Source organism: Kitasatospora sp. NPDC038210 (assembly GCF_055600605.1).
In genome coordinates this window covers 343,308-456,368 of record NZ_JBVJYK010000006.1, presented here as the reverse complement: position 1 = coordinate 456,368, position 113,061 = coordinate 343,308, and the positions used below count along the sequence as shown (strand labels likewise).

Here is a 113,061-nt window from a genome sequence, read left to right as displayed (position 1 = left end):
CCACTCGCGCAAGGAGGCATCCCCCCATGCCAGTTCCACGGATACGGCTGCGCCGTGCCGTCTCGCTGATCGCCCTCGGCGTGCTGGGCCCGGCGTTCACCGCCGCGGTCGCCGCCCCCGCGGTCGCCGCGCCCGCGACCACCGCCCCCACGGTCGTCGCCCCCACTGCGGTCGCCCCCACGGCCGTCGTTCCCGGGCAGGACCGGGCCCCGCACCAGGTCCGCCGGGCCGCCGCGCCGGGCAGTACGGCCGACCGGGCCGGCACGTTCAAGAAGCTCAACATCACCATGCAGCAGCAACAGCAGACCAACTGGTGCTGGGCGGCGAGCGGGAACACCATCGCCACCTGGTTCGGCTACGACTACAGCCAGAACCAGTTCTGCAACGCCGCGTTCGGCCGGGCGACCGGCTCCGTCTGCCCCAACAGCCAGGCCACGCTGGGCGACGTGCAGAACGGGCTGGACCGGGTGGGCATCAACCCGGGCTCGTACGTCACCGGCTACCTGCGCTACAGCACCGTGCAGGCCGAGGTGGACGCCGACCGGCCGATCGAGACCCGCATCCAGTGGAGCTCGGGCGGCGGGCACATGCACGTCCTCTACGGCTACGACACCGGGAACAACTGGGTCTACTGGGGCGACCCGTGGCCGTCCAACTACCGCTACAACTGGGCGGACTACTGGTACTACGTGAACAACGGCACGTTCTCGTGGACCCACTCCCTGTACCGGATCGGCGCGTGAGGGCGGCCATGACCGAGAACCGTGACCTCCGTCGGGCCGCCGCGGGCGCCCTGCTCACCGCCGTCCTCGTGGCGGCGTTCGCCCCGGCCGCGCACGCCGCAGCCCCCGAACCGGCGGCCGAGGCCCCCGCGCCGGTGCCCGCCGCAGAGCTGGCCCGGGCCCGCGGTGCGGTCCAGGACCCGGCCGTCCTCGACCGGGTCGGCCACTTCTTCGCCCGCCGGGGCGTCCCGCCGACCCGGCAGCTGACCATCGGCGCCGCCGAGGAGGCGCGGGCGGCGAGCGCGTCCGCGCCGCGGCTGGCCGGCGACACCGTGCCGGTGTACGTCCTGGACGCCGGCTTCGTGGCCGGCACCCCGGGCGCGCCGGTGGCGAAGGCCGAGTTCACCGCCAGCAAGGTGGTCGCCGCGGACGGACGGACCGCCTCGGTCTGGACGGTCCGGCAGGGCGAGTCCTGGCGGGTGGTGAACATCGCCTCGGGCGGTGACGAGAGCGACTACGCGGCGAAGGCGGCGGGCAGCGGCGGCGGAACCGCCTTCCGCGAGCCGCAGGTCGACGCCTGGTACGTGCTGCGCGACGGCCGGGTGCTGCCGCTGGACGACGAGGCCCGCCGCTCGGTGGGCGCGGACGGGGTGACGCTGACCGCGTACCAGCAGTTGGTGCACCGGCGGTACGGCGACAAGCTGCCCGGCTCGGCGTACGACAGGGCGGGCCTGGGCGGCGGCTACCCGGCGGATGCCGCCGAGCAGCCCGTGGCCGCGCCGGAGCCGGCCGGTGGTTCGATGCCGGCGGCCGTGACGGCGGCCGCGGCCCTGGGCGCCACCGCGCTGGTGGGCGCGGGCGCCGTCCTGCGGCGGAGGACGGGCGTCCGCCGCGGGTGAGGGGGAGCGGGGCCCGGGCCGAGCGGACCGGGCCCCGCTGCCCGTCCCCTCCTCCTCGTCCTGCGCCTCCCGGCGCGCCGGGACGGCGGACGGCCGGGCTCACACTCCGGCGAAGCCGCTCTCCAGCAGGGCGAAGGTGTGGTCGATCAAGTCCGCGATGTCCTCCCGGCCGTCGGCCGCGGCCCACTGCAGGAGGGCTTCGGTGGTGGCGGCCGCGATGACGGCGGCGGTGACGCGCATCTCGTACGTGGGCTCCTCGACGCCGGCCCGCCGGGTGAGCGCGGTGAGGAACAGCCGCTGCGGGTTGCTGCTGCTGCGCGCCACACCGGCGCGCAGCGCGGAGACCTCGGTGACCAGCCGCATCCGGGTGTACAGCTCCTCGCGATCGTGCCGGAGGAGCTGGCGGAGCAGGCTGCGGATGGCCTCCCGGCAGGAGGTGAGGAAGGGCTCGTCGGCGGGCCGCGCCAGCAGGGCGGCGATCATCGCCGGGTCGTACTCGTCGGAGAGGACCAGGTCCTCCTTGGTGGCGAAGTACCGGAAGAAGGTGGACGGCGACACCTCGGCGGCGGCGGCGATCTGCTCCACCGTGGTGTTCTCGTAGCCCTGCTCGGCGATCAGCCGGTACGCCTCGCGGCGGATGGTCTGACGGGTCTTGAGCTTCTTGCGCTCGCGCAGCGACAGCGGCGCCTCCAGCATCGCCTGGACCGGGTCGGTCGGGGCGTCCGGGAGGGCCGCGGTCGGCTGCTGGGGAGTCATGTGTCCGATTATCCGTGATCTCCGGTGGCGGCAGGGGCGTCCGTGCGGCCGGAGTCGCCGGAACCGGGGGTGGGGGCCGGGTCGCCGCCCGGCATCCGCGCCGCGACCAGCACCGCCGAGGCCACCGCGACCAGCCCGGCGACCAGCAGCACCACCCCCATCCCGTGCACGTACGCCGCGTGCGCGGAGGCGCTGAGCGCCGGACCGCCCCCGGCGCGGGCGACGGCGTCGGCGGCGACCACCGACTCCCCGGCCCGGTGCGCCGCCGCGGCCGACAGCCCGCCGGTGTCCAGGGCGCCCCGGTACGCCCCGGACAGCAGGCTGCCGAGGACGGCGATGCCGAGCGCGCCGCCGACCTGGCGCAGCGTCTGCAGCAGTCCGGAGCCGACCCCGGCCCGCGCCGCCGGCAGCGTGACCAGGGCGGACGCCTGGGCGGTGATCAACGACAGGCCCATGCCGATCCCGAGGACGCTCAGCCAGATCGCGGCCCGCCCGTAGCCGTCCGCGGTGCCGGTGCGGCTGCCGAAGAGCAGGGCGGCGGCGAGCAGCGCCAGGCCGAGGGCGATCACCGTTCGGGCGCCGAGGCGGTCGACCAGCGGGTCGGTGAGCTTGGCGGCCACGATCAGCCCGAGCATCATCGGCATCAGCCGCAGCCCGCTGCCGAGGGCGTCGGTGCCCAGCACGCTCTGGAAGTAGAGGGGCAGCACGAAGAAGGCGCCGAACAGGACGAACGAGATCAGGGTGGCCGCGACGGAGGACCAGCGGAAGGTGCGGTCGGCGAGCAGGGAGAGGTCGAGCACCGGTTCGCGCTGCCGGCGGCTGCGCAGCACCAGGGCGGCGAGTGCGAGCAAGGAGCCGGTCAGCGTGCCGGTCACCAGCGGGTCGGTCCAGCCGCGTTCGGTGCCCTCGATGATGCCGTAGGTGAGCGCGGCCAGGCCGCCGGCGGCGAGCACGGTGGCGAGCAGGTCGATCCGGGGCGCCGCGGGGTTGCGGCTCTCGGGCAGGAGCAGGACGCAGGCGACGATGCCGACCGCGGTCAGCGGGACGTTGACGGCGAAGACCGACCCCCACCAGAAGTGCTGCAGCAGGAAGCCGCCGATCAGTGGTCCGAGCGGGGCGCCGGCGGAGAGTGCGGCGGCCAGGATCGCGGTGGCCCGGCGCTGTTCGGCGGGCGGGAAGAGGCCGGGGATCACCGCCATGGACATCGGCATGACCAGTGCGCCGGCCAGGCCCATCCCGGCGCGGGCGGCGATCAGGGTGGCCGGGGAGTCGGTGAGCATCCCGACGGCGGAGGCGAGGCCGAACAGCGCCAGGCCGACGGTGAGCGTGCGGCGCCGGCCGAAGCGGTCGCCGGACAGCCCGGCCGGGAGCATCGCGGCGGCGAAGACCACGGTGTAGGCGTCGACGATCCACTGCTGCTGACCGGTGGTGGCCTGCAGCTGCGAGGCGAGCGTGGGCAGGGCGACGTTCAGGATTGTCATGTCGAAGCTGATCACCAGGACGCTCAGTGCGACGGCGACCAGGGTGAGCCACCGACGGGGGTCGGCGGTGGCGACGGCCGGGGCGGTGGTGGTGGCGGGAGTGGGCGGGGCGGCGGGCACGGCGACCTCCGGGAACCTCTGATGGAAGTTTCTCTCAAATGAGAGTAACTCTCAAAAGATGTTCTCCGTCAACATGATGGTGCTGTCATAGGCTCGTCACGCTGTGTGATGTGTCCTGGAAGTGCTGCTTCCGCACGAGGAATTGACGCAACGTTGATCTGTCGTTCGCCGCCCGAGGGCAGTGGGGAGTGACTGTCGGTAGATACCATGTGGCAATCGGTCAGTGCTGGCCGACGCGTGCCGAGAGCGGAGAAGGGGTGGGGCGGCAGGAGCCGACCACGAGCCCGGCACCGGGGAAAGGGGAGCCGAAGTGGCCGACACGGATGACAAGCAGGCGAGTGCCCAGGTGTGGGGCGCGGCGGCGGTGGTGGCTTCCGCGCTGGCCGTGGTCGCGGCCTATCTGATCAACGGCGCCCTGCTGGTCCTCGCGGTCGCCGGGGTCGAGACCCTGCTGCTGATGGTCTACGTCGGCCGCCGCTGGCGCGCCCTGCACAGCCGTCCGTCTCCGGCCGGGCACCGTCCGCGCCGCGGGAGCCCGGACGCCGCGCACTGCGAGCGCTGCCGCCGGGCCCGGGAGGCGCTGGACGCCCGGCAGGCCCGCACCCGTGTGGTGCGCCCGGAGCCGTCCGAGCCGTCGGCTTCGTCGGCGTCCCGGTCCTCCGCGGGGCGCCCGGCCGACCGGGAGCAGCACGAGCGCGACGAGCGCCGGGCCGGCCAGGAGCACCACGAGCACCCGGAGCAGCACGAGGACCGGGCGCACCGCGAGGACCGGGCGCACCGCGAGGACCGGGCGCACCGCGAGGACCGGGCGCACCGCGAGCACCCGGAGCCGGCTGCGCAGCCGGAGCCCGGCGCCGCCGACCACCTGCCGTACCTGCGCCGCCCGCAGGTACGGGCGCCGTACGAGCGGCCCTGGACGGCCGAACGGGCGGCCGCCCGGTCCGTGGACCGTTCGACCGCCCGTCGTGGTGCGCCGGGTTCAGCCGGCCGTGCTGTACGCCACCAGTGAGACGCCGACGTACTGGACGATGAACGCGCCGAGTGTGAAGGCGTGGAACACCTCGTGGAAGCCGAACCAGCGCGGTGAGGGGTCGGGCCGCTTGAGCCCGTACACCACGCCGCCGATGCTGTAGAGCACCCCGCCGACGATCATCAGCACCAGGACGGCGACTCCGCCGGTGTGCAGGAAGTCCGGCAGGAAGAACGCGGCGGCCCAGCCCAGCGCGAGGTACACCGGCGTGTACAGCCAGCGCGGCGCGCCGACCCAGAACACCCGGAAGGCGATCCCGGCGAGCGCGCCGCCCCAGACCGCCCAGAGCAGCAGCTGCTGGTTCGCGCCCCTGAGCAACAGGATCGTGAACGGCGTGTAGGTGCCCGCGATGATCAGGAAGATGTTCGCGTGGTCCAGCCGGCGGAGCACCGCGTCGCCGCGCGGGCCCCAGTCGAAGCGGTGGTACACCGCGCTGACCCCGAACAGCAGCCAGGCGCTGACCGAGTAGATCGCGCACGCGATCTTGGCGGGCGTGGAGTCGGCCAGGCAGATCAGCACGATCCCGGCGGCCACCGTGGCGGGGAACATCGCGGCGTGCAGCCAGCCGCGCCACTTCGGCTTGCTCTCCCCGTGCGCGACGGGGCCCTCCGCGAGGCTCTCAGCGAGCGCAGCAGCAGTCATGCGCAGCATGCTACCGGCTACCTACGGATCCGTAGGTTACTGACGCGTAGGAAGTGGCGATCGTCACTCTTGGACGTTTTGGAGTATTTGGAGTGTGGCCTCGCCCACTCCGTCCGGGACGTGAGCGACCTGTTACCCGCGAGTAATCATACTTACTGTAGTAAAAGATGCGTCAATTTCGACGCCACGGGGCGTTCAGGCCTTGAGCCCGGAGCTACGCTGCAAGCACCCTCAGACCCCCGCAACGCCGTCTCTTCGCCGAGATGGCGTGAAACGGAGCGATCGTGTCGTACGAGATCTCTGCTCTCAGCGCATCCGCGCCCACCCGCCACAAGCAGCTGCTCGCTTGGGTGAGCGAGATCGCCGAGCTCACCCAGCCGGACCGCATCGAGTGGTGCGACGGCTCCGACGAGGAGTACCAGCGCCTCGCGGACCTGCTGGTGGCTCAGGGCACCTTCAAGAAGCTCGACGAGGACAAGCGCCCCAACTCCTACTACGCCGCCTCGGACCCGACGGACGTGGCGCGCGTGGAGGACCGCACCTACATCTGCTCCGAGCAGGAGAAGGACGCCGGACCGACCAACAACTGGAAGGCCCCCGCCGAGATGCGCGAGGTCTTCCAGGGCGAGCAGGGCCTCTTCCGCGGCGCGATGAAGGGCCGCACGATGTACGTCGTGCCCTTCTCGATGGGCCCGGTCGGCTCCCCGCTGGCCGCGTACGGCGTCGAGATCACCGACTCCGCCTACGTCGCCGTGTCGATGCGCGTGATGACCCGCATGGGCCGGGCCGTGCTGGACCAGCTGGGCGAGGACGGCGACTTCGTCAAGGCCGTGCACACCGTCGGCGCCCCGCTCGCGGAGGGCGAGGCGGACGTGGCGTGGCCGTGCAACAGCACCAAGTACATCTCGCACTTCCCGGAGACCAAGGAGATCTGGTCCTTCGGCTCGGGCTACGGCGGCAACGCCCTGCTCGGCAAGAAGTGCTACGCCCTGCGCATCGCCTCGACCATGGCCCGCGACGAGGGCTGGCTGGCCGAGCACATGCTCATCCTGAAGCTCACCCCGCCGAGCGGCGAGGCGAAGTACGTCGCGGCCGCCTTCCCCTCGGCCTGCGGCAAGACCAACCTGGCCATGCTCCAGCCGACCGTCCCGGGCTGGAAGGTCGAGACGATCGGCGACGACATCGCCTGGATGCGCTTCGGCGCCGACGGCCGCCTGTACGCCATCAACCCCGAGGCCGGCTTCTTCGGCGTCGCCCCCGGCACCGGCGTGGACACCAACGCCAACGCCATCGACACCCTCTGGGGCAACACCGTCTTCACCAACGTCGCCCTCACCGACGACGGCGACGTGTGGTGGGAGGGCCTCACCGAGGAGCCCCCGGCGCACCTGACCGACTGGCGCGGCAACGACTGGACCCCCGAGTCCGGCACCCCGGCCGCCCACCCGAACGCCCGCTTCGCCGTCCCGGCCGCGCAGTGCCCGACCATCGCCCCGGAGTGGGAGGACCCGGCGGGCGTGCCGATCTCGGCGATCCTGTTCGGCGGCCGCCGCGCCACCGCCGTCCCGCTGGTGACCGAGTCCTTCGACTGGCAGCACGGCGTCTTCCTCGGCGCCAACATCGCCTCCGAGAAGACCGCCGCCGCCGAGGGCACCGTCGGCGAGCTGCGTCGCGACCCGTTCGCGATGCTGCCGTTCTGCGGCTACAACATGGGCGACTACTTCGCCCACTGGCTGAAGGTCGGCGCCCAGGCGGACGCCGCCAAGCTGCCGAAGATCTACTACGTCAACTGGTTCCGCAAGAACGCCGAGGGCAAGTTCGTCTGGCCCGGCTACGGCGAGAACAGCCGCGTGCTCAAGTGGATCGTCGAGCGGCTGGAGGGCACCGGCGAGGGCGTCGAGACCCCGATCGGCGTGCTGCCGACCGTCGAGGGCTTCGACCTCGGTGACCTGAAGCTGACCCAGGAGGACCTCGACCTGCTCTTCACCGTGGACGCCGACCTCTGGCGCCAGGAGGCCGCGCTCGTGCCGGCCCACCTGGAGACCTTCGGCGACCACACCCCGAAGGAGCTGTGGGACGAGTACCGGAGCCTCGTCGCGCGCCTCGGCTGAGCCTGAGCCTCAACCGAGCGAGAGGCGGTCGCGCGGCACGAACCGAGCGCCCCGCCGATGCGACAGGACGGCCGGAGTTCCGCCGGACGATCTTTCCCCGACCAAGGAGATCGTCCGGACCGGGACTCCGGCCGTAGTGTTTTCCGCGCCCCGCGCCCCGCCTGCCGCGGTGACCGCGGTGCCCGCAGCGCCCGGTGCCGGGTGCTGCGGGCGGGCGGTGTCAGAGGCGGGTGATCGCGGTGATCCAGGCCTGGTTGCCCTGGCAGACACCCGTCGTGGAGCTCTGCCACTGGCGGGCCGGGGCGCCGTTGTCGGTACGCCAGTCGGCGATCTCCAGCAGGAAGGCCGAGTTGAGGTTGGCCAGGCCGAGCTCGTTGCGCGAGCCGATGGAGCCGGCGTAGTTCCAGTGCTGGTTCCAGCCGCCGGTGCAGTCCCACTGGCGGGCCGCGGCACCGTTGTCGTGGCTCCAGTCGGCGATCTCCAGGCACTTGCCGGAGTTGCGGTTCACCAGGCGGAAGCCGCCGCTGTCGGGCACGTAGTCCCAGCGCTGGTTGGCGCCGCCGGTGCAGTCCCACTGGCGGGCCGCGGCACCGTTGTCGGTGCTCCAGTCCGCGATCTCCAGGCACTTGCCGGAGTTGGCGTTCACGACGGTGCTCGACGTCGGGATGCGGAAACCGCCGGTGGAGGCGGAGGCGGGCGTGGCCGGCAGGGCGGTGGTCAGCGCGATGGCGGCGACCGAGACGGCCGCGGCGGCGCGGGCGCGGGTGAGCGGAATGCGGGTGATCAAGACGGGCCGGTCCCTTGCAGAGGAGTGGGGGCAGGGGAGAGGAGCCGTCCGGGCGGTGGAGCGCCGCGGTGTCCGCGTCGGCCCGGACCGCGGCGCACTGCCGACCGGCCCGTCCCCCCTACGGCCCGGGGAGGAACCCGGGCCGCCGACGCGCGGGAATCCTACGGTCCTGCCGGTGAACCTCGGTCAAAGGATCGGTCAAGGCTGGGTATAGCCGCCGAGGAAGTCGCCGATCCGGGTCACCGCATCGGTGATCTCCTCCGCCCGCGGCAGCGTGACCAGCCGGAAGTGGTCCGGCTCGGGCCAGTTGAAGCCGGTGCCCTGGACCAGCAGGATGCGCTGGGAGCGCAGCAGGTCGAGGACCATCCGGGCGTCGTCCTTGATCTTGTGGACCTTCGGGTCCAGCCGCGGGAACGCGTACAGGGCGCCCTTGGGCTTGACGCAGCTGACCCCGGGGATCTGGTTCAGCAGCTCGTACGCGGCGTCGCGCGAGGCGAGCAGGCGTCCGCCGGGGAGTACCAGGTCGCGGATGGACTGCCGGCCGCCGAGCGCGGCGGCCACCGCGTGCTGGGCGGGCATGTTGGCGCACAGCCGCATCGAGGCGAGCACGGTGAGGCCCTCGATGTAGCTGCGGGCCCGGGTCCGGTCGCCGGAGAGCACCATCCAGCCGGAGCGGAAGCCCGCGACGCGGTACGCCTTGGACAGGCCGTTGAAGGTGACGCAGAAGAGGTCCGGGGCCAGGGTGGCGAGCGGGACGTGTTCGGCGTCGTCGTAGAGGATCTTGTCGTAGATCTCGTCCGCGTAGACCACCAGGTCGTGCCGGCGGGCGATCTCGACGATGCCCTCCAGGACCTCGCGCGGGTAGACCGCGCCGGTCGGGTTGTTCGGGTTGATCACCACGATGGCCCTGGTCCGGTCGGTGACCTTGGCCTCGATGTCGGCGAGGTCCGGGTACCACTCGGACTGCTCGTCGCAGCGGTAGTGCACCGCGGTGCCGCCGGCCAGCGAGACCGAGGCGGTCCACAGCGGGTAGTCCGGCGCCGGGACGAGCACCTCGTCGCCGTCGTCCAGCAGCGCGGTCATGGCCAGCTGGATCAGCTCGGAGACGCCGTTGCCGAGGAAGACGTCGTCGACCGAGAGGCCGTGCAGTCCGCGGTCCTCGTAGTGCATGACCACCGCGCGGCGGGCGGAGAGCAGGCCCTTGGAGTCGCCGTACCCGTGCGCGTTCGAGAGGTTGCGCAGGATGTCCTGGAGGATCTCCGGGGGCGCCTCGAAGCCGAACGTGGCCGGGTTGCCGGTGTTGAGCTTGAGGATGCGGTGGCCCTGTTCCTCCAGCCGCATCGCCTCGTCGAGCACCGGGCCGCGGATGTCGTAGCAGACGTTGGCGAGCTTGCTGGACTGGATGACCTGCATGTCTGCCTACTTTAGGGGTACGGACGACCCCTGCGGTGGTCCTCCGGGAAGGTGCTCCGGACGGCCCGGAGGGGCCTCCTTGGATCGGCAGGCGGGGGCAACGGCGGGCCTTCCGAAGAGGGGGCGCACTGTCCGGAATGGTCCTGTATGCGAGGGGTGCGGACGGGGTGCGGCGCGGAACGAGACGGACGGCACATCGGGCGCCGCGCCGGGGGCGCGTCCGCCGGTCGTCGGACGCCGGACGGCGCCCGGCCCGGCACGGGAGGATGTGGCCGGTTCGTCGATCGAGGAGGGGGTGCGCCGGTGGTGCCGGTCGTGGTCGCAGCGGTGCTGGTCGGTCTCCTGGCGGCTCCGCCGCTTCGCGGGTTGGTCGCCCGGTTCGCCGTGCCGGAGGGCGAGCCGTGGTGCGGGGCCTGCCCGTCGTGCGCGCGCGAGGTGCGCGTGCTGCCGCCGACCGGACGCTGCCCGGGCTGCCGGGAGCGGCTGGGCGCGGGCGCGTGGTCGGTCGAGACGGTCGCGGCGGCGGTGGCGGTCGCGGTGGCGTACGCGGCGGACGGGCCGGTGACCGCGGCGCTGGCCTGGGCCGCCGCGTTCGGGGTGGCACTCGGCTTCGTCGACGCCCGGGTGCGCCGGCTGCCGTACCGGCTGACCCTGCCGCTGCTCGGCGGTGTGGCCGCGCTGCTGGTGGTGGCGGCGCTGGCCGAGGGGAGGCCCGACGCCCTGCTGCGCTGCCTGCTGGTGGCGCTCGCGGTCGGCGCGGTGCTCGAACTGGCCGTCTGGGTCAGGGCGTTGGGGCCCGGGGACTCCCCGCTCGGGCTCGCCCTGGGCGGGTTGCTCGGCTGGTACGGCTGGTCGGTGGCGTTCGGCGGGCTGTTCGCCGCGACGGTGCTGGCCGGTCTGTGGGCGGTGCTGCGGGCCGCCGCCGCCCTGGTCCGCCGGCGCCCGGTGCGCGGACTCGACGTCCCGGTGGGCCCGTTCCTGCTGCTCGGTGCGCTCACGGCGGTGCTGGCCCGGTAGCGCGGCGCCGGGCGTACCGCGGACCGCGCGGAACACGGCGGGGCCCGTCGTACCGGAGCGGTACGAGGGGCCCCGCCGTCGGCGCGCCTGCCCCACCCTCAAGGAGCGGCGCGCCGGGGGAGGTGGGTCCTCAGGGCATCCGGTGGACGAACGGGCCGACCGTGTCGGAGAACGCGTTGCCGTTGTTGGCGTCCCAGTTGGTCGACCAGGTCATCGCGCCGCGGATGGTCGGCCACTTGGCCGGCGGCACGAAGCTGCCGCAGTTGTTGCCGGTGGCCAGGCAGTCCAGCGCGTTGTTCACCACGGTCGGGGAGACGTAGCCGCCGCCGGCCGCCCGGGTGGAGGCGGGGACGCCGATGCCGACCTGGTCCGGCCGCAGTCCGCCCTGGATGTGGGTGCAGACCTGCGAGGTGATGAAGTCGATGGTGCCCTGGTTGTAGACCTTGCCGTCGCAGCCGTTCATGCCGCCCGAGTTGTAGAACTGGGTGTTGACGACGGTGAGGATGTCCTTGGTCTTCAGCGCCAGCTGGAAGTAGGCGCCGGCGGTGCTGTACATCCCGATGGTCTCGGGCGCCATCGTCAGGACGAAGCCGGAGCCGACCTTGGCCTGCAGGGAGTGCAGCGCGTCGGCCAGCGGGCCGGGCTGGACGCCGTTCTCCAGGTCGACGTCGATGCCGTCGAAGCCGTAGTCCTTGATGATCGCGTAGGCGCTGTCGGCGAAGTTGGCCGCGGCGGTGGCGTCCCCGACGCTGATCGCGCCGTTCTGGCCGCCGATGGAGAGGACGACCTTCTTGCCGGCCGCCTTCTTGGCCTTGAGGTCGGCGCGGAACTGGGCGTCGGTGTAGCCGCCGAGCGCCTTGGACAGACCGGGGTCCAGCGTGAAGCTGATCGCGCCGGTCCGGGTCGGCACGGCGTCGGCGAAGGACACCGCGATGATGTCGTACGCGCTCTGGACGTCACTCAGGCGCTGCGGGGTCGAGTTGTTGTCGAAGTTCTGCCAGTAGCCGGTGACGGCGTGCGCCGGCAGGCCGGTGGTCGGCGGGGTGGTGCCGGTCGGCGTGGCGGTGGGAGTGGGCGTCGCGGTCTGGGTGGGCGTGGCGGTGGGGGTCGCCGTGGGGGAGGCGGTGGCTGTCGCGGTCGGCGTGGGAGTGGGGGTCGCGGTCGGCGAGGGGGTGCCGGTGCCGCCGGGGCCGGCCAGCGCGACGTCGTCGGCGAGGTAGGCGCCCTGGCCGTACCAGCCGTGCAGGTACACGGTGACGCTGGTGGCGTTCGCCCCGGTGGTGAAGGTGGTGGACAGCTGGTTCCAGCTGTTCTGGTTGGACCAGGTGGAGGGGTCGGTGCCGCCGGTGCCGCGCGCGCCGAGGTAGACGTACGGGCCTTGGACCCAGGCGCTCAGCGTGTAGCTGGTGTTGGGCAGCACGCTGATGGTCTGGGTGCACTCGGCGGTGTCGCCGGCGCCCGGGGTCGCCTGCAGCGCGCCGGTGCCGGAGTGGACCGGCGAGGACACGGCGGCCGCGGCGCCGGTGCAGCTCCAGCCGCCCAGCCCGCCGTCGAAGCCGCCGTTGGTGACCAGGTTTCCGACCGCGGCGCCGGCGCCGCCGGCGAAGAGGGCGAGGCCGCCGCCGGCCAGGGCGAGGGCGGTGGTACCGGCCGCGACGGCCGGGAGGGGGCTGCGCCGGCGCTTGTGGGAGGGCTGGTTCGGCGTACGGGCCATGGGATGACGCTCCTGGGGGGGAGGAGGAGCGGCCGCCGCGGTGGGGGGCGCGGCGGCCGCGTGTGGGGGGAGGGCTTTGCGTCCGAGCAGGCCGTGGGAGGGCCCGGGGTGAGCCTGGGTGAGGGGCGGCGGAGGGTCGTTCCGTCCCGGATCACAAGCTGGACTAGACCATTGCTGGTCGTCAAGCACCGGACGGACGGCTTACGGTTCCGTTAAGGATCCGGAGACCGTTCCGTGTCCGCACCGCCACCGCCACCGGACGCCCCGGGCGGCTCCCGGACGACCGCCGGGCGCTCCCCCGCGGGCCCCGACACGCTCCCTGCGACAGACTTCGCACAGGACCGTGACCAGACCGCTACCTGCGGCTTTACCGTGCGCGTGCCTGCCGGAGTAGGCTGCGCCGGGGTGGTGACGCACCCGCTGAACGAGCACGGAGGGGTCCGGGAAACATGGGTCTGCGCGATGTCGCCGAACGGACGCCGGGGCTGCGCACCCTGCTGGGCGGGATGTACGGGCTCTACGGCCGCCGGGTCGAGGTCCACCTCGCGCGCACCCCGCACCACATCGGCGTGATCCTCGACGGCAACCGCCGCTGGGCCAAGGCCGCGGGCGGTTCCACCGCCTACGGGCACCAGCGCGGCGCCGACAAGATCACCGAGTTCCTCGGCTGGTGCGACGAGACCCACGTCAAGGTCGTCACCCTCTGGATGCTCTCCACCGACAACCTGGACCGCCCGGCCGACGAGCTGGTCCCGCTGCTCGGCATCATCGAGGACGCCGTCACCGGCCTTGCCGCCGCCCGCCGCTGGCGGGTCCACCCGGTCGGCGCGCTGGACCTGCTTCCGCAGCACACCGCCGACGTGCTCAAGCGCGCCGCCGACGAGACCGCCGACATCGACGGCATCACGGTCAACGTCGCGGTCGGCTACGGCGGCCGGCACGAGATCGCCGACGCCGTCCGCTCGCTGCTCCAGGAACAGGCCGGCCGCGGCACCTCGATCGAGGAGCTGGCCGAGATCCTGACCGTCGAGCACATCTCCGAGCACCTCTACACCCGCAACCAGCCCGACCCGGACCTGATCATCCGCACCTCGGGCGAGCAGCGGCTGTCCGGCTTCCTGCTCTGGCAGAGCGCGCACAGCGAGTTCTACTTCTGCGAGGCGTACTGGCCGGCCTTCCGCAAGGTCGACTTCCTGCGCGCCCTGCGCGCGTTCGAACAGCGCAACCGGCGCCTGGGGCTCTAGACCCGCCCCCGGGGCCCCTCCTGGTCGCGGGCCCGCGGCCCCGGCCGGCGGCCGCGCGGCGAAGTGACCGCCGTAGGGCTGGCCTACCCGGGTGCCGCGCGAGGCCAAACGTTCACCGGCAATGATCCGTCAGTTCTCCGGGGGCGCGAATGCACCGCCCCCCGCCTGGGAATACTCCAGTCAGTCCGGCCCCGAGGCCACCGGGGCAGCGAGGCCGGCTTGCCGCGGATGACGCAGGGTCATCCGCTCTGGAGGCCTAGTGGTCAGTTCCAAGAGCCGCCGGACACCAGACCGGCGCACGTACGTTCTCGACACCAGCGTGCTCCTGGCGGACCCGCTCGCCATGACCCGCTTCGACGAGCACGAGGTCGTCCTCCCGGTGGTGGTCGTCACCGAGCTGGAGGCCAAGCGGCACCACCCGGAGTTGGGCTACTTCGCCCGCCAGGCGCTGCGACTGCTCGACGACTACCGCATCCGCCACGGCCGGCTCGACGAGCCGATCCCGGTCGGCGAGCTCGGCGGCACCATCAGGGTCGAGCTCAACCACTCCGACGTGTCGATACTGCCGGTCGGCTACCGCGCCGGCGGCGGTGAGGCGGACACCCGGATCCTCGCGGTCGCCCGCAACCTGCAGGCCGAGGGCTACGACGTCACCGTCGTCTCCAAGGACCTGCCGCTGCGGATCAAGGCCAGCTCGGTGGGCCTGCTCGCCGAGGAGTACCGGGCCGAGCTGGCGATCACCTCCGGCTGGACGGGCATGTCCGAGCTGCACGTCCCGGCCGATCAGGTGGACGCGCTGTTCGCGGCCGGCCACGACGCCGGGGTGGACGTCGACGGTGTGGACGAACTGCCCGTCCACACCGGACTGGTGCTCACCTCGGAGCGCGGCCGCGCGCTCGGCCGGGTCACCGGCGACGGGCGGGTCCGGCTGGTGCGCGGGGAGCGCGAGGCGTTCGGGCTGCGCGGGCGCAGCGCCGAACAGCGGGTGGCGCTGGACCTCCTGCTCGATCCGGACATCGGCATCGTCTCGATGGGCGGCCGGGCCGGAACGGGCAAGTCGGCGCTGGCGCTGTGCGCGGGTCTGGAGGCGGTGCTGGAGCGGAGGCAGCACCGCAAGGTGATGGTCTTCCGGCCGCTGTACGCGGTCGGCGGCCAGGAGCTCGGCTACCTGCCGGGCTCCGAGGCGGAGAAGATGGGCCCCTGGGCGCAGGCGGTCTTCGACACCCTCTCCGCCGTCACCACGCCGGACGTGATCGAGGAGGTCATCTCCCGGGGGATGCTGGAGGTGCTGCCGCTGACCCACATCCGGGGGCGCTCGCTGCACGACGCCTTCGTGATCGTGGACGAGGCGCAGTCGCTGGAGCGGAACGTCCTGCTGACGGTGCTGTCCCGGATCGGCCAGGGCTCGCGGGTGGTGCTCACCCACGACGTGGCGCAGCGGGACAACCTCCGGGTGGGCCGGTACGACGGCGTGGTGGCGGTGGTGGAGAAGCTGAAGGGGCATCCGCTGTTCGCGCACATCACGCTCACGCGCTCGGAGCGTTCGCCGATCGCGGCGCTGGTCACGGAGATGCTGGAGGACATCAACCCGTGATCCGTCCCTGATCGGGACATAGTCGGACAATGCGGTCAATTCACGCACCGGGGCCCGCTCCTGACGGAGCGGGCCCCATCCGTTTCATCACATCGAGTGCTTTCCGTCCGGCGAACTCCGGGGCGGTGAATGTGACATGCGCCACGCGGGCGGGAATTGCGTCCGCGGTGCCCCGTGCGGCATGGTGAGGGTTCTGTCAGGCCCCGCGTACGGCGCGGCAGGGCTTCCGGACCCCGGGAGTCAGGCCCGGAAGGTCCGCCAACTCCGGTCGGTGGACGCACAATTGAACACCGATGAGCCGTACGCCGCCCGATTCCAACGCCCGGTCGCCTCACCTCGGCCGGACGCCGGGCCAGCACCTCCCGTGACCAGAGCACCGTGCGGAGGTCCGTGCCAAGGGGCATGTTGCGTCCGCACGGTCACGCGTGGGCGATGCTGGAAGGAATCCATGTGACTCGGATCTCGGTCCGGGGAGTTGCTGTGGCCTCCGCCACCGCCGTCACCGCTGTCGGTGCCGTCGTTGGTATGGCCTCGGGCAGCGAGGGCAAGACCACGCAGACGGTCGACGTCGCCGGCGCGACCCTGCTTGCCGAAGTCCCCTCTGGCGCCCAGGCGCAGACCATCAGTGACAACATCGGCCAGCAGGCATCCGCCCAGCAGGCCTCCGCCGACGCAGCTGCCAAGGCCGCCGCGGAGCAGAAGGCCGCCGAGGAGGCCGCGCGCCAGAAGGCCGCCGCGGACGCCCAGGCGAAGGCCGACGCCCAGGCCAAGGCCGACGCGGACAAGGCCGCCAAGGCTGCCGACGACGCCCGCAAGGCCGCCGCCGAGGCCGCCAACCGGTCGAAGGCCCGTTCGGCGATGACCGCCGTCGACGGCAGCACCAACACGCCCCCGGTCTCGGTCAGCCCCGGCTCGGTCCAGGACCTGGCCCGGCAGATCGTCGGCAACGACGCCCAGTTCCAGTGCTTCAGCCAGATCGTGAAGCGCGAGAGCGGCTGGGACTACACCGCGACCAACAAGAGCTCCGGCGCGTACGGCCTCGTCCAGGCGCTGCCCGGCTCGAAGATGGCCTCGGTCGGCGCCGACTGGCGCACCAACCCGGCCACCCAGATCCAGTGGGGCCTCAACTACATGAACAGCCGCTACGGCAGCCCCTGCGGCGCCTGGTCGTTCTGGCAGGCCCACAGCTGGTACTAGGAGCGGCTGCCGCTGCGGCGGCGCACTCCGTACGGCCCCGGCCGCTCGCCCTTCCCGGGCGGGCGGCCGGGGCCGTCGCCGTTCCTGGACCGGGGCGGTCGGCGGCCGGCAGCCGGAGTGCCGGCGGGAGAAGACGAACCGCGCCGCCCGGGCTGCGCTGACCAGTGCGCTCTCGGGCGGTGCGGTCCTGGATGCGGACGCGGGGCGCGGGGAGGGGTCCTGGTTGCTCCCCGCACCGGCCGGTCCGCCGGCGGTTGGCTCTCGATGCCCTCCGGAGCCGTGCGCTCCGGGGTCTCGTCCCGACTCCTCCCCAGCGAAGTGCATCCGAAACCACCGGGAACATGGCGATTTGCCCTGGTTTCCGGAGCGGGGCCGTCGAATCGAACTGACCGGCGGCCGGACTCGCCGCACCCTCGCCGGGTAGCGTCATCCCTGACGGCCGCGGCAGGACCCGCGGCGTACCGCCGGGCACGGCGGACCGGGCAGGGGAGCGGTGGTAGCGAGGATGGCGCGGGGCGGAAAGGCCTTCAAGGCCGTGGCCAAGGGCATGGCCGTGGTGGCGAGCGCGGCCGCCGTGATCGAACGGCGCAGACGCGCCGCGATGGCGGCCGACCCGCACGAACTCGCCGTACCCGTGCTCACGGAGGGTCACGCGCTCGTCGAGGGGCCCGTGCCGGCCGTCGAAGCGTCCGGCCCGGTGCCGGTCCCCGGGGCCGACCCCGCCCCGGCGCCGGCGGCGCCGGCGGGGGCGCCGGTCGTCGAGGCACCCGCACCCGTCGCACCGGCTCCGGCCGCGCCCGCCGAGCCGACCGCGCACGCCGGGCTCGGCCGCGAGTACCACCCCGGTCGGCCCGCCACCCCCGCCGAGGCGGTGCCCTGGGGACTGCGGGTGGCCGCCGAGTCGACCTGGCGACTGCTGCTGCTCGGCGCCGCGCTCTACGTCGTCTTCTACGTGGTCGACATGCTGCGGCTGGTCGCCTTCTCGGTGCTGGCCTCGCTGTTGATCGCCGCGCTGCTGGAGCCCTCGGTGTCCTGGCTGCGCCGGCACGGGGCGCCGCGCTCGCTGGCCGCCGGCGTGGTCTTCCTGAGCGGTCTGGCCGGGATCGGACTGGTCGGCTGGTTCGTGGTCTGGCAGGTGAGCACCAACCTGCCGGACGTCACCGCCCAGGTCAAGGACGGTGTCAACCAGCTGCGGGACTGGCTGATCACCGGGCCGCTGCACCTGACCCAGCAGCAGATCAAGGACTTCGCCGACCAGATCACCAAGGCGATCACCACCAACACCGATCAGCTCACCTCGGCCTCGATCACCGGCGCGCAGATCGCCGTCGAGGTGCTGACCGCGCTGCTGATGACCTTCTTCACCACCTTCTTCCTCCTCTACGACGGCGAGCGGATCTGGAACTGGGCGCTGCGCGGGCTGCCCCGGCACTCCCGCTTCGCGATGGCCGGCGCCGGCCCGAAGGCCTGGGCGACGCTCACCGCCTACGTGCGCGGCACCGTGTGCGTGGCCTTCATCGACGCGGTCTGCATCGGGATCGGCATCGACCTGCTGGGCGTCCCGCTGGCGATGCCGCTGGCCGTGATCATCTTCCTGGGCGCCTTCGTCCCGCTGGTCGGCGCACTGGTCACCGGCACCGTCGCGGTGCTGATCGCCCTGGTCACCCAGGGGCCGTGGACGGCGCTGATGGTGCTGGTGGTGCTGATCGCGGTGATGCAGGTCGAGAGCCACATCCTGCAGCCGCTGATCCTCGGCCGGGCCGTCCGGGTGCACCCGCTGGGCGTGGTCCTCGGTGTCGCGGCCGGCGGCATCATCGGCGGCATCGGCGGCGCGGTCGTCGCCGTCCCGCTGATCGCCGTCACCAACACCGTGATCACCCACCTCCGCCGTCGCAACGAGGCCGGCCAGGCCGTGTTCGTCGCCCTCGAAGCCGCCCGCGAGGCCGCCGAGCGCACCGCCGCCACCCACCCCACGGCCGCGGCCCAGCCGAACCGGGCGGCCCAGCCGAGCCCGGTCGCCCAGCCCGCCACGGACTGACCGGCCCGCGGACGGACGACCGCCGCGGTCTGACCGGCCCGGGCAGTCGCCCGGGTGCCGGAGGGTCGGCGCGGCGCGGGTGCACCGGGAAACGGCGACGGGCCCCCTCCCGGACGTGTGTCCGGGAGGGGGCCCGCTCGGGTGCCGGGTGCGTCAGGCGGTGACGTCGGCGAGGGCGGCCTCGGAGTCGAGGACGCCGGCCACGGCCTGCAGGACGGCGGCGATCTTCATCGAGGCCTGGATGACCTCACGCTCGACGCCGGCCTTGCGCAGGACGGCCTCGTGCGAGTCGAGGCACTGGCCGCAACCGTTGATGGCCGAGACGGCGAAGCACCAGAGCTCGAAGTCGACCTTCTCGACGCCCGGGGTGCCGATGATGTTCATCCGCAGACCGGCCCGCATCGTGCTGTACTCCTTGTCGGAGAGCAGGTGCAGCGTCCGGTAGTAGACGTTGTTCATCCCCATGATCGCGGCCGCGCCCTTGGCAGCGGTGTACGCCTCGGGGGAGAGGTTGGCCTTGGCCTCCGGCTCCAGCTCGCGCAGCAGACCGGCGCTGCGGCTGGCCATCGCGCAGGACAGCACGGTGCCCCAGAGCTGCTGGGCGGGGAGGTCGGAGTTGCCGATGACCGAGCCCAGGTTGAGCTTGAGGTCCTTGGCGTAGTCCGGGAGGGCGGCCTTCAGGTCGTCGAGAGCCATGGGTCAGCCCGCCAGCAGGGCCTGGGCGTCGAGGGTGTCCTCGCCCTTGTTCCAGTTGCACGGGCACAGCTCGTCGGTCTGCAGGGCGTCCAGCACTCGCAGGACCTCCTTGGGGTTACGGCCGACGGAGCCGGCGGTCACCATGACGAACTGGATCTCGTTGTTCGGGTCGACGATGAAGACGGCGCGCTGGGCGGTGCCGTCCTCGGCCTCGACGCCGCAGGCGCGCATCAGGTCGTGCTTGATGTCGGCCAGCATCGGGAAGGGCAGGTCGCGCAGGTCCTTGTGGTCCTTGCGCCAGGCGTGGTGCACGAACTCGGAGTCGCCGGAGACGCCGAGGACCTGGGCGTCACGGTCGGCGAACTCGTCGTTCAGCTTGCCGAACGCGGCGATCTCGGTCGGGCAGACGAAGGTGAAGTCCATCGGCCAGAAGAAGACGATCTTCCACTTGCCCTCGTAGGTCTTGTGGTTGATGTCAGCGAAGGCGCTCGCGGCGTCCAGGTCGACACAGGCCTTGAGGTCGAACTCGGGGAACTTGTCACCGATCGTCAGCACGTTCGCTTCTCCTGAAGTGAGATGAGGGGAGCTTTGTCCGGATTCCGGACACCCAGCACGATTCCACATCGTGGACTGATCAGGGAAATAGCTACACTGGATGTGTCTGATCGGAGATTGCTATCAGTACCGAATCCCCCACGTCGCGGCCGGGCTCCCGGCGGAGCGCCGCCGCCAAGGCCGACCCGACTGTGACGAGTGCCACGGTCCGCAGTCCGCGCACCCCGACCGTCGCCCAGCTGCGGGCCTTCGTCGCGGTGGCCGAGCACCGGCACTTCCGGGAGGCCGCGGCGGCGACCGGGACCAGCCAGCCGGCGTTGTCCGGCGCGGTCGCGGCACTGGAGGAGTCGCTGGGCGCGCAGCTGGTCGAGCGTACGACGCGCAGGGTGATCGTCACGCCGCTGGGGGAGCGGGTGCACCAGCACGCCCGTCGGGTGCTCGCCTCGCTGCAGGCGCTCACCGAGGAGGTCGAGGCCGCCCGCCGCCCGTTCACCGGGCCGTTGCACCTCGGCGTCATCCCGACCGTCGCGCCCTACCTGCTGCCCACCGTGCTGCGGCTGGTCCGCGACCGCTTCCCGGAGCTGGAGCCGCACGTCCACGAGGAGCGCACCCCCTCGCTGCTGGAGGGCCTGGCCTCGGGGCGCCTGGACGTCCTGCTGCTCGCGCTCCCGGCTGGCGGGGCCTCCCCGACCCTGGACATCCCGCTCTTCGACGAGGACTTCGTCCTGATCACGCCGACCGACCATCCGCTCGCCGGGCGGGTCGACGTCCCGCGCGACGTGCTGCTCGACCTGGACGTGCTGCTGCTGGAGGAGGGCCACTGCCTGCGCGACCAGGCGCTGGACATCTGCCGCGAGGTCGGCGCCGACCCGGCGGGCTCGACCACCCGTGCGGCCGGGCTGTCCACGCTGGTCCAGCTGGTCGCCGGCGGCCTCGGGGTGACCCTGCTGCCCGCCACCGCGCTGGACGTCGAGGCCGGGCGCACCGACCGGCTCGCCGCCGTCCGCTTCGCCGCCCCGGCGCCCGGCCGCCGCATCGGTCTGGCCGTCCGTCCGGGCTCGGCCCGCGGCGACGAGTACGAGCGCTTCGCGGCGGCGCTGCGCGAGGTGCTGGTCGAACTGCCGGTCCGGATCATCGGTTCCTGAGCGGAGGGGCCCGGACTCCCGGTTCCCGAGTCCCGGCCGGCCGTGGGTCCCTGACTGTCCGTGGATTCCCGGTCGGCCGTGAGCTGCCTGCCGGCCGTGGGGCCCCGAGCGGCCGCGAGCTCGCGGCCGGCCCGCGAGCTCCTAGAGGTCGGCGGGCGTGCCCAGGCAGAGCCCGACCGCGGTGGCCACCAGGACGTCCAGCGCCCGCAGGGTGTCCGGGCCGGGCTGCTCGCCGGGGGCGCGCAGCGACAGGTAACGGTCGGTCAGGCCGTGGAACCCGGTCAGGAAGTGGACGGCGATCTCGTCGGCGGGCGTGGCGAGTTGCAGGCCGTGCGCCGCGGCGAGCGCGGTGATCATCTCGGTTGCGGTGCCCTCGCTCTCCTGCTGGAGCCCCCGCATGATCTCCTGCAGGTCGGGGTCGCGCATCGCCAGCGCCGAGAACTCGGTGAGGAGTTGGCAGCGGCCGTCCGGGCCGGTCGAGCTCTCCCAGAGCGCGTGGACCAGCGTCCTGACCTGCTCGGTGAAGGAGCCGTCGCCGGGGTAGGCGTCGCGGACGTAGCCGATGAACTCGGCGGTCAGCTGCTCGATCACCGCCCGGTAGAGGTCCTTCTTGGTGCCGAAGGTGTAGTGCACCGTCGCCTGTGCCACGCCCAGTTCGGCCGCGATCGCGCGGGTGCTGCCGGCGGCGATCCCCTCCCGGGCCATCAGGTCGATGGCGGCCTGGACCAGCTGCGGGCGGCGTTCGGAGGCGGGGACATGTGCCATCCAGCCAGGGTATCGCCATGGTCGGCCAACTGTGTCAGGTGATTCGGTCGCATGCATCTGTCGACCGACTTTGTCACGCGACAAGGTTGCGCGTACGGTGGAGCGAGACCTGCCCTGACCGACTCCGAGGGACCACCCATGGCCACGTACCTGTACCGACTGGGCCGTTTCTGCTTCCGCCGAAGGCGTGCCGTCCTGGCCGTCTGGATCGCCGTGCTGATCGCGGTCGGCGGGGCCGCGGGGGCGTTCGCCGGCAAGACCAGCGACGAGTTCAAGGTGCCCGGCACCGAAGCGCAGACGACGCTGGACCGGATCAAGGAGACCTTCCCGGCGCAGGGTCACGCATCCGCTCAGGTCGTCTTCGCCGCCCCCGCGCCCGGCGGTGCCACCGCGCCCGAGGCGGCCGCGGCGGTCGGCGCGGCCGTCGACCGGATCGCCCACGTGCCCGGTGTGGCTGCGGTGCCCGACCCGTACGCGACCGGCGCCGTCTCGCCCGACGGCCGGGTGACGATCGCCCTGGTCTCCTTCGACCACAAGCTCGCCGACGTCACCGACCAGCAGCGCGACGCGGTCCGGGCGGCGGCCGAACCGGCCCGCGCGGCCGGGCTGGACGTGGCCTTCGGCGGCGACGCGTACAACAAGTTCGCCCAGATCGAGGGCGGCTCCGAGTCGATCGGCCTGGTGGTGGCCGGGGTGGTGCTGGTGATCACCCTGGGCACGCTGGTCGCGGCCGGACTGCCGCTGCTGACCGCGCTGGTCGGTGTCGCCGTGGCGATGGCCGGACTGCTGGCGCTCACCGGCTCGTTCCAGATCATCACCACCGCACCGGTGCTGGCCCTGATGGTCGGCCTCGCGGTCGGCATCGACTACGCGCTGTTCATCCTGTTCCGTCACCGGCGCCACCTGGACGAGGGACTGGAGCCGGAGGAGGCCGCCGCCCGTGCCACCGCGACCGCCGGAAGCGCCGTCGTCTTCGCCGGCCTGACCGTGGTCGTCGCGCTCGCCGGGCTCGCCGTCGCGGGCGTCCCGTTCCTCACCGTGATGGGCCTGGCCGCCTCCGGCGCCGTCGTGGTGGCCGTCCTGGTCGCGATCACGCTGCTGCCCGCGGTGCTGGGCTTCGTCGGCCGCGCCGTCGACCGGCTGCCGGTCTGGAAGCGGGCCCTGCGCACCTCCGGCAGGACCACCGTGGGCGAGCGCTGGGCCCGCTTCGTGGTCCGCCGGCCGCTGCCCGTCCTGCTCGTGGGCCTGGCCGGGCTGGGCGTCATGGCGGTGCCCGCGGCGAGTCTGGACCTCGGCCTGCCGGGCGGCGGCTCGCAGGCCGTCGGGACGGACGCGCGCAAGGCGTACGACCTGGTCAGCGACAGCTTCGGGCCCGGCTTCAACGCGCCCCTGGTGGTGGTCGTGGACGCCCAGGGCGCGCCGCACCCCGAGCAGGCGGTGCAGGGCGTGGCGGGCAGGCTGCAGAGCCTGGAGGGCGTCCGGACGCTGCTGCCGCCGCAGGTCGAGCCGAGCGGCCGGACCGCGCTGGTGCCCGTCATCCCGCGGACCGGACCGGACGACGAGGGCACCAAGGCGCTGGTCGACGAGATCCGCGGGCAGCGCGCCGAGCTGAAGTCCGCCACCGGCGCGGACATCGCCGTCACCGGCACCGCCGCCGCCAACATCGACGTCTCCACCAAGCTCGGCCAGGCCCTGCCCCCGTTCGTCGCCGTGATCGTCGGCATCGCGCTGGTGCTGCTCGCGCTGGCGTTCCGCTCGGTGCTCGTGCCGCTCAAGGCGGTGCTCGGCTTCCTGCTCAGCATCGGCGCCTCGCTCGGTGCGGTGGTCGCGGTCTACCAGTGGGGCTGGCTGGACGGCGTGATCGACGTGCCGAAGGTCGGCCCGGTGGTCAGCTTCGTGCCGATCCTGCTGATCGGGGTGCTGTTCGGGCTGGCGATGGACTACGAGCTGTTCCTGGTCTCCGGGATGAAGGAGCAGCACGTCCACGGCAAGGCGCCGCGCGAGGCGGTCGTGGGCGGGGTCAAGGGCGGTGCCCGGGTGGTGACGGCGGCCGCGCTGATCATGATCTCGGTCTTCGGGGCCTTCGTCTTCGGCCACGACCCGATCGTCCAGCCGATCGGGTTCGCCCTCGCGACGGGCGTGCTGGTGGACGCCTTCGTGGTGCGGATGGCGCTGGTGCCGGCCGCGATGGCGCTGTTCGGCCGGGCCGCCTGGTGGTTCCCGAAGCCGCTGGAGAAGGTCGTGCCGAGGGTGGACATGGAGGGCGAGCAGCTGATCGCGCGGCTGCAGGAGCAGCCGGCGAAGGAGCCGGTCGGGGTCTGAACACCCCGGTCGAGGGCGCCCGGGAGGCGCCCGGGAGGTGTCCGAGCGGCGCCCGGTGGGATCACTTCCGCCGGGCGCCGGCGCGTGTCCCGTCGGGCACGGCCGTCGGGCGGCCTACGGCTGCGGCAGCCGCTGCTCGAACCAGACCACCTTGCCGGTGCCCAGCCGGGTCGCGCCCCAGCGGTCCGCGCACCTCGCCACTATCTGCAGCCCGCGCCCGCGCTCGTCCTCCGGGCCGGCCCGGCGCGGGCGCGGCAGCAGCGGGCTGTCGTCGCCGACCTCGCAGCGCAGCCGGGTGGTGCGCACCAGGCTCAGGGTGATCGGCCGGGTCGCGTGCTGGACGGCGTTGGTCACCAGCTCGCTGACCATCAGCGCGGTCGCCTCGCTGAGTTCGTCCAGCCCCCAGCGGCGCAGGGTGTGCGCGGCAAGTCGGCGCGCCCGGCCGGGCGTCTCGTTGCGCGGCTGCAGGTACCAGTGCGCGACGTCCCCGGCCGGGATGCCGTCGAAGCAGGCGCCGAGCAGGGCGATGTCGTCCCCGCGGTCGCCGGGCGGCAGGATCCGCAGCGCCTCCATGCACAGCTGCTCGGGGGACTGCCAGCGGGCGGCGGCGATCCGGGCGCGCAGCACCTCCAGGCCGTCGCTGATCGGGCGGGTGCGGGTCTCCACCAGGCCGTCGGTGAACAGCAGCAGCGCCGAGCCGGGCGGCGCGGGCAGCTCCACCGAGTTGAAGTCCACCCCGCCGACCCCGATCGGCGCCCCGGAGTCCAGTTCCACCAGCTCGGCCGACCCGTCCGGGCGGACCAGCACCGGCGGGACGTGCCCGGCGTTGGCCAGCACCACCCGGTTGGCGATCGGGTCGTAGACCGCGTACACGCAGGTGGCCAGGTGCTGTTCGCGGCCGAGCCGCTGGGCCTGCTCGTCCAGGTGGTAGAGCACCTCGTGCGGCGGCAGGTCGAGGGCGGCCAAGGTCTGCGCGCTGGTGCGCAGTTGGCCCATGATGGCGGCCGAGGTGAGCGAGTGGCCCATCACGTCGCCGACGATCAGGGCGACCCGGTTCCCGGGCAGCGGCACGGCGTCGTACCAGTCGCCGCCGACCTGCGCGCCGCGCTCGCCGGGCAGGTAGCGCTGGGCGATCCGGACCCCGTGCGGCTGCGGCAGGCGCAACGGCAGCATGCTGCGCTGGAGTTCGTTGGCTATCTCCCACTCGCGGGCGTACCGCAGGGCGGTGTCCACGGCCAGCCCGGCCTGGGTGGCGAGGTGCGCCGCGGTCGCGGTGTCCGCGGCGTCGAAGACCGGGCGGCCGGTGCGTTCGGGAGGGCGGCGGATCAGCACCAGCAGTCCGAGGACGGCCTTGCGGCCGCGCAGCGGCAGGGCGACCACGGAGGTGCCCGCGGCCAGCCGCGCCACCCCGCGGGTGCCGTACAGCTCGCGCAGCAGCACCTCGGTGCGCTCGGCGCCGGGCGTGCCGAGGACGGCCGCTTCGGCGGGGCGACGGCTCAGCAGGGCGTGCGCGAGCGCCCCGCCGCGGGTCACCGGGGTGGCCGGGCCGCTGTCGGCCGTCGAGCGGGCGCCGTAGCGGGAGCGGCGCCGGTCGTCGAAGCCGCCCGGGCGGCCGCGGCGGCCGATCCGGGTGCCGGTGCTGTGGTGGATCCGCAGCTCCTCCGGGAAGCCGGGCTCGCGTTCGACGTTGGGCAGCGGGTCGCGGAGGTGGACCACGGCGGCGTCGGCCAGGGTCGGGACCAGCACCCGGCCGATGTTGCGCAGCGTCGCGGCCAGGTCGAGGGCGCTGTTGATCCGCCGGGTCGCCGAGTCGAGGTACGCGAGGCGGTCCGCCACGTCGGCGCGCTCCGGCCGCGCGGCCGGCGTCCTCGTCGGGGCCTGCGCCCGGGCCGGGACCTGGCGGCGCTGGCCCGGGACGGCGGGCGGCTGCTCCGCCTCGGTCTTGAGCTGGTCGCGCACGGCTGCCTGTCCTGGATTCTGTGTGGTCGGTGGGTTTTCCGTGGGTGGGTGTTCCGGTCGATCGGTCGGTCAGCCGACGCGTCGACAGCACAGGAACAGCTGTTCCTCCGGCGGCAGCGAGGTACTGGCCGGCGCGTACGGATGCCCCGAACACTCCTCGACGGCGAAGCCGGCCGCGACCAGAACCCGCTCCAGATCCTCCCTCAGATACCCACTGATCCGCAGCTCTCTGCCAAGGAACGGAAGTGGAACGTGATCCAGGTCCGCCTCGACCATACCGAGCGCCAGCAGTCCGCCCGGCCGCAGGAGTTCGCGCAGGCGTCGGAGAACGGTGGGGATCTCGTCCTGCGGCAGCAGGATCAGCGAGAAGAAGGCGGTGACGGCGGCGAAGGCGCCGTGGCCGTCGGGGCCGAGCCCGGGGACGTTCCAGACCCGGTCGGCGCGCGCGGTGGCCAGATCGTACAGGTCGATCCGATGGAACACCGGCGGGAACGAGCCGGGGAACGCCGCCCGCCGGGCCAGGGAGAGCATCACGTCGGAGAGGTCCACGCCGGTCACCCGCAGCCCGGCCCCGGTCAGCTGGCGGACGGTCGGCTCGCCGGTGCCGCAGCCCACGTCCAGGACCCGGGCGCCGGGTTCGAGCTCGGCGAGCAGCCGCCGGCCGCAGGCCAGCTGCCCGTCCTTGGCGGGGAACGCATCGCCGTACCCCGCGCCGATGGTGTCGAAGGCGACCGCCTGCAGGGCCCGGGCCGCGCGGCGCCGTCGTACCTCGGGTTCGTCGTCCCCCGCGTCCTCGCCGACGGGGAACGCGTCCGATATCTGTCCGGTCGTCACGTTGAGAGGCACCCTTCCACCCGTGGCCTCCGGTCGGCTCCTCTGCGGCCCCGCGGGCCGCTGCCGGTGGCGGTGTGTCACGCTCCCCGCAGCACAGAGACGACTGCACCCAGACCCGCTCTGCGGCAGACACTCGTGTGCGTACTGGCATCTGAGAATATGCGTGATCACTGCGTCGTGGGGTCCCTTTCCGGCCAACTCGTCGCGCTTGGGTCGATGTGGCCGGGGTTGCGGAAGCACGACGGTGCGGGCAGGGGTGGTGTGCCGGACCCCGCACGCCGTAGGGCGCGCCGGGGTTGGCACCTCTGACCTGCGGTTTCTCCGGTCCGCAGGCAGACTGTCGGTCGTTTATCGAACGTCAATCGGTCCGGTGCACAGTGGAGTCCAGCGCCGGGGAAGCGTTGAGGGCGCTCCCGCAGCCGGGGGGCTGCGGGAGCGCCGACGCGCGGATCGGGGGAGGTTCTCCGTGGGGAGCGGAGGCCTTACGGCGCGGGGGGAGAGAAGGGCTCGGTGTGCTGCTGGGCGATGAGGTCCGCCACGGGGGAGGCCTCCGGCACACCGAGCCGCGTGAAGATCGCGTGCGCCTCCCGGAGGCACGCGAGCCCGCGAGCGGGCTGGGCGAGGGCGAGCAACGCCTCGCCCAGCGCGGCGTTGGCCAGGCCCTGGCAGTAGGCGGAGTCCATCTCCTGGCCGATCGCGAGCGACTCGCCGGCCGCCTCGGCGGCGTCGGCGTGCTGCCCGGCGGCGAGCAGGGCGGAGGCGAGGCGGGCCAGGGTGTAGCCCTCCCAGAGGGGGTTCTGGTGGGACTGGAACAGCTGGTGCGCCTCGCGCAGGTACTCGACGGCTGCTCCCGGCTCATTGGTGGAGGAGAGCACCACGCCCGTTTGGTAGAGGGTGTCGGCGAGGCACGGGCCGTTCCTCGACGTCCGGGCCGTCGTGACCGCTTCGATGACCGAGCGCACCGCCGTCTCGGTGTCGCCCAGTCTCAGTTGCGCCCGGGCCATGTTGCCGAGCAGCCGGGCCTCGTTGATCGGGACGCGCACCACCCGGCTGATGGCGAGGGCCTGCTCGAAGAACGAGATGGCCTCGGCGGGGCGGTTCGTCAGGCTGAGGATGATGCCCAGATCGTTCGTCGTCGCCGACCGCAGAATGGTCATCTCCTCGGCACCCTGAAGGCTCAGGCTGTTCCGGAGCGACCGTTCGGCGCCCTGGAAGTCATTGGTGATCGACTGGAGCGTCCCGAAGGCGAAGTGCACCCGGGCGAGCGCGGCGGAGTCCCCGGAGGCAGCGGCATTCTGTTCGGCGGTCTCCAGGGAGCGGCGCACGCGGGAGCCGTGGGTCGGATCCCCGACCAGGCTGTTCAGGACGATCAGCAGGTCGACGGCCGGTCGCAGGACGAAGCCCGGCCCTCGGACGGCCGCCTCGACCGTGCTGAGCAGGAAGGTGATCTCGGTCCGGAGCCACTGCCGCGCGTCCTGGCTCGTCGGCAGGTCCAGGCCTGATGAACTCAACGGATTGAGCGGTTCCGGGAGCCGGTCGTCGGGCTCGATGACCTGGGCCGCGTTGCGGACGGTCGGAACGAGCAGGTCGAGCAGCCGCAGCACCGCCCGTTCCTGCTCCGCGGCGTCCCCGATCCGCTCGTTCTGCCGCTGGGCGTACAGCCGGAGCAGGTCGTGGTAGCGGTAGCGGCCCGGGGTGAAGCACTCCAGCATGTTCGCCTCGACCAGCGCCTCCGCGAGGTCTTCGGCGGTGTACTCGTCCACGCCGAGCAGCGCCGCGGCGGCCGCCAGCGGGATGTCGGGGGAGTCGATCAGGGCGAGGAGTCGAAAGGCGCGGGCCTCGTCGGTGGACAGCTGTCCGTAGCCGAGCCCGATGGTGGTCTCCACGGCGAGGTTGCCGAGTTGGAGTTCGTCCAGCCGCCGGCGCTGGTCCGCTAACCGGCGGGCCAGGTCGGAGACGCTCCAGCGCGGTCGGCTGGCCAGCCGGGCGGCGGCGATGCGGACGGCGAGCGGCAGGAAGCCGCAGGCCGCGACCACCTTCATGGCCGCTTCCGGCTCGGCGGCGACCCGCTGCTCGCCGACGATGGCCGAGAAGAGCGCCAGCGCCTCGTCCGGGGTCAGCTCCTCCACGTCGAACAGCTGGGCGCCCGGGATACCGGCCAGCCGGGAGCGACTGGTGGCGAGTACGGCGCAGCCGGAGACGCCGGGGATCAGCGGTCGGATCTGGTCGGCGTCCCGCGCGTTGTCGAGCAGGATGAGCATCCGCCGGTTGGCGAGCAGCGAGCGGTAGAGGGCGGCGCGCTGTTCGAGCGAGTCGGGGTTCTCGGTGACACCGAGCGCGTGCAGGAAGTCGCCGAGGACGACGACCGGGTCGGCGGGCGAGGCGCCGGCCCCGCGCAGGTCGACGTACAGCTGGCCGTCCGGGAACTCGGCGCGGACGCGGTGGGCGACGTGCACCGCGAGGGTGGTCTTCCCGACGCCGCCGATTCCGGCCAGGGAGGTGACCACCACGGCCTGGCCGGTGGCGTTCATCAGGACGGTGGAGAGGTCGCCCACCAGTTCCGTTCGACCGCTGAAGTCCGAGACGTCAGCGGGCAGTTGGGCCGGAGCCGGCGGAGCGGCCGGACCCTCCTCGCGGGGCGCGGGGGCGGGTGCGGCCGGAAGGACGAGATCGGGATCGGCCGCCAGGATGCGGGTGTGGATCGCGGACAGGCCCGCACCCGGCTCGACCCCGAGCTCCTCGATCAGCAGCTTGCGGGTGTCGGTGTAGACGCCGAGCGCCTCGGCCTGGCGCCCGCAGCGGTACAGCGCCAGCATCAGCAGCTCGCGCAGCCGTTCGCGCAGCGGGTGTTCGGCCGTCAGGGTGTTGAGCTCGCCGACGACCTCCGCGTGCAGGCCGATGTCGAGGGCGACGGTGCACAGCTCCTCCGAGGCCGCCACCTGGCGTTCTCCCAGTCGCAGCCGCTGGGCGTCGGCGTAGGGGCCCGGAATGCCGGTGAGGGGTCGACCGCTGAACAGGGCCAGCGCCTGCGTCAGCAACTGGTGCGCTTCGTGCTTGTCGCCCGTCGTGCGGGCGGCCGAGGCCTCGGAGGAGAGCCGCTCGAAGACCGTCAGGTCGAGCGCCTCGCCCGGGACGCGCAGCGCGTAGCCGTCGGCGACCGAGACCAGGAGTTCGGCGGGGCGGCGCACCTCCCGCCGGGGCTCGATGACGGAGCGCAGGCGGGAGATGTAGGTGCGGAGCGCCGCCACGGCCTGGGCCGGAGGCCGGTCGCCCCAGAGGGAGTCGACCAGGTCTTGCGTGGTGACCGGGCGGCCGGAGTGCAGCAGAAGGGTGGTCAGAACCGCCTGCTGCTGGGGGGAGCCGAGGGAGAGGGGCTTTCCGTCGAGCCAGGCCTGAACCGGACCGAGGACTTGGAAGCGCAGCGCAGGGCCCTGCGGCGTCTCCCGAAACTCCATGAAGTCCCCCGATGGCCTGTGGTGTCGATTCCGTGAAAGGGCGCTCGGCGGTCCGCCGCGGTGCTTCAGCTTAGGCGGGCGCCTGACTCTGCCGGACGGCGCCGCAAGTCGCACGATGTTTATCGGACATTTAATCAACCCTACGATACTGTCCCGGCGCCCGCGCCACGGAGGTCGGGCTGGACACAATTGATGACCGAAAGGCGGCCGCCCAATGGCCAACGACCAGAGCGAGACCCCGGTGGCGTCGACGCCCGAGAACGAGGCGAAGACCGACGCCCCGGCAGCCGCTGTGGAGGCGGGCAAGGCTGTCGAGGGCGCGGTGGCCGCGTCCTCGAACCCGACCGAGTACACCGCGCCGACGGACGCGCAGAAGAACGCGATCGAGAACGACTTCTTCGGTGACGAGGCCGACCACGTGGTGGAGCCCACCACGCCGGCCACCGACAAGTCGGGCGAGGTCTACGAGCCGGAGGGCATGATCTCCGGCCACCCGTAACCCGCGCGGTCCGAGTGCCCCCGTGCCCCCGTCCGGGCGCGGGGGCGCTGTCGGTTATGTGCACGCCAGTTCGTGCGCCGGTGCGCCGGTGGCCGATTCCCGTTCCCGGTGCACGCATGGTGACCGGTGTCATCCGTAACGTGCCCGGCGGTGTGCGCGGGCGTTCCGGAATTCCGGATTCACCGGTGGGATAGCAGGGTCCGGAATGTAACTGTTCGCGGGGATTTCGCCGGAATTACCGGAGGCGAAGTCATTCAGCCGAATCGAGGGGCCCGGGAACGGGCGAGACGTGGTGCGGTTCGGCGGCCCATTCGAGGCCGCCGCCCTCGGGGCGCAGGTAGTGCTCGCCGCCGATGGTGTCCATGTAGATGCCGGTGCGTCCGGTCCTCCGGTCGAGGACGAGTTCACCCACGTGCGGTCGGTAGGCCGGGGCGTTGCGCTGTCGGATGCTCACCGCTGTGCTCCTCGCTCGGTAGGCGACTGGCCAGCATCTCTAGAGAAGCTAATATCTCTAGAGATGTCAACGGTCGTATCGGCTTACTAGCGGCCGCGGGCGCGCCTACGATTTGTCCGAGGCAGAGGGAGCGGCGATGACCGGCAGCAGTGGCGACAAGCAGCCCAAGTACCAGCGGATCGCCGACGCGCTGAAGGCGGCCATCGACACCGGCCGGTACCGCGCGGGCGACCGCCTGCCCGGCGAGAACGACCTCATGGACGAGTACGGCGTGGCCCGGATGACCGCCCGCCAGGCACTGGGCGTGCTGCAGAGCGAGGGCATCGCCGAGGCGCGCCGCGGCGCCGGGGTGTTCGTGCGGGACTTCCGGCCGCTGCGCCGGCGCGGCATCCAGCGGCTGGCGCAGGGGCAGTGGGGGTCCGGCCGGTCGATATGGTCGGCCGACATCGACAACCGCAGCCTGGTGGTCGACCAGGTGTCCGTCACCGAGCGGGGCGCACCCGAGCACGTCTCCCGGGTGCTCGGCGTGGACCCGGGCGCCGCGATGTGCGTACGGAACCGCCGCTTCGTGCTGGACGGCAAGCCGGTGCTGCTCTCCACCTCCTACCTGCCCGCCGGTCTGGTCGCCGGTACCGCGATCACCCGCGAGGACACCGGCCCCGGCGGCACCTACGCCCGGCTGGCCGAGATCGGCGCCAAGCCCGTGCACTTCCGCGAGGAGGTCCGCTCCCGGATGCCCAGCGGGGAGGAGTCCACCCGCCTGGAGCTGTCCGCCGGCACCCCGGTGATCCTGATCTGCCGCACCGCCTTCGCCGACGAGGGCCAGGTGGTCGAGCTCAACGAGATGATCCTGGACGCCGCCTCCTACGTCCTGGAGTACGACTTCGACGCGTGAGCGCCTGCCGCCCGGCTGCTGCTACTGGTAGTGGTAGCGGGCCTTGAGGACCTTCACTTCCTTCTCGTCGGCCCGGTACACCAGTCGGTGCTCGTCATCGATCCGGCGGGACCAGTAGCCGGCCAGGTCGCCCTTCAGCGGTTCGGGCTTCCCGGTGCCACCGAACGGGTCGCGCTGGATCTCGCCGATGAGGCGGGTGATCCGCTGGGCCATCTTCCGGTTCGACGCCAGCCGGAACAGGAAGTCCTCCCAGGCGTCCGGGTCGAAGTGGACGCTCCTCACACCTCGCCCGCCAGGGATTCCAGCTCCTCCATGGTCCGGCTGACGCCGGCCTGACCGGCCCGATCGCGGGCGACGGCCGCCATGAGCCGCTGGGCGTTGGCAGGTGAGCGGCAGGAGGTGGATCGTCTCCTGCCACGAGTCGTAGTCCTCTGCGTACCGTGTCCCCGTACCGTGATGGTACGAGTCCTCCGTACCACGTGCCACGAGAAGACCGCCCCGGTCGCAGGGCGGCCGGGGCGGTCTGGGGGCGTGCGGGGTCATTCCCCGGGCGTGCGGGCTACTCCTTCGAGCGGACCCGCAGGTTGGTGATCAGCGGGCCTTCCGTGGTCTCGCGGAAGAAGTCGTTGCCCTTGTCGTCCACCACGATGAACGCCGGGAAGTCCTCGACCTCGATGCGCCAGACGGCCTCCATGCCGAGCTCCGCGTACTCCAGCACCTCGACCTTCTTGATGCAGTCCTGGGCGAGGCGGGCCGCCGGGCCGCCGATGGAGCCGAGGTAGAAGCCGCCGTGCTCGGCGCACGCGTCGGTGACCTGCTTGCTGCGGTTGCCCTTGGCGAGCATGACCATCGAGCCGCCGGCCGCCTGGAACTGGTCGACGTAGGAGTCCATCCGGCCGGCCGTGGTGGGGCCGAAGGAGCCGGAGGCGTAGCCCTCGGGGGTCTTGGCCGGGCCCGCGTAGTAGACCGGGTGGTCCTGCAGGTACTTGGGCATGCCCTCGCCGGCGTCCAGGCGCTCCTTGATCTTGGCGTGGGCGATGTCGCGGGCGACGACCAGGGTGCCGGTGAGCGAGAGGCGGGTCTTCACCGGGTACTTGGAGAGCTCGGCGCGGATCGCGGACATCGGCTGGTCGAGGTCGATGCGCACCACGTCGTCGTCGAGGTGTTCGTCGGTGGTGTCCGGCAGGTACTTCGCCGGGTCGGTCTCCAGCTGCTCCAGGAAGACGCCCTCGGCGGTGATCTTGCCCAGTGCCTGGCGGTCGGCGGAGCAGGAGACGGCCATGGCGACCGGCAGCGAGGCGCCGTGGCGCGGCAGGCGCACCACGCGCACGTCGTGGCAGAAGTACTTGCCGCCGAACTGGGCGCCGATGCCGATCTTCTGGGTCAGCTCGGTGACCTTGGCCTCCAGCTCCAGGTCGCGGAAGCCGTGGCCGGTCTTGGCGTCGCCCGAGGTCGGCAGGTTGTCCAGGTAGTGCGCCGAGGCGTACTTGGCGGTCTTCAGCGCGAACTCGGCGCTGGTGCCGCCGATCACGATGGCCAGGTGGTACGGCGGGCAGGCCGCGGTGCCGAGCGAGCGGATCTTCTGCTCCAGGAACGAGAGCATGCTCGCCTCGTTCAGGATGGCCTTGGTCTCCTGGTACAGGTACGACTTGTTGGCGGAGCCGCCGCCCTTGGCCATGAAGAGGAACTTGTACGCGTCGCCGTCGGTGGCGTACAGCTCGATCTGGGCCGGCAGGTTGTTGCCGGTGTTCTTCTCGTCCCACATGGTCACCGGGGCCATCTGGGAGTAGCGCAGGTTGAGCTTGGTGTACGCGTCGTACACGCCGCGCGCGATGGCGGACTCGTCGCCGCCCCGGGTGAGCACGTTCTGTCCGCGCTTGCCCATGACGATCGCGGTGCCGGTGTCCTGGCACATCGGGAGGATGCCGCCGGCCGAGATGTTGACGTTCTTCAGCAGGTCGAGCGCGACGAAGCGGTCGTTGGGGCTGGCCTCCGGGTCGTCCAGGATGCGGCGCAGCTGGGCGAGGTGGGCGGGGCGCAGGTAGTGCGAGATGTCGTGCATCGCCTCGGCCGTCAGCAGCCGCAGGGCCTCGGGCTCGACCTGGAGGAAGGTGCGACCGCCCGCCTCGACGGTGGAGACACCCTCGGAGGTGAGCTTGCGGTACGGGGTCGGGTCAGCGCCCAGGGGGAGCAGGTCGCTGTACTCGAAGTCTGGCGTGGGAGCCATCGGGGCGGTCCTTAGCTATCCAGTGGTCCGGCTGCGTCGGCGAAGCACCATCCAGGGTAGGACCCGGCCGGAGCCGTCCTGCGGACAGGTCAGCCTTGCGTGACCGGGCTCACTCGGGCAGTAGTGCGAGCGACTAGGCTGGCCCCGTGGACAACTCGCCGTCGCACGACGATCCGGGGCAGCCGGTGCCGGCGCCCGTACCGATGACCAAGTCCGAACTCAAGCCCGAACCAAGGCCGGAGGCGAAGCCCGGGGCCGAGCCGCAGTCGTCGCACGCGCCGGCGGCGGAGGCGGAGATGCGCGTCTCGGACGCCGACCGCGAGAAGATCGCGGAGCTACTGCGCGACGCCTACGCCGAGGGGCGCCTGGACGCGGACGAGCACGCGGAGCGCATCGAGGCCGCGTACGCCGCCAAGACCTTCGGCGACCTGGCGCCGCTGACCCGGGACCTGCCGGCCCGGCCGCTGTCCTTCGAGAAGCAGCCGCTGGGTGCGGCGGCCCCGGCGCCCCAGCCGCCCGCGCGGCAGGAGTCGCCGGCGGTGGTGGCGATCTTCGGCGGTGCGTCCCGCAAGGGCCGCTGGCGGGTGGGTTCGCACCTGAAGGCCTTCGCCGCGTTCGGCGGGGTGGAGATCGACCTGAGCGACGCGGTCTTCGAGTCGCCCGAGGTCGAGATCGTGGTGATGGCGATGTTCGGCGGGGTCGAGGTCCGGGTGCCGGAGAACGTCAGCCTGCAGGGCGGCGGGGTCGGCCTGTTCGGCGGCTTCGACGTCCGCGAGCAGACCGCCGCGGACCCGTACGCTCCGGTCGTCCGGGTCAAGGGCCTTGCGATGTTCGGCGGTTGCACCGCCAAGCCGCGCCGGGGCAAGAAGCTCAAGGAGTGGGTTCGCCGCCAACTCGGCACCGAGTAACCACTGTTGACCAGCACAGCGCCCGACCGGGAGCCAACTCCCGGTCGGGCGCTTGACGTTGTGGCCGGTGCACTCCGTAGTCGTTTGCGTGCAGTGTGCATGAATCGCGGCCGGGCGGGGTAGTTCCTTCCGCACATCGCTTCTTGTACGGCTGCGCACCGGAGGCGGCCGAGCGGCCGTTCCGGGGGTTGGACAGCGGGGGCTCGCAGCCGGGCAGGGGAGCGGGGTTCCCCGTGTCCGAGAGCCTCGTCAGGAGTACGGCCGTGCTGCATCCGATCGAGTCCCGCACCACCTCGCCAGTCGCCGCCGCGCAGCTGCTGGAGCGCCGGCCCGGCGTCCGCCCGCAGCCGCAGCCCCCGGGCGGCCCGACGGGTGCCCCCGCGGGCGAGGACGACCCCTGGCACACCGGCGCGGCGTGCCGGCGGGACGAGGTGGGGTTGTTCTTCGCGCCCTCCAAGGAGCCCACGGCGGCCCGGCTGTCCCGCGAGGAGCAGGCCAAGCAGGTCTGTGCCCGCTGCCCGGTGCTGCTGGAGTGCCGCGAGCACGCCCTGGCCCAGCCGGAGCCGTACGGCGTCTGGGGCGGGCTGACGGCCGCCGAGCGGCGGGTGGTGCTGGCCAGGCGGCGGCGCCGGGACGGCGAGCTGCGCGAGGCGGCCCGGGTGACGGCGGCCGCCGGGCGCCGGATAGCCGGGTGACGGCGGGCCGAAGACCCGGGAGTCGGGCGCCGCGGGGCCGGGGGCCCGGGGCCGGACGTGCCGCGGCCCCGGCGGAGGGGGATTCCGCCGGGGCCGCTGCCTGCTGTCCGCAGGACGCGCCGTTTCCGGTCGTCAGTTGGCGCGGTCGAAGTCGATCGCGCTGTAGGCCCGCAGCTTCGAGAGCTTGTGGGTGGAGTTGATCTCGCGGATGGTGCCGCTCTTGGAACGCATCACCAGCGAGCTGGTGGTGGCGGTCTCCGAGCGGTAGTGCACACCGCGCAGCAGTTCGCCGTCGGTGATGCCGGTGGCGACGAAGAACACGTTCTCGCCGCTGACCAGGTCGTCGGTGGTGAGCACCCGGTCCAGGTCGTGGCCGGCGTCCAGGGCCTTCTGCCGCTCGGCGTCGTCCTTGGGCCACAGCCGGCCCTGGATCACGCCGCCCATGCACTTCATCGCGCAGGCCGCGATGATGCCCTCCGGGGTGCCGCCGACGCCCATCAGCAGGTCGACCCCGGTGCCCTCGCGGGCGGCCATGATCGCGCCGGCCACGTCGCCGTCGGAGATGAACTTGATCCGGGCGCCCGCCTCGCGGATCTCCCGGACCAGGCCGTCGTGGCGCGGGCGGTCGAGCACGACGACGGTGACGTCCTCGACGGCGCTGCCCTTGGCCTTGGCGACCCGGCGGATGTTCACCGCCGCCGGGGCGGTGATGTCGACGAACTCGGCGGCCTCCGGGCCGGCCACCAGCTTGTCCATGTAGAACACGGCGCTGGGGTCGAACATGGTGCCGCGGTCGGCCACGGCCAGCACGGCCACGGCGTTGTTCATGCCCTTGGCGGTGAGGGTGGTGCCGTCCACCGGGTCCACCGCGACGTCGCACTCGGCGCCGGTGCCGTCGCCGACCCGCTCGCCGTTGTAGAGCATCGGGGCTTCGTCCTTCTCGCCCTCGCCGATGACGACGACGCCGTTCATCGAGACGGTCGAGACGAGGGTGCGCATCGCCTTGACGGCCGCGCCGTCCGCGCCGTTCTTGTCGCCCCGGCCGACCCACCGGCCGGCGGCCATCGCGGCCGCCTCGGTGACCCGGACGAGTTCGAGCGCGAGGTTCCGGTCCGGAGCCTCGGGCGCGACCTCCAGGGCGCTGGGAAGGTGGTGCGGGTACTGCGTGGTCATCGTCGTTACCTCTCTGTACGCGACGGCCAGTGAGCGCCCGACTACTGCCTGGTCGAACGCCGTGGTGAGGGTTCTGCGATCGTATCTGCCCACGAGATGACTGTCTGTGGCGCGGGTCGCCGTGCTCAGGCGAAAACCACCGCTTCGTCCCGGTTCACCCGTACGTGGGCACCCCGGGTGGCCGTGTCGTTGTGTGGATGAGTCACCATGTGGGGGTGGCTGCAGAGAGCAAGGGCATGAGGGGTCGCCAGACCGTACGGGACATGGTCCTGTCGATGGTGGCGGTCGGTTTCGTCGTCTGGATCGGGTACCTGTTCCTCCCGCACGACGCCGACGGCGATCCGGTGCACGTGGTCGAGTACAAGGTGGCCGCGGCCACCGCCAAGCGTGCCGCGCCGTACCCGCTGCTCTCCCCGGACGGGCTGTCCGACAAGTGGCGGGCCACCTCGGTCAGCTACCGCTCGGCCGACCAGAGCAACGGCAAGGGCAACGCCTGGCACCTGGGCTTCGTGACGCCGTCCGGCCAGTACGCAGCGGTCGAGCAGAGCGATGCGCCGCGCGACTCGCTGCTCGCCGACAAGGTCCGCGGCGGCAAGCCGGACGGCACCTCCGACGTGGACGGCCACACCTGGGAGCGGGTCCAGGGCGAGAAGGCCCGCGCGCTGACCGCGCAGACCGGCTCGGGGACGACCGTGCTCACCGGCACCGCCTCCTACGAGGAGCTGGCCGAGCTGGCGCAGGCGCTCAAGTAGCGCCGCCCCGCACCCGAACGCCGAAGGGCCCCGCACCGGACGAACCGGTGCGGGGCCCATTCGCGCGGGCCGGTCAGACCGTGGTGACGACCTCGTCGTACGCCAGGCGCGGCGAACGCGGGAACCAGGCGTCCTCGCCCGGCTTGCCGATGTTGACCACGGCCAGCACCGAGTGCTCGCCGTCGCCGAAGAACTCCTTGTTGATGCCCTCGGCGTCGAAGCCGGTCATCGGGCCCGCGGCCAGGCCGGCGGCGCGCACGCCGATGATGAAGTAGGCGGCCTGCAGGGCGCCGTTCAGCGTGGCGGACTGCTCGCGGACGCTGCGCTCCGAGAAGAACATGTCCTTGGCCTGCGGGAAGTGCGGCAGCTGGGTCGGCAGCTCCTCGTGGAACTCGTTGTCCACGGCGAGGACGGCGACCAGCGGGGCGGCGGCGGTCTTGGCCTTGTTGCCGTCCGCCATGTGCTGGACGAGGCGCTCGCGGCCCTCGGCCGAGCGGACCAGGACGACGCGCAGCGGCTGCTGGTTGAACGCGGTCGGGCCGAACTTGACCAGGTCGTAGATGGCCTGGACCTGCTCCTCGGAGACCGGCTCGTCGGTGAAGGTGTTCGCGGTGCGGGCCTCGCGGAACAGCAGGTCCTGAGCGGCGGCGTCGAGTACCAGGGCGTCGGTGGTCATGCTTCTGCACCTCATGCGGGAGGGGGTTCGTCGGTGTGACCGGCCGTGCCGGTCACTTCCTCCAACATAGGTGAATCTTCAACGATTCCCCAAGCCCATGTGATCCACCTCACGCCCCCTGCCGGGCCGCGCCCTCCCCGGCCGCCTCACTCGCCGCCCGGGGCCCCGCCCTCTTCGGCCGCCAGCGCGGCGTCCAACCGGGCCCGGGCGCCGTCCAGCCAGCGCTGGCACACCTTGGCCAGCTGCTCGCCGCGCTCCCACAGGGCCAGCGACTCCTCCAGCGACGTGCCGCCGTTCTCCAGCTGCCGGACCACGTCCAGCAGCGCGTCCCGGGCGTGCTCGTAGCCCAGCGCGTCGTCCGGGTTCGGGGCCGCCGCCGCGTCCTGCTGCTCCTGCTGCTCTGCCATGCGTGCCAGCGTAGGGGGTGGGACGGACACCGCTAGTCCTCCTCGGCCACGGTGACCGGGAAGCCGCCGCCCGCGACCCGGGCGTGCAGCCCCTCGCCGGGCGCGACCTGGGCCGGGTCGGTCACCACCGTGCCGTCCGTCCGCTGGAGCACCGCGTAGCCGCGCTCCAGGGTGGCCGCCGGGGAGAGCGCGACCACCCGGGCCAGGGTGTGCCCGAGGTCGCTCTGCGCGTGGTCCAGCCGGTGCCGCAGGGTGCGCCGGGCCCGCTCCAGCAGGCCCTCCACCTCCTGGCCGCGTCCGTCCAGCATCCGGTGCGGGGCGGCCAGCGACGGGCGGCTGCGCAGCCCGTCCAGCCCGTGCTGCTCGCGCTCGACCCGGGCCAGCACGTGCCGGCGGGCGCGGTCGCGCAGCTGGCGGACCTTGGCCAGCTCCTCGCCGACGTCCGGAACCACCCGTTTGGCGGCATCGGTCGGCGTGGAGGCGCGCAGGTCGGCGACGAAGTCCAGCAGCGGCTGGTCGGGCTCGTGCCCGATCGCGCTGACCACCGGCGTACGGGCGGCCGCGACCAGCCGCACCAGGCCCTCGTCCGAGAACGGCAGCAGGTCCTCCACGCTGCCGCCGCCCCGGGCCACGATGATCACGTCCACCTCGGGGTGCTCGTCCAGCTCCCGCACCGCCGCGCTCACCCGCTCCACCGCGCTGACCCCCTGCACCGGGACGTTGCGCACCTCGAAGCGGACGGCCGGCCAGCGCCGCCGGGCGTTCTCCAGCACGTCCCGCTCGGCCGCCGAGCCGCGCCCGGTGACCAGCCCGACGCACTGCGGCAGGAACGGCAGCGGCCGCTTGCGCTCGGCCGCGAACAGGCCCTCCCCGGCGAGCCGCCGCTTCAGCTGCTCCAGCCGGGCCAGCAGCTCGCCCAGGCCCACCGGCCGGATCTCCGAGGCGCGCATCGACAGCTGCCCGCGCGCCGCGTACCACTCCGGCTTGGCGTGCACGACGACCCGCGCGCCCTCCTGCACGACGTCCGCGACCTGGTCGAACACCGAGCGGAAGCAGGTCACCGTGAGCGACACGTCCGCCTGTGGGTCCCGCAGGGTCAGGAAGACCACGCCCGCCCCGGGGCGGCGGCTGAGCTGGGTGATCTGCCCCTCCACCCACACCGCGCCGAGCCGGTCGATCCAGCCGCCGATCAGCGCGGAGACCTTGCCGACCGGGAGCGGGGCTTCGGGGGAGCTGGTGTTGGCCATGGGACGAGGCTAGCGGCGCCTGCCGACACCGCCCGGCGAACCCTGGACTCCGAGCACCACCAGGCCGACGGCCAGCCAGACCAGCCCGACCAGCTGGGCGGTGGCCGAGGCCTCGTAGACCACCGCGCCGATCACGGCGATCCCCAGCAGCGGGACGACGAGGTGCCGCAGCCGGTCCCGCGAGCCGTGCTGCACGGTGTACCAGCCGATCACCGAGGCCTGCAGCAGTGCGAAGGCGGTCAGCGCGCCCACGTTCACCACCGAGGTCAGCCGGTCCAGGCCGTCGTCCCGGTTCGCCGCCCAGACCGCCGCCACCATCGTGATCACCGCGGCCGCGAGCAGCGCCCGGCGCGGCACCGCACTGGCCGGGTCGACCGAGCCGAGCACGCGCGGCAGCCGTCCGTCCCGGGCCATCGCGAAGACCAGCCGCCCGGCCGCGGCCTGCCCGGCCAGGGCCGCGAAGGCCGCGCCGATCGCCTTGCTCGCCGCCACCAGCACGTGCAGCCAGTGCCCGATGCCGCTCTCGACCGTGTCGTAGAAGGCCGAGCCCTGCGCCACCGGATCGGCCGCCAGCTGCTGCGGACCCAGCGGCTCCAGCAGCGCCGCCAGGTAGGTCTGCGTCACGAACAGCACCCCGGCCAGCGCCAGGCACCAGAGCAGCGCCCGGGCGACCGCCTCCGAGGCGCCGACCGCCTCCTCCACGAAGGTCGCGATCGCGTCGAAGCCCAGGTAGGAGAGCACCGCGACGGACACCGCCGCGACCACGGCGGCCGACGAGAAGCCGCCGACGGCGGTGAACGGGGTGTCCCAGCCCCGCCGGGCGCCGTCCTGGGCCAGCGCCACCACGGCCGCCACCAGGAACACCAGCAGCACCGCGATCTCCATCGCGAGCACCGCGAAGCCGACCGCCGCCGCCGTCCGCACCCCGACCAGGTTGAGCGCGGTGGTCACCACGACCGCGATCGCCGTCCACACCCAGCGCGAGACGCCCGGCACCAGCGAATGCAGCGCGATCCCCGAGAACAGGTAGGCCACCGCCGGGATCAGCAGGTAGTCGAGCATCGCCATCCACCCGGCGATGAACCCCGGTCCCTCGCCCAGCCCGGCCCGGGCGTAGGCGAACACCGACCCGGTCTGCGGCACCGCGCGCACCATCTGGGCGTACGAGAAGGCGGTGAAGCCCATCGCCACCGTGGCGACCAGGTACACCGTGGCGACGGCCCCGTGGCTCTTGGCGTCCAGCACGCCGAACACGCCGACCGGGGCCATCGGGGCGATGAACAGCAGCCCGTAGACCATCAGATCGCGGACGCCCAGGCTGCGGCGCAGGCCGCTCGGCGTCGCCTGCTCGCTCGCAGAGCTCATAGACACCACATTTGAGCACTTGTGATCGGGTCTGTACGGAAAATGCTTGTTGTCGGCGCGGCTCCCCGCCCCGGGCGGCGCCGCCCGCAGCCGCCCGTACGATGGAGCCATGTCCAACACCGCGCCGCGCCGTGTCCTGCTCGCCGCCCCCCGGGGCTACTGCGCGGGCGTCGACCGCGCCGTGATCGCCGTGGAGAAGGCCCTGGAGCAGTACGGGGCGCCCATCTACGTCCGCAAGCAGATCGTCCACAACAAGTACGTGGTGCAGACCCTGGAGAAGAAGGGCGCGATCTTCGTCGACGAGACGGAGGAGGTGCCCGAGGGCTCGATCGTGGTCTTCTCCGCGCACGGCGTCGCGCCGTCCGTCCACGACGAGGCGCGGGCCGGCAGGCTCGCCACCATCGACGCCACCTGCCCCCTGGTCACCAAGGTGCACAAGGAGGCCGTGCGCTTCGCCGACGAGGGCTTCGACATCCTGCTGGTGGGCCACGAGGGCCACGAGGAGGTCATCGGCACCATGGGCGAGGCCCCGGACCGGATCCACCTGGTGGACGGTGCCGAGGACGTCGCCAACGTGCAGGTCCGGGACGAGTCCCGGGTCGTCTGGCTGTCCCAGACCACCCTGTCGGTGGACGAGACCATGGCCACCGTCGGCGAGCTGAAGAAGCGCTTCCCGGCGCTGGTCAGCCCGCCCAGCGACGACATCTGCTACGCGACCCAGAACCGCCAGGTCGCGGTCAAGCAGATGGCCCCCGAGACCGACCTGCTGATCGTGGTCGGCTCCAAGAACTCCTCCAACTCGGTCCGCCTGGTCGAGGTCGGCCTGGAGTACGGCGCCAAGGCCGCCCATCTGGTGGACTTCGCCGAGGAGATCCGCGAGGAGTGGCTGGAGGGCGTCGGCACCGTCGGCCTGACCAGCGGCGCCTCCGTCCCGGAGATCCTGGTCGAGGGCGTGCTCGAATTCCTGGCCGCGCGCGGTTACGACACGGTCGAGACCGTCAAGACCGCCGAGGAGCACCTGACCTTCTCGCTGCCCAAGGAGCTGCGCCGCGACCTGCGCGCCGAGGCGGCCGGCAAGCTCTGACGCTTCCGGAGGACCCGGCACCCCCTCGTGGGGTGCCGGGTCCTTCGCTGTGCGGCCTGCCCGCTGCGTCCTGCTCTCCGTGGTGCCGGCCTCCGCCGCTCCTTGCGGTGCGGGCCCGTGCGCCCTCTCGTAGCTTTGTTCACAGGCTGTGGACAAAGCGGGTCCGCGGCGACAGCGGAGGGTGGACGTGATGACGGCGGTATTCGGCGTGGACATCGGCGGCTCGGGCATCAAGGGCGCACCGGTCGACCTCGCCCGGGGCGCGCTCGCCGAGGAGCGGTACAAGGTGCTCACCCCGCAGCCGTCCGCCCCCGAAGCCGTGGTCGCCGCCGTGTGCGAGGTGGTCCGCCACTTCGACCACCGGGGCCCGGTCGGGCTGACCTTCCCCGGGGTGGTGGTCGACGGCCGGACCAGGACGGCGGCCAATGTGGACAAGGGCTGGATCGGCGTGGACGCCGAGGGCCTGTTCCGCGAGGCGCTGGACCTGCCGGCGACCGTCCTCAACGACGCCGACGCGGCCGGTCTCGCCGAGATCACGCACGGCGCGGGCCGCGGGCGCTCCGGCGTCGTCATGGTGCTCACCTTCGGCACCGGCATCGGCAGCGCGCTCTTCGTGGACGGCGCGCTGGTGCCCAACACCGAGCTGGGCCACCTCGAACTGCGCGGCAAGGACGCCGAGCGGCGGGCCTCCTCGGCCGCCAAGGAGCGGCACGGGCTGAACTGGGCGCAGTGGGCCGGGCGGGTCGACGAGTACCTGGACCTGGTGGAGATGCTGTTCTCGCCGCAGCTGATCGTGATCGGCGGCGGGGTGAGCCGCAAGCACGAGAAGTTCCTGCCGCTGCTGAAGGAGCGCGAGGCGGGGGTGGTGCCCGCGGAGCTGCGCAACGACGCGGGCATCGTCGGGGCCGCGATGGCGGCGGCCCGCGCGGCGGGCTGAGGCCCGCGCCGGGTGGTCAGGCCGGTCCGCCGGGCCGCTCCGCTGTGGCCGGTCCGCTGTGGCCGGTCCGCTGAGGCCGGTTCGATGCGAGCGCCGGTCGGCCGCTCCCGCCCCGGGGCCGGCGGGAGCGGGTTCAGCGGGAGCGGTGGAACCGGCGCTGGGCGACGAAGCGCGCGAGCACGATCAGCGCGGCGAGCCCGGTGCCGGAGAACAGCCAGCCGGCCCGCAGGGCCAGCCCGGTCGCGAGCGAGACCACCTGGGCGGTGACGCCCGAGGAGCCGACCGGTGCGAGCAGCAGCAGGGCCGCGGCGAAGGCGATCGGCCCGCTGATCGGCGCGGCCAGCAGGTCGACGTAGCGGACCCGGACGGCCAGCTGGAAGCAGACCACCAGGTAGCCGAGGCCGAACAGCCAGCCGAGGTCGCCGAAGAGCAGCCGGTCCAGGCCCGCCACCGCGAGCGTGGCCAGGACGGCGACCACGCCGGCGCCGATGGCCGTCAGCCGGGTCGGCCGCCCGGTCCGGCGCCGCCCGTACGGCTGCTCGTCGCCGCGCCCGCGTAGCGGCAGCCGCAGCCGCGGGCCGGCCGGGCGGGCGGGTCCGGAGGGGCCGGTCACCGGCCGTAGTCGGGAGGCGGGGGCGGACCCGGCCGTCTCGGGAGCCCGGCCTGGACCGGGGACGGAGGCTGCGGCCGCGCCGTTCGGCGGACGGCGTCTGGGCCCTGGCGGCTGGGTTCGGATGCGCTGCTCCACCCGCCCAACGTACGGTCCGATCATCGCCACACTGTGTAATGGACCGTTCAGGTCTTGCCCCGTGTCTCCGGATGGCTTAGTCATGTGATCGTCGATCGGGCGGCTGACCTGCCGGGCCGAGCCGACACAGAATGATCATCGGATCGTCTCACGGGGGTTCACATGACCGGTTTCACGTTCGAACGGCTCGACCACGTCCAGCTCGACATCCCGGCCGGCGCCGAGGACGAGTGCCGCGCGTTCTGGTCCGGTGTGCTCGACATGACCGAGCTGGAGAAGCCGCCGGTGCTCGCCGCCCGCGGCGGCTGCTGGTTCCGCGGCGGTGGCGTCGAGGTGCACCTGGGCGTGACCCCGGACTTCCGCCCGTCCCGCAAGGGGCACCCCGGGATCCTGGTGAACTCGCTGGACGCACTGGCCGAGCGCCTCGCCGCGCACGGCCACGAGGTGCTCTGGGACGACAACCTGCCCGGCCACCGGCGCTTCCACAGCGCCGACACGCTGGGCAACCGGCTGGAGTTCCTGGAGCCCCGGGCGGCGTCGACCGAGGCGTGAGGCAGCGCGGGCGCTGCCCGTAGACTTGGGGGTCGGCCCGTACGGTGCCGACCCAACTCCTCCAAGCCCACGGGACTGCGCTTCATGTCGCTCACGATCGGAATCGTCGGCCTGCCGAACGTCGGCAAGTCGACCCTGTTCAACGCCCTGACCAAGAACGACGTGCTGGCGGCCAACTACCCGTTCGCCACCATCGAGCCGAACGTGGGCGTGGTCGGCGTCCCGGACGAGCGGCTGGCCAAGCTCGCCGAGATCTTCGGCTCCCAGCGCATCCTCCCGGCCACCGTCGACTTCGTCGACATCGCTGGCATCGTGCGCGGCGCGAGCGAGGGCGAGGGCCTGGGCAACAAGTTCCTCGCCAACATCCGCGAGTCGGACGCGATCTGCCAGGTCGTGCGCGCCTTCACCGACCCGGACGTGGTGCACGTGGACGGCAAGGTGTCGCCCAAGGACGACATCGAGACCATCCACACCGAGCTGATCCTGGCCGACCTCCAGACCATCGAGAAGGTCCTGCCGCGGCTGCAGAAGGAGGCGCGCCTCAAGAAGGACACCGCCCCGGTGCTGGCCGCCGCCGAGGCCGCGCAGGCGATCCTGGAGACCGGCAAGACCCTCTTCGAGGCCGGCTTCGACACCGCCCCGATCCGCGAGCTCCACCTGCTGACCGCCAAGCCCTTCCTCTACGTCTTCAACGTCGACGAGGACGAGCTGGCCGACGAGGACTTCAAGAACGCCCAGCGCGAGCTGGTCGCCCCGGCCGAGGCGATCTTCCTCAACGCCAAGATCGAGTCCGAGCTGATCGAGCTGGACGACGCCGAGGCCCTCGAACTCCTCCAGTCCATGGGCCAGGAGGAGCCCGGCCTCGCCACCCTCGCCCGGGTCGGCTTCGACACCCTCGGCCTGCAGACCTACCTGACGGCCGGCCCCAAGGAGACCCGGGCCTGGACCATCAAGAAGGGCGCCACCGCCCCCGAGGCCGCCGGTGTCATCCACACCGACTTCCAGAAGGGCTTCATCAAGGCCGAGGTGATCTCCTTCGCCGACCTCGTCGAGTCCGGCTCGATCGCCGAGGCCCGCTCCAAGGGCAAGGCCCGCATCGAGGGCAAGGAGTACGTCATGCAGGACGGCGACGTGGTGGAGTTCCGCTTCAACGTCTGACGGCTGATGCGTGACCGGACCGCCCGCCCCCGTGCGCACGGGGGCGGGCGGTCCGGCGTCGGCGGGTGGTCAGCCGACGGTGACGGTGAGCAGGCCGTCCGGGGCGGGCGTGACGGTGACCGCGGTGAGGGTGTCGGCGTGGGCGTCCGGGTGGTGGGCGGTGGCGCGGGGGCCGATGCCGACGACGCGGATGCCGGCCGCGTTCGCGGCGGCGATGCCGGCGCCGGAGTCCTCGAAGGCGAGGCAGTCGGCGGGCGCGAAGCCGAGGGCGGCGGCGCCCTTGAGGAAGCCCTCCGGGTCCGGCTTGCTGGCACCGACCGACTCGGCGGTGATCAGGACGGGCGGCAGCGGCAGTCCGGCGGCGTCCATCCGGACGCGGGCGAGCGGCTGGTCGGCGGAGGTCACCAGGGCGTGCGGGAGGCGGGCCAGCGAGACGAGGAAGGCGGCGGCGCCGGGGACCGGGACGACGCCGTCGGTGTCGCCGCGTTCGTGGTCGAGCATCCGCGCGTTCTCGGCGAGGTTGACCTCGACCGGACGGTCGGGCAGCAGTGCGGCCATGGTGGCGTGGCCCTGGCGGCCGTGGGCGACGGAGAGCACCTCGGCCGGGTCCAGGCCGTTCTGCACGGCCCAACGGCTCCACCAGCGTTCGACCACGGCGTCGGAGTTGACCAGGGTGCCGTCCATGTCCAGGAGGAGGGCGCGGGCGGTCAGCCGGGTGGGGGCGGCGGGCATGGGGGGCTCCTCGACGGGAACGGAACGACAGCTGTTTGTTCCTCGATGATACAAAAGATCAACCGAGCAGGTGGGCGTTGACCGTGCGGGCCTCCCCGGCCAGCTCCGGAAGCTCCACCACCTCGACCCCGGCCGCCTCCAGCAGGGCGGTGCCCTGGCAGTCGGTGACGAAGAGGTCCGGCTCGCGCCAGGCGACCACCACCCGCGGCACGCCCGCCGCGATCAGCCGGCGGGCGCACGGCACCGGCCGTGAGGCGCGCTGCCCGCAGGGCTCCAGCGAGCTGTAGACGGTCGCTCCGCGCAGCCGGGGGTCGTCGGCCGGGAGCTTGGCCAGGGCCGCCTCCTCGGCGTGGTCGTGCGGGTCCGTCTCCCGGCTGTAGCCCTCCGCCAGTACCCGGCCGTCGGCGCCGACGATCACCGCGCCGACCGAGAAGGCCGTCTCGGACGGCGGGCAGCGGCGGGAGAGTTCGACGGCCCGGCGCAGGTGGTCGAGGTCGGTGGTCGCGGGGCGGTTCACGGCGCGGGCTCCTTCGGGGCGTACCTGAGCAGGACGACGTCGCCCACGGTACGTGCCTCCAGCAGCCGCATCCGCCGGCCCGGGCCGCCGGGGAAGGCGGCCGGGCGGACGAGCCGGGGCGCCTCGGCCTGGCCGACCAGCAGCGGGGCGACGGCCAGCTGCAGCTCGTCCGCGAGCCCCAGGGCCAGGAACTGGGTGTGCACGCCCCCGCCGCCCTCGACCATCAGCCGGCGCACTCCGCGCGCGCCCAGGTCGTCCAGCACCGCGCCGAGGTCCACCGTGCCGCCGAGCGCGACCACCTCGGCCCGCCCGCCCAGCCGGGGGCGCAGGACCGCCGCCCCGGCGTCCGTGGTGTAGGCGAGCTTGGCGCCGCCGGTGTGCCAGAACCGCAGGTCGGCGCCGAGGTCGCCGCTCGCGCTGAGGGTGACCTTCAGCGGGTACTCCGTCCGGCCCGCCGCCAGCCGGGCGGTCCGGCGCGCGGGGTCGTTGACCAGCAGTCGCGGGTTGTCGGCGCGCAGGGTGTTGCCACCGACCAGGATCGCGTCGGCGGCCGCGCGCTCCTCGTCCACCCGGTCGAAGTCGGCGGCGTTGGACAGCAGCAGCCGCTCGGGGGAGGCGTCGTCGAGGTGGCCGTCGAGCGACACGGCGGCGCTCAGCAGGACGAAGGGGCGCTGGCCGGGCATGGGCGGGACCGTTCTGTCGGGGGCGCCTCCACGGTACGGCGAGCGGGTGCGGGCCGGATGCCGATAGACCGGAATGTGAGACGGAACTTCTCGACATGCGGGATGCGGAGTAGCGTCGAGCCGTCGAGGAGAACGGAACGCCGACCACGCCCCAGGGGGATCCCATGTCCGGACCGCAGCCCTCCGCCGTCTACACCCACGGCCACCAGGAGGCCGTGCTGCGCTCGCACCGCTCCCGCACCGCCGCCGATTCGGCCGCCTACCTGCTGGCCGAACTGCGGCCGGGACAGGCCCTGTTGGACATCGGCTGCGGACCCGGCACGATCACCGCCGACCTGGCCGAGCTGGTCGGCCCGGACGGCCGGGTGGTGGCGGTGGACACCTCCGCCGAGGTGCTGGAGCAGGCCGCCGGGTACGTGGCCGCACGCGGCCTGTCCAATGTGGTCTTCGAGCAGGCCGATGTGCACCGACTGCCCTTCCGGGACGGCGGGTTCGACGTCGTGCACGCCCACCAGGTGCTGCAGCACGTGGCCGACCCGGTGGCCGCGCTGCGCGAGATGCGGCGGGTGACGGCCCCCGGCGGGGTGGTGGCGGCCCGGGACGTCGACTACGCCTCGATGACCTGGTTCCCCGAAGTGCCCGAGCTGGACCGCTGGCTGGAGTTGTACCGGCGCACCGCCCGCGCCAACGGCGGTGAGCCGGACGCGGGCCGACGGCTGCTGTCCTGGGCCCGCGCGGCGGGTTTCGCGGACGTCACCGCGAGCGCCGGCACCTGGACGTACGCGACGCCCGAGCGGCGCGCCTGGTGGGGCGGCATGTGGGCGGACCGGGTCACCGGCACCGCGCTGGGCCGGACGGCGGTCGAGCGGGGCTACGCGGAGCCGGAGGAACTGCGGCGGATCGCGGCGGGCTGGCGGGAGTGGAGCGCCGCGGAGGACGGCTGGTTCTCGATGCTGCACGGCGAGGTCCTGGCCCGCGGCTGAGTGCCCGACAGGGGTCCGGCCGGGGCGGGCAGGTGTTCGGAAAGATCGGGTAAAGTCGCGCGACCGTTCACATCGGGCCCGTCAGGGGGTCCGTGCCATGGTGCCGAACGCCGAGCCGATGCCCGCCCCGGCGGGTTGGGGGAGTCCACGTGTCCAAGCCTGAGTCCGAGCCGTCCGCCCCTGGGCCGGAGACGCCCGCGCGGACCGGGCCGGACGCGGGCACGGACGCGGGGACGGGGGCGGACCCGGGGACGGGTGCGGCTCCGACGACGGGTCAGGACCCCCGGGTGGACTTCCGCAAGGAGGCCGACGAGCCCGAGGCAGCCCCGGTGCACTTCGAGCCCGAGGCCACCCCGGCGGACCCCGAGCCCGTCCCTGTCGCGCCCGCCCCCGTCGTGCCCGCCGCCCCCGTCGCGCCCGCCCCGCCCACGGGCGCCGTGCCGCCGCCCGCCCCCACCGACCCCTGGGCCGCCCCCGACCTCGCCGCCCCCGCCCCGCCCGTCGTCGGGCACCCGCAGCCCGTCCCGCTGCCGTCCGCGGCCCCGCCCCAGCCGCCGCACCCGCTGCCCGCCGGAGGCTGGGCCTCCGTCACACCCTCCGCCCAGGCCGGCTTCCGGCCCGACCAGCCGTACCCGCAGCCCGCCGGTCCGGCGCCCACCAACGGGTTCGCGGTCGGCTCCCTGGTGACCGGTCTGGTCATGGTGGCGCCGGTGGCCCTGGTGTTCGGCATCGTGGCGCTGGTCCAGATCAACCGCCGCAAGGAGCGCGGGTTCGGCCTGGCGGTGGCCGGCGTCGTGCTGGGCACGATCGGCACGCTGCTGCTCTCGCTGCTGCTGGGAGCGGGGAACTTCAGCGGTGCCGGCGGCGGCCGGTTCGCCCACGCGCCGAAGGCGCCGGCCGGCTCCGTCCACTGGTCCGACCTCAAGACCGGCGACTGCTACAACTCCCCCGCCGGGGGATCGGTGACCGGCACGGACGGCGACGAGACGGTGTACTGGGTGAACCGGGTGGCCTGCGCCGAGCCGCACCACGGCGAGGTGGCCGGAACGGTCCCGTTCCCCACGGGCAGCGGCGCCTACCCGGGCGAGAGCGAGGTCCGCGAGTCGGCCGCCCGGCTGTGCCGCAAGGTCATGGACGACTACGCGCTCGACCAGTGGGCCGTCCCGGACGGCATGGACGACGTCTACCTCTACCCGACCGCGAACAACTGGGCGGCCGGCGAGCGCTACGCCACCTGCGCCTTCGAGGACCGCGACGACCAGCACCGGGGCACCGTCCGCACCGACCGGAGCCGCCTGACCGCGCCTCAACTGGCCTACCTGGAGGCGGTCCGGGTCTTCAACGACGCCTACCTGGAGCAGCCGAAGCAGGAGGTCTCCGAGGCCGGGGCCGACTACCGGAGCTGGGCCCGCCGGATGGCCGTCGCCTCCCGGACCGAGGCCGCCGTGCTCGGCGCGCCGACGACGGACTGGCCGGCCGACGTCCGGCCGAACATCGCCAAGCTGGTCGAGGCGCAGTCCCAGGCGGCCCCCGCGTGGGACTCCGCGGCCTCCGCCGACGACCTGGAGGGCGGCATCCGCCGGGCCAAGGCGCTGGTGGCCAAGACGGTGCCGATGAGCGTCGACATCCGCCGCGCGCTGGGCCTGTCCACCGGCGAGCAGGTGCCCGACCTGCGGGTCTGAGCCTGCGTGCACGAGGTTACCGGCCGTTAACAACGCCCATACCTGCCGGTAGCGATCGGCGCGTAGCGTCGCGGGTGTGCCCCCGGCCCGACCCCCACGCGAGCCGGGGGCACGACGGCATCCGGCCGGCCGAGCGGCCACGACGGCATCCGGCCGGCCACGGCGGTCGGACCGGCCGCCGGAGGCCACTGGAGGCGGCGGCGGACGCCGGATACCCTCGCGCCATGGGCACCTACCGGGTGATGCGGCAGGACGACAACGGCAACCGCTTCCTGGTCGCCGACGGCCTGGACGACGCAGCGGCCGAGCGGCTGGCCGCCGAGTTCGAGGCCCGCGGCCACAAGCAGCTGTACTGGGTCGAGGCAGCCGGGTCCGCGGCCGGGCCGGCCGAGCACGGGAACGGCGCCGTCCGGAACGCCTGAGGCCGTAGGGTCGGGGCCATGGACGCCCCGCACGCCCCGCACCCCACCGACCGCCCCGTCGACCGTCCCGCCGGCAGCCCCACGGACCGTGCCGTCGACGGCCCCGCCGAGCTTCGGATCGTGGTCGGCGGCGCACTGGTCCGTGACGGCCGGGTGCTCGCGGCCCGGCGCAGCGCGCCCGCGGCGGTGGCCGGGCGGTGGGAGTTCCCCGGCGGGAAGGCCGAGCCGGGCGAGACCGAGGCGCAGGCGTTGGAGCGCGAGCTGCGGGAGGAGCTGGGTGTCCGGGCGCGCGCGCTGACCCGGCTGCCCGGCGCGTGGGCCGTGCGCCCCGGCCTGGAGTTGCGCTTCTGGGCGGCCGAACTGCTGGCCGGCGAGCCGCGCGCGCTGCAGGATCACGACGCGCTGCGCTGGCTGGGCCCGGACGAGCTGGACGCGGTGGACTGGATCGACCACGACCGCGACGTGTTGCCGTACGTCGCCCGGCTGCTCGCGGAGCCGGGGACGGCGGACGACGCGCAGTCCGCCGGGTAGGTCAATCGGACAAGACGACCCGGCGCCCGGGATAGCCTGGGTTCTGCTGGGTATGTCACTTTTCGGCACTATTCGTCACCATCGGTGAGCCGCCCCCAGCCGGCGACGCCGATCCCGACCAGAGCCGGAGGCCCCGTCGGTGTCGAGTACCGGGAACGGCGGCGGGGGAGAGCGGCGGGCAGGAACCGCGGGCAGCGCGGCCGCCCGCGCCCGGCTGCGCCGCGCCGCCCGTCCGACCGCCCCCCAGCCGCCGGTCGGCCGCCGCCGCGGTCCCGTCGCCGCCCCCGACACCGAGCGGCCCGCCCAGCCGGCGCCGACCCTGGCCCTGCCCGAACCGGGCGCCCGCTCCGGACTGCGCAGCCGCCCCGGCCGGCCGTTCCCCGGCGGGCCCGGCGACGCCCCGAACGCGCTCGGCGCGCCGCCCGGCGGCGGCCTGCTCGACATGCTCAAGGTCGCCATCGCGATCCTCGACACCGCGGGCCGGGTGGTGCTCTGGAGCCCCGCCGCCGAGGAACTGCTCGGCTGGCCGAACGAGCTGCTGGTCGGCCGCCGGATCGACGAGCTGATCCCCGACCAGGAGCAGGTCGTCCGGGTCCGGGCGGCGGTCCAGGACACCCTGCGGCACGGCCGCTGGGCCGGCTACGCGGAGCTGCGCGACCGGGAGGGCGTGCCGGTTGCCGTGGAGGCCCGGATCTCCCTCCTGGTGGACGGCGACGGCACCCCGTTCCTGCAGGTCAGCATGGCCGAGTCGGCCGCCGTGGGGGCCGTCGAGCGGGACCTCGCGGTGCGCGACGCGCTGTTCGAGCAGTCTCCGCTGGGCATCGCCATCCTGGACACCGACCTGCGCTACACCGCGGTCAACCAGACCCTCGCCGAGATGAACGGCGTCGCCCTGGAGGACCACGTCGGCCGCACCACCGGCGAGACCCTTCCCGAGCGGGCCGCCGACGAGATCACCGCCATCCAGCGCCAGGTGCTGGCCACCGGCGAGCCGGTCATCGACGTCACCCTGGCCTCCCCGGTCACCACCCGGGCCGGCTACCGGTCGATCTCCTACAGCCGGATGACCGACCGCTCCGGCCGGGTGCTCGGCATCTCCGGCACGGTGATGGACGTGACCGAGCGCTACCGGGCGGTCGCCAAGGTCGAGCACGCCCGGCGCCGGCTCTCGCTGCTCAACGAGTTCGGCTCCCGGGTGGGCGACCTGCTGGACGCCTCCCGGATCGCCCAGGAGCTGGCCAGCTCGGTCGTCCCCCGGCTCACCGACCACTCGGCGGTGATCCTGCTCCAGGCCGTCGCGCACGGCGACGACCTGCCCCGGCACGGCCACGACCGCCGCACCTCGCTGCTCCAGCTCGGCACGGCCTCCGTCCAGGACGGCCCCGAGGTGGACGTGATGCTGCGCCGCGGCGCCCGGATCACCTTCTCCGAGGACTCCGCCTGCGGCCGGGTGCTGCGCACCGGCGTGCCCGAGCTGCTCTCCGGGGCCGAGCAGCTGGACGACGTCACCTACCCGGGCGACCCCAAGATGCAGGCCGCCCGGGACCTCGGGGTGCACTCGATGCTGGTCGTCCCGCTGCGCGCCCGCGGCATCGTGATCGGCCTGCTGCAGGTCAGCCGGGCCGGCTACCGGGAGGCCTTCGACCGGGACGACCTGGCCTTCACCGTCGAGCTCGCCGACCGGGCCGGCAGCTCGCTGGACAACGCCCGCCTCTACGCCCGCGAGCGCACCGCCGCGCTCACCCTCCAGCGCACCCTGCTCCCGCAGCAGGTCCCGCAGCCCACCGGCGTCGAGGTCGCCTACCGGTACGTGCCCGGCAGCAGTGGCACCGAGGTCGGCGGTGACTGGTTCGACGTCATCCCGCTGCCCGGCGACCGCACCGCGCTGGTGGTCGGCGACGTGATGGGCCACGGCCTGCGGGCCGCCGCCACCATGGGCCGGCTGCGCACCGCCGTCCGGGTGCTGGCCGCCCTCGACCTGCCGCCGGACGTCCTGCTGCGGCACGTCCACGAACTGGCCGACGACCTCGCCCAGGGCCCGGACGAAGCGCTGCTCGCCACCTGCGTCTACGCGGTCTTCGACCCGGCGACCGCCCGGCTGACCGTCGCCAAGGCCGGGCACATCCCGCCGGTGCTGGTGGTGCCGGGCCAGGAGAGCGAGGAGCCCACCCGCAACGGCAGCCCGCTGCCCGGCGGCGCCGGCCGGATCCTCGACCTGCCCTCCGGCGCCCCGCTCGGCGTGGGCGGAGTCCCGTTCGAATCGGTCGAACTGAAGATCCCCGAGGGCAGCCTGCTCGCGCTGTGCACCGACGGCCTGGTCGAGTCCCGGGACAAGGACCTGGACGTCGGCCTCGGCCGGCTGCTCACCGTCCTCCAGGAGCCGCACGCCTCCATCCAGGCCGCCTGCGAGGCGGTGCTCGACACCATGGAGCAGGGCCGCGAGCCGGACGACGTGGCGCTGCTGCTGGCCCGGCTGGGGCACGGCCAGGCCGGCACCCCGACGGCCGGCTGGACCCTGCCGGCCGAGCCCACCGCCGTCTCCCGGGCGCGCCGGCTGGTCCGCGCCGCGCTCGCCGAGTGGGGCGTGGAGGCGCTCACCGACACCGCCGAGCTGCTGGTCAGCGAGCTGGTCACGAACGCCGTCCGGTACGCCAGCGCCCCGATCGGGGTGCGGCTGACGCTCGGCGAGACGCTGCTGGTCGAGATCTCCGACCCGCTGCCCGACCCGCCCCGGGAGCGGCACGCGGCCGAGGCCGACGAGGGCGGCCGGGGCCTGGAGCTGGTCCGCCGGCTGGCACTGCGCTGGGGCGCCCGGGCCGAGGGGATCGGCAAGGTGGTCTGGTTCGAGCAGGCGCTGCCGGGTAATGAGCCCGACGAGTCGTGACTCGATCGAACGCCGGACGGAGCGACAGGAGAGCGGTGCCGCATATGCCATCGGGGGCCCGGGGGGAGCGCGCGCCCCGGAAGGGGGCGCGAGCGTGGCATTGTGGTTGCGCGGGCGGTAGGACAAAAACCTTCGCCCGATCTGATGTTGTGATGTTGAGGGCGTGTGAACGCACCCCTTGATGATGAATACTCGGTCTTCTCGACATCCGGACGGTCGCGGGTTGGAGGGGTCGGTCCGTTGAACAGCACTCCGGCGCGGAGCGCGCCGATCAGCAGCGGTCATGCCGCTGTACCCGGGCAGGCCGGTACGTCGCACCTGCCCGTACCGGCGACCCGGCCGGACGGCGACACCGCGAGCCGCGGCGCCCACCCCGTCGCCGAGGCGCGGCCGTGGGGCGCCGGCGACCCGGGCACGATCTACGACTACATCCGGGTCGCGACCTTCGCGATCGGCCCGGACGGGCGGATCAGCCAGTGGAGCGAGCGCGCCGCCGAGTTCTTCGGCGTCCCGGCCGCCGACGCCGTCGGCGCCGACCCGATCACCACGTTCGTCCCCCGCGAGCTCTGGCAGCGCGGCCGCGCCCGGCTGGAGCGAACCCTGGCCGGCGAGGAGTGGGTCGGCACCACCCCGTACCGGGAGGCCGGCGGCGGCGAGGGCCTGGCCGAGCTGTACCTGATGCCCGACAGCGCCCTGCCCACCGCGGGCGCCACCTGCCTGGCCGTCGACCTCGGACGGCTGCGCCGGATCGAGACCGACCTCGCGGCCTCCGAGGCCGTCTTCGGGCAGACCCCCACCGGCTTCGTGCTGTTCGACGACCGGCTGCGCCTGCAGCGGGTCAACGACGCCTTCGCCTCCGGCATGGGCCTGGTCCCCACCGACCTCGAAGGCCTCACCCCGCACGACCTCTTCCCGCCGTCCGAGGCCGACCGGCTCACCGCCGCCCTGCGCAAGGTCCTCGCCACCGGCGAGCCCGTCTTCGACCTGCGCTTCCACGGGGCCGTCCCGACCCGCGACGGCAACCGGCTCTGGGCCGTCTCGCTGTACCGCCTCAACGGCGCCGCCGGGCAGCCGATGGGCGTGGCCGGGCAGGTCTCCGACGTCACCAGCCGGCACGTCGCCGAGCGCGAGGCCGACGGCGTGCGCCGCAACCTCGCCCTGCTCAACGAGGCCAGCGCCCACATCGGCTCCACGCTCGACCTGGAGACCACCGCCAAGGAGCTGCTGGACGTCGTCGTCCCGCCGTTCTGCGACCTCGCCACCGTCGACCTCTACACCGCGCTGCTCTCCGGCGAGACCGTTCCCAGCGCCGGCCGGCTCGGCGACACCGTGCTCACCGACGGCAGCGGCGAACTGCGCCGGGTCGCCGTCTCCAGCGTGGTCGGCGGCGCCTCCTCGGTGCTCGGCTCGGTCACCGGCCTGCCCATCGCCGAGGCCGGCGGCACCCTCTGTTACCCGCGCCGCTCCCCGCACGCCCGGGCGCTGCGCACCGGCCGCAGCGTCGTCCCCGACCCCGGGCCAGACCCGCTCCTGCGCTCCACGCTGATCGTCCCGCTGGTCGCCCGCGACCAGGTGCTCGGCCTCGTCCAGCTCTCCCGCGCGATCGGCAGCGAGCCCTTCGACGCCCGCGACGTCGCGATCGCCGAGGAACTCGTCGCCCGCGCCGCCGTCTGCATCGACAACGCCCGGCTCTACCGCCGCGAGCACGAGCGCGCGCTGATCCTCCAGCGCAGCCTGCTGCCCCCCGGCAACCCGGCCGCCAGCGGCCTGGAGATCGCCTGCCGCTACCTGCCCAGCAACAACAACACCGAGGTCGGCGGCGACTGGTTCGACGTCATCCCGCTGCCCGGCAACCGCACCGCGCTGGTCATCGGCGACGTGATGGGCCGCGGCCTGCGCGCCGCCGTCGCCATGGGGCAGCTGCGCACCGCCGTCCGCACCCTGGCCATGCTCGACCTCGACCCCGCCGAGGTGCTCACCGCCCTGGACGAGATCGCCCGCGGCCTCGGCGACGACTCCGTGCCGGCCGGCCCGCCCACCCCGTACGGCCGGCTCACCTCGACGGCCGACGAGGAGGCGCGCGAGGTCTACCTGGCGACCTGCGTCTACGCCGTCTACGACGCCGTCACCCGCCGCTGCATCTTCGCCAACGCCGGCCACCTGCCGCCGGTGCTGCTCAGCCCCGGCGAGAGCGCCCGGATGCTCGACGTACCGCCCGGCCTGCCGCTCGGGGTCGGCGGCGAGCCCTTCGAGGAGGTCGAGATCGTCCTCCCGGACGGCGCCGTGCTCGGCCTCTACACCGACGGCCTGGTGGAGAGCCGCAAGCACCAGCTGGACGAGGGCCTGCGGGCCTTCCGCTCGGCGCTCTCCGTCGAGGGCAAGGGCCTGGAGGACCTCTGCGACCACGTGCTCGGCGAGCTCAACCCGCACCACGGCGAGGACGACATCGCCCTGCTGATGGCCAAGGTGCACGCGTTCCCCGAGGACGCCGTCGGCAACTGGTTCCTGCCGCCCGAGCCCACCTCCGTCGCCAAGGCCCGCGAGCTGGCCTGCAGCTGGCTGCTGACGCGGGGGCTGGAGGAGCTGGTCGACACCACCGAGCTGCTGGTCAGCGAGCTGGTCACCAACGCGCTCAAGCACGGGCGCGGCGAGATCCGGCTGCGGCTGCTGCGCGAGCGCGGCCTGGTCTGCGAGGTCTGGGACGACGGCTACGCCCAGCCCCGGCAGCGGCGCGCCCAGGAGACCGACGAGGGCGGGCGCGGCCTGCAACTGGTCAGTCTGCTGGCCGAGCGCTGGGGCAGCCGGCGCACGCCGAAGGGCAAGATCGTCTGGTTCGAGCTGGCGCTCTAGCCGGACCGGGAACTCCACCGGGGACGGCCCGGCCGTACGGGTCGGGCCGCAAGGGTTCGGCCGTAAGGGTGCAGTCGCACCCGGTCCGCCGTGTCGGCGCGGGCCGAGCCGCGCGGGCGGCGTTCGATGGCCGCCATGCGCGTCCGCCAGCTCACCGCCGCAGCCGCCGCGCTGCTGCTCGCCGCCGGTCTCGGCGGCTGCTCCGACGACCCCGACCCCGCCCGTACCCCGGCCCCCGCCCCGGTCTCGGCCGATCCCACCGCGACCACCGGTGACGTCCGGGCCGCCGACCGCACCGACGTCCGGGGCGGCGGCACGCTGCGCTGGGCGGTGGACGGCGTCCCGACCACGCTGAACGTCTACCAGGGCGCGGCGACCGCCGACTCGGCGCTGCTCGCCCACGCGCTGTACCCCTCGCTGTTCCGCCCCGACGAGCACGGCCGGCTGGTGCCCGACCCGGACTACCTGGCGGGCGCGGAGTCCACCCCGCCGGGGCAGCTGCCGCAGGTGGTCACCTACCGGCTCAACCCGCACGCCGTCTGGAGCGACGGCACGCCGCTCTCGGCCGCCGACCTCGCCGCCCAGCGGGCCGCCCTCTCCGGGCTGGACCCGTCCTACCGGGGCGCGCACCCGGCCGGGTACGAGGCCATCGACTCGGTCGCCCGGGGCGAGGACCCGCACGAGGTGCGGGTCACCTTCCGGCGGCCGTACGCCGAGTGGCGCTCGCTGTTCGGGCCGCTCTACCCGGCGGCCGAGACCGGCACCCCGGCCGCCTTCGACCGGGCGCTGACCGACGGCGGCCACCCGAGCGCCGGGCCGTACACCCTCTCCCGGTACGACGCCGGGGGCGGGCGGGTCACCCTGACGCGCAACCCGCTCTGGTGGGGCGACGTGCCCAAGACCGACCGGATCGACTTCCTCGCCGTGCCGCCCGAGCAGCGGCTGGACGCGCTCGACCAGGACCGGCTGGACATCGCCACGCTCACCGCGGCGGTGGACCGGGCGGTGCCGAGCCCCGCCGCGTCCGCCCCGGCGGCGGCACCGCCCGCCGCGGCACCCGAGGCGGCGGCGTCGGCGCTGCGGCGGGCCGAGTCGCTGCACGGCGTCACCGTGCACCGGGCGGCCGCGGCCTCGCTGACCCAGCTCACCGTCAACGCCGCCCGCGGTCCGCTCACCGACCCGGCCGTGCGGCGCGCCCTCGCCGGGGCCGTCGACCGGCGGCGGATCGCCGACGCCGCGCTCACCCCGCTCGGCCTGCCCGCCGCTCCGCTCGGCAACCACCTGCTCGCCGGGGACCAGGAGGGCTACCGGGACAACAGCGCCGCGACCGGCCCGCAGGACCCGGCCCGGGCGCTGGACGCGGCGGGCTGGAAGCGGCCCGCCGGCCGGGGCACCCGCACCAAGGACGGGAAGCAGCTCGCCCTCACCCTGCTCGTCCAGGCCGGCTCGGCGACCGCCAGGCGCACCGCCGACGCGCTCACCGCCGACCTCGCGGAGTACGGGATCGCCCTGAAGCCGGTGACGGCGCCCGCCGAGACCTTCGTCCCGGACCACCTGGCCGTCGGGGACTACGACCTCGCGCTCTTCTCCTGGCCGGCCGGGCCCAGCCCGGCGAGCGAGCAGCGCCCCGCCTACGCCAAGCCCCGGCCCGGCCCCGACGGCGCACTCGACGCCGGGAGCAACTACGGCCGCAGCGGCACCGAGGAGATCGACCGGCTGTTCGACCGGGCGTCCGCCGAACCGGACCCGGCGGCCCGGCTGGACCTACTGCAGGAGGCGGACGTACGGATCTGGCAGCTCGGGCACTCGGTGCCGCTGTTCCAGCGGCCGGAGCTGGTCGGAGTCCGGGAGGGCGTGGCGGGCGCCGGGGCGTTCGGCTACGGCTGGCCGCGCTTCCAGGACGTGGGGTGGACGGGCTCCTGAGGACGGGGCTCCTGAGGACGGGGCCCCTGAGGACGGGGCTCCTGAGGACGGGGCCCCTGAGGACAGGGCCCCTCGGGACGGGCCCAGCTCCCGGGCGAAGCGGCACAGCGCGGCGGTGAAGGCGCGTTCGCCGGAGCGGAAGGCCGGGTCCGTCTCCCCGTTCAGGATCAGCACCGGCGCCTCGACCCGGCGCAGCGCGTCCGGGGCAACGGGGCACTGGGTCGCTGGATCACGAACGGCAGACCGTCGGAGTGCGGCCGCGGGGTGAAGAGCACGTGACCCACCTGTGATCTTGATCCCGCCCGACCTGCTCGTTTCCGCCCACCTGGGCCCTTCCCCGTACGATAGGAGGAAGCCGAGGCATGTCCATATGCCCGGCGGGTGGACCGGTAGTAGCAGGCGGAACGGGCGGCGGCGATCGACAGGGATCGCAAGTGCGCGTCACGCAGCCGGGCGCCGCAACCCACGATTCCGGGAGAATCCGCAAGGCATGCCCACGCGCAACGACATCCGTAACGTCGCCATCGTCGCCCACGTCGACCACGGCAAGACCACGCTGGTCGACGCCATGCTGAAGCAGGCCGGCGCCTTCGCCGCCCACCAGCAGCTCGACGACCGCATGATGGACTCGAACGACCTGGAGCGCGAGAAGGGCATCACCATTCTCGCGAAGAACACCGCGGTCAAGTACCACCCCAAGGACGGTGGCGCGCCGATCACCATCAACATCATCGACACCCCGGGCCACGCCGACTTCGGTGGCGAGGTCGAGCGCGGTCTGTCGATGGTGGACGCGGTCGTCCTGCTGGTCGACGCCTCCGAGGGTCCGCTGCCGCAGACCCGCTTCGTGCTGCGCAAGGCGCTCACGGCGCGGCTGCCCGTCATCCTCTGCATCAACAAGACCGACCGCCCGGACTCCCGGATCGACGAGGTCATCAACGAGACCTACGACCTGTTCCTGGACCTGGACGCGGACGAGGACCAGATCGAGTTCCCGATCGTCTACGCCTGTGCCCGTGACGGCGTCGCCTCGCTGACCAAGCCGGAGAACGGCACCGTCCCGGCGGACAGCACCAGCCTGGAGCCGTTCTTCTCCACCCTGCTGGAGCACGTCCCGGCGCCGAGCTACGACGCGGACGCGCCGCTGCAGGCCCACGTCACCAACCTGGATGCCGACAACTTCCTCGGCCGCATCGCGCTGCTGCGCGTCGAGCAGGGCGAGCTGCGCAAGGGCCAGACCGTGGCCTGGATCAAGCGCGACGGCACCATCTCGAACGTCCGCATCTCCGAGCTGCTTATGACCGAGGCACTCACCCGCAAGCCGGCCGAGGTGGCGGGCCCCGGTGACATCTGCGCCGTCGCCGGCATCTCCGACATCATGATCGGCGAGACCCTGGCCGACCCGGAGAACCCGATCGCGCTGCCGCTGATCACGGTGGACGAGCCGGCCATCTCGATGACCATCGGCACCAACACCTCGCCGCTGGTCGGCCGTGGCGGCAGCGGCAAGGGCGCGGACGCCAAGTCCGGCGCCAAGGTGGACCGCAAGGTCACCGCCCGCCAGGTGAAGGACCGCCTGGACCGCGAGCTGATCGGTAACGTCTCGCTGCGCGTCCTGGACACCGAGCGTCCGGACGCCTGGGAGGTGCAGGGCCGTGGTGAGCTGGCGCTGGCCATCCTCATCGAGACCATGCGCCGCGAGGGCTTCGAGCTGACCGTCGGCAAGCCGCAGGTGGTCACCAAGGAGGTCAACGGCAAGACCCACGAGCCGGTCGAGCGCCTCACCGTGGACGTGCCGGAGGAGCACATGGGCGCCGTCACGCAGCTCATGGGCATCCGCAAGGGCCGGATGGACAACATGTCCAACCACGGCTCGGGCTGGGTCCGGATGGAGTTCGTCGTGCCGTCCCGCGGCCTGATCGGCTTCCGCACGGAGTTCCTGACCAACACCCGCGGCACCGGCATCGCCCACTCGATCCACGAGGGCCACGAGCCGTGGTTCGGCACCCTGACCACCCGCAACAACGGCTCCCTGGTCGCCGACCGGGCCGGCGTGGTGACCGCCTTCGCGATGACCAACCTGCAGGAGCGCGGCGTGCTCTTCTGCGAGCCGGGCACCGAGGTGTACGAGGGCATGATCGTCGGTGAGAACTCGCGCTCCGACGACATGGACGTGAACATCACCAAGGAGAAGAAGCTCACCAACATGCGGTCCTCGACCGCCGACGTGGCCGAGTCGATCGTCCCGCCGCGCAAGCTCTCGCTGGAGCAGTCGCTGGAGTTCTGCCGCGAGGACGAGTGCATCGAGGTGACCCCGGAGACGGTTCGCATCCGTAAGGTCGTCCTGGACCAGAAGGACCGCGGACGCACTGCCTCGCGCGCCAAGAAGGCGTGATCAGGACGCACTGACGGCCATTGGCCGGAATGTTTCGCCCCCCTTTCCAATGGAGAGGGGGGCGAACTTTTTCAACTACTCCAAGTTGTCGGGGCCGGTATTAACCGAATAACGCTCATCACACCCGGGTGTCCGCTGAGCGGACGCGACGGTTCGTCATGCATGACGACTGTCCGTTTGGTACCTGTCTGGCTATGTCTCAAATGTCCGGTTTTCGAAACTTACCGACTGTTCATGTGACCTAATTGAGATCGTCACTGGTCACTTTCGTGTCCGTGCGTGACGGATAGTGGAGCCAGTCAGGCTCGGGTCAAGGGTGAACGCGCAGGGGTGCGCGCCGAAACCACGAGCGCGGACGGCATTGCGGGCCCGGTGACAACCGTTCCGTGGTGCCCTCCTCGTTGCAATCGTCGAATTCAGGAGGCACACCGATGCGTGGTGGGAGCCAGGCCAAGTGGGTTGTCGCAGCTGTTGCGGTCGCCCTTGCCGCGACTGCTTGTAGCAGCAGCAGCGACTCCTCCAGCGGGGGCAGCTCGGACGGTGCCGCGGTCAACCCCGCGGGCATGTTCAGCTACCAGAGCGGCGAGCCTCAGCGCCCGCTGCAGCCGGCCAACGCCATGGAGAACCAGGGCGGCCGTATCGTCAAGCAGCTGTTCACGGGCCTCGTCGACTACGACCCCGCGACCGGTGCGCTGCGCAACCAGGTGGCCGACAAGATCGAGACCACCGACGCCAAGACCTACACCGTCACGCTGAAGTCCGGCTGGACCTTCCACGACGGCACCCCGGTCACCGCCAAGTCCTTCGTCAACTCGTGGAACTGGTCGGCCGCTCCGGCGAACAACCAGATCAACTCGGACTGGTTCTCGGACATCGTCGGCTACGACGCGGTCCACCCGGACAAGGACAAGGGTGACCCGACGGCCAAGGAGATGTCCGGTCTCAAGGTCATCGACGACACCCACTTCACCATCGAACTGACCAGCCCCGTCTCGTACTTCACGTACAAGCTCGGCTACTCGGCCTTCTTCCCGCTGCCCGACGGGTTCTTCTCGGACCCGGCCGGCTACGGCCAGAAGCCGATCGGCAACGGCCCCTACAAGTTCGAGTCGTGGGAGCACAACAAGGCCATCACCCTGAAGGCCTACGACAAGTACGCGGGCACCAACAAGGCGAAGAACGGCGGAATCGTCTTCCGCGCCTACACCTCGCCCGAGGCCGCGTACAAGGACCTGATGTCCGACACGCTGGACGTCCTGGACCAGGTCGACTCGACCGACCTGCCGAAGTACAAGGACGACCTGGGCAAGCGCGCCGTCGACCAGGCGCAGGGTGCCATCCAGAACATCTCGTTCGCGCTGTACAACGCGGAGTGGACCGACCCGGCCAAGGCCAAGGTCCGCCAGGGTCTCTCGATGGCGATCGACCGCGACACCATCACCAAGACCGTGCTGAACAACAGCCGTCAGCCCGCCGACTCGTTCGTGGCGCCGGGCGTCATGGGCTACAAGGCCGGCACCTGTGGTGACGCCTGCAAGTACAACCCGGAGAAGGCCAAGCAGCTGATCACCGAGGGCGGCGGCGTCCCGGGCAACAAGATCGGCATCATCTACAACTCCGACGGTGGCCACAAGGAGTGGGTGGACGCGGTCTGCAACTCGATCCGCCAGGCGACCGGTGTCGAGTGCCTCGGTGACCCGAAGCCCGACTTCAAGACCTCTCGTGACATCATCACGAAGAAGGCCGTCCCGAGCATGATGCGTACCGGCTGGGTGCAGGACTACCCGCTGAACGCCAACTTCCTGCGCGACGTCTACGGCACCGGTGCCGCGGCCAACGACGCCGGCTACTCGAGCGCCGAGTTCGACAAGCTGTCGCACGAGGCCGACGCCGCCACCTCGGTCGAGAAGACCGCGGACCTGTACCAGCAGGCCGAGGCCGTTCTGGCCAAGGACATGCCGGCGATCCCGCTCTGGTACTACAAGACCAACTCGGGTTACTCCAAGAAGGTCCAGAACGTGAAGTTCAACTCCTTCGGCGACCCGGTCTACACCGACGTCGAGGTCAAGAAGTAGTAATCGGTCGGCACCGCCTGACCCGGTGACAACGGCCGGTGCCCGTCCCATCCCCACAAGGGCGAGGACTGGCACCGGCCGTTGGCACGCCGACTTATCTCTGGCCGGGTTGACGGGCCCGGCAGAGTCATACATGGAGGCACGATGGGGCGCTTTGTCGCAAGGCGACTGCTCCAGATGATCCCGGTGTTCCTCGGAACGACCGCACTCATCTTTTTCATGGTGCACGCGCTGCCCGGTGACCCGCTGGCAGCGCTGTGGGGCGACAAGGCGCCGGACCCGGTGCAGCTCGCCGCGCTGAGGCACCAGCAGCACCTCGACGAGCCGCTGGTCCAGCAGTACCTCTCCTACATGGGGGGCCTGCTCACCGGCGACTTCGGCACCGGGGTCACGGACGGACGTCCGGTGCTCGACAAGATCACTGAGGCACTGCCGGTCACGGTCCGGCTGGCGCTGTTCGCGTTCGTCATCGAGATCGTGGTCGGTATCGCCATCGGCCTGTTCTCCGGCCTGCGCCGCGGCAAGCTGTTCGACAAGGGCACCCTGGTCCTCACCCTGCTGCTGATCGCGATCCCGGTCCCGGTGCTCGGCTTCGTCGTCCAGACGGTCTTCGGGCAGAACCTCAAGTGGGTCACCCCGACCGTCCAGGACAGCAACGACATCACCCAGCTGGTGCTGCCGGCCGTCGTGCTCGGCTCGCTGTCGCTGGCCTACGTCGCGCGCCTCACCCGTACCTCCATAGCCGAGAACATCAAGGCCGACTACGTCCGCACCGCGGTGGCCAAGGGCCTGCCGCGACGCAAGGTGATCGGCACCCACCTGCTGCGCAACTCGATGATCCCGGTGGTCACCTTCCTCGGCACCGACCTCGGCAACCTGATGGCCGGCGCGATCGTCACCGAGGGCATCTTCAACGTCCAGGGTGTCGGCCACGCGCTGTACCAAGCGATCAACGCGAAGGATGGCGCGACCGTCTCCGGTTTCGTGGCCTTCCTCGTGCTCGTGTACCTGGCCGCCGGCCTGATCGTCGACCTGCTTTACGCGGTCCTGGACCCGAGGATCCGGTATGCCTGATCTGACTGAGAAGAAGACCTCCGGGGACATCCCGGCCCAGCGCACCGCGGACGCCCCGGCACCGAAGCAGGAGAAGGCCCGCAGCCTCGGCTCGGACGCCTGGCACGACCTGCGCCGCAAGCCGATCTTCGTGATCTCCGCGCTGCTCATCCTGCTGCTGATCGTCATCGCGATCGCGCCGGGCCTGTTCACCTCCGTGGACCCGCGCGCCGGCGACCTGCGCAACCACTACCTGACGAAGCCGAACTACGGCCACCTGTTCCAGGCCGACTGGTTCGGCTACGACCTCCAGGGCCGCAGCATCTACGCCCGCGTCATCTACGGTGCCCGCGCCTCGGTCGTGGTCGGCATCTGCGTCACCCTCGGTGTGACCATCCTCGGCGGCATCACCGGCATGCTCGCCGGTTACTTCGGCGGCTGGGTCGACACGCTCATCTCCCGGATCACCGACATCTTCTTCGGCATCCCGCTGCTGCTCGGCTCGCTGGTGATCCTGAACGCCTTCACCGAGCGCACCATCTGGAGCGTGGTCTTCGCGCTGATCGTCCTGGGCTGGACCCAGATGACCCGTGTCATGCGCGGTTCGGTCATCACGGTCAAGCAGGCCGACTTCGTGACCGCGGCCAAGGCGCTCGGCGCCGGCACCACCCGGATCCTGTTCAAGCACATCCTGCCGAACGCGATCGCCCCGGTGATCGTCGTCGCCACCATCGCGCTCGGCGGCTACATCGCCACCGAGGCGACGCTGAGCTTCCTCGGCATCGGTCTGCAGGACCCGACCATCTCCTGGGGCATCGACATCTCCTCCGCCCAGAAGGTGATCCGGACGGCGCCGTTCGCGCTGTTCTTCCCCGCCGGAATGCTGAGCATCACGGTGCTCGCGTTCATCATGCTCGGCGACGCGGTGCGCGACGCCCTCGACCCGAAGCTCCGCTGAGAGAAGAGGTGACGACCCGATGACCACCGTGATCGAGAACAACCAGAAGAACGACCGTCTCGAAGTCGGAACCCCGCTCCTGGAGGTCAAGGACCTCCACGTGGAGTTCCACACCCGGGACGGGATCGCCAAGGCCGTGAACGGCGTCAACTACTCCGTCGCGGCGGGCGAGACGCTCGCCGTGCTCGGTGAGTCCGGCTCCGGCAAGTCCGTGACGGCGCAGACCATCATGGGCATCCTGGACATGCCCCCGGGCAAGGTGACCCAGGGCGAGATCCTGTTCCGCGGCCGGGACATGCTCACGATGAGCAACGAGGAGCGCCGGAAGATCCGCGGCCAGAAGATCGCGATGATCTTCCAGGACGCGCTCTCCGCCCTCAACCCCGTGCTCAGCGTCGGCTACCAGCTCGGCGAGATGTACCGGGTGCACCAAGGCGCCTCCAAGAAGGAGGCGAAGGAGAAGGCCATCGAGCTGATGGACCGGGTGCGCATCCCGGCTGCCAAGCAGCGGGTGAACGACTACCCGCACCAGTTCTCCGGCGGTATGCGTCAGCGCATCATGATCGCGATGGCGCTCTCCCTGCAGCCCGACCTGATCATCGCCGACGAGCCCACCACCGCCCTGGACGTCACCGTCCAGGCCCAGGTGATGGATCTGCTCGCCGAGCTGCAGGCCGAGTACAACATGGGCCTGATCCTGATCACCCACGACCTCGGCGTGGTCGCCGACGTCGCGGACAAGATCGCCGTGATGTACGCGGGCCGGATCGTGGAGACCGCCCCGGTGCACGAGCTGTACGCGAATCCCGCGCACCCGTACACCAAGGGCCTGCTCCGCTCCATCCCGCGCCTGGACCAGAAGGGCCAGGAGCTCTACGCGATCAAGGGCCTCCCCCCGAACCTGCTGAAGGTCCCGGCCGGCTGCGCGTTCAACCCCCGTTGCGACGTCGCCACCGACCTGTGCCGCACCGAGATCCCGGCGCTGCACCACGTGACCGACAAGGACGGCAAGGAGCTCACCGGCCGCCGCAGCGCGTGCCACCTCTGGAAGGAGACCCTCCATGGCTGAGAACATCCTGGAGGTCAAGGACCTGGTCAAGCACTACCCGCTGACCCAGGGCATCCTGTTCAAGAAGCAGGTCGGCGCCGTCAAGGCCGTCGACGGCATCTCCTTCGAGCTGAAGAAGGGTGAGACGCTCGGCATCGTCGGCGAGTCCGGCTGTGGCAAGTCCACGCTGGCCAAGGTGCTGATGAACCTGGAGCAGGCCACCTCCGGCCAGGTCCTGTTCAAGGGCGAGGACATCTCCCGGCTGTCCGGATCGGCGCTCAAGGCCGTCCGCCGGAACATCCAGATGGTGTTCCAGGACCCGTACACCTCGCTGAACCCGCGCATGACGGTCGGCGACATCATCGGTGAGCCGTTCGAGATCCACCCGGAGGTGGCGCCGAAGGGCGACCGCCGCAAGGCCGTCCAGGACCTGCTGGACGTCGTGGGTCTGAACCCGGAGTACATCAACCGGTACCCGCACCAGTTCTCCGGCGGTCAGCGCCAGCGCATCGGCATCGCCCGCGGCCTCGCGCTCAAGCCCGAGATCATCATCTGCGACGAGCCGGTCTCCGCCCTGGACGTGTCCGTCCAGGCGCAGGTGATCAACCTGCTGGAGCAGCTGCAGGGCGAGTTCGGCCTGTCGTACATGTTCATCGCGCACGACCTCTCCATCGTCCGGCACATCTCCGACCGCGTCGGCGTGATGTACCTGGGCAAGATGGTCGAGATCGGCACCGACGAGCAGATCTACGAGAACGCCACCCACCCGTACACCCAGGCGCTGCTCTCCGCGGTGCCGGTGCCGGACCCGGCGGCGCGCGAGTCCCGCGATCGGATCATCCTCAGCGGTGACATCCCCTCGCCGGCCAACCCGCCCTCCGGCTGCCGCTTCCGCACCCGCTGCTGGAAGGCGGAGGACCGCTGCGCCGAGGAGGTGCCGCTGCTCGCGGTCCCCTCGGTGCTGGAGGGCCCGGCCGCGCACGACTCGGCCTGCCACTTCCCCGAGGTCCGGGAGCAGGCCGCGGCCTGATCCCCGCACTCCCCGGAAGGGCCCGTGGCTTCCCGCCACGGGCCCTTCCGTCGTTCGGTCGCTCCGGCGCCGCGTCGAACGGCGCCGCGTCGAAGGCCGCCGCGTCGAGCAGTCGCCGCGTCGAAAGACGTCGAACGCAGTTCGCCGATCCGGCGCCACGTCAACTCGGCAGGGGGGCACGGCACCCGTCCGGGTGCACCCGACTCGCGCCGTCGCCGGGGCGCGCTTCTCATGGGGTGTGATGCGACACACACCTTGAGGAGGGACCTCCATGCCCGTAGCCGCCCGTGCTCGTTGGGTCCTCGCCGTTGCGACGTCCGTGGCCCTGGTGGCCACCGGGTGCAGCAGCAGCGGCGGAGGGGGCAGCAGCTCGTCGGACACCAGCAAGACCTTCAGCTACCAGAGCAACGAGCCGCAGAACCCGCTGCAGCCCGCCAACGCGAACGAGGTCGGCGGCGGTCGCATCATCCAGAACCTCTTCAAGGGGCTGGTCGACTACAACCCGACCAACGCCCAGCTCCGGATGCAGGTAGCGAGCGCGATCGACACGAGCGACTCGCAGACCTTCACCGTCACGCTGAAGAGCGGCTGGAAGTTCCACGACGGCACCCCGGTGCTGGCGAAGAACTTCGTCAACGCGTGGAACTGGGCGGCCAGCCCCGCCAACAACCAGATCAACAGCTCCTGGTTCTCGGACATCGACGGCTACCAGGACGTCCACCCGGCCACCGGGAACCCGACCACGGACAAGATGTCCGGCCTGACCGTCACCGACGACCAGCACTTCACCATCAAGCTGAACCACAAGGTGTCGTACTTCGAGTACAAGCTCGGCTACATCGCCTTCTCGCCGCTGCCGGACGGCTTCTTCAGCGACCCGACCGGGTACGGCCAGAAGCCGGTGGGCAACGGCCCGTACCAGTTCGTCAGTTGGGCGCACAACAGCCAGGTGGTCACCAAGTCCTTCCCGGACTACCAGGGCGTCGACAAGCCGAAGAACGGCGGCATCGTCTTCAAGATGTACACCACGTCCGAGGCCGCCTACGCCGACCTGCAGTCCAACAACCTGGACGTGATCGACCAGGTGCCGCCGTCGGCGCTGGCGACGTACAAGAGCGACCTCGGCGACCGGGCGATCGATGCCCCGCAGGGCGCCATCCAGAACATCGGCTTCACGCTCTACCAGGCCGACTGGGCCGCACCGGAGAAGGCCCAGGTGCGCCAGGGCCTGTCGATGGCGATCGACCGCGCGACCATCACCAAGACGGTGCTGCAGGGCTCCCGGGCTCCCGCGAGCGCCTGGGTGGCCGAGGGCGTCGAGGGCTACAAGGCCGGCACCTGCGGGGACTTCTGCAACTTCGACCCCGCCAAGGCCAAGCAGCTCATCCAGCAGGGCGGCGGCGTCCCCGGCAACAAGGTGCTGATCACCTACAACGCGGACGGCGGCCACAAGGAGTGGGTCGACGCGGTCTGCAACTCGATCCGGCAGAACACCGGCGTCGACTGCCTCGGCGACCCGAAGCCGGACTTCAAGACCGCGCGCGCGGCGATCACCGCGCACCAGCTCAACGGCGCCTTCCGCACCGGCTGGGTGCAGGACTACCCGCTGAACGCCAACTTCCTGGCCGACGTGTACCGCACCGGCGCCGCGTCCAACGACACCGGGTACAGCAACCCGCAGTTCGACCAGTTGTCGACCCAGGCGGACGAGGCCCCGACCGTCAGCGACTCGACGACCGGCTACCAGCAGGCCGAGGCCGTGCTGCAGAGCGGGATGCCGGCCATCCCGCTCTGGTACTACCGCACCAACTCGGGCTACTCGACCAACGTGCAGAACGTGACGTTCGACTCGTTCGGCAACCCGGCCTGGACCCAGATCGAGGTCAAGGGCTGATCCCCGGGCCCTGATCCCCTCGCGCCGGCCCCGCCCTCCCCGCACGGAGGGCGGGGCGCGGCCTCCCGGTCGACCGGCCCCGCCGGTCGGGCACTTAGGAAGGAGGCCCGGATGGGCAGTTACGTGTTGCGGCGGGTCCTGCAGATGATCCCGGTGTTCTTCGGCACCACGTTCCTGATCTTCGTGATGGTGTACACGCTGCCGGGCGACCCGGTGGTGGCGCTGTTCGGCGAGAAGGCCGCCGACCCGGCCGTGGTCGCCAGCATCAAGCACACGTACTACCTCGACCAGCCGCTCTGGAAGCAGTACCTGCACTACATGGGGAACCTGTTCCAGGGGGACTTCGGGACGAGTTTCACCGGCCGCCCGGTCTCCGACATCATGGCGGACGCCTTCCCGGTCACCATCCGGCTGGCGCTGCTGGCCTTCGTCTACGAGATCGTCGTGGGACTCGCCCTCGGTGTCATCTCCGGCCTGAAGCGCGGCAGCATCGCGGACACCCTGGTGCTGATCCTGACCCTGGTGGTGATCTCGATCCCGGTCTTCGTGCTCGCGTACATCGCGCAGACCGTGTTCGCCACCAACCTGGGCTGGGTCACGCCGACCGTGCAGGACAGCTACGACCTCACCCAGCTGATCCTGCCCGCGGTCGTCCTGGGCTCGCTGTCGCTCGCGTTCGTCGCCCGGCTCACCCGGACGTCCATCGGCGAGAACCTGCGGGCCGACTACATCCGCACCGCGACCGCCAAGGGGCTTCCCCGGCGGACCATCATCTCCCGCCACCTGCTGCGCAACTCGCTGATCCCGGTGGTCACCTTCCTCGGCACCGACCTCGGCGCCCTGATGGGCGGGGCGATCGTCACCGAGGGCATCTTCAACGTGCAGGGCATCGGCAACGTCCTGTACCGCGCGATCAACCAGAAGGAAGGCCCGACCGTGGTCGGCATCGTGACCGTTCTGGTGATCATCTACCTGGTCGCCAGCCTGCTCGTCGACCTGCTCTACGCGGTCCTGGACCCGAGGATCCGCTATGCCTGACATCCACGACGAGGGCTCGTACGAGCCGCACCCGAAGCCGGGTGTGTCGCACCTCGACTACGCCGGGGAGCAGGGCATGGCGGTCGAGCAGGAGACCCTGATCGAACCCGACGTGGAGAAGCGGGAAGAGGCCCGCAGCCTCTGGGGCGACGCCTGGCGGGACCTGCGGCGGCGGCCGATCTTCCTGATCTCGGTGCTGCTGATCGTGCTGCTGGTGCTCATGGCGATCTTCCCCTGGGCCTTCACCGACGCCAACCCGCGCAAGGCCGACCTGGTGCACGACTACCTCAAGCGGCCGGACTGGACGGACTTCTTCGGCGCCGGCTGGTTCGGCTACGACGCCCAGGGCCGGTCCATCTACGCCCGGGTGGTCTACGGCGCCCGGGCCTCGATCACCGTCGGCATCGTCGTGACCGCCGGGGTCACCCTGCTCGGTGGACTGACCGGAATGGTCGCCGGGTACTTCGGCGGCGCGATCGACGCGGTCATCTCCCGGATCATCGACATCTTCTTCGGCATCCCGCTGCTGCTCGGCGCCCTGGTGCTGCTGAACGGCTTCCACAGCCGCACGGTGTGGGCCGTGGTCTTCGCGCTGGTCGTCCTCGGCTGGACCCAGATCGCGCGCGTGATGCGCGGTGCGGTGCTGACCGTCAAACAGTCGGACTACGTGGTGGCGGGCCGGGCGCTCGGCGCCGGGACCGGGCGGCTGATGGTCCGGCACATCCTGCCGAACGCCGTCGCCCCGGTGATCGTGGTGGCGACCATCGCGCTCGGCGGCTACATCGCGACGGAGGCGACGCTGAGCTTCCTGGGCATCGGCCTGCAGGAGCCGACCATCTCCTGGGGCATCGACATCTCCTCCGCCCAGAAGGTGATCCGGACCGCGCCCTACGTGATGTTCTTCCCGGCGGCGGCACTGTCCATCACCGTCCTGGCCTTCATCATGATGGGCGACGCGGTGCGCGACGCCCTCGACCCGAAGCTTCGCTGAGCGAGGGAGCACATCGTGAACACAGCGGTGGACACCACCGAGGCCGGGCGGGAAGCACCGTACGAGGGGCCGCTGCTCGACGTCCGGGACCTGCACGTCGAGTTCGTCACCCGGGACGGCGTCGCCAGGGCCGTGAACGGAGTCAACTACTCGGTCGCGGCGGGCGAGACGCTGGCGGTGCTGGGCGAGTCCGGTTCGGGCAAGTCGGTGACGGCGCAGGCGATCATGGGCATCCTGGACATGCCACCGGCCCGGATCCCGCGCGGCGAGATCCGCTTCCGGGGCCAGGACATGCTCACGATGAGCAAGGACGAGCGGCGGAGGATCCGCGGCGGGCGGATCGCGATGATCTTCCAGGACGCGCTGTCCTCCCTCAACCCGGTCCTCTCGGTGGGCTTCCAGCTCGGTGAGATGTTCCGCGCCCACCGGGGGGCCTCCCGGGCGGAGGCCAAGGCGAAGGCCGTCGAGCTGATGGACCGGGTGCGCATCCCGGCGGCCAAGGACCGGGTGAACGACTACCCGCACCAGTTCTCGGGCGGCATGCGCCAGCGGATCATGATCGCGATGGCGCTGGCCCTGGAGCCGGACCTGATCATCGCGGACGAGCCCACCACGGCGCTGGACGTGACCGTCCAGGCCCAGGTGATGGACCTGCTGGCGGAGCTGCAGGCCGAGTTCCACATGGGGCTGATCCTGATCACCCACGACCTGGGCGTGGTCGCCGACGTCGCGGACAAGATCGCGGTGATGTACGCGGGCCGGATCGTCGAGACGGCCCCGGTGCACGAGCTGTACGCGCGCCCGGCCCACCCGTACACCCGGGGCCTGCTGGACTCCATCCCGCGGCTGGACCAGAAGGGGCAGGAGCTCTACGCGATCAAGGGCCTGCCGCCCAACCTGCTGCGGATTCCCAAGGGATGCGCCTTCAACCCGCGCTGCCCGCGCGCCCAGGACATCTGCCGGGCCGAGGTGCCGGAGCTGTTCCCGGTGACCGAGGACGACGGGACGCCGACAGAGGGGCGCGGCAGTGCCTGCTTCTTCTGGAAGGAGACCCTCCATGACCGCTAACGGGGCCAGCGCACTGGGCGCGGCGATGCCGGAGGAGGTCGTCTTCGCGCAGGAGGTGCCGCGCGGCGAGCCGATCCTCGAAGTCCGGGACCTGGTCAAGCACTTCCCGCTGACCCAGGGCGTCCTGTTCAAGAAGCAGGTCGGTGCGGTGAAGGCGGTCGACGGGGTCAGCTTCGACCTGATGCAGGGCGAGACGCTCGGCATCGTCGGCGAGTCCGGCTGCGGGAAGTCCACGCTGGCCAAGGTGCTGATGAACCTGGAGCCGGCCACCGGGGGCTCGGTCCGGTACAAGGGGGAGGAGATCTCCCGGCTCTCCGGGGGCGCGCTGAAGGCCGTCCGCCGGAACATCCAGATGGTGTTCCAGGACCCGTACACCTCGCTCAACCCGCGCATGACGGTCGGCGACATCATCGGCGAGCCGTTCGAGATCCACCCCGAGGTGGCGCCCAGGGGCGACCGCCGCAAGGCCGTCCAGGACCTGCTGGACGTCGTGGGTCTGAACCCGGAGTACATCAACCGGTACCCGCACCAGTTCTCCGGCGGTCAGCGCCAGCGCATCGGCATCGCCCGGGGGCTGGCGCTCAAGCCGGAGGTCATCATCTGCGACGAGCCGGTGTCGGCGCTGGACGTGTCGGTGCAGGCGCAGGTGATCAACCTGCTGGAGCAGCTGCAGGGCGAGTTCAACCTCTCGTACATGTTCATCGCGCACGACCTCTCCATCGTCCGGCACATCTCCGACCGCGTCGGCGTGATGTACCTCGGGAGGCTGGTCGAGATCGGCAGCGACGCGGAGATCTACGACCACGCGACCCACCCGTACACCCAGGCGCTGCTCTCCGCGGTGCCGGTGCCGGACCCGACGGCGCGCGAGTCCCGGGACCGGATCGTGCTCACCGGGGACGTGCCCTCGCCGGCCAACCCGCCCTCCGGCTGCCGGTTCCGCACCCGCTGCTGGAAGGCCCAGCAGCGGTGCGAGGTCGAGGTGCCGCTGCTCGCCTCGCCGTCCTGGCTGGACGGGGCGGCGTTCCACGACTCGGCTTGTCACTTCGCTGCGGAGCGCGAGATCGGGCAGAGTGCTGCGGAGCGCGAGATCGGGCAGAGTGCTGCGGAGCGCGAGATCGGGCGGGGCGCGGCCGGGCAGAGCACGGCGGAGCGCGAGATCGGGCAGAGTGCTGCGGAGCGCGAGGGCGAGCGGGGTCCGGCGGAGGGTGCGGCCGGGCAGGGCCCGACCGAGCCCGAGGGCGATCAGGGCACGGCCGGGCAGGGCGGCGCGGAGCCCGGGAACGGGCGGGGGACCGACTGAGAATCCTCCTCCAAGGGCGCGTCCTCGGTTCGGGGGCGCGCCCTTCGCCGTCCGCCCCGTGATGGAAAAGAGATCTGCCGCAGACTCGCCAAGTGTCCGCCGTTCCTTGATAGTTGCTCTGCACCTGTCGGTGGTCGCTGCTGCGCTGAGGAGGTCTGCCCAGATGGACGCGGTGGAGGTGATCGGCGGCGGCCGGGAGGGTCTGGCACCCGGGACCCCGTTGCTGGAGGTCGAGGATCTGCACGTGGAGTTCCACACCCGGGACGGCGTCGCCAAGGCCGTCAACGGGGTGAGCTACGCGGTGTCGGCTGGCGAGACGCTGGCGGTGCTGGGGGAGTCCGGTTCGGGCAAGTCGGTGACGGCGCAGGCGGTCATGGGAATCCTGGACATGCCCCCCGGGCGGATCACCGCGGGGCGGGTGCTGTTCCGGGGCGAGGACCTGCTGACCATGAGCGCCAACGCCCGGCGGGCCGTCCGGGGCCGGCGGATCGCGATGATCTTCCAGGACGCGCTGTCCGCCCTCAACCCGGTGCTCAGCGTGGGCTACCAGCTGGGCGAGATGTTCCGGGTGCACCACGGCGTCACCCGCAAGGAGGCCCGGGAGAAGGCCGTCGAGCTGATGGAGCGGGTGCGCATCCCGGCCGCCCGGCAGCGCGTCGGCGACTTCCCGCACCAGTTCTCGGGCGGCATGCGCCAGCGGATCATGATCGCGATGGCGCTGGCCCTGGAGCCGGACCTGATCATCGCGGACGAGCCCACCACGGCGCTGGACGTGACCGTCCAGGCCCAGGTGATGGACCTGCTGGCCGAGCTGCAGAGCGAGTTCAACATGGGCCTGATCCTGATCACCCACGACCTGGGCGTGGTCGCCGACGTCGCGGACAAGATCGCCGTGATGTACGCGGGCCGGATCGTCGAGACGGCCCCGGTGCACGAGCTGTACGCGCGCCCGGCCCACCCGTACACCCGGGGCCTGCTGGACTCCATCCCGCGGCTCGACCAGAAGGGCCAGGACCTGCACGCCATCAAGGGCCTGCCGCCCAACCTGCTGCGGATCCCGGAGGGTTGCGCCTTCAACCCCCGCTGTGACCGGGCACAGGACCGCTGCCGGAGCGAACTCCCGCCGCTGCACCCGGTGGTGGGCGAGCACGGGGAGGAGCTGGTGGGCCGCCACAGCGCCTGCCACTACTGGCGCGAGACGCTGCACGGCTGAGCCCGCCGCCGGGCCGCTCCGGGCTACTTCAGGAAGCCGACGTTCTCCCAGACGATGTCGGACAGGCCCTGCGCGCCGATGTTGGCGAGGTCGGCGCGGGCGCCGTACAGCTGCGGGCGCTGGTAGAGCGGCAGGACGCCGGCCACCTTCCAGAGCTCGCCGTCGGCCTGGTTGATGGCCTCGGAGGTGGTGGCCGCGTCGGTCGCCGCGGCGGCCCGGTCGAGCGCGGAGTCGACGGCGGCGCTGCCCGCTCCGACGTGGTTGGTGCCGCCGTTCTGGACGAAGTTGGCGCGGCTGCCGCTGGCCGGGAAGGGCGTGCCGAGCAGCGAGTAGGCGGTGATGTCGAAGTCGTTGCGGTTGATGTACTTGTCGAAGAACTCGTTGGCGGCGGCGGTCACCGTGCTGACCTTGATGCCGACGTCCTTCAGCATCTTGGTGGTGTTCGCGGCCTCGTTCTGGGCCTGGGTGACGCCGGCCGGGATGACCATCCGCAGGTTCAGCTCGTGGCCGTCCTTCTTGCGCACGTCGCCGTCGAGCTTCCAGCCGGCCGCGTCCAGCTTGCGGGCGGCCTCGACCGGGTCGTAGCGGGCCAGGCCGAGCGAGTTGTCGCGGTAGCCGTTCTGGTTGGCGACCAGCAGGTGGTTGTTGAGCGCGACGGCGGGCCAGTCCAGGCCGTTGAGGTCGCCGCGGATGACGGCGTCCCGGTTGATCGCCTGGAACACGGCCTGGCGCACGGTCGCGTCGCTCAGCGCGGGGGTGCGGGCGTTCAGGGTGATCTGGCGGAAGTCCGGGCCGCCGGCCCGGCGCACGACGGCGCCCTTGGTGTTCCGGATGGCCTGGTAACCGGCCACGTCCGGGCCGTTGTTGAGGAGGTCGATCCGGCCCTTGGCGAAGGCGTCGGCCATCGCGTCGGGGAGTATCGCGTGGAAGACGATCCGGTCCAGCATCGGCTTGTCGCCCCACCAGTTGGGGTCGGCGACCAGGGTGACGGTCTGCGCGGTGCGGTCGAGCTGCTCGACCTTGAACGGGCCCGCGGTGACCGGGATCGCGTCCAGGTAGGCGGTGTTGAACAGGTCCGGGGTGGAGATCCGACTGGCCGGCAGCAGCGGGGCGTTGCCGGCGCCGTTGAACATCGACTGCCACTCCGAGAACGGCCGGTCGAAGGTCATCACGGCCTGGAAGTCGTCCTTGCCGCGCTCGACCGAGGAGACCAGCTCGAACCCGGTGCTGCTGGACGGCTTGTAGGCGGGGTCCTTGCCGTTCAGGGCGCGCCAGTTGGCCTCGATGTCGCGCCAGGTGATCGGGGTGCCGTCGGACCAGTGGGCCTTCGGGTTGAGCGTCCAGGTGACGACCTGCCGACCGTCCTTGAACTCGGCGTGGGCCTCCTGCAGGTAGGCCGGGTTGACGGTCTGGGCGCCGGCGGCGTCCGAGCGGAAGAAGGTCGGCAGCAGCGGCTTGGTGACGGCGATGGTCGAGGACTCGCTGCCGTCGCCGTGGATCGGCGACCACTGGCGGGAGAACTGGGTGATCGCCAGGTTCAGCGTGCCGCCCTGGCGCAGTTGGCCGCGCTCGTGGGGGTTGATGTCGACCGAGGTGAGCTTGGGCGTCCCGGCGGCGGACGGCAGGGCGTCGCCCCCGTCGCCGCCCTGGCCGGACCCGCAGGAGCAGAGTGCGAGCGAGAGGGTGAGTGCGGTGAGGCCGGCGAGCAGTGCCGTCCCGTGGTGCTGGAGGCGGCGGCTCATCGGCGTGCTCCCGGGGTGCGTGTGACGGAAACGGAAGGTGTGGCGTCACATCTTGCTGAGCGGGAGGCGGGGTTGTCGAGGGGCGGGGCCGGTGCGGCCCCGCCCCCCGACGGACGGCGGAACGTCAGACGGTGAACTTGAAGGTGCGGTCCTTGTCGCCGGTCTTGTCGAAGACCGAGGCGATGCCGTCCGCGACGTCCTGCGGGGTGATCGCGACGGTCTGGCCGTTCTTCTTGATCTTCACCTTGTCGAACACGTTGCCCAGCTGGGCGGAGAGCGCGTCGAGGTCCCACTTGGGCACGATCTTGCCGGAGGCGTCCGGGACGAGCGTGAGCGCCTTGGCGGCGGTCTTGCCACCGAAGTCCCAGGTCTTGGTACCGGCCACGACGTGCACCTTGCCGGCGGCCACCTGCTTGCCGAGGCCGTCGGCGGCGGCCTGCAGGGCCTGGGCGGAGACCTTGGGCTGGGCGGCGGTGACGGCCAGGGCGATCGGCTGGTCGGGCTTCCCGGCGGCGCGGTCGCGGTAGGCCTGCTCGACCACGTCCAGGGCGCTCGCCGAGTCCACCGCCTGGCCGGCCCGGCCGGGGACGACGATCGGCTCGCCGTTGGGCTCGCCGAACTTGACGTAGCCCTCCTGCAGGCCCTGGCCCGAACCGGCCGTCAGCGAGTCGAGGGCGGCCTTGAGCTTGGCCCGGTCGACCTTGACGTCCGGCGCGACGGCCTTGCTGCCGCCCTGGATCGACTTGATGACGTCGACCGGGTTGTAGCTGTGCTGGGCCAGGCCGTCCACCGTGGCGGTGGTGTCGAAGCTCAGGCCGGCGACCGCCGGGTCGAGGTCGAGGGTCTGGTCGCCGATCTTCAGCTTGAGCGGCTGCTGACCGGCCTTGCCGACCGAGGCGTCCAGCGAGTGGATCGCCTGGTCGCGGCTGTTGCCGCCGATGTCGGTGCCGAGCACCACGGTGCCCTTGGGGACGTCGGACTGGTTGAGCATCAGGCCGGTGCCGTACGCGGCGGCGCCGAGGAACAGCACACCGCCGATGCCGTAGACGCCCAGCTTGACCAGCTTCTTGCCGCCGCCGCGCTTGGTCTTGGCGGGCGCGGACTGGGCCTTGGCGGGGGCCGGAGCCGGGGCCGGGGCGGGCGAGGGAGCACCCTTCGCGCCCTGGGCGGCCGGGGGCCGGGGGCCGGCGCCGGCCCCCGGGGTGGGCAGCGGGGTGACCTCGGTGACCTCGGGGTCGGCCTGCCGGGGGCGGCCGGGCTGCGGGCCCGCGCCGGGCGCGCCCGGGAAGAGCCCGCCGGGTGCCGCCGGGGCGGCGGGGCCGTCCTGGCCGGGGGCGGCCGGGCGCTGGGTGGCGAACGGGTCGGCGCCGGTCGGCGCCGAGGCGAACAGGCCCGGCTGGGTACGGCCGTCGGCACCGTGCGGGGCGCCGTTGCGGGGCGGGCCGGATATCCCGGCGGGCGGCGGGGTGTTCTCGCGGATCGGCCGGAAGCCGTCGACCGAGGTGTCCTCCGGGCTCGGCTCGGCGGCCGGCGCGCCCTGCGGGCCGGCCGGGTGGCCGTTCGGCCGGAAGACGTCCTGCGGGCCGCCCTGCTGCGGGCCGCCCTGGCGGGGGCCGTTCTGCCGGGCGCCGTTCTGGCGCGCCCCGTTCTGCTGCTGGGGACGGTTCTGCTGGGGGCGGCCGCCGCGCGGGCCCCGGGTGCCGGCGTCGGGGCCGGGGGTCGGGCCGAAGGGGTCGGCCGCGGGCGCGAAGGGGTCGGCGGCCTCGTAGACGCCGGGCTCCTCGGCCGGGGCCTCGGCGCGGAACGGCGCGGCGGGGGCGCCCGGGTTCGACGCCTTGCCCTGGGCGGGTACCGGACGGCCCTTCGGGGCGCCGTTGGCACGGGCGGCAGCGCCGCCGGCCGGGCGGGCACCCTGCGGTCGGGCCTCGGCGGCACCGGACGGGGCCTCCGGCGCGCTCGGGGCACCGGCCGGCACGGCGGCCGGGGCGGGCTCGGCGGCCGACGCCTTCTTCTGGCGCGGCCGGAACCACGCGCCGGTGGACTCGGACTCGGAGGTCGCCGGCGGGATCGGCGGGATCTCCCACTCCGGCGGCAGGTTCGGCGGGGTGGCCGTGCCGCTGCCGCCGTCCATCACGCCGAGGACGGGCGAGGCCGGTGCGGAGCGGTGGCGCGCGCCGCCCTGGTCGGCGGCCGGGGTCTCCTCGGCGGGGCCGTCCTCGTTCTTGACGGTGCTGCGGACGACGACCGGCGGGATCGGACGCGAGCCGGGGATGTTGATCCGGACCCGGGTGGTCAGGGTGGTCTCGGTCTTCGGACCGTCGTCCTCGCCGCCGTCCGCGGTGCCCTGGCCGGTGCCGGCCGCGGCCCGGTCGCCGCCGGAGGGCCCCGGCGTGCCGTAGGGCGGGGTGCCCGACGGGTAGGCGTCCGGACCCGTGCGCCGAGGCGTCGGGTGGGCGTTGTCAGATTCGCGGCTGCTCAATGCTGCTCTGCTCCGGGTTCGCGGGCGGGCCGTGCGGCGCGACCGCGGTTCGTGGTCGCCGGGCCCGGCTGGGGCGGGCGGCGGTCGGGTACGGCGTTCTGCGGGACCACCATACTGGGAAGAACTGAGCGGTGAACGGGTTCGGACAGATCCTGATACGTCCGGTTCTTCCGGTATGAGAGTAAGGCCGCGTGCTCCTGACTGCGCGTCGTACGCGGTACCGTACGCCGCGCTCGGCCGTGGTCAGCGCGGGGGGCCGGGCACCCCGGGGAACCAGCTGGTGCGGGTGGGCAGGGTGGCGCAGATCACGCCCAGCACCGAGCCGGCGAACAGCCAGGCCAACGAGGTGGCGTTGGACCACAGCACGTTGTCGCCCTCCGGCCGGGGCACGATCAGCAGCAGCATCGCCAGGAACCAGCCGGCCGCGGGCGCGGCCGCGCCGAGCCGGGTGCCGGTCACCCGCAGGCCGCCGTAGAAGGTCGCGGCGGTCGCGGCGAGGGCCAGCAGGACCCCCACGGGCGGCCACAGGGCCTGCACAAAGGATCCGCAGACCGACACGGCGATGCCCAGCAGGAAGAACAGGACATAGGCCGCGATCCGGGCGGCGCGCGGGGGTTGAGGCTCGGCCAGGCGCTCCTCGCGGGTGCCGAGCACCGCCGCGGGGATGGAGCGGCGCGGCGGCCGCGGTGCGGGCTTGCTCATCGCGCGTCCTCCCCGGCACCCGCGGCCGCGTCGTCGAGGCCCGCGAACAGGTCGTCCTCCGGCTCGCCCGGGCCGGCCTGGCCGCGCACCAACTGGTAGTACTCGGTGGTGAGCAGGGGCTGTCCGAGGTCGTTGGACAGCGCGAAGAAGGCGCCGTCCACGGTGATCTGGGTGGCGTGCGCGGCCATCGCGGCCGCCTTGCGGCCGGCGTACGCGGCGCCGTCCAGTGCCGTGGTGACCGTCTCGTCGGCGACCACGCCGGGGACGTCGGACGGCCGGGCGACGCCCGGGAAGGCCGCCTTGGCGGCGGTCTCGGCGAGCCCGGCCTCGATCACCGAGCGCGGCATCCGGTTCCAGTACACCTTGGCGATCCGCCAAGCCGGGCCCAGCTCGGGGCGGTGGGCCCGGTCGGCGGCCAGCTCGTACGCGCGCATCGCGACCCGGTGCGCCTGGATGTGGTCCGGGTGGCCGTAGCCGCCGTTCTCGTCGTACGTGACCAGTACCTGCGGCCGCACCTCGCGGATCACCGCGACCAGGTGGCCGGCCGCCTCGTCCACGTCCGCCCGCCAGAAGCAGCCGGGCACGTCGTTGTCGGCCACGCCCATCATCCCGGAGTCGCGGTAGCGTCCCGGGCCGCCGAGGAAGCGGTGGTCGGTGACGCCCAGGGTGCGCATCGCCTCGGTCAGCTCGCCGATCCGGTACGCGCCGAGGGTGTCCTCCCGATCGGCCGTCAGATGGGCGAGCTCCGGGGGGATCACCTCGCCGCCCTCGCCGAGGGTGCAGGTCACCAGCGTGACCCGGGCGCCCTCGGCGGCGTACCGGGCCATCGTGGCGCCGTTGCCGATCGACTCGTCGTCGGGGTGCGCGTGCACCAGGAGGAGTCGGCGGCCGGTAGTCGCGGTCATGGGAGGAAGCCTAACCACCGGCCGGGTGGGGTCAGAGCCTCAGGCCGTTGATCATGCCGGCGAGGTTGGTGGTGACCTGGCTGATCGACGGGGCGATCGAGCTGGAGGCCAGGTAGAAGCCGAGCAGCGCGCAGACGATGGCGTGCGCCAGCTTCAGGCCGGAGCGGCGGATCAGCACCACCACGATGACCAGCATCAGCACGGCTGCGGAGATGTTCATGGCCATGTCGGCTCACAACCCCTTCTCGGGCGCGCCACCCCCTGGGGAGGGCGGCGGTGGGACGGTGCGGAACTGGGGCTGCGGGCGACCGGGACCCGGGACGGGGCCGACGATCACTCGCCTGACCAGTCATACCCGATGGGTAAGGGGAGCATTACATTCAGTGAGTCCCCGCGCGCCGGGGCACTGCGGCACTCACGGGGCGCACGGGCCGGTCGGAGGGGGTGCGGCACTCTTCGGGGCGTACTTCGCGACGATGCTCCGAACGAGTGATCACCAGCCTCCCGACAGCGGCAGTTCGGCGTCGTAGGGTCTGGTGCCATGACCTCCCACACCCCTGCGGACACCTTCCCCCGGCAGTACGCGCGGACCCTGCGCTACACCGTCGGCGCGCCCCGCTCCTTCTCCGTCGCACCGGACGGCTCGCGGGTCCTCTTCCTCCGCTCGCCCTCCGGCGGCGACCGGGCCAACCTGCTCTGGACCCTCGACACCGCCACCGGCGAGGAGCGGATCGCCGCGGACCCGGCGGTCCTGCTCGGCGGCGGCGAGGAGGACCTCTCGCCGGCCGAGAAGGCCCGCCGCGAGCGCAGCCGCGAAGGCTCGGCCGGCATCGTCGGCTACGCCCTGGACGCGACCGGCTCGCTGGCCGCCTTCGCCCTCTCGGGACGCCTGTTCACCGCCGACCTGGTGGCCGGCACCACCGCCGAACTGCCCGCCCGGGGGCCGCTCCTGGACCCGCGCCCGTCGCCCGACGGCAGCCACGTCGCGTACGCCAACACCGCCGGCGAGCTGCGGCTGTCCCGGACCGACGGCAGCGGCGACCGGGTGCTCGCCGAGCCGGACGGACCGAACGTCACCTGGGGCCAGGCCGAGTTCATCGCCCAGGAGGAGATGGACCGCGACCGCGGCTTCTGGTGGTCCCCGGAGAGCGACCGGCTGCTGGTCGAGCGCGCCGACGACAGCCCGGTGCGCCGCTGGTGGATCGCCGACCCGGCCAACCCGGACCGCGAGCCCGCCGAGGTCGCCTACCCGGCGGCCGGCACCCCCAACGCCGAGGTCGGCCTCTGGGTGCTCGACCTGCACGGCGGGCGCACCGAGGTGGTCTGGGACCGCGCCGCCTTCCCGTACCTCGGCCGGGTGCACTGGTCGAAGGGCGGCGTGCCGCTGCTGCAGGTGCAGTCCCGCGACCAGCGCAGCCAGCGCATCCTCGGCCTGGACGTGGCCACCGGCGCCACCGAGGTGCTGCACGAGGAGAAGGACGAGGCCTGGCTGGAGCTGTTCCCGGGCGTCCCGGCGTGGACCCCGGACGGGAAGCTGGTGCGGATCTCGGACGAGGGGGGAAGCCGCACGCTGGTGGTCGGCGACCGCGCCGTCACCGGGGCCGACCTGCACGTCAGGTCCGTCATCGCCGTCACCGAGGACGAGGTGTTCTTCAGCGCCTCCGGCGGCGCCGCCGAGACCGACCCCGAGCCCGGCTGGATCGCCGTCGGCCGGATCAGCCACGACGGCACGCGGCTCGGCTGGGAGTCGGCCAACGGCCGGCCGTTCACCTCCGTCGGCAACGCCGTGCACGGCGGCGGGGTCACCGTGCGGGTCACCGCCGAGCCCGACCTGCCCGGCACCCTGGTGCAGGTCGCCCGTGACCTGCCCGAGGGCGTGGTGGTCGACGACATCGCCACCATCGCCTCGTACGCCGAGACCCCGGTCATCACCGCCCGCCCGGTGTTCCGCTTCGCCGGCGAGCGCCGCATCCCGGCCGCCGTCTTCCTGCCCACCGGCTACGACCGCGAGCGCGACGGCCTGCTGCCCGTCCTGATGGACCCGTACGGCGGCCCGCACGGCCAGCGCGTCGTCCAGGCGCACAACCCGCACCTCAACTCGCAGTGGTTCGCCGACCAGGGCTTCGCGGTGGTCGTCGCCGACGGGCGCGGTACCCCCGGGCGCGGCCCGGCCTGGGAGAAGTCGATCGCCTCCGACTTCGCCGGGGCCACCCTGGACGACCAGGTGGAGGCGCTGCAGGCGCTCGCCGGCGAGTTCCCGCTGGACCTCGACCGGGTCGCCGTCCGCGGCTGGTCGTACGGCGGCTACCTCGCCGCGCTCGCCGTGCTGCGCCGCCCGGACGTCTTCCACGCGGCGGTGTCCGGCGCGCCGGTGACCGACTGGGCGCTGTACGACACCCACTACACCGAGCGCTACCTGGGCGACCCGGCCGAGCGGCCCGAGGTGTACGCCGCCAACTCGCTGAGCGGGTACGCGGCCGGGCTGGAGCGCCCGCTGATGATCATCCACGGGCTGGCGGACGACAACGTGGTGGCCGCGCACACCCTGCGGCTCTCCTCGGCGCTGCTCGCCGCGGGCCGCCCGCACACCGTGCTGCCGCTGTCCGGCGTCACGCACATGACCCCGCAGGAGGAGGTCGCGGAGAACCTGCTGCTGCTCCAGGTCGACTTCGTGAAGCGCTCGCTGGGGATGCAGGGCTCCTGACCGGCGCGGCCGACGGCCGGTACCCCCACCGCCCCACCGGGCTGACACGGGTACCGGCCGTCGGCATGACATCCGTCATGTCGAAGGCACGACGGCGGACACTGACGCCGGCCCCCGCCCGCGCGGGACTCTGAGGTGGTGCGAACGGCAACGGACACGACACCACCAGGGAAGAGGAGCCGGGCGATGGACACCGAGGCGGTGGCCGCCTTCCGCGGCGTGGGCAAGAGCTACGGGCGGGTGCGCGCCGTGGACGGGCTGGACCTCGTGCTGCGGCCGGGGGAGACCGTCGCCCTGCTCGGCCCGAACGGCGCCGGCAAGTCCACCAGCCTCGACCTGCTGCTCGGCCTGCGCGAGCCCGACCAGGGCGGGGTGACGCTGTTCGGCGGCACCCCGCGGGCTGCGATCGAGGCCGGACGGGTCGGCGCGATGCTGCAGAGCGGCGGGCTGATGTCCGACGTCAAGGTGCGCGAGCTGGTGCGGCTCGCCTGCGACGTGCACCCTCGCGGCCGGTCGGTGCCGGAGGTGCTGGCCGACGCCGGGATCACCGAGCTGGCGGAGCGCCGGGTCGACAAGCTGTCCGGCGGGCAGGAGCAGCGGGTCCGCTTCGCCCTGGCGATCGCCGGCGACAACGACCTGATCGTGCTGGACGAGCCCACCACCGGCATGGACGTCAGCGTCCGGCAGTCGTTCTGGGCGAGCATGCGGGCGCAGGCCGACGCCGGGCGCACGGTGCTCTTCGCCACCCACTACCTGGAGGAGGCCGACTCGATCGCCGACCGCGTCCTGGTGCTGCACCGGGGCCGGCTGATCGCCGACGGCAGCTCCGCGGAGATCAAGGCGCGGGCCGGGGCCCGCCGGATCGTGTTCGAACTCCACGACGCGGACGGCCGGTTCGAGGACGCCGTGCTGCGCGCCCTGCCGGGTGTGCAGTCTCTGGACGTCACCGCGAGGGTCCCGGGGGTGCGGACGGTGCGGATCCGCACCGCGGACGCCGACGCGAGCGTCGCCGGGCTCTACCGGGCGGGCCTGTACCCGCGCGGGCTGGAGGTCACCGGCCTGGGCCTGGAGCAGGCCTTCCTGACCATCACCGGCGAGCTGGACCGGGACGACGCCCGGTCGGACGCCGCCGCCCCGCAGAACGACGCCGCCCTGGAGAGTGCGCGATGACCACCCTGATCCGGCTGGAGATCCTGCGGACCCTCCGCAACCGGCGCTACCTGTTCTTCACCGTGGCCTACCCGGCGCTGATGTACGTCTTCTTCATCCACGCGTACGGCGCCGCCAACCAGGCCGGCGGACTGCCGGTGAAGACCTACTTCATGGTGTCGATGGCCACCTTCGGCGCGGTCGGCGCGGTGCTCACCGGCAACGCGCAGCGGATCTCGCTGGAGCGCAAGACCGGCTGGACGCGCCAGCTGCGGCTGACGGCGCTGCCGGGCCGGGCGTACACCCTCGGCAAGATCGCGGCGAGCGCGGTGACCACGCTGCCGGCGATCCTGGTGGTCTTCGCGGTCGGCGCCAGCCAGGGCGTCTCGCTGGGCGCGGCGCAGTGGATCGGGCTGGCGGCCGCGCTGTGGCTGGGCAGCTTCGTCTTCGCGGCGCTCGGGGTGGCGCTCGGCTACGCGGCGGCGCCGGACTCGGTGCAGCCGATCGTGATGATCACCTACATGGCGATGGCGCTGCTCGGCGGCACCTGGTTCCCGGTGGGCGGTTCGCTGGAGAAGTTCGCCCGCTTCAATCCGGTGTTCCTGTACAACAAGCTGGCCACGTTCACCCAGCCCGGGCACTCCCTGGACACCGTCGCGGCCGTCGGGCTGGCCGGATTCCTGGTGGTGTTCGTCGTGGCCGCGACGGCCCTGTACCGCCGTGACACCCGCCAGGCATGATGATCCACATGAGCGACACGCGTCAGGCCGACCACTCCGACGAGCAGCCGGGGGCGGGCCCGGCGCGTGCGTCGTTCATGAACGTCCCCGGATCCCCGGTGGAGACCAGGCGGCAGCTGCTGGTCAAGGTCGCCTGGATGCTGCTGTGGCTGACATACCTGGCCTACCCGGTGAGCCGCCTGCTGAACGGCGAGCACAGCACGGGCGCCGAGGTCTTCGGCTGGATCAGCCTGGCGTTCTTCGTGGGCAGTTACGTCCTGCTGGTGATCTTCCGCTCGACCCCGGGGATGTGGCCGCGGGCCTGCCGGGTGATCGTCGCACTGATGGTGGCGCTCGCGATCGCGTCCTCCGTGGTGCTCGGCGAGACCTTCCTGCCCCTCTTCATCTACACCTCGGTGTGCGTCGCGATCATCGCGCCGACGCAGTACGCGCTGCGCGCCCTGGCCGCCATGTCCGGGCTCGTCGTCGTGGTCGGCCTGCTGATCCACGCCGGACTGGACAGCATCGCGACCTTCGCCCTCAGCGCCTTCCTCTCCGGCGCCGCGATGACCGGCCTGCAGCGGCTCGTCGCCACCATGAAGGAGCTGCGCGAGGCCCGCGCCGCCGTCGCGCACCTGGCCGCCTCCGAGGAGCGGCTGCGGCTCGCCCGCGACCTGCACGACCTGCTCGGGCACTCGCTCTCGCTGATCACCCTGAAGAGCGAGCTGGCCGGGCGGTTCATGGACGCCGGCAAGGACGAGGCGGCGCGGGCGCAGGTCGCCGACATCGAGCAGGTCGCCCGGCAGTCGCTGATCGACGTCCGGGAGGCGGTCACCGGCTTCCGCCGTCCCACCCTGCCGGTCGAACTCGCCGCCGCCCGTACCGCGCTGGCCGCCGCCCAGGTCCGGCTGGAGGTCGCGCCGGAGCTGGTGGACAGCTGGCCGGGACTGGCCACCGAGGAGGCGGGCGCGCTGGCCTGGGCGCTGCGCGAGGCCGTCACCAACATCGTCCGGCACGGCGAGGACGCCACCGTCTGCACGGTGACGGCGGACGAGAACTGGGCGGGCGACGGCGAGCGCTACGCCGTCCTGGAGATCGCCGACGACGGGCGCGGGCCGGGCAAGTCCCAGCCCGGGAACGGCCTGTCCGGGCTGGAGGAGCGACTGGCATTGGTAGGCGGGCGGCTGGAGACCGGACCGGCGGAGCGGGGCAGGGGCTTCCGGCTGCGGGCCTCGGTGCCGCTGCGGACGGTGTCCGTCGCGCCCGGAGCCACGAGGCCCGAGTAGCCGGCCCGGCCGGCCGAGCCGGTCAGGCGGACGGCAGCTCCAGCACGAAGCGGGCGCCGCGCGGCGCGTGGGCGACGCGCAGGCTGCCGCCGTGCCGGGTGGCGACGTCCGCCGCGATGGCCAGGCCCAGGCCGCTGCCGCCGGCGTCCCGGCTGCGGGCCTCGTCGAGCCGGGTGAACGGTTCGAAGATCCGCTCGCGGTCCTCCAGCGGCACGCCCGGGCCGTCGTCCCGGACCTCCACGACGCAGCCGTACGCGGTCTGCCGCGCGGACATCACCACCTCGGTCGCCGCGTGCCGCTTGGCGTTGTCCAGCAGGTTGCGCACCAGCCGGTGCAGCCGGATCCGGCTGCCGCGCACCAGGACCGCCTCGGGCGTGTCCACCCTGAGGACGAGCCGGGTGTGGAGGGCCGGGCGGTACTGGTCGGCGAGTTCGCGCAGCACGGCGGACAGGTCGACGGTGGCGAGCCGGCCGGCCGCCGCCGGGTGCGTGCCCCGGGCCAGGAACAGCAGGTCCTCGGTGAGCTGCTGGAGCCGCTCGACGGAGGTCAGCGCCTCCTGGGTGGCGGCCGGCCAGTCGGTGCGCTCGGGGTGGGCCAGCGAGACTTCGAGGTTGGTGCGCAGCGCCGCGATCGGGCTGCGCAACTCGTGCGAGGCGTCCGCGACGAAGCGCTGCTGCTGGGCGGCCGAGCGTTCCAGCCGGTCCAGTGTGGCGTTGGTGGTCCGGGCCATCCGGGTGATCTCGTCGCCGGAGGGCGGCACCGGGACGCGGCGGTCCAGCCGGTGTTCGCCGATCTCGGCCAGCTCGGCGCGGATCGCGTCCACCGGGCGCAGCGCCCGGCGGGTCGCCACCCAGGCCGTCAGCGCGACCAGCAGCGCCGCGACGGGCACGCCGGCCTGGAGCACCGGGTCGATGGTGCGCAGCGAGGCCTCGGCGGCGAACGGCGTGGCCAGCACGTAGACCGTGTAGGGGTTGGTCCCCGCCCGCGGCTGGTAGCCGTCCTTCTCCAGCAGCGGGCTCCAGGCGCCCATCGCGACGAAGGTGCGTCCCGAGTAGCGGTTGGCGGCGGCCGTGCCGACGGGGCCGATGGTGATCCGCTGGACCGTCTGCCAGTCGTCCGGCGCCAGGTGCGGCACCAGCACCGGCATCGGCCCGACCAGGTGCTGGGTGGTCAGCGGGCCGCCCATGGTGACCAGTTGGCCGTCGTTGCCCAGCACCAGGTACGGCAGCTGCTTCTTGTCGGCCAGCTGCTGGCCGTACTTGAAGTTGTTGCTGATCTCCCGGGCCTGCGACTTGGCCTCCGACTCGGCGGCCTGCAGCTGGGCGTCGTACATGTGGTCGCGCAGCCACCAGGCGCCGCCGCCGAGCAGCAGCAGGGCCGCGAGACCGGCCGCCAGCGAGGTGCGCAGGCGGGTGGAGAGGCGGCTGAGCACGGTCAGGCCTCCAGTCGGTAGCCGGCGCCGCGCACGGTGGTGATCGAGCGGACGCCGAACGGGGAGTCCACCTTGCGGCGCAGCATGCTGACGTACACCTCGACGATGGACTCCTCGCCGTCGAAGGCGATGTCCCACACCTCGTCGACGATCCGGCGCTTGGACAGCACCTCGCCGGGGTGCTCGGCCAGGCAGCGCAGCACGGCGAACTCGCGCTCGGTGAGGGTGATCTCGGCGCTGCCGCGGCCGCAGCGGCGGCCCGCCGGGTCCAGCCACAGGTCGCCCACCCGCAGCATCGGGCCGGGGGTCTGGCTGCGGCGGATCAGGGCGCGCAGGCGGGCCAGGAAGACCATGTACGAGAACGGCTTGGTGAGGTAGTCGTCGGCGCCGGTGTCCAGGCCCTCGGCCTCGTCGTACTCGCCGTCCTTGGCGGTCAGCATCAGGATCGGGGTGGTCACGCCCTCGGCGCGCAGCGCCTCGCACACCTTGTAGCCGTTCAGGCCGGGCAGCATGATGTCGAGCACGATCGCCCGGTAGGCGTGCCGCCGGGCCAGCCGCAGGCCGGTGAGGCCGTCCGGGGCGAGGTCGACGGTGTAGCCCTCGGCCTCCAGGCCGCGCCGGACGGCCGCGGCGACCTGGGGGTCGTCCTCCACCATCAGAATTTCCATGCGGATCAGGATGCCACCGGCGCCGGATCCGCTCCTTAAGCGGTCTTCAGCTTTCTCAGCTTCGCTTCAGGGCACTTGACGCATGCTCTCGCCGTTCTCGCCGGCCTGCTCGGGCCGGTGCCCGGAGCGAGAGGAGCTGGCGGATGACCGTTCTCCAGGAGGCCGTCGGGGCCCGTGGGCTCGGGCACGCCCGTGAGCCCGGGCAGGGGGTGGAGCCGAGGTCCGCCGGGGCGCACCCGGCCCTGGGCGGGCCGGCCCTGCCTGCTCCGTCGGCCAGGCCCGTTCCGTCGACCCCGGCCGTTCCGACGGCGCGGCCCGTCCCGTCCGCCCGGCACCGCAAGCCGCGGCGCACGGTACCGCCGAGCCTGGTGATGGCGGTGGGGACGGTGGTGTCCCGGGCGACCGGCTTCGTCCGCTCGGCGGTGCTGGTGGCCGTCCTGGGCTCGGGGGTGCTCGCGGACGGCTACAACGTGGCGAACACGGTGCCCAACATCCTGTTCGTGCTGCTGATCGGCGGCGCGCTGAACACCGCGCTGGTGCCCCACCTCGTGCGCGCCGCCAAGGAGTCGGCGGACGGCGGTGCGGCGCACGTCAACCGGCTGGTGACGGTGCTGGTGGCCGCCCTGCTGGTGCTGACGGCCGTGGTGGTGCCGGCCGCGCCGCTCGTCGTCCGGGCCTACACCTCGTACGGCGACGCGCAGTTGGACCGCACGGTGCTGCTGGCGTACCTGTGCCTGCCGCAGGTGTTCTTCTACGGCCTGTTCACGGTGCTGGGCCAACTCCTCAACGCCCGGCAGCGGTTCGCGCCGATGGCGTGGGCGCCCGTGCTCAACAACCTGGTCGTGATCGGGGTGTTCGGTGCGTACGTCGGACGGCGGTCCTTCTCCGCCACCGACCTGACGGTGCTGGGCGCCGGGACGACGGCGGGCGTGGTGGTGCAGAGCCTGGTGCTGCTGCCCTGCCTGCGGGCCGCCGGGGTGCGGCTGCGGCCGCGCTGGGACTGGCGGCAGGCCGGGCTCGGCGAGCCGCTGCGGGCCGCCGGGTGGACGCTGCTGCTGGTGCTCAGCGACCAGGTCGGCTACTGGGTGGTGACCCGGCTCTCCACGCTCGCCGGCTCGCAGGCCGCCGCCGCCGGTCTCCCGGGCGTCGGGTACACGGCCTACAGCAGCGCGTACCTGCTGTGGATCGTGCCGCACGGCGTGATCACGGTGTCCGTGGTGACCGCCGCCGTCCCCGCGCTCAGCGCGGCCGCCGACACCCCGCGCGCCGTCCGCGGCATCCTCTCCCGGACCGTCCGCACGATCGGGGTGGTGACCGTCCCGGCGGCCTGTGCGCTGGCCGTCCTCGCGCCGCAGCTGTGCGCCCTCGCCTTCGGTCACGGCCGGACCGGCTCCGCCGACGTCCAGGCCATCGCGGGCATGCTGGCCGCCTTCGCCCCCGGCCTGGTCCTCTACTCGGCCGCGTACGCGCTCACCCGCACCTTCTACGCGCTCGGCGACAGCCGCACGCCCTTCCTGCTGAACCTCCTGCCCGTCGCCGCCACCGTGCTCGGCGCCCTGCTCTGCCACCGGCTGCTGCCGCTGCGCTGGGTCGTCACCGGGATGGCCGGCTGCTACGGCGGCTCCTTCCTGCTCACCTGCGTGGCGGCCCAGCTGCTGCTGCGCCGTCGCCTCGGCCCGCTGCGCGTGCTGGGCGCCCACCTCAAGCTGCTCGCCGCCGCCCTCCCGGCCGCGGCCGCCGCCTGGTGGACCGCCCGCTACGGCCTGCTGCCCGCCGGCGCCGCCCTCGCCGTCGTCTACCTGCTCCTCGCCCACCTCCTCCGCATCGAAGAACTGTCCGCCCTCACCACGCGATTGCGCCGCCGATGAACCAGCTCCCCGCCGACGTCCGCCACACCCTCGACGTCCTCCTGCCCCACGGCCACCCGCTGCGCGCCCAGGTCCCGCACCTGCGCATCCGGGCCCGCTGCGCCTGCGGTTGCACCGTCCACTTCACCGGCCCCGACCCGGCGGCCCGTCCGGAGATCGCGGCCGAGACGGACCTCGGCGAGGACGGCGAGGTCCTCCTCTTCGCCGAGGACGGGCGGCTCTCCCGGCTGGAGGTCTGCTCCTGGACCGACCCCAAGCTCACCCTGGCCGACGCCGCCCGTTTCCTGTGCGGGGAACCCGGCGGGGCGGCCTGATCGTCCTACCGGGCATGCCCACCGCCCTCGTTCTCGGTTTCGACCCGCACAGCGTCCCCGGCATGGACGGCGACGCCGTGCGGGCCGTCCTCGACGCCGAACTCGCCCGCTTCGCCGATCACGGCATCGATGCCGCGATGACCCTGGTCGCCCCCGACGCGACCGCCGAGCCCGCGATCGTCGCGGCGCTCGACGGGCACGGGTGGGACGTCGTCGTCATCGGCGGCGGCATCCGCAAGCCCGAGCCCGCCCTTCCGTTCTTCGAACTCGTCGTCAACCTCGTCCGCCGCCACGCGCCCGGGGCCGCCATCGCCTTCAACACCAGCGGCGCGGACAGCGTCGAGGCCGCCCTGCGCTGGCTCTGACCGGCCCCGGCCCCGTTCCCGGGCGGCCCGGCCGCTCCGGCTACTGCGCCGGGCGCAGATCGTCCAGGTCGCGGCGGTAGGCGAGGGCCGGGAGGCCGCCGAGCAGGAACCGGTGCCCGAACCGGAAGCCGTTGCGGACGAGCACGGCCTGCGAGGCGGCGTTGTCGACGGAGGTGCCCGCCGTCAGGGAGCGCAGGCCGTAGGGGCCGGCCGCGAGCCGGCAGACCTCGGCGACCGCGGCGGAGGCGATCCCCCGGCCGGCGGCGGCTTCGGCGACCCGGTAGCCGAGTTCGGCGGTGCCGTCGGCGATGTCGACCAGGTTGACGCGGCCGACGAGCCCGCCGTCCGCGTCCCGGATCACGTGGAACCGGCAGGTGCCCGCGCCCTGTTCGGCGAGCAGCGCGGCGTGCCGGCTCGGGAAGTCGGCGAAGTAGTCGTCCCCGCGGTCGGGGACGCTGCGGGCGAAGTACGCGCGGTTGGTGCGTTCGAAGGCCAGCAGGGCTTCGGCGTGGTCCGGGCGGAGGGGTTCCAGGCTCAGCATCCCGACAGTCTGGCCCGCAGGGCCTCGCCGAACCACTCGAACACCTCCCGCAGGCTCTCCGGGGCGGGCCAGCCGTTGACGGTCGCCAGCAGGTGCCAGTAGCGCTCGGCGCGCGGGTCGTCGGCGATCCCGAGGCGGTCGAGCAGCCACCGCCGGAGGTCGGCGTCGTCGGGGCGGCCGAAGGCCTCGGCGTAGGCGGCGGTGAGGGAGTCGACGACGGGGTCGGCGGCGGGGGAGGCGGGGGCGATGCCGTCCGCCAGGGCCGTGCCCACCGAGGACCGTACGGCCGCGGTGAGTTCGGAGTGCAGGCCGCCGCGGTCCCCGTCCGCCCGCTCCGCGGCCTGGCGCTCGGCCATCCGGCGCACCGCTGCGCGGAAGTCCGGGTCCTGGACGAGTTCGCCCAGCTCGACCCAGGCCTCGACCTGCTCCGGCCGCGGCTCGTCCGGCAGTTCGGGCATGGCGGAGCGCATCATGGCGACGAACTCGGGGTTGGCGTCGAGGCCGCCGAAGGCCTCGTCGATGAAGTCGTGGACGAGGCGCCGGCGTTCGGCGTCGGAGAGTGCGGCGAGCTTGTGCATGAGTTTCATCTCCTCTGGGGTGGAGTCACGTTGGGCGACCGCGAGCAGAACCGCCCGGCGCAGCCGCAGGGTGCGGATCTGCACCTGGAGCGCCTCGGCGTGCGCGGCGGCGACCTCGTGCAGCGGGGTCTCCCGCTCCAGCACCCGGCGGATCGCGGGCAGGTCGAGGCCGAGCTCGCGCAGGGTGCGGACGAGGTCCAGCCGGGCGAGCGCGTGGACGTCGTAGCGCCGGTAGCCGGCAGGGGTGCGGTCGGTGGGCGGCACGAGGCCGGTGTCTGCGTAGAACCGGATGGTCTTGACCGTGAGCCCGGTGCGCCGGGCGAGGTCGCCGATCGAGTACCGGATGCCGTCGTCCGGGGAGCTGCCGTCCATGGGCACCACTGTGGACTCTCCCCCTACCGGAGACTCAAGTCCGTTGGCAGGCCGCCCCGCTCGGGCCGTCTGCCCGCTCGGCCCGCCTGCCCGCTCGGCCCGCCTGCCCGCTCGGCCCGCCTGCCCGTCCGGAGCTCCGGCCCGCCCCCTAAGGTCATGGCCATGGACGACACTGAGAACGGGGCCTCGATCCGCGTGCTGCTGGCCGAGGACCAGGGGATGGTCCGGGAGGCGCTGGCCGCGCTGCTGGGCCTCGAAGGGGACATCGACGTCGTCGCGCAGGTCGGGCGCGGTGACGAGGTGGTGGCGGCGGTGCTGGCGAACGACGTGCGGGTCGCCGTGCTGGACATCGAGATGCCGGGGATGACCGGTATCGAGGCGGCCGCCGAGCTGCGCAGGCAGGCGCCGCACACCAAGGTGGTCATCGCGACCACCTTCGGCCGCCCCGGCTACCTCCGCCGGGCGATGGAGTCGGGCGCCGACGCGTTCCTGGTGAAGGACGCGCCGGCCGCCGAGCTGGCCGAGGCGATCCGCCGGGTGCTGCGCGGCGAGCGGGTGATCGACCCGGCGCTGGCGGCGGCCGCGCTGGCGGAGGGCGCCAACCCGCTGACCCCGCGCGAGCGTGACGTCCTGGGCGCGGCCGCCGACGGCGCGGTGAACGCGGACATCGCCAAGCGGCTGCACCTGTCCGAGGGCACGGTGCGCAACTACCTGTCGATGGCGATCCAGAAGACCGGGGCCCGCAACCGCACCGAGGCGGTCCGGATCGCCCGTGAGAAGGGCTGGCTGTAGCTCCGCCCGGAGCTCAGTTCAGCCGGTGCCGGGCCGCCCGCGCCTCCTGCCGGACCTTGGCGGCGCCGTCCGGGTCGAAGGCGTCCAGGATCTGCGCGTACGCGTCCATCTCCGCCGAGCCGCCGAGGAAGTCCCCCGTGCGGACGAGGAGTTCGGCCCGCTCCAGCCGGAGCTGGGCGGGGTGGCGGGGCAGCAGCAGGGCGAGTTCGGTGGCCCAGAGCTGGGTGCGGGCCTGCTCGGGGCGGTCGGAGGCCCAGACGCGGATGTTGCCGAGCACGCGCAGCACGATGTCCAGGGGCTGGGCGGGGGTGAGCAGGTCGGGAGTGAACTCGTGCCCGGCGGCGGCGACCAGGTCCTCGACGTCCCCGGGGTCGAGCAGCCGCCCGCCGTGGAACGGGTCGGCCAGGACGTAGTCGTCGCCGTCGGCCGGCCCTCCGACGGCGACCACGAAGTGGCCGGGCAGCGCGATGCCGTGGACGGTGAGCCCGGCCCGCCGCCCGACCGCCATCCACACCAGCGAGAGCATGATCGGCAGCCCGCGCCGCCGCCGCAGCACCTCCGGCAGCAGGGAGGACTCCAGCCGCCGGTAGTCCGCCTGCCGCCCGTGGAACCGCTCCCGCCCGCCGAGGACGGCCGCGAGCAGGGCGGCGGTCTCCTCGGGTCCGGCGGGCGCGCGCTCGGCGACGGCCAGCCGGACGGCGGCCGCGTGCCGGTCCAGCGCGGCCTCGCAGGCGGCGAGCAGGGCGTCCACGCCCGGCGGCTCGCCGGGATCGCCCGGGTCGAGCGCCGGCCGGTGCTCGGCGGCGGCGAGCAGGCAGAGCAGCACCGGGTCTGGCTGCTCGGAGCGGGCGGCGGTCCGGAAGCGGTCTCTGCTCTGCTCGGTCACGGTGACGGCGACGGCTTTCGTACGGCGGACGGACAAGACGACGGACGGACGGGACGACTGGCGGACGGGCGCCTGGCGGACGGGCGACGGACGGACGGGCGACGGACGGGCGACGGACGGACGGGGCGGGGACAGACAAGCCGACGGATCGGCCCGAGCGCTACCCCTGGGGAAGGAGGGCGTAGTGGTAAGTGTGACTGGTCGTGAAGCCGAGTCCGTCATAGAGCGCGATCGCCCCCGCGTTCTCCGCCTCGACCTGCAGGTACCCGCCGGTCGCGCCCTCCTCGGCGGCCCGCGAGGCGAGCACCGCCATGACCGCCGTCGCCAGCCCGGCCCGCCGCGCGTACGGCTGAACCTCGATCGCGCCGAAGCAGGCCCAGGCCCCCTCGATGACACAGCGTCCGATCGCCAGCGGCGGCTGCCCGGGCGCTCCCGGCACGGTGGCGAACCAGACCGACGGCCCGCCGTGCAGCACCCGCCGCGCCGCCTCCTCGACCTCCCGGTCGTCGCTGACCCGCCGGTACAGCGACAGCCACGCCCCGTCGGCCGTCCGGGACAGCCGCACCCGGTCCTGCCCGCCGCCGGCCCGCGCGAGCCCGGCCAGCGGGCTGGTGCGGACCAGGGTCGGCGCGTACCCGGCGCCCAGCCGGTCGAGTTCCGTCCGCAGCTCCTCCGGCGACCCGGGGGTGATCACCTCGACGTACGAGGGCAGCCCGCGCTCGGCGTACCAGGCCCGGACGGCGGCCAGGGCCTCCGGCAGCGGCAGCCCGGGGTCCCCGAGGGCCTGGACGGAGTTGGCCCGCCGGGTGAACCCGGCCGAGGCGCGCAGCGTCCACCCGCCGAGGGGCTCCTGCTCGACGGCCGGCCAGCCGCGCCCCGCGATCCGCTGCAGCTCGACCGGCGTGGCGACCGGCAGCGGGGCGCGCCGGACGGGAAACGGTGGCACGACCTTGCCCGCGACCAGCAGCTTCTCCGGCAAGAGGACCGGATCCCCGGACCGCGGCACGACCGTCAATCCATGATCGTCCCACGATGTGAGCACGCCGATCGAATCCCGGAACACCGGACGGTCGTCCACGAACTCGGCGAGGCGTCGGACGGACACGCGTCGTCCCACGTCAGAGCGATCTATCCGGACCTCCGGACGGCTGTCGACCGGGTTGCCCGTCGCCATGTGGCCACCTCCTGTGCATTTGCGGTCTCCGACCCGCGATACTAGGGGCGGGCATCGACGACGCCGCGCTCACCGCGCACGCGAGCAGAACAGAACGGGCCACCAGGCCCTTCCGAGGAGGAACGACAGCGTGACCTACGTCATCGCGCAGCCTTGTGTCGACGTGAAGGACAAGGCGTGCATCGAAGAGTGCCCGGTTGACTGCATCTACGAGGGCGAGCGATCGCTCTACATCCACCCGGATGAGTGTGTCGACTGTGGCGCTTGCGAGCCGGTCTGCCCGGTCGAGGCGATCTTCTACGAGGACGACACTCCGGAGGAGTGGAAGGACTACTACAAGGCGAACGTCGAGTTCTTCGACGACCTGGGCTCGCCCGGTGGTGCCTCGAAGCTGGGCCTGATCGAGCGTGACCACCCGTTCATCGCCGCTCTGCCGCCGCAGAACGCCGACCACTGACGATCGGTGGCAACGAAGCTGTGAACAACGACAGCACGCGCGCGCCGTTCCCGGGCCACCCGGGGGCGGCGCGCCGCGTTTCCGACCTCCTGCCGGTCTTCCCCTGGGACAAGCTGGAGCCGTACAAGACCACGGCCCTGGCGCACCCGGGCGGCCTCTGCGACTTCTCGGTCGGCACCCCGGTGGACCCGGTCCCCGAGCTGATCCAGAAGGCGCTGGCCGCGCACACCGACACGCCCGGCTACCCGACCGTCTGGGGGCCGCTGGAGCTGCGCGAGGCGATCGCCGGCTGGCTGCACCGCCGCCTCGGCGCCGGGATCGGCCCGCAGGCCGTCCTGCCGACCGTCGGCTCCAAGGAACTGGTGGCCTGGCTGCCGACCCAGCTCGGCCTCGGCCCCGGCGACCAGGTCGCCTACCCGCGCCTGGCCTACCCCACGTACGAGGTGGGCGCGCGGCTGTGCGGCGCCGAGCCCGTCGAGTACGACTCGGTGGACGAGCTGGACGGCTCCCGGGTGCGCCTGCTCTGGGTGAACTCGCCGTCCAACCCGACCGGCCGGGTGCTGGGCGCGGACGAGCTGCGCCGCGCCGTCGAGTGGGCCCGCGAGCACCGGGCGCTGCTGGTCAGCGACGAGTGCTACCTGGAGCTGGGCTGGGAGGCCGACCCGGTCTCCGTCCTGCACCCGGAGGTGTGCGGCGGCGGCCACGAGGGCCTGCTGGCCGTCCACTCCCTCTCCAAGCGCTCCAATCTGGCCGGTTACCGCGCCTCCTTCGTCGCGGGCGACCCGGTGGTGGTCAAGGAGCTGCTGGAGGTGCGCAAGCACGGCGGCATGATCGTGCCCGCGCCGGTCCAGGCCGCGACCGTCGCCGCGCTCGCGGACGACGCGCACGTGGCCGAGCAGCGCGAGCGGTACGCGGCCCGGCGCTCGGCGCTGCGGGCGGCGCTGGAGGCCTACGGCTTCCGGATCGAGCACTCCGAGGCGAGCCTCTACCTGTGGGCGACCCAGGACCGCCCGTGCTGGGAGACCGTCGCCGAGCTGGCGCAGCTGGGCATCCTGGTGGCGCCCGGCGACTTCTACGGTCCGGCCGGCGAGCGCTTCGTCCGGGTCGCGTTCACCGCGACCGACGAGCGGGTCGCCGCGGCCGTGGAGCGGCTGAACGCGGCACGCTGAGCGCACGCAGCACGCAGCACGCACGCGCGAAGGGCCGGTGTTCCTCCTGGGAACACCGACCCTTCGGCATCGGGACCACCGCACGCGGGCTACCGCGTCCGGGGCCACCGCGTCCGGACTACAGCGGCAGGCCGCTGATGCTGCCGCCGTTCACGCCGTTCAGCAGCCCGCCCAGCGGGCCGAGCGCGCCGGTGAGGCCGGACAGCGGGTTGTTCGGGCCGAGGTCGGCGCCGCCGAGGCGGTTGGCCGAACCGTGCTCGGCCAGGCCCAGGACGTCGGCGCCGGGGAGGTCGGCCGGAAGGGCGTGCTGCACCGAGCCGAGCGGCAGCGCGCGCTCCACCGAGCCCAACGGCAGCGCGTCGGTGACGGTGTTGGTGCCGGGGACGGCGCCGGAGAGCTTGCCGGCGCCCGGCAGGGCCTGCGCGACGGAGCCCGCCTGGGAGAGCCCGCCGACCGGGCCGGCGCCGGCGTCGGCGCTGCGGGTGGCCGCGCTCCTGCCCGTGACGGCCTCACCGAGCTTGCCGGCCAGGGCCGAGGCGACCTTCGGGGTGACGGCGGAGAGCTGGCCGGTGGTGGCGGCGGTCTGGTCGACCGGCGCGGTCAGCGAACTGGCCTTCTCGTTCGCCTCGGGGAGCTGCTGGGCGACGATGTTGCCGGCGGCGTCGGCGGAGGCCGGTACGCCCGCGGCGACGGTGGCCGCGCCGGTGGTGCCGGCGGCCTGGCCCAGCTGGTGGGTGGTGTGCTGCAGGGTGGAACCGGTGTCGGTGTTGGTCAGCTGGCCCAGCGGTGCCGCGAGGTCACTCTTGGGCAGCAGGGCGTCCCCGCCCAGGGCGGACGCGGAGCCGGCCGCGACCAGCGGGGTCGCTCCGGCCGCCACGACGAGCGCGGCCTGGGCGATCCGGCGCGTGAGGGGGTGAGACATGGGGCTCCTCGAAGGGGTCTGGGTCCGTCCCGTCCGCCCCTGGGACCGGGCGTGGACGACCGGGCGGACGACGTTGTTACCGCTTGAGAAGCCAGAAGGTTTCGGTCGCTGCAAGGAAAGGTCCCGACCGACCATCGGATCGTACGACCGCAGTGGAGGCGACTGCCGGGTCCCGCCGGAGGCCGTGGAACCGGCCCGGCCAAGGGGAGTGACGGTTCTCCGACCGGGGGAGCGGAACCGGTCGCCGGTCCACCGGGATTGACCGGAATCACCCGTCCGGCGGCAACCCGTACGTCTGTGCGTCAGCCCTTGTCGGGTGCCGCCATGGTGACCTGGACGAGCTTGGTCGAGGTGCCCGACGGCTGCGGCTGCCAGCCGTCCTCCGACTTGCTCTTGCGCCAGATCTTCCCGTCGTAGGCGACCGTCGCGATGCCCAGCTGCTGGGCCTGGGCGACCGCCCAGTGGGCCACCTCCCAGCCGCTCGCCCGCTCGGCGCTCACCCCGCCGTCGGCGCCGGCGTCCGCGGAGGAGGTCAGCGCGGCGGTGGCCGGGTCCGGGGTCAGCGCCACCGCGTTCTCGGCGCCCTTGATGGTCGAGGCGTACCCGGTGGCCGGGGTGACGGTGCGGCCGAACTCCCGGCGCACCCGGTCGGACAGCACCTGGGCCCGGTCCGGCGCCGCGGCCGGGGCGGCGGAGGCGGTGGCGGTCGGGGAGGGGGAGTCACCCGGGTCCGGCTTGGCGTAGTCGTGCACGATGCAGGAGAACGAGGCGGGCTCGCGGCCGGCCAGCGCCGAGGTGAGCAGGGTCGCCTTGGTCTCGTGCTTGGCGTAGGCCTGCGGGTAGCCGCTCTTCTGCACCGCCTGCGCGGCGTCGGTCAGCGGCAGCCGGGTGTAGCCCGGGACCTTGACCAGGCCGTCCAGGAACTTGTTCGTCGCGTACACCGGGTCCGCGATCTGCTCCGGGGTGCCCCAGCCCATCGAGGGCCGCTGCTGGAAGAGGCCGATCGAGTCCCGGTCGCCGCCCGCGAGGTTGCGCAGCTTCGACTCCTGCATGGCGGTCGCCAGCGAGATCGCGGTCGCCCGGTCCGGCAGCCCGCGCGAGCGCGCCACCGCGGCGATCGTCGCGGCGTTGGCGGCCTGCGGCAGCTCCAGGGTGCCGTTGCCGGCCGCGGTCTTCACCGTGCAGCCCTCGGACTCGCCCGGCTTGAAGCCGAACCACCAGATGCCGACCACGGCCAGGCCCGCGACCAGCGCGAGGCCCAGCAGCCCGACGATCACCAACAGCAGCGCGCGTAGCGGCCCGCGGCGGCGAGCGGGCGCCGTCTCGTCGCCCAGCGCCTCGCTGCTCCTCTTCCTGGCCACCGTCGCCCCTCTCGCGCCTGCTCCTTGATCCGACACCGTACCCACTCGGACGGATGTGCGGCGCCCCCCGGTTGCCGAACCGAGTCCCATCCGTGTCACAGAACGTGTCTCCCCGGTGTCGCGGAGGCGAGCACCGGTGTCACGGGGCGACCACGCAGAGCGCACGGGGCGCGGACTAGGCTGGCGCCATGAGCAGCCCGAACCCGACGCCCCTGGACCTCACCCTCGACGGCGGCACGCTGACCGCCCGGCTCGTCGACTTCCCGTCGGTGAGCGGCGACGAGCAGGCGCTCGCCGACGCCGTGGAGGCCGCCCTGCGCGGCTACCCGCACCTCACCGTGGACCGGTACGGCAACAACGTGGTCGCGCGGACGAACCTGGGCCGGGCCGAGCGCGTCGTCCTGGCCGGCCACCTGGACACCGTGCCGATCGCCGACAACCTGCCCTCGTACGTCGAGGGCGACCTGCTCTACGGCTGCGGCACCTCGGACATGAAGTCCGGCGTGGCCGTCCAGCTGCGGCTCGCCGCCACCCTGCCCGAGCCCAACCGCGACCTCACCTTCGTGTTCTACGACTGCGAGGAGGTGGAGGCCCACCGCAACGGCCTCGGCCACCTCGCCAAGGACCGTCCGGAGTGGCTGGCCGCGGACTTCGCGGTGCTGATGGAGCCCAGCGGCGCCATGGTCGAGGGCGGCTGCCAGGGCACCCTGCGGGCGCAGATCCGGCTCACCGGCGTGCGCGCCCACGCGGCCCGCAGCTGGCTCGGCGACAACGCCATCCACCGCGCCGCCGAGGTGCTCACCCGGCTCGCGCAGTACCAGCCGCGCCGGGTGGAGATCGACGGCCTGGAGTACCGCGAGGGCCTGAACGCGGTCCGGATCGACGGCGGCGTGGCCGGCAACGTCATCCCGGACGAGTGCGTCGTCACGGTCAACTTCCGCTACGCGCCGGACCGCAGCGAGGCGGATGCGGAGAAGCACGTGCGCGAGGTCTTCGACGGCTTCGAGCTGACCGTCACCGACTTCGCCCCGGGCGCCCTGCCCGGCCTCTCCCAGCCGGCCGCGCAGGCCTTCCTGGCGGCCACCGGCGGCCAGGCCCGGGCCAAGTTCGGCTGGACGGACGTCGCCCGGTTCAGCGCGCTGGGCGTCCCGGCGGTCAACTACGGCCCCGGCGACCCGAACCTCGCGCACAAGCGGGAGGAGCACTGCTCGCTGAGCGCCATCGCGGAGACCGAGGAGCGCCTGCGGGCCTGGCTGACCGACTGAGCCCCGCCCCCGGGCAGCCGATCCGATCAACGGTCGAACGCCATCTTCCGGTTGCCCAACCGACCTTCCCCCGTTGCCTGAAATCGGGGGAGGGCGGGCGTAGGGTTTCGTCATGACAGGCACAGGAGACGAAAAGCAGTACGGACACGGCCCCGAGCAGGTCGGCGTGCCGCGGAAGAAGAAGGCCTGGCCCGAGAAGCAGAAGGGCCCGGTGCTGGTGCGCCGGGACCAGGTCGGCACGAGCACCACGGACCAGCGCCTGCTGGACACCACCGGGCCGACCGACTGGCTGCACACCGACCCGTGGCGGGTGCTGCGGATCACCTCCGAGTTCGTCGAGGGCTTCGGCGCCCTCGCCGAACTCCCGCCCGCGATCAGCGTCTTCGGCTCCGCCCGGACCCCGGCGGACTCGCCCGAGTACGAGGCCGGCGTGGCCATCGGCCGGGCCCTCGCCGAGGCCGGCTACGCGGTGATCACCGGTGGCGGCCCGGGTGCGATGGAGGCCGCCAACCGCGGCGCCTCCGAGGCCGGTGGCCTCAGCGTCGGGCTCGGCATCGAGCTGCCCTTCGAGCAGGGCCTCAACGAGTTCGTCGACCTCGGGCTGAACTTCCGTTACTTCTTCGTCCGCAAGACGATGTTCGTGAAGTACGCGCAGGGCTTCGTGGTCCTGCCCGGCGGCCTCGGCACCCTGGACGAGCTGTTCGAGGCGCTCACCCTGGTGCAGACGAAGAAGGTCACCCGCTTCCCGGTGATCCTCTACGGCACCGCGTACTGGGGCGGCCTCTTCGAGTGGCTGAAGAACACCCTGGTCGCGCAGGGCAAGGCGGCCCCGCACGACCTGGAGCTGTTCCACATCACCGACGAGGTCGACGAGGTCATGAAGATCCTCGCCGACGCCCGCCGGCCCGTGAACGAGATCTGACGGGATCCGGCGCGAGCGAGCCCGTGAGCGAGCCGAAGGGGCGCCGCGGCGCTTCCTAGGCCAGCCCCCGGCGGGCGACCGCCGGGGGGCGGGTGCCCCGGATCGAGGCGACCATGTCCAGTACCTGGCGGGTCTCCGCGACCTGGTGCACCCGGTAGACCTGCGCGCCCAGCCAGGCCGAGACCGCCGTCGTCGCGAGCGTGCCGAGCAGCCGCTCGTTCACCGGCTTGTCCAGGGTCTCGCCGACGAAGTCCTTGTTGGACAGCGAGACCAGCACCGGGAAGCCGGTAGCGGTCATCTCCGGCAGCCGTCGGGTGGCCTCCAGCGAGTGCCGGGTGTTCTTGCCGAAGTCGTGCCCCGGGTCGATGATCACCGCGTCGCGCCGCACGCCCAGCTCCACGGCGCGCTCGGCCAGCCCCACGGTCACCCGCAGGATGTCCGCCATCACGTCCTCGTACCCCGCCCGGTGCGGACGGGTGCGCGGCTCGGCGCCGCCCGCATGGGTGCAGACCAGCCCGACGTCGTGGCGGGCGGCCACCTCGGCGAGCTTCGGGTCGACCCCGCCCCAGGCGTCGTTCAGCAGGTCGGCGCCCACCTCGCAGACCGCCTCGCCGACCTCGTGCCGCCAGGTGTCCACGCTGATCACCGCGTCGGGGTGGCGCTTGCGCAGCTCGGCCACGAAGGGCACGGTGCGCCGCAGCTCCTCCTCGACCGTGACCTCGTCGCCCGGCCCGGCCTTGACCCCGCCGATGTCCAGGATCGCCGCGCCCTCGGCCATCGCCCGGTCGGCGGCCGCGAACGCGGCCTCGTCGGCGAAGGTCGCGCCCTTGTCGAAGAACGAGTCCGGCGTCCGGTTGACGATCGCCATGATCACCAGTTCGTCGTCACCGAATTCCCGCGGTCCCAGGCGCAGTGCCACCGATGTCTCCTCCAGAGCTCCTGCGGGTGCGATGATGGCCCCCGGCCTCACTAAGGGACCATGCTGTCATGATCAGTCTGGTTCCCTGGCACCTCGACGAAGGCCGACCGGGAGTTCGGGAGGACAGCTCGTGTTCTGGGTGATCGTGGTCGCCATGGCCGTGGTGGTCGGCGGCGCCGCCCTGGTGGCGCTCGGCGGGGGCGGCTCGATGCCGGAGGCGGTACCGGACCGCATCTCCGCACGGCTCCCGCAGGACCGCCCGCTGGGCAAGGCGGACGTGGACGAACTGCGCCTGCCGATGGCGCTGCGCGGCTACCGGATGGACGAGGTGGACGACGTCCTGGACCGTCTGGGCGCCGAACTGGCCTACCGCGACGCGCGGATCGCCGAGCTGGAGGCCGCGGCCCACCTGCGCGGCGCGGTCGAGGCGACCACCGGCCCCGACCCGGCGGCCGAACCGCTGCCCGGCCTGGAGCAGTTCGCCAAGGTCGTCGAGCCGGCCGTCGCCCTCACCAAGCCGTCGTCCGGGGAGCCGGCCCGGGCCCCCGAGGACGCGAAGCCGGTGAACGACCAGTGACCGGACCGGTCGACGGTTCGGTGCTCGGCGGGGACGGGCTGCTCCGCTGCGCCTGGGGTGACTCCACCGACGACTACCGGGTCTACCACGACACCGAGTGGGGCCGGCCGGTGCACGGCGACGACGCCCTGTTCGAGCGGGTCTGCCTGGAGGCCTTCCAGTCCGGCCTGTCCTGGCTGACCATCCTGCGCCGCCGCGAGGGCTTCCGGGCCGCGTTCGCCGGGTTCGAGATCGGCAAGGTCGCCGAGTTCGGCGAGGCCGACGAGGAGCGGCTGCTCGCCGACGCGGGCATCATCCGCAACCGGGCCAAGATCGCGGCGGCGATCGCCAACGCACGGGTCGCCCGTGACCTGGAGGGCGGGCTGGACGCGCTGATCTGGGGCTTCGCGCCGGAGCCGGGCCGGCCGGCCCCCCGCCGGATGAGCGAGGTGCCGGCCGTCACGCCCGAGTCGACGGCGCTGGCGAAGGCGCTGAAGAAGGCGGGCTTCCGCTTCGTCGGCCCGACCACCGCCTACGCCCTGATGCAGGCCTGCGGCCTGGTGGACGACCACCTGGCGGACTGCCACGTCCGCACCGGGGCGAAGGGCTGAGCCGGCCGCCCGCCCGGCGGCCCGGCCCCGGAGGGCCCGTTCCCGGCGGCCGTTCCCCGGTGGCCGTTCGCTAGCGGCCCACGTACTTCGGCTTCTCCTTGGCGATGAAGGCGCGCACCGCGATCCGGTGGTCCTCGCTCTCGCCGGCCAGGGTCTGCAGCTCGTCCTCCTTGTCGAGGAGTTCGGACAGCGAGTGCGAAGCGCCGTACGCCAGCGACTCCTTGATGGCGCCGTACGCGACCGTCGGACCCTCGGCCAGCTCGCGGGCGAAGACGCGGGCGGTGGCGGCGAGTTCGTCGGCCGGCACCACCTTGGTGGCCAGGCCCAGCTCCATCGCCTCGGTGGCCTTCACCGTCCGGGGCAGCATCAGCAGCTCGGTGGCCTTGGCGTGCCCGACCAGGCGGGGCAGCGTCCAGGACGCGCCCGAGTCGGCGGTCAGGCCGATCCCGGCGAAGGCGGTGTTGAAGCCGGCCCGGTCGGACAGGATCCGGAAGTCGCAGGCGAAGGCGAGCGAGGCGCCCGCGCCGGCCGCCACCCCGCCGACCGCGGCGACGGTCGGCTTGCGCATCCCGGCCAGGGCCCGGGTCAGCGGGTTGTAGTGCTCGGCGACGGTCCGCAGCGCGCCCTCGCCGGTCTCGTCGGCCCGCTTCAGCATCGTCAGGTGCTCGTTCAGGTCCTGCCCGACGCAGAACGCGCGCTCGCCCGCCCCGGTCAGCAGGACGGCCCGCACCGCCGGGTCCTCGGCGGCGGCGGTCACGGTGTCGCGCAGCGCCACCTTGGTGGCCACGTCGAGGGCGTTCATCGCCTCCGGGCGGTTGATGGTGATGACGGCCAGGCCGCCGTCCAGCTCGTACAGCACGGAATCGGACATGGGCGAGGGCTCCCTGGGTGATCGTCGTGGTGTCGGTGTCGTGTGCCAGGATGCCGGAGCACGCGGTGGCCTGGGGAGTGTGAGGTATCGCACCTTCCGGTGGCGTCCGCACTGCCGCCACGCCGGGGCTTATGACGTGAATTGCGGCGGTTGGGGGCGGTCCGGCCGAGGTTGCACCGAGAGTGATGTTGGTCATCAGCCCGTGGCATGCGGGATAATGGCTTCCGATCAATGCGTTCGATACCGGCGGTGGACGGACTGCCGGTGCGTAGCTGAGCGGTTGCAGGAAGGGGAACGAGCATGGCGGCCATGAAGCCGCGGACGGGTGACGGCCCGCTCGAAGTCACCAAAGAGGGGCGGGGCATCATCATGCGCGTTCCGCTCGAAGGCGGCGGACGCCTCGTGGTGGAGCTCACGCCTGACGAGGCCGACGCCCTCGGCGAGGCCCTGAAGAAGGCCTGCGGCTGACCGCAGCAGGTGCTCGCCATCTCCTGGAGATGCGCTGCCGGGCCCGGGCACGACGTCATGTCGGCCCGGGTCCGTGCGTTTCCCGGCGGCCCCGGCAGGGCCCCCGGGGCGGCCCCTAGCGCTTGACGGCGCAGAGCAGCCCGTCCGAGACCGGCAGCAGCGCCGGCAGCAGGGCCTCGCTCTCCCGGACGTCCCGGACCAGGTCCCGGACCGCGCCGGTCTGCGGGTCCTGCAGCTCCGGCTCGGCCAGTCGGCCCTCCTGGAAGACCCCCTCGAAGCAGACCATGCCGCCCGGCCGCAGCAGCCGCAGCGACTCCAGCAGGTACTCGCGGGACTCGGCCGGGTCGCCGTCGCAGAACACCAGGTCGTACTGGCCGTCGGCGAGCCTGGGCAGCACCTCCAGCGCCCGGCCCGGTATGAACCGCGAGCGGTTGGCCGCGAACCCGGCCGCCTGGTACGCCTCGCGGGCCAGCTGCTGGCGCACCGGCTCCGAGTCCACGGTGGTGAGCACGCCGTCCGGCCGCATCCCGCGCAGCAGGTAGACCCCGGACACCCCGGTGCCGGTGCCGATCTCGGCGACCGCCTTGGCGTCCAGCGCGGCGGCCAGCAGCCGCAGGCACGCCCCGCCGCTCGGCCCGATCGCGCGTATGCCGGTCCGCGCGGACTGCGCCCGGGCGTAGGTCAGCACCGCGTCCTCGCCCACGTAGGTGTCGGCGAGGGCCGCGCGCGCGGGCCCGAACTCGCTGATGGCTGCCTCTTTCGGAGCCCCGGGTGGCGGCCCGGTGCCGGGGGATGTCGATATTTCCTGCCACAGATTACTGGCCGACCGGGAACCGCGTACGGGGGCGGGCCGTTGTCATGTCGGACCGGGTGCGGGAGACCTCCCGGGCACTTTTATCCGGGCTTGACGGGTGAGGTGGATATGGTGGTGGCCCTGCTGGGCAGAAGAGCCGACCGAGGAGGTGTGGCCGAGGGAGACGTGCCCGTGCGGCGGCACTCCCGCGGCACCGCGTCGGCCCGTACGCCGAAGCCCGTGATGAACCAGCCTGCGCACTCCGACCTGGACCAGCCCGCCGCCGCGACGCCGGCCGCCGGTACCACCGAGGCCCCCGCCCTCGCGACGTTCGCCGAGGGCCCCGACGCGCAGACCTGGACTCCGCCCTCCTGGGAGGAGATCGTCGAGGCGCACAGCGCCCGCGTCTACCGGCTCGCCTACCGTCTGACGGGCAACCAGCACGACGCCGAGGACCTCACCCAGGAGGTCTTCGTCCGGGTGTTCCGTTCGCTGTCCACCTACACCCCCGGCACGTTCGAGGGCTGGCTGCACCGGATCACCACCAACCTCTTCCTGGACATGGTCCGCCGGCGCCAGCGCATCCGCTTCGACGCGCTCGGCGAGGACGCGGCCGAGCGGCTCGCCTCCCGCGAGCCCAGCCCGGCCCAGCACTTCAGCGACACCCACTTCGACGCCGACGTGCAGCAGGCCCTGGACACCCTCGCCCCGGAGTTCCGCGCGGCCGTGGTGCTCTGCGACATCGAGGGCCTGTCGTACGAGGAGATCGCCGCCACGCTGGGCGTCAAGCTCGGTACCGTCCGCAGCCGCATCCACCGCGGCCGCTCGCACCTGCGCGCCGCGCTCAAGCACCGTGCCCCCGGCTCGGCCCCCGGCCGTGAGCGCCGCGGCGGCTCGGAGGAGCCGGTGCCGGTCGGCGTCGGCGCGGTCGAGGCCGCCGTCGCGCCCGGTGGGCGCGGACGGAGGCGATCGTGAGCGGAACCAGCCGGTCCGGCTCGGACCGTTCGGACACGTCCGGCCGGTCCTCGACCCGGCGGAGCTGGGCCCTGCCGGGTCGTCGCGGTACCGACGAACCCGGTGAGCCCGTGCTGCCCGCGCTGGCGCTGCCCGCCGACACGGCGCTGCATGCGCTGCCCGTCCGGCCCGCCGAACCCGCCGCCGAGGAGCACCACCTCGGCGAGCGCCTCTCCGCCTTCCTGGACGGCGAACTCGGCCACGACTCGCGCGACCGCGTCCAGGCGCACCTGGCGACCTGCCCGCAGTGCCTCGCCGAGGTCGACGAGGGCCGCTCCGTGAAGCACCTGCTGACCCGCACCGGGACGCCCGGCCCGTCCTCCGCGCTGATGGCCCGGCTGATGGCCGTCGGCAACCTCCCCGAGGACGGCCCGGCGGACGGCGACTGGCGGCCCGGGCGGGCCCACCACGATGACGACGACGACCTGCCGGGCGGCGGCATCGCCGCCGCCGGCACGCTCGGCGGCAGCCGGCTCGACGGCGGCTCCTTCGGCCGCGGCGCCGGGGCCTCCTTCGGCGCGGGCGCGCTCGGCGCCGACACACCGGTGCCCGGGGTCGACCCGCGGGCCTTCGGCCGCGGCGCGGTCCTGCGGCCGCTGATGGGCCGGCGCGCCGCCCGCCCCGAGCCCGCCGTCGGACCGGACCACGGGGCCCGGCCGCAGCCGTCCGCGGCCGCCGTCCGCCCCGCCGCGCGCGGGCGCCGACTGGTCTTCGCCGCTGCCGGAGCCTTCTCCGTCGCCGCGGTCACGCTCGGCGGCGTCGGCGGCCTCACCCCGCAGGGCGAGGAACGCCACGGCACGACCGTCAGCCCGGCCGGCGGCAACGCCGGTACCGGCCGCGGCGGCCTCGTCCCGATGACCGCGCAGGTCCCGGTGGACTTCCCGGGCCGACCGGTCGCCGCGACCCGTGAGGCGTCCCCGCCGTCCTCCCCGGAGCGTTACCCCGGCGGCGTCGCCGCACTGCGTCAGCAGACCCGCTAGAGCGTCCCCGGAGGGGTCCTGGCGTCCGGCTCCCGACGTGCTCGGCCACCGGCAGGTCTTTACCACGGCTTCATCGCAGCGTGGGTCGGAGACTCGCCGGTGGCCATTACCCTGTAGGAACCGTCGTCCGACGAGCTAGGGAGCAAAGGTGTTCAGCGACGTAGGCGGGCTGGAGATCCTGACCCTCATCGTGATGGCGATCATCATCTTCGGCCCGGACAAGCTGCCGAAGCTGATCCAGGACACCATGGGCTTCATCCGGAAGATCCGTTCCTTCGCCGACAACGCGAAGGAGGACATCCGCAGCGAGCTCGGCCCCGAGTTCAAGGACTTCGAGTTCGAGGACCTCAACCCCAAGACCTTCGTCCGCAAGCAGCTCATGGGCGACCAGGCGGACCCGCTGGGCCTCAAGGACATGAAGGACTCGCTGGACATCCGCTCCGTCCTGGACGACAAGCCCGCGGCGCCGGTGAACGGCCGCAGCGGCGGCGTCAGCTTCGACAAGTCCGCCCCGGCGACCGCCTCCGCCGGCGCTCCGCTGGCGCCCGGCGAGCGGCCCCCGTTCGACCCCGACGCCACCTGACGCACGATCCGCCACGAGGCTCCGGCAGCACGCCGCCGCCCCGCCCGGCCGCCCGGCTGAGCGGGGCGGCGGTGCGTGCGCCGCTATTGTGCTGATTGTTCCCGATGAGCCGTCCGTCACATTCCGCGTGGTCGCGGAGCAGGAACGGCCCCCGGGAACGCCGCGGTACGCCACCATGGGAGCGCGCCACGGCAGGCACACGTGCGTTTGAGGAGGCCCGGGGATGGACGCGACGAGTCAGGCGGGAGGGGCGACGGCCACGGCCGGCGGCCCGGTGGTCGGCGGACAGGCCGGCCCGGCGGACCCGCTGGTGCCCTACCTGTCCGCCGATTTCCCCTGGTACGGGCTGGACGAGGGCTGGACCGGCCGCCGCTACCTGATGCAGGCCGGCGCCGGCGCCCGCGCCGCGGGCAGCGTCGACTACGGCGCGCTCGGCCACGGCGACGAGCCGGCCAAGCAGTACGAGCCGCGCGACATGCGGAAGTTCGCGGCCGTGGTCACCGTCGCCCGCCGCGACAGCCGGCGCAGCGCCGACAACACCGGCACCCTGGAGGCGACCTCCGCCTCCTCGGCCGCCTGGCTGGCCGGCTCCGGCCTGCTCGCCGCGACCTGGCCCGGCCAGCTGGACCGCGCGCTGCGCCAGGACTGGCTGGACCAGCAGAGCAGCCTCGCCTGGGACCTCGCGGACGACCTGGCCGGCCCCGGCTGGTCCACCCTCAGCCTGCCGGTCAACGGCCTGCCGCAGCCCTTCCGCTACCGCGAGTCCGAGTACGGCTGGGTGCTGGCCGGGGAGGCCCCCGGCGTCCTGCTCGGCGCGTACGGCCGCGGTGTCAGCGCCTACGGCGTCGGCTTCTCGACCGTCCCGGACCTGGCCGCCTACACCCGCCCGTAGGCCCCGTGCTGCAGCCCGAAGGACCCGCCCGTGACGACGGAGGGGCCCGGTGACGCGTGCGTCACCGGGCCCCTCCGTGGCGGTCGGCTCAGAACTTGTTCTTGGGTGTCAGCCCGAGCGACATCCCGGACAGGCCGCGCTGGCGGCCGCCGAGCTTGCCGGCCACCGCGCGCAGGGCGGCGCCGGCCGGGGAGTCGGGCGCGGCGAGCACGACCGGGCGGCCGTCGTCGCCGCCCTCGCGCAGGCGCACGTCGATCGGGATCGAGCCGAGCACCGGAACGGTCGCGCCGACCGTGCGGGTGAGCGCGTCCGCGACGGTCTGGCCGCCGCCGGTGCCGAAGACGTCGATCATCTCGTCGCAGTGCGGGCACGGCATGCCGGACATGTTCTCGATCACGCCGACGATCTTCTGGTGGGTCTGCACCGCGATGGTCCCGGCCCGCTCGGCCACCTCGGCGGCGGCCATCTGCGGGGTGGTGACGATCAGGATCTCCGCGTTGGGGACCAGCTGGGCCACCGAGATCGCGATGTCGCCGGTGCCGGGCGGCAGGTCCAGCAGCAGCACGTCCAGGTCGCCCCACCAGACGTCGGCGAGGAACTGCTGGAGCGCGCGGTGCAGCATCGGGCCGCGCCAGACAACCGGGGCGTTGCCCGGGGTGAACATGCCGATCGAGATGACCTTCACGCCGTTCGCCTGCGGCGGCATGATCATGTCCTGGACCTGGGTCGGCCGGCCCTCGACGCCCAGCATGCGCGGCACGCTGTGGCCGTAGATGTCGGCGTCCACGACGGCGACCTTCAGGCCGTCCGCGGCCATCGCCGCCGCCAGGTTGACCGTCACCGAGGACTTGCCGACGCCGCCCTTGCCGGAGGCGACGGCGTAGACGCGGGTCAGCGTGCCCGGCTTGGCGAACGGGATCTCCCGCTCGGGGGCGCCGCCGCGCAGCAGCTGGGAGAGCTCCTTGCGCTGCTCGTCGCTCATCACGTCGAGCTCGACCTCGACGCCGGTCACGCCGGAGACCTTCCCGACCGCCTCGCGGACCCGGGTGACGATGGTGTCGCGCATCGGGCAGCCGGAGACCGTCAGGTAGACCGCGACGCGCACCGCGCCGCCCTCGGCGATCTCGACCGATTTCACCATGCCGATCTCGGTGATCGGGCGGTTGATCTCCGGGTCGTTGACGGTCGCCAGCGCCTGGCGTACGGACTCCTCCGTGACGCCGGCCGCGACCTCTGTCTCGTTGGCCATGCCTTGATGGTACGGCGCCGACGGATCCCCTTGACTCGCCGGTAGCGTGCCGCCGGTCACAGCTGCTCGGAGGTCTCCCGGCGCTCCTCGATCTCCCTGAGCAGGGACTGCAGTTCGGAGCGGATGAAGTCCCGGGTGGCGACCTCGCCGAGTCCGTGCCGCAGGGCCGCGACCTCGCGGGTCAGGTACTCGGTGTCCGCGATGTTGCGGTCGCTGCGGGCCCGGTCCTGCTCCATGTTGACCCGGTCCCGGTTGTCCTGCCGGTTCTGTGCCAGCAGGATCAGCGGGGCCGCGTAGGAGGCCTGGAGCGACAGCGCCAGGGTCAGGAAGATGAACGGGTACTCGTCGAAGCGCACCGTCGCCGGCAGCAGGGTGTTCCACGCTATCCAGACGACGACCACCACCGTCATCCAGACGATGAACCGCCCGGTGCCGAGGAAGCGGGCGATCCGCTCGGACAGGACGCCGAAGGCCTCCGGGTCGTAGGAGGGCAGCGAGAGCAGGCCGGGGCGGGCGGTGCGGGGCTGGTCGAGCCGGGTGCGGCCGGTGCCGGTGATCGTGGCGGTCTCCGGCCGGCGCTCCCGGCTGCCCTCGCGGGTGCGCAGTTCGCGCAGTTGCCGCAGCTGCCGCAGTTCGCCCTGCAGGCGTCGGCGCGCGGAGTCGTCCGGCCGGCCGTTGCGGTCACCGTCCACCGGTCACCCCTTCCGTCTCGTGCTGCCAGGCGTCCCCGGAGTGCAGTGCGGCGTCGCGCCAGTCGTCCGGCAGCAGGTGGTCGAGCACGTCGTCGACGGTCACCGCGCCGAGCAGGTGGTCCGCCTCGTCGACGACCGGCGCGGCGACCAGGTTGTACGTCGCCAGGTAGCTGGTGATCAGCGACAGCGGGGTGTCCGGCGGCAGCGGGTCCAGGTCGTCGTCCACCAGCGAGCCGACCAGGACGTACGGGGGCTCGCGCAGCAGCCGCTGGAAGTGCACGGTGCCGAGGTAGCGGCCGGTCGGGGTCTCGTTCGGCGGGCGGCAGACGAAGACCTGCGCGGCGAGGGCGGGCTTGTGATCGCTGATCCGGACCCGGGCCAGCGCCTCGGCGACCGTCGCGTCCGGCTCCAGGACGATCGGCTCGGTGGTCATCAGACCGCCGGCGGTGTCCTCCTCGTAGGTGAGCAGGCGGCGCACCGGCGCGGCCTCGTCCGGCTCCATCAGCTGGAGCAGCCGTTCGGCCTCGTCGCCGGGCAGCTCGGAGAGCAGGTCGGCGGCGTCGTCCGGGTCCATCGCCTCCAGGATGTCGGCGGCGCGCTCCTCCTGGAGCTTGCCGATGATCTCGACCTGGTCGTCCTCGGGCAGCTCCTCCAGGACGTCGGCCAGCCGCTCGTCGTCCAGGGCGGCGGCGACCTCGGCCCGGCGCTTGGCGGACAGGTGGTGCATCACGCTGGCGAGGTCTGCGGGGCGCAGCTGCTCGAAGGTGGCGAGCAGGTTGGCGGCGCCCTGGTCCTGCTCGGGCAGGGAGAAGCCGGTGACGTCCTGCCAGTCCAGGGTGAGCCGCTCGCCCTTGCCCTTGCGCAGCCGGCCGGCCCGGCCGACCTGGACGAAGACCTTGCTGACCTCCCACTCGCGCACCCGGGACTGCACCATGCCGACGTCCAGCACGGTGACCTCCTCACCGGTCTTGGACCAGGTGACGGTGCGGTCCAGCAGCTCGGCGAGCACCAGGGTCTCGGACGGGCGCTGCTCGAAGCGGCGGAGGTTGATCACGCCGGTGGTGAGCACCTGGCCGGACTCCAGGCTGGTCACCCGGGTCATCGGCAGGAAGATC

General features: G+C 72.9%; 99 protein-coding genes and 2 pseudogenes (1 of these 101 cut by a window edge). 58 read left to right on the top strand and 43 right to left on the bottom strand.

The window, feature by feature from the left end; all coding sequences use genetic code 11:
• Positions 1-26: 26 nt before the first annotated feature.
• Both ACZ7KX_RS16080 and ACZ7KX_RS16075 read left to right on the top strand, forming a co-directional pair.
• Positions 27-743: a papain-like cysteine protease family protein gene (locus ACZ7KX_RS16080; protein WP_470326942.1), complete on the top strand. Its 717-nt coding sequence runs from the start codon at positions 27-29 to the stop codon at positions 741-743.
• An 8-nt stretch (positions 744-751) separates the two neighbouring features.
• On the top strand, positions 752-1,621 hold the full coding sequence (locus ACZ7KX_RS16075) for a hypothetical protein (RefSeq protein ID WP_470326941.1): 870 nt from the start codon (positions 752-754) through the stop codon (positions 1,619-1,621).
• 99 nt (positions 1,622-1,720) lie between these two features.
• Here ACZ7KX_RS16075 and ACZ7KX_RS16070 read toward each other — a convergent pair whose 3' ends face one another.
• Together ACZ7KX_RS16070 and ACZ7KX_RS16065 are read right to left on the bottom strand one after the other, a co-directional pair.
• On the bottom strand, positions 1,721-2,377 hold the full coding sequence (locus ACZ7KX_RS16070) for a TetR family transcriptional regulator (RefSeq protein ID WP_470326940.1): 657 nt from the start codon (positions 2,375-2,377) through the stop codon (positions 1,721-1,723).
• Positions 2,378-2,385: 8 nt separating this feature from the next.
• Positions 2,386-3,978, bottom strand: coding sequence for an MFS transporter (locus ACZ7KX_RS16065; RefSeq protein WP_470326939.1), 1,593 nt, complete (start codon positions 3,976-3,978; stop codon positions 2,386-2,388).
• A 310-nt stretch (positions 3,979-4,288) separates the two neighbouring features.
• Between ACZ7KX_RS16065 and ACZ7KX_RS16060 the strand changes: the two genes are divergently transcribed.
• Positions 4,289-4,987, top strand: a complete 699-nt coding sequence (locus ACZ7KX_RS16060) for a hypothetical protein (protein ID WP_470326938.1) — start codon at positions 4,289-4,291, stop codon at positions 4,985-4,987.
• Here the strand turns inward: ACZ7KX_RS16060 and trhA are convergent.
• Positions 4,958-5,650, bottom strand: a complete 693-nt coding sequence (trhA, locus tag ACZ7KX_RS16055; RefSeq protein ID WP_470326937.1) for a PAQR family membrane homeostasis protein TrhA — start codon at positions 5,648-5,650, stop codon at positions 4,958-4,960. The genes ACZ7KX_RS16060 and trhA overlap by 30 nt on opposite strands.
• 284 nt (positions 5,651-5,934) lie before the next feature.
• On the opposite strand from trhA, the gene ACZ7KX_RS16050 reads away from it, so the two are divergent.
• On the top strand, positions 5,935-7,761 hold the full coding sequence (locus ACZ7KX_RS16050; protein ID WP_470326936.1) for a phosphoenolpyruvate carboxykinase (GTP): 1,827 nt from the start codon (positions 5,935-5,937) through the stop codon (positions 7,759-7,761).
• Positions 7,762-7,981: 220 nt separating this feature from the next.
• Here ACZ7KX_RS16050 and ACZ7KX_RS16045 read toward each other — a convergent pair whose 3' ends face one another.
• Both ACZ7KX_RS16045 and ACZ7KX_RS16040 read right to left on the bottom strand, forming a co-directional pair.
• The gene (locus ACZ7KX_RS16045) at positions 7,982-8,548 is read right to left on the bottom strand and encodes an RICIN domain-containing protein (protein WP_470326935.1); all 567 of its coding nucleotides are present in this window, start codon (positions 8,546-8,548) and stop codon (positions 7,982-7,984) included.
• 198 nt (positions 8,549-8,746) lie between these two features.
• Positions 8,747-9,961 (bottom strand): pyridoxal phosphate-dependent aminotransferase, encoded by a 1,215-nt coding sequence (locus ACZ7KX_RS16040; RefSeq protein ID WP_350522212.1) that lies wholly within the window; start codon positions 9,959-9,961, stop codon positions 8,747-8,749.
• A gap of 303 nt (positions 9,962-10,264) precedes the next feature.
• On the opposite strand from ACZ7KX_RS16040, the gene ACZ7KX_RS16035 reads away from it, so the two are divergent.
• The gene (locus ACZ7KX_RS16035) at positions 10,265-10,978 is read left to right on the top strand and encodes a prepilin peptidase (protein ID WP_470326934.1); all 714 of its coding nucleotides are present in this window, start codon (positions 10,265-10,267) and stop codon (positions 10,976-10,978) included.
• A gap of 130 nt (positions 10,979-11,108) precedes the next feature.
• Here ACZ7KX_RS16035 and ACZ7KX_RS16030 read toward each other — a convergent pair whose 3' ends face one another.
• The gene (locus ACZ7KX_RS16030) at positions 11,109-12,692 is read right to left on the bottom strand and encodes a chitinase (RefSeq protein WP_470326933.1); all 1,584 of its coding nucleotides are present in this window, start codon (positions 12,690-12,692) and stop codon (positions 11,109-11,111) included.
• 449 nt (positions 12,693-13,141) lie between these two features.
• Here ACZ7KX_RS16030 and ACZ7KX_RS16025 point away from each other — a divergent pair, with 449 nt between their 5' ends.
• The 4 genes from ACZ7KX_RS16025 to ACZ7KX_RS16010 all read left to right on the top strand — a co-directional run bounded on the left by ACZ7KX_RS16025 (position 13,142) and on the right by ACZ7KX_RS16010 (position 18,765).
• Positions 13,142-13,936 (top strand): isoprenyl transferase, encoded by a 795-nt coding sequence (locus ACZ7KX_RS16025; protein ID WP_350522209.1) that lies wholly within the window; start codon positions 13,142-13,144, stop codon positions 13,934-13,936.
• Positions 13,937-14,195: 259 nt separating this feature from the next.
• Entirely contained in the window at positions 14,196-15,530 is a 1,335-nt protein-coding gene (locus ACZ7KX_RS16020) for a PhoH family protein (RefSeq protein ID WP_350522208.1), read from the top strand.
• 450 nt (positions 15,531-15,980) lie between these two features.
• Entirely contained in the window at positions 15,981-16,727 is a 747-nt protein-coding gene (locus ACZ7KX_RS16015; protein ID WP_470326932.1) for an aggregation-promoting factor C-terminal-like domain-containing protein, read from the top strand.
• Between the two features lie 505 nt (positions 16,728-17,232).
• Positions 17,233-18,765, top strand: a complete 1,533-nt coding sequence (locus tag ACZ7KX_RS16010; RefSeq protein ID WP_470326931.1) for an AI-2E family transporter — start codon at positions 17,233-17,235, stop codon at positions 18,763-18,765.
• Positions 18,766-18,918: 153 nt separating this feature from the next.
• Here the strand turns inward: ACZ7KX_RS16010 and ACZ7KX_RS16005 are convergent, their stop codons facing one another.
• The gene (locus ACZ7KX_RS16005) at positions 18,919-19,461 is read right to left on the bottom strand and encodes an alkyl hydroperoxide reductase (protein ID WP_350522205.1); all 543 of its coding nucleotides are present in this window, start codon (positions 19,459-19,461) and stop codon (positions 18,919-18,921) included.
• 3 nt (positions 19,462-19,464) lie between these two features.
• Complete coding sequence (locus ACZ7KX_RS16000) at positions 19,465-20,016, bottom strand: peroxiredoxin (protein ID WP_350522204.1); 552 nt, start codon at positions 20,014-20,016, stop codon at positions 19,465-19,467.
• 191 nt (positions 20,017-20,207) lie between these two features.
• Here ACZ7KX_RS16000 and ACZ7KX_RS15995 point away from each other — a divergent pair, with 191 nt between their 5' ends.
• Positions 20,208-21,161, top strand: a complete 954-nt coding sequence (locus ACZ7KX_RS15995) for a LysR substrate-binding domain-containing protein (RefSeq protein ID WP_470326930.1) — start codon at positions 20,208-20,210, stop codon at positions 21,159-21,161.
• Positions 21,162-21,302: 141 nt separating this feature from the next.
• Here ACZ7KX_RS15995 and ACZ7KX_RS15990 read toward each other — a convergent pair whose 3' ends face one another.
• Positions 21,303-21,926, bottom strand: coding sequence for a TetR/AcrR family transcriptional regulator (locus ACZ7KX_RS15990; RefSeq protein ID WP_470326929.1), 624 nt, complete (start codon positions 21,924-21,926; stop codon positions 21,303-21,305).
• A gap of 138 nt (positions 21,927-22,064) precedes the next feature.
• On the opposite strand from ACZ7KX_RS15990, the gene ACZ7KX_RS15985 reads away from it, so the two are divergent.
• Positions 22,065-24,248 carry an MMPL family transporter gene (locus tag ACZ7KX_RS15985; protein ID WP_470326928.1) on the top strand — a complete coding sequence of 728 codons (2,184 nt, stop codon included), beginning with the start codon at positions 22,065-22,067 and terminating at the stop codon, positions 24,246-24,248.
• A 114-nt stretch (positions 24,249-24,362) separates the two neighbouring features.
• Here ACZ7KX_RS15985 and ACZ7KX_RS15980 read toward each other — a convergent pair whose 3' ends face one another.
• The 3 genes from ACZ7KX_RS15980 to ACZ7KX_RS15970 all read right to left on the bottom strand — a co-directional run bounded on the left by ACZ7KX_RS15980 (position 24,363) and on the right by ACZ7KX_RS15970 (position 30,496).
• A complete protein-coding gene (locus ACZ7KX_RS15980; RefSeq protein WP_470326927.1) occupies positions 24,363-26,207 on the bottom strand; it encodes an ATP-binding SpoIIE family protein phosphatase in 1,845 nt (614 codons plus the stop codon).
• A 69-nt stretch (positions 26,208-26,276) separates the two neighbouring features.
• Complete coding sequence (locus ACZ7KX_RS15975) at positions 26,277-26,948, bottom strand: class I SAM-dependent methyltransferase (protein WP_470326978.1); 672 nt, start codon at positions 26,946-26,948, stop codon at positions 26,277-26,279.
• Between the two features lie 575 nt (positions 26,949-27,523).
• Positions 27,524-30,496 carry an AfsR/SARP family transcriptional regulator gene (locus ACZ7KX_RS15970; RefSeq protein WP_470326926.1) on the bottom strand — a complete coding sequence of 991 codons (2,973 nt, stop codon included), beginning with the start codon at positions 30,494-30,496 and terminating at the stop codon, positions 27,524-27,526.
• A 214-nt stretch (positions 30,497-30,710) separates the two neighbouring features.
• On the opposite strand from ACZ7KX_RS15970, the gene ACZ7KX_RS15965 reads away from it, so the two are divergent.
• Entirely contained in the window at positions 30,711-30,995 is a 285-nt protein-coding gene (locus ACZ7KX_RS15965) for a hypothetical protein (protein ID WP_470326925.1), read from the top strand.
• A 250-nt stretch (positions 30,996-31,245) separates the two neighbouring features.
• Here the strand turns inward: ACZ7KX_RS15965 and ACZ7KX_RS15960 are convergent, their stop codons facing one another.
• Positions 31,246-31,449, bottom strand: a complete 204-nt coding sequence (locus ACZ7KX_RS15960) for a hypothetical protein (protein WP_350522197.1) — start codon at positions 31,447-31,449, stop codon at positions 31,246-31,248.
• Between the two features lie 136 nt (positions 31,450-31,585).
• On the opposite strand from ACZ7KX_RS15960, the gene ACZ7KX_RS15955 reads away from it, so the two are divergent.
• Positions 31,586-32,344: a GntR family transcriptional regulator gene (locus ACZ7KX_RS15955; RefSeq protein ID WP_350522196.1), complete on the top strand. Its 759-nt coding sequence runs from the start codon at positions 31,586-31,588 to the stop codon at positions 32,342-32,344.
• A 21-nt stretch (positions 32,345-32,365) separates the two neighbouring features.
• Here ACZ7KX_RS15955 and ACZ7KX_RS15950 read toward each other — a convergent pair whose 3' ends face one another.
• The 3 genes and pseudogenes from ACZ7KX_RS15950 to ACZ7KX_RS15940 form a co-directional block, all read right to left on the bottom strand.
• Positions 32,366-32,626 carry a Txe/YoeB family addiction module toxin gene (locus ACZ7KX_RS15950; protein WP_470326924.1) on the bottom strand — a complete coding sequence of 87 codons (261 nt, stop codon included), beginning with the start codon at positions 32,624-32,626 and terminating at the stop codon, positions 32,366-32,368.
• Positions 32,623-32,779 (bottom strand): annotated as a pseudogene (locus tag ACZ7KX_RS15945) (type II toxin-antitoxin system Phd/YefM family antitoxin); the annotation flags it as partial. The pseudogene ACZ7KX_RS15945 and the gene ACZ7KX_RS15950, both read right to left, overlap by 4 nt.
• A 124-nt stretch (positions 32,780-32,903) precedes the next feature.
• Positions 32,904-34,571: a fumarate hydratase gene (locus tag ACZ7KX_RS15940; protein WP_470326923.1), complete on the bottom strand. Its 1,668-nt coding sequence runs from the start codon at positions 34,569-34,571 to the stop codon at positions 32,904-32,906.
• A 203-nt stretch (positions 34,572-34,774) separates the two neighbouring features.
• Between ACZ7KX_RS15940 and ACZ7KX_RS15935 the strand changes: the two genes are divergently transcribed.
• Together ACZ7KX_RS15935 and ACZ7KX_RS15930 are read left to right on the top strand one after the other, a co-directional pair.
• Positions 34,775-35,479 (top strand): DUF1707 SHOCT-like domain-containing protein, encoded by a 705-nt coding sequence (locus tag ACZ7KX_RS15935; RefSeq protein ID WP_470326977.1) that lies wholly within the window; start codon positions 34,775-34,777, stop codon positions 35,477-35,479.
• 263 nt (positions 35,480-35,742) lie between these two features.
• Positions 35,743-36,174, top strand: coding sequence for a WhiB family transcriptional regulator (locus ACZ7KX_RS15930; protein WP_350522191.1), 432 nt, complete (start codon positions 35,743-35,745; stop codon positions 36,172-36,174).
• Positions 36,175-36,306: 132 nt separating this feature from the next.
• Here the strand turns inward: ACZ7KX_RS15930 and glpX are convergent, their stop codons facing one another.
• Positions 36,307-37,347 (bottom strand): class II fructose-bisphosphatase, encoded by a 1,041-nt coding sequence (gene glpX / locus ACZ7KX_RS15925; RefSeq protein WP_224283188.1) that lies wholly within the window; start codon positions 37,345-37,347, stop codon positions 36,307-36,309.
• Between the two features lie 215 nt (positions 37,348-37,562).
• On the opposite strand from glpX, the gene ACZ7KX_RS15920 reads away from it, so the two are divergent.
• On the top strand, positions 37,563-38,099 hold the full coding sequence (locus ACZ7KX_RS15920) for a DUF4245 domain-containing protein (protein WP_470326922.1): 537 nt from the start codon (positions 37,563-37,565) through the stop codon (positions 38,097-38,099).
• 73 nt (positions 38,100-38,172) lie between these two features.
• Here ACZ7KX_RS15920 and ACZ7KX_RS15915 read toward each other — a convergent pair whose 3' ends face one another.
• The 4 genes from ACZ7KX_RS15915 to ACZ7KX_RS15900 form a co-directional block, all read right to left on the bottom strand.
• Positions 38,173-38,775 carry a malonic semialdehyde reductase gene (locus ACZ7KX_RS15915; RefSeq protein WP_350522189.1) on the bottom strand — a complete coding sequence of 201 codons (603 nt, stop codon included), beginning with the start codon at positions 38,773-38,775 and terminating at the stop codon, positions 38,173-38,175.
• Between the two features lie 146 nt (positions 38,776-38,921).
• Positions 38,922-39,182 carry an exodeoxyribonuclease VII small subunit gene (locus tag ACZ7KX_RS15910; protein WP_470326921.1) on the bottom strand — a complete coding sequence of 87 codons (261 nt, stop codon included), beginning with the start codon at positions 39,180-39,182 and terminating at the stop codon, positions 38,922-38,924.
• A 32-nt stretch (positions 39,183-39,214) separates the two neighbouring features.
• A complete protein-coding gene (xseA, locus tag ACZ7KX_RS15905) occupies positions 39,215-40,429 on the bottom strand; it encodes an exodeoxyribonuclease VII large subunit (protein ID WP_396544637.1) in 1,215 nt (404 codons plus the stop codon).
• A gap of 9 nt (positions 40,430-40,438) precedes the next feature.
• Positions 40,439-41,794 carry an APC family permease gene (locus ACZ7KX_RS15900; RefSeq protein WP_470326920.1) on the bottom strand — a complete coding sequence of 452 codons (1,356 nt, stop codon included), beginning with the start codon at positions 41,792-41,794 and terminating at the stop codon, positions 40,439-40,441.
• A gap of 109 nt (positions 41,795-41,903) precedes the next feature.
• Here ACZ7KX_RS15900 and ACZ7KX_RS15895 point away from each other — a divergent pair, with 109 nt between their 5' ends.
• Together ACZ7KX_RS15895 and ppgK are read left to right on the top strand one after the other, a co-directional pair.
• A complete protein-coding gene (locus ACZ7KX_RS15895; protein WP_350522185.1) occupies positions 41,904-42,878 on the top strand; it encodes a 4-hydroxy-3-methylbut-2-enyl diphosphate reductase in 975 nt (324 codons plus the stop codon).
• 190 nt (positions 42,879-43,068) lie between these two features.
• A complete protein-coding gene (ppgK, locus tag ACZ7KX_RS15890) occupies positions 43,069-43,815 on the top strand; it encodes a polyphosphate--glucose phosphotransferase (protein ID WP_470326919.1) in 747 nt (248 codons plus the stop codon).
• 133 nt (positions 43,816-43,948) lie between these two features.
• Here ppgK and ACZ7KX_RS15885 read toward each other — a convergent pair whose 3' ends face one another.
• On the bottom strand, positions 43,949-44,428 hold the full coding sequence (locus ACZ7KX_RS15885; RefSeq protein ID WP_350522183.1) for a DUF6542 domain-containing protein: 480 nt from the start codon (positions 44,426-44,428) through the stop codon (positions 43,949-43,951).
• Between the two features lie 297 nt (positions 44,429-44,725).
• On the opposite strand from ACZ7KX_RS15885, the gene ACZ7KX_RS15880 reads away from it, so the two are divergent.
• Complete coding sequence (locus ACZ7KX_RS15880) at positions 44,726-45,115, top strand: VOC family protein (RefSeq protein ID WP_470326918.1); 390 nt, start codon at positions 44,726-44,728, stop codon at positions 45,113-45,115.
• 84 nt (positions 45,116-45,199) lie between these two features.
• The gene (gene ychF, locus ACZ7KX_RS15875; protein ID WP_470326917.1) at positions 45,200-46,273 is read left to right on the top strand and encodes a redox-regulated ATPase YchF; all 1,074 of its coding nucleotides are present in this window, start codon (positions 45,200-45,202) and stop codon (positions 46,271-46,273) included.
• 69 nt (positions 46,274-46,342) lie between these two features.
• Here the strand turns inward: ychF and ACZ7KX_RS15870 are convergent, their stop codons facing one another.
• Both ACZ7KX_RS15870 and ACZ7KX_RS15865 read right to left on the bottom strand, forming a co-directional pair.
• On the bottom strand, positions 46,343-47,005 hold the full coding sequence (locus ACZ7KX_RS15870) for an HAD-IA family hydrolase (protein WP_470326916.1): 663 nt from the start codon (positions 47,003-47,005) through the stop codon (positions 46,343-46,345).
• A 58-nt stretch (positions 47,006-47,063) separates the two neighbouring features.
• A pseudogene (locus ACZ7KX_RS15865) lies at positions 47,064-48,205 on the bottom strand (dihydrofolate reductase family protein).
• A 164-nt stretch (positions 48,206-48,369) separates the two neighbouring features.
• Between ACZ7KX_RS15865 and ACZ7KX_RS15860 the strand changes: the two are divergent.
• From ACZ7KX_RS15860 to ACZ7KX_RS15770, 19 genes are all read left to right on the top strand, one after another.
• Positions 48,370-49,188: a methyltransferase domain-containing protein gene (locus tag ACZ7KX_RS15860; protein ID WP_396544628.1), complete on the top strand. Its 819-nt coding sequence runs from the start codon at positions 48,370-48,372 to the stop codon at positions 49,186-49,188.
• A gap of 287 nt (positions 49,189-49,475) precedes the next feature.
• Entirely contained in the window at positions 49,476-50,870 is a 1,395-nt protein-coding gene (locus ACZ7KX_RS15855) for a DUF4190 domain-containing protein (protein ID WP_470326915.1), read from the top strand.
• Between the two features lie 224 nt (positions 50,871-51,094).
• A complete protein-coding gene (locus tag ACZ7KX_RS15850; RefSeq protein ID WP_470326914.1) occupies positions 51,095-51,292 on the top strand; it encodes an SPOR domain-containing protein in 198 nt (65 codons plus the stop codon).
• 18 nt (positions 51,293-51,310) lie between these two features.
• Positions 51,311-51,823, top strand: a complete 513-nt coding sequence (locus ACZ7KX_RS15845; RefSeq protein ID WP_470326913.1) for a (deoxy)nucleoside triphosphate pyrophosphohydrolase — start codon at positions 51,311-51,313, stop codon at positions 51,821-51,823.
• Between the two features lie 139 nt (positions 51,824-51,962).
• The gene (locus ACZ7KX_RS15840; protein ID WP_470326912.1) at positions 51,963-54,707 is read left to right on the top strand and encodes a SpoIIE family protein phosphatase; all 2,745 of its coding nucleotides are present in this window, start codon (positions 51,963-51,965) and stop codon (positions 54,705-54,707) included.
• Between the two features lie 240 nt (positions 54,708-54,947).
• On the top strand, positions 54,948-57,557 hold the full coding sequence (locus ACZ7KX_RS15835; protein ID WP_470326911.1) for a SpoIIE family protein phosphatase: 2,610 nt from the start codon (positions 54,948-54,950) through the stop codon (positions 57,555-57,557).
• Positions 57,558-57,692: 135 nt separating this feature from the next.
• Positions 57,693-59,480 carry an ABC transporter family substrate-binding protein gene (locus tag ACZ7KX_RS15830; protein WP_470326910.1) on the top strand — a complete coding sequence of 596 codons (1,788 nt, stop codon included), beginning with the start codon at positions 57,693-57,695 and terminating at the stop codon, positions 59,478-59,480.
• Between the two features lie 490 nt (positions 59,481-59,970).
• The gene (gene typA / locus ACZ7KX_RS15825; RefSeq protein ID WP_396544614.1) at positions 59,971-61,875 is read left to right on the top strand and encodes a translational GTPase TypA; all 1,905 of its coding nucleotides are present in this window, start codon (positions 59,971-59,973) and stop codon (positions 61,873-61,875) included.
• A 431-nt stretch (positions 61,876-62,306) separates the two neighbouring features.
• Positions 62,307-63,950, top strand: a complete 1,644-nt coding sequence (locus tag ACZ7KX_RS15820; RefSeq protein ID WP_470326909.1) for a peptide ABC transporter substrate-binding protein — start codon at positions 62,307-62,309, stop codon at positions 63,948-63,950.
• A 144-nt stretch (positions 63,951-64,094) separates the two neighbouring features.
• Positions 64,095-65,024: an ABC transporter permease gene (locus ACZ7KX_RS15815; RefSeq protein WP_470326908.1), complete on the top strand. Its 930-nt coding sequence runs from the start codon at positions 64,095-64,097 to the stop codon at positions 65,022-65,024.
• Positions 65,017-65,961 carry an ABC transporter permease gene (locus ACZ7KX_RS15810; RefSeq protein WP_470326907.1) on the top strand — a complete coding sequence of 315 codons (945 nt, stop codon included), beginning with the start codon at positions 65,017-65,019 and terminating at the stop codon, positions 65,959-65,961. Before ACZ7KX_RS15815 ends, ACZ7KX_RS15810 begins: the two co-directional genes overlap by 8 nt.
• A gap of 19 nt (positions 65,962-65,980) precedes the next feature.
• The gene (locus ACZ7KX_RS15805) at positions 65,981-67,030 is read left to right on the top strand and encodes an ABC transporter ATP-binding protein (RefSeq protein ID WP_470326906.1); all 1,050 of its coding nucleotides are present in this window, start codon (positions 65,981-65,983) and stop codon (positions 67,028-67,030) included.
• The gene (locus tag ACZ7KX_RS15800; protein ID WP_470326905.1) at positions 67,023-68,039 is read left to right on the top strand and encodes an ABC transporter ATP-binding protein; all 1,017 of its coding nucleotides are present in this window, start codon (positions 67,023-67,025) and stop codon (positions 68,037-68,039) included. Before ACZ7KX_RS15805 ends, ACZ7KX_RS15800 begins: the two co-directional genes overlap by 8 nt.
• A gap of 271 nt (positions 68,040-68,310) precedes the next feature.
• Positions 68,311-69,933 carry a peptide ABC transporter substrate-binding protein gene (locus tag ACZ7KX_RS15795; RefSeq protein WP_470326904.1) on the top strand — a complete coding sequence of 541 codons (1,623 nt, stop codon included), beginning with the start codon at positions 68,311-68,313 and terminating at the stop codon, positions 69,931-69,933.
• 111 nt (positions 69,934-70,044) lie between these two features.
• The gene (locus ACZ7KX_RS15790; RefSeq protein ID WP_396544603.1) at positions 70,045-70,971 is read left to right on the top strand and encodes an ABC transporter permease; all 927 of its coding nucleotides are present in this window, start codon (positions 70,045-70,047) and stop codon (positions 70,969-70,971) included.
• A 76-nt stretch (positions 70,972-71,047) separates the two neighbouring features.
• On the top strand, positions 71,048-71,962 hold the full coding sequence (locus tag ACZ7KX_RS15785) for an ABC transporter permease (RefSeq protein WP_350522253.1): 915 nt from the start codon (positions 71,048-71,050) through the stop codon (positions 71,960-71,962).
• 15 nt (positions 71,963-71,977) lie between these two features.
• The gene (locus ACZ7KX_RS15780) at positions 71,978-73,030 is read left to right on the top strand and encodes an ABC transporter ATP-binding protein (RefSeq protein ID WP_470326903.1); all 1,053 of its coding nucleotides are present in this window, start codon (positions 71,978-71,980) and stop codon (positions 73,028-73,030) included.
• Positions 73,031-73,055: 25 nt separating this feature from the next.
• Positions 73,056-74,333, top strand: coding sequence for an ABC transporter ATP-binding protein (locus ACZ7KX_RS15775; protein WP_470326976.1), 1,278 nt, complete (start codon positions 73,056-73,058; stop codon positions 74,331-74,333).
• A gap of 163 nt (positions 74,334-74,496) precedes the next feature.
• Complete coding sequence (locus tag ACZ7KX_RS15770) at positions 74,497-75,546, top strand: ABC transporter ATP-binding protein (protein WP_402800664.1); 1,050 nt, start codon at positions 74,497-74,499, stop codon at positions 75,544-75,546.
• A 23-nt stretch (positions 75,547-75,569) separates the two neighbouring features.
• On the opposite strand, the gene ACZ7KX_RS15765 is transcribed toward ACZ7KX_RS15770, so the two are convergent.
• From ACZ7KX_RS15765 to ACZ7KX_RS15745, 5 genes are all read right to left on the bottom strand, one after another.
• On the bottom strand, positions 75,570-77,288 hold the full coding sequence (locus ACZ7KX_RS15765; RefSeq protein WP_470326902.1) for an ABC transporter family substrate-binding protein: 1,719 nt from the start codon (positions 77,286-77,288) through the stop codon (positions 75,570-75,572).
• Between the two features lie 124 nt (positions 77,289-77,412).
• Complete coding sequence (locus ACZ7KX_RS15760) at positions 77,413-79,767, bottom strand: hypothetical protein (protein WP_470326901.1); 2,355 nt, start codon at positions 79,765-79,767, stop codon at positions 77,413-77,415.
• Positions 79,768-80,010: 243 nt separating this feature from the next.
• Positions 80,011-80,469 carry a DUF6113 family protein gene (locus ACZ7KX_RS15755; RefSeq protein WP_396544593.1) on the bottom strand — a complete coding sequence of 153 codons (459 nt, stop codon included), beginning with the start codon at positions 80,467-80,469 and terminating at the stop codon, positions 80,011-80,013.
• Positions 80,466-81,374, bottom strand: coding sequence for an N-acetyl-1-D-myo-inositol-2-amino-2-deoxy-alpha-D-glucopyranoside deacetylase (gene mshB, locus ACZ7KX_RS15750; protein ID WP_470326900.1), 909 nt, complete (start codon positions 81,372-81,374; stop codon positions 80,466-80,468). Before mshB ends, ACZ7KX_RS15755 begins: the two co-directional genes overlap by 4 nt.
• Before the next feature lie 31 nt (positions 81,375-81,405).
• The gene (locus tag ACZ7KX_RS15745) at positions 81,406-81,600 is read right to left on the bottom strand and encodes a DUF2304 family protein (RefSeq protein ID WP_350522158.1); all 195 of its coding nucleotides are present in this window, start codon (positions 81,598-81,600) and stop codon (positions 81,406-81,408) included.
• Positions 81,601-81,915: 315 nt separating this feature from the next.
• On the opposite strand from ACZ7KX_RS15745, the gene ACZ7KX_RS15740 reads away from it, so the two are divergent.
• The 4 genes from ACZ7KX_RS15740 (at position 81,916) to ACZ7KX_RS15725 (ending at position 87,232) form a co-directional block, all read left to right on the top strand.
• Complete coding sequence (locus tag ACZ7KX_RS15740; protein ID WP_470326899.1) at positions 81,916-84,078, top strand: alpha/beta fold hydrolase; 2,163 nt, start codon at positions 81,916-81,918, stop codon at positions 84,076-84,078.
• Between the two features lie 186 nt (positions 84,079-84,264).
• Positions 84,265-85,248 (top strand): ABC transporter ATP-binding protein, encoded by a 984-nt coding sequence (locus ACZ7KX_RS15735; RefSeq protein WP_470326898.1) that lies wholly within the window; start codon positions 84,265-84,267, stop codon positions 85,246-85,248.
• Positions 85,245-85,967, top strand: a complete 723-nt coding sequence (locus ACZ7KX_RS15730; protein ID WP_470326897.1) for an ABC transporter permease — start codon at positions 85,245-85,247, stop codon at positions 85,965-85,967. The genes ACZ7KX_RS15735 and ACZ7KX_RS15730 overlap by 4 nt, the downstream gene beginning before the upstream one ends.
• An 8-nt stretch (positions 85,968-85,975) precedes the next feature.
• Positions 85,976-87,232, top strand: coding sequence for a sensor histidine kinase (locus ACZ7KX_RS15725; protein ID WP_470326896.1), 1,257 nt, complete (start codon positions 85,976-85,978; stop codon positions 87,230-87,232).
• A gap of 22 nt (positions 87,233-87,254) precedes the next feature.
• On the opposite strand, the gene ACZ7KX_RS15720 is transcribed toward ACZ7KX_RS15725, so the two are convergent.
• Positions 87,255-88,664 (bottom strand): sensor histidine kinase, encoded by a 1,410-nt coding sequence (locus ACZ7KX_RS15720; protein WP_470326895.1) that lies wholly within the window; start codon positions 88,662-88,664, stop codon positions 87,255-87,257.
• Between the two features lie 2 nt (positions 88,665-88,666).
• Entirely contained in the window at positions 88,667-89,332 is a 666-nt protein-coding gene (locus ACZ7KX_RS15715; RefSeq protein ID WP_470326894.1) for a response regulator transcription factor, read from the bottom strand.
• A 143-nt stretch (positions 89,333-89,475) separates the two neighbouring features.
• On the opposite strand from ACZ7KX_RS15715, the gene murJ reads away from it, so the two are divergent.
• From murJ to ACZ7KX_RS15700, 3 genes are read left to right on the top strand one after another with little or no spacing between them, the layout of a single operon-like run.
• Entirely contained in the window at positions 89,476-91,200 is a 1,725-nt protein-coding gene (murJ, locus tag ACZ7KX_RS15710; RefSeq protein ID WP_470326893.1) for a murein biosynthesis integral membrane protein MurJ, read from the top strand.
• Complete coding sequence (locus ACZ7KX_RS15705) at positions 91,197-91,514, top strand: hypothetical protein (protein ID WP_470326892.1); 318 nt, start codon at positions 91,197-91,199, stop codon at positions 91,512-91,514. The genes murJ and ACZ7KX_RS15705 overlap by 4 nt, the downstream gene beginning before the upstream one ends.
• A 14-nt stretch (positions 91,515-91,528) precedes the next feature.
• Positions 91,529-91,879 carry a hypothetical protein gene (locus ACZ7KX_RS15700; RefSeq protein ID WP_470326891.1) on the top strand — a complete coding sequence of 117 codons (351 nt, stop codon included), beginning with the start codon at positions 91,529-91,531 and terminating at the stop codon, positions 91,877-91,879.
• A 40-nt stretch (positions 91,880-91,919) separates the two neighbouring features.
• Here the strand turns inward: ACZ7KX_RS15700 and ACZ7KX_RS15695 are convergent, their stop codons facing one another.
• Positions 91,920-92,420, bottom strand: coding sequence for a GNAT family N-acetyltransferase (locus ACZ7KX_RS15695; RefSeq protein WP_470326890.1), 501 nt, complete (start codon positions 92,418-92,420; stop codon positions 91,920-91,922).
• Positions 92,414-93,370 (bottom strand): MerR family transcriptional regulator, encoded by a 957-nt coding sequence (locus tag ACZ7KX_RS15690; RefSeq protein WP_470326889.1) that lies wholly within the window; start codon positions 93,368-93,370, stop codon positions 92,414-92,416. The genes ACZ7KX_RS15695 and ACZ7KX_RS15690 overlap by 7 nt, the downstream gene beginning before the upstream one ends.
• A 162-nt stretch (positions 93,371-93,532) precedes the next feature.
• On the opposite strand from ACZ7KX_RS15690, the gene ACZ7KX_RS15685 reads away from it, so the two are divergent.
• Positions 93,533-94,162 (top strand): response regulator, encoded by a 630-nt coding sequence (locus ACZ7KX_RS15685; protein ID WP_470326888.1) that lies wholly within the window; start codon positions 93,533-93,535, stop codon positions 94,160-94,162.
• Between the two features lie 13 nt (positions 94,163-94,175).
• Here ACZ7KX_RS15685 and ACZ7KX_RS15680 read toward each other — a convergent pair whose 3' ends face one another.
• Together ACZ7KX_RS15680 and ACZ7KX_RS15675 are read right to left on the bottom strand one after the other, a co-directional pair.
• On the bottom strand, positions 94,176-95,084 hold the full coding sequence (locus ACZ7KX_RS15680) for a transglutaminase family protein (protein ID WP_470326887.1): 909 nt from the start codon (positions 95,082-95,084) through the stop codon (positions 94,176-94,178).
• Positions 95,085-95,208: 124 nt separating this feature from the next.
• Positions 95,209-96,222: a GNAT family N-acetyltransferase gene (locus ACZ7KX_RS15675; protein WP_470326886.1), complete on the bottom strand. Its 1,014-nt coding sequence runs from the start codon at positions 96,220-96,222 to the stop codon at positions 95,209-95,211.
• A 130-nt stretch (positions 96,223-96,352) separates the two neighbouring features.
• Here ACZ7KX_RS15675 and fdxA point away from each other — a divergent pair, with 130 nt between their 5' ends.
• Positions 96,353-96,679, top strand: a complete 327-nt coding sequence (fdxA, locus tag ACZ7KX_RS15670) for a ferredoxin (protein WP_030061559.1) — start codon at positions 96,353-96,355, stop codon at positions 96,677-96,679.
• A 20-nt stretch (positions 96,680-96,699) separates the two neighbouring features.
• Positions 96,700-97,848 (top strand): succinyldiaminopimelate transaminase, encoded by a 1,149-nt coding sequence (gene dapC / locus ACZ7KX_RS15665; RefSeq protein ID WP_470326885.1) that lies wholly within the window; start codon positions 96,700-96,702, stop codon positions 97,846-97,848.
• 118 nt (positions 97,849-97,966) lie between these two features.
• On the opposite strand, the gene ACZ7KX_RS15660 is transcribed toward dapC, so the two are convergent.
• Both ACZ7KX_RS15660 and ACZ7KX_RS15655 read right to left on the bottom strand, forming a co-directional pair.
• The gene (locus ACZ7KX_RS15660) at positions 97,967-98,770 is read right to left on the bottom strand and encodes a hypothetical protein (RefSeq protein WP_470326884.1); all 804 of its coding nucleotides are present in this window, start codon (positions 98,768-98,770) and stop codon (positions 97,967-97,969) included.
• Positions 98,771-99,072: 302 nt separating this feature from the next.
• Positions 99,073-100,131, bottom strand: a complete 1,059-nt coding sequence (locus tag ACZ7KX_RS15655; protein ID WP_470326883.1) for a VldE C-terminal domain-containing protein — start codon at positions 100,129-100,131, stop codon at positions 99,073-99,075.
• A gap of 188 nt (positions 100,132-100,319) precedes the next feature.
• On the opposite strand from ACZ7KX_RS15655, the gene dapE reads away from it, so the two are divergent.
• Together dapE and ACZ7KX_RS15645 are read left to right on the top strand one after the other, a co-directional pair.
• On the top strand, positions 100,320-101,396 hold the full coding sequence (dapE, locus tag ACZ7KX_RS15650) for a succinyl-diaminopimelate desuccinylase (RefSeq protein WP_470326882.1): 1,077 nt from the start codon (positions 100,320-100,322) through the stop codon (positions 101,394-101,396).
• A gap of 112 nt (positions 101,397-101,508) precedes the next feature.
• Positions 101,509-102,318, top strand: a complete 810-nt coding sequence (locus ACZ7KX_RS15645) for an LOG family protein (RefSeq protein ID WP_470326881.1) — start codon at positions 101,509-101,511, stop codon at positions 102,316-102,318.
• A gap of 55 nt (positions 102,319-102,373) precedes the next feature.
• Here the strand turns inward: ACZ7KX_RS15645 and folP are convergent, their stop codons facing one another.
• The gene (gene folP / locus ACZ7KX_RS15640) at positions 102,374-103,186 is read right to left on the bottom strand and encodes a dihydropteroate synthase (protein ID WP_470326975.1); all 813 of its coding nucleotides are present in this window, start codon (positions 103,184-103,186) and stop codon (positions 102,374-102,376) included.
• A 181-nt stretch (positions 103,187-103,367) separates the two neighbouring features.
• Here folP and ACZ7KX_RS15635 point away from each other — a divergent pair, with 181 nt between their 5' ends.
• Positions 103,368-103,814 (top strand): DivIVA domain-containing protein, encoded by a 447-nt coding sequence (locus ACZ7KX_RS15635; protein WP_470326880.1) that lies wholly within the window; start codon positions 103,368-103,370, stop codon positions 103,812-103,814.
• Positions 103,811-104,404 (top strand): DNA-3-methyladenine glycosylase I, encoded by a 594-nt coding sequence (locus tag ACZ7KX_RS15630; RefSeq protein ID WP_470326879.1) that lies wholly within the window; start codon positions 103,811-103,813, stop codon positions 104,402-104,404. Before ACZ7KX_RS15635 ends, ACZ7KX_RS15630 begins: the two co-directional genes overlap by 4 nt.
• Positions 104,405-104,474: 70 nt before the next feature.
• Here ACZ7KX_RS15630 and ACZ7KX_RS15625 read toward each other — a convergent pair whose 3' ends face one another.
• The gene (locus ACZ7KX_RS15625) at positions 104,475-105,275 is read right to left on the bottom strand and encodes an enoyl-CoA hydratase-related protein (protein ID WP_350522136.1); all 801 of its coding nucleotides are present in this window, start codon (positions 105,273-105,275) and stop codon (positions 104,475-104,477) included.
• Positions 105,276-105,575: 300 nt separating this feature from the next.
• Between ACZ7KX_RS15625 and ACZ7KX_RS15620 the strand changes: the two genes are divergently transcribed.
• Positions 105,576-105,743, top strand: coding sequence for a DUF3117 domain-containing protein (locus ACZ7KX_RS15620; protein ID WP_014137929.1), 168 nt, complete (start codon positions 105,576-105,578; stop codon positions 105,741-105,743).
• 115 nt (positions 105,744-105,858) lie between these two features.
• Here ACZ7KX_RS15620 and ACZ7KX_RS15615 read toward each other — a convergent pair whose 3' ends face one another.
• Entirely contained in the window at positions 105,859-106,491 is a 633-nt protein-coding gene (locus ACZ7KX_RS15615; RefSeq protein WP_207809516.1) for an O-methyltransferase, read from the bottom strand.
• Positions 106,492-106,779: 288 nt separating this feature from the next.
• Here ACZ7KX_RS15615 and sigE point away from each other — a divergent pair, with 288 nt between their 5' ends.
• The 4 genes from sigE (at position 106,780) to ACZ7KX_RS15595 (ending at position 110,005) form a co-directional block, all read left to right on the top strand.
• Positions 106,780-107,511 (top strand): RNA polymerase sigma factor SigE, encoded by a 732-nt coding sequence (gene sigE / locus ACZ7KX_RS15610; RefSeq protein ID WP_396544748.1) that lies wholly within the window; start codon positions 106,780-106,782, stop codon positions 107,509-107,511.
• Positions 107,508-108,530, top strand: coding sequence for a zf-HC2 domain-containing protein (locus ACZ7KX_RS15605; RefSeq protein ID WP_470326878.1), 1,023 nt, complete (start codon positions 107,508-107,510; stop codon positions 108,528-108,530). The genes sigE and ACZ7KX_RS15605 overlap by 4 nt, the downstream gene beginning before the upstream one ends.
• Before the next feature lie 148 nt (positions 108,531-108,678).
• Positions 108,679-109,113 carry a sec-independent translocase gene (locus ACZ7KX_RS15600; protein ID WP_470326877.1) on the top strand — a complete coding sequence of 145 codons (435 nt, stop codon included), beginning with the start codon at positions 108,679-108,681 and terminating at the stop codon, positions 109,111-109,113.
• 223 nt (positions 109,114-109,336) lie between these two features.
• Positions 109,337-110,005: a hypothetical protein gene (locus ACZ7KX_RS15595; RefSeq protein WP_470326876.1), complete on the top strand. Its 669-nt coding sequence runs from the start codon at positions 109,337-109,339 to the stop codon at positions 110,003-110,005.
• An 88-nt stretch (positions 110,006-110,093) separates the two neighbouring features.
• Here the strand turns inward: ACZ7KX_RS15595 and ACZ7KX_RS15590 are convergent, their stop codons facing one another.
• The 3 genes in view from ACZ7KX_RS15590 to ACZ7KX_RS15580 are tightly spaced (at most 56 nt apart) and all read right to left on the bottom strand, a layout consistent with a single transcriptional unit that may run on beyond the window.
• Complete coding sequence (locus tag ACZ7KX_RS15590) at positions 110,094-111,254, bottom strand: Mrp/NBP35 family ATP-binding protein (RefSeq protein ID WP_350522131.1); 1,161 nt, start codon at positions 111,252-111,254, stop codon at positions 110,094-110,096.
• A gap of 56 nt (positions 111,255-111,310) precedes the next feature.
• Positions 111,311-111,886, bottom strand: coding sequence for a DUF1003 domain-containing protein (locus tag ACZ7KX_RS15585; RefSeq protein WP_396544746.1), 576 nt, complete (start codon positions 111,884-111,886; stop codon positions 111,311-111,313).
• Between the two features lie 49 nt (positions 111,887-111,935).
• Positions 111,936-113,061, bottom strand: partial view of a magnesium transporter MgtE N-terminal domain-containing protein gene (locus ACZ7KX_RS15580; protein ID WP_470326875.1) — the 3' portion only. It continues 170 nt past the right edge of the window; 1,126 of the gene's 1,296 nt are visible here — the last part of the coding sequence; its start codon lies off the right edge, out of view — the gene reads right to left on this strand; its stop codon occupies positions 111,936-111,938.

Excerpts from the sequence above, each read along its gene's own strand:
- ACZ7KX_RS16080 (WP_470326942.1), top strand. The coding sequence starts at position 27 with ATGCCAGTTCCACGGATACGGCTGCGCCGTGCCGTCTCGCTGATCGCC.
- ACZ7KX_RS16075 (WP_470326941.1), top strand. The coding sequence starts at position 752 with ATGACCGAGAACCGTGACCTCCGTCGGGCCGCCGCGGGCGCCCTGCTC.
- ACZ7KX_RS16070 (WP_470326940.1), bottom strand. The coding sequence starts at position 2,377 with ATGACTCCCCAGCAGCCGACCGCGGCCCTCCCGGACGCCCCGACCGAC.
- trhA (WP_470326937.1), bottom strand. The coding sequence starts at position 5,650 with ATGACTGCTGCTGCGCTCGCTGAGAGCCTCGCGGAGGGCCCCGTCGCG.
- ACZ7KX_RS16040 (WP_350522212.1), bottom strand. The coding sequence starts at position 9,961 with ATGCAGGTCATCCAGTCCAGCAAGCTCGCCAACGTCTGCTACGACATC.
- ACZ7KX_RS16030 (WP_470326933.1), bottom strand. The coding sequence starts at position 12,692 with ATGGCCCGTACGCCGAACCAGCCCTCCCACAAGCGCCGGCGCAGCCCC.
- ACZ7KX_RS16025 (WP_350522209.1), top strand. The coding sequence starts at position 13,142 with ATGGGTCTGCGCGATGTCGCCGAACGGACGCCGGGGCTGCGCACCCTG.
- ACZ7KX_RS16010 (WP_470326931.1), top strand. The coding sequence starts at position 17,233 with ATGGCGCGGGGCGGAAAGGCCTTCAAGGCCGTGGCCAAGGGCATGGCC.
- ACZ7KX_RS16005 (WP_350522205.1), bottom strand. The coding sequence starts at position 19,461 with ATGGCTCTCGACGACCTGAAGGCCGCCCTCCCGGACTACGCCAAGGAC.
- ACZ7KX_RS15990 (WP_470326929.1), bottom strand. The coding sequence starts at position 21,926 with ATGGCACATGTCCCCGCCTCCGAACGCCGCCCGCAGCTGGTCCAGGCC.
- ACZ7KX_RS15985 (WP_470326928.1), top strand. The coding sequence starts at position 22,065 with ATGGCCACGTACCTGTACCGACTGGGCCGTTTCTGCTTCCGCCGAAGG.
- ACZ7KX_RS15970 (WP_470326926.1), bottom strand. The coding sequence starts at position 30,496 with ATGGAGTTTCGGGAGACGCCGCAGGGCCCTGCGCTGCGCTTCCAAGTC.
- ACZ7KX_RS15965 (WP_470326925.1), top strand. The coding sequence starts at position 30,711 with ATGGCCAACGACCAGAGCGAGACCCCGGTGGCGTCGACGCCCGAGAAC.
- ACZ7KX_RS15955 (WP_350522196.1), top strand. The coding sequence starts at position 31,586 with ATGACCGGCAGCAGTGGCGACAAGCAGCCCAAGTACCAGCGGATCGCC.
- ACZ7KX_RS15940 (WP_470326923.1), bottom strand. The coding sequence starts at position 34,571 with ATGGCTCCCACGCCAGACTTCGAGTACAGCGACCTGCTCCCCCTGGGC.
- ACZ7KX_RS15935 (WP_470326977.1), top strand. The coding sequence starts at position 34,775 with ATGACCAAGTCCGAACTCAAGCCCGAACCAAGGCCGGAGGCGAAGCCC.
- glpX (WP_224283188.1), bottom strand. The coding sequence starts at position 37,347 with ATGACCACGCAGTACCCGCACCACCTTCCCAGCGCCCTGGAGGTCGCG.
- ACZ7KX_RS15915 (WP_350522189.1), bottom strand. The coding sequence starts at position 38,775 with ATGACCACCGACGCCCTGGTACTCGACGCCGCCGCTCAGGACCTGCTG.
- ACZ7KX_RS15910 (WP_470326921.1), bottom strand. The coding sequence starts at position 39,182 with ATGGCAGAGCAGCAGGAGCAGCAGGACGCGGCGGCGGCCCCGAACCCG.
- xseA (WP_396544637.1), bottom strand. The coding sequence starts at position 40,429 with ATGGCCAACACCAGCTCCCCCGAAGCCCCGCTCCCGGTCGGCAAGGTC.
- ACZ7KX_RS15900 (WP_470326920.1), bottom strand. The coding sequence starts at position 41,794 with ATGAGCTCTGCGAGCGAGCAGGCGACGCCGAGCGGCCTGCGCCGCAGC.
- ACZ7KX_RS15895 (WP_350522185.1), top strand. The coding sequence starts at position 41,904 with ATGTCCAACACCGCGCCGCGCCGTGTCCTGCTCGCCGCCCCCCGGGGC.
- ppgK (WP_470326919.1), top strand. The coding sequence starts at position 43,069 with ATGACGGCGGTATTCGGCGTGGACATCGGCGGCTCGGGCATCAAGGGC.
- ACZ7KX_RS15880 (WP_470326918.1), top strand. The coding sequence starts at position 44,726 with ATGACCGGTTTCACGTTCGAACGGCTCGACCACGTCCAGCTCGACATC.
- ychF (WP_470326917.1), top strand. The coding sequence starts at position 45,200 with ATGTCGCTCACGATCGGAATCGTCGGCCTGCCGAACGTCGGCAAGTCG.
- ACZ7KX_RS15870 (WP_470326916.1), bottom strand. The coding sequence starts at position 47,005 with ATGCCCGCCGCCCCCACCCGGCTGACCGCCCGCGCCCTCCTCCTGGAC.
- ACZ7KX_RS15860 (WP_396544628.1), top strand. The coding sequence starts at position 48,370 with ATGTCCGGACCGCAGCCCTCCGCCGTCTACACCCACGGCCACCAGGAG.
- ACZ7KX_RS15850 (WP_470326914.1), top strand. The coding sequence starts at position 51,095 with ATGGGCACCTACCGGGTGATGCGGCAGGACGACAACGGCAACCGCTTC.
- ACZ7KX_RS15845 (WP_470326913.1), top strand. The coding sequence starts at position 51,311 with ATGGACGCCCCGCACGCCCCGCACCCCACCGACCGCCCCGTCGACCGT.
- ACZ7KX_RS15830 (WP_470326910.1), top strand. The coding sequence starts at position 57,693 with ATGCGCGTCCGCCAGCTCACCGCCGCAGCCGCCGCGCTGCTGCTCGCC.
- typA (WP_396544614.1), top strand. The coding sequence starts at position 59,971 with ATGCCCACGCGCAACGACATCCGTAACGTCGCCATCGTCGCCCACGTC.
- ACZ7KX_RS15820 (WP_470326909.1), top strand. The coding sequence starts at position 62,307 with ATGCGTGGTGGGAGCCAGGCCAAGTGGGTTGTCGCAGCTGTTGCGGTC.
- ACZ7KX_RS15815 (WP_470326908.1), top strand. The coding sequence starts at position 64,095 with ATGGGGCGCTTTGTCGCAAGGCGACTGCTCCAGATGATCCCGGTGTTC.
- ACZ7KX_RS15810 (WP_470326907.1), top strand. The coding sequence starts at position 65,017 with ATGCCTGATCTGACTGAGAAGAAGACCTCCGGGGACATCCCGGCCCAG.
- ACZ7KX_RS15805 (WP_470326906.1), top strand. The coding sequence starts at position 65,981 with ATGACCACCGTGATCGAGAACAACCAGAAGAACGACCGTCTCGAAGTC.
- ACZ7KX_RS15800 (WP_470326905.1), top strand. The coding sequence starts at position 67,023 with ATGGCTGAGAACATCCTGGAGGTCAAGGACCTGGTCAAGCACTACCCG.
- ACZ7KX_RS15795 (WP_470326904.1), top strand. The coding sequence starts at position 68,311 with ATGCCCGTAGCCGCCCGTGCTCGTTGGGTCCTCGCCGTTGCGACGTCC.
- ACZ7KX_RS15790 (WP_396544603.1), top strand. The coding sequence starts at position 70,045 with ATGGGCAGTTACGTGTTGCGGCGGGTCCTGCAGATGATCCCGGTGTTC.
- ACZ7KX_RS15785 (WP_350522253.1), top strand. The coding sequence starts at position 71,048 with ATGGCGGTCGAGCAGGAGACCCTGATCGAACCCGACGTGGAGAAGCGG.
- ACZ7KX_RS15775 (WP_470326976.1), top strand. The coding sequence starts at position 73,056 with ATGCCGGAGGAGGTCGTCTTCGCGCAGGAGGTGCCGCGCGGCGAGCCG.
- ACZ7KX_RS15770 (WP_402800664.1), top strand. The coding sequence starts at position 74,497 with ATGGACGCGGTGGAGGTGATCGGCGGCGGCCGGGAGGGTCTGGCACCC.
- ACZ7KX_RS15765 (WP_470326902.1), bottom strand. The coding sequence starts at position 77,288 with ATGAGCCGCCGCCTCCAGCACCACGGGACGGCACTGCTCGCCGGCCTC.
- ACZ7KX_RS15755 (WP_396544593.1), bottom strand. The coding sequence starts at position 80,469 with ATGAGCAAGCCCGCACCGCGGCCGCCGCGCCGCTCCATCCCCGCGGCG.
- mshB (WP_470326900.1), bottom strand. The coding sequence starts at position 81,374 with ATGACCGCGACTACCGGCCGCCGACTCCTCCTGGTGCACGCGCACCCC.
- ACZ7KX_RS15745 (WP_350522158.1), bottom strand. The coding sequence starts at position 81,600 with ATGGCCATGAACATCTCCGCAGCCGTGCTGATGCTGGTCATCGTGGTG.
- ACZ7KX_RS15740 (WP_470326899.1), top strand. The coding sequence starts at position 81,916 with ATGACCTCCCACACCCCTGCGGACACCTTCCCCCGGCAGTACGCGCGG.
- ACZ7KX_RS15735 (WP_470326898.1), top strand. The coding sequence starts at position 84,265 with ATGGACACCGAGGCGGTGGCCGCCTTCCGCGGCGTGGGCAAGAGCTAC.
- ACZ7KX_RS15730 (WP_470326897.1), top strand. The coding sequence starts at position 85,245 with ATGACCACCCTGATCCGGCTGGAGATCCTGCGGACCCTCCGCAACCGG.
- ACZ7KX_RS15725 (WP_470326896.1), top strand. The coding sequence starts at position 85,976 with ATGAGCGACACGCGTCAGGCCGACCACTCCGACGAGCAGCCGGGGGCG.
- ACZ7KX_RS15715 (WP_470326894.1), bottom strand. The coding sequence starts at position 89,332 with ATGGAAATTCTGATGGTGGAGGACGACCCCCAGGTCGCCGCGGCCGTC.
- murJ (WP_470326893.1), top strand. The coding sequence starts at position 89,476 with ATGACCGTTCTCCAGGAGGCCGTCGGGGCCCGTGGGCTCGGGCACGCC.
- ACZ7KX_RS15705 (WP_470326892.1), top strand. The coding sequence starts at position 91,197 with ATGAACCAGCTCCCCGCCGACGTCCGCCACACCCTCGACGTCCTCCTG.
- ACZ7KX_RS15700 (WP_470326891.1), top strand. The coding sequence starts at position 91,529 with ATGCCCACCGCCCTCGTTCTCGGTTTCGACCCGCACAGCGTCCCCGGC.
- ACZ7KX_RS15695 (WP_470326890.1), bottom strand. The coding sequence starts at position 92,420 with ATGCTGAGCCTGGAACCCCTCCGCCCGGACCACGCCGAAGCCCTGCTG.
- ACZ7KX_RS15690 (WP_470326889.1), bottom strand. The coding sequence starts at position 93,370 with ATGGACGGCAGCTCCCCGGACGACGGCATCCGGTACTCGATCGGCGAC.
- ACZ7KX_RS15685 (WP_470326888.1), top strand. The coding sequence starts at position 93,533 with ATGGACGACACTGAGAACGGGGCCTCGATCCGCGTGCTGCTGGCCGAG.
- ACZ7KX_RS15675 (WP_470326886.1), bottom strand. The coding sequence starts at position 96,222 with ATGGCGACGGGCAACCCGGTCGACAGCCGTCCGGAGGTCCGGATAGAT.
- ACZ7KX_RS15660 (WP_470326884.1), bottom strand. The coding sequence starts at position 98,770 with ATGTCTCACCCCCTCACGCGCCGGATCGCCCAGGCCGCGCTCGTCGTG.
- dapE (WP_470326882.1), top strand. The coding sequence starts at position 100,320 with ATGAGCAGCCCGAACCCGACGCCCCTGGACCTCACCCTCGACGGCGGC.
- ACZ7KX_RS15645 (WP_470326881.1), top strand. The coding sequence starts at position 101,509 with ATGACAGGCACAGGAGACGAAAAGCAGTACGGACACGGCCCCGAGCAG.
- folP (WP_470326975.1), bottom strand. The coding sequence starts at position 103,186 with ATGGCGATCGTCAACCGGACGCCGGACTCGTTCTTCGACAAGGGCGCG.
- ACZ7KX_RS15625 (WP_350522136.1), bottom strand. The coding sequence starts at position 105,275 with ATGTCCGATTCCGTGCTGTACGAGCTGGACGGCGGCCTGGCCGTCATC.
- ACZ7KX_RS15620 (WP_014137929.1), top strand. The coding sequence starts at position 105,576 with ATGGCGGCCATGAAGCCGCGGACGGGTGACGGCCCGCTCGAAGTCACC.
- sigE (WP_396544748.1), top strand. The coding sequence starts at position 106,780 with ATGAACCAGCCTGCGCACTCCGACCTGGACCAGCCCGCCGCCGCGACG.
- ACZ7KX_RS15595 (WP_470326876.1), top strand. The coding sequence starts at position 109,337 with ATGGACGCGACGAGTCAGGCGGGAGGGGCGACGGCCACGGCCGGCGGC.
- ACZ7KX_RS15590 (WP_350522131.1), bottom strand. The coding sequence starts at position 111,254 with ATGGCCAACGAGACAGAGGTCGCGGCCGGCGTCACGGAGGAGTCCGTA.